The sequence below is a fragment of the Shewanella sp. SP2S2-4 genome (genome assembly GCF_031932025.1).
Lineage (GTDB): Bacteria > Pseudomonadota > Gammaproteobacteria > Enterobacterales > Shewanellaceae > Shewanella > Shewanella baltica.
Genome location: NZ_JAUOER010000001.1, coordinates 55,742 through 171,084, shown reverse-complemented (window position 1 = coordinate 171,084; position 115,343 = coordinate 55,742). Strand labels below are relative to the sequence as shown.

At 46.5% G+C, this 115,343-nt stretch carries 89 protein-coding genes, 1 pseudogene and 1 riboswitch (2 of these 91 running past the window's edge); of the genes and pseudogenes, 56 read left to right on the top strand and 34 right to left on the bottom strand.

Annotated elements, in window-relative coordinates; all coding sequences use genetic code 11:
• Together Q4Q54_RS00775 and Q4Q54_RS00770 are read left to right on the top strand one after the other, a co-directional pair.
• A protein-coding gene (locus tag Q4Q54_RS00775; protein WP_311987233.1) for a methyltransferase domain-containing protein crosses the window boundary here: on the top strand, window positions 1–377 show its 3' portion. Its footprint begins 169 nt before the window's first position; only the last 377 of its 546 coding nucleotides appear in the window; the start codon falls outside the window, past its left edge; its stop codon occupies window positions 375–377.
• 31 nt (window positions 378–408) lie between these two features.
• Window positions 409–699 (top strand): hypothetical protein, encoded by a 291-nt coding sequence (locus Q4Q54_RS00770; RefSeq protein WP_006083993.1) that lies wholly within the window; start codon window positions 409–411, stop codon window positions 697–699.
• Window positions 700–784: 85 nt separating this feature from the next.
• Here the strand turns inward: Q4Q54_RS00770 and Q4Q54_RS00765 are convergent, their stop codons facing one another.
• The 3 genes from Q4Q54_RS00765 to Q4Q54_RS00755 form a co-directional block, all read right to left on the bottom strand.
• The gene (locus Q4Q54_RS00765) at window positions 785–970 is read right to left on the bottom strand and encodes a cytoplasmic protein (protein WP_106651481.1); all 186 of its coding nucleotides are present in this window, start codon (window positions 968–970) and stop codon (window positions 785–787) included.
• A gap of 122 nt (window positions 971–1,092) precedes the next feature.
• Complete coding sequence (locus tag Q4Q54_RS00760; RefSeq protein ID WP_126492655.1) at window positions 1,093–2,538, bottom strand: cytochrome C biosynthesis protein; 1,446 nt, start codon at window positions 2,536–2,538, stop codon at window positions 1,093–1,095.
• Between the two features lie 273 nt (window positions 2,539–2,811).
• Entirely contained in the window at window positions 2,812–3,237 is a 426-nt protein-coding gene (locus tag Q4Q54_RS00755; protein WP_220591015.1) for an organic hydroperoxide resistance protein, read from the bottom strand.
• Window positions 3,238–3,375: 138 nt separating this feature from the next.
• Here Q4Q54_RS00755 and ohrR point away from each other — a divergent pair, with 138 nt between their 5' ends.
• The 5 genes from ohrR (at window position 3,376) to Q4Q54_RS00730 (ending at window position 9,603) form a co-directional block, all read left to right on the top strand.
• Window positions 3,376–3,873 carry a hydroperoxide resistance transcriptional regulator OhrR gene (gene ohrR, locus Q4Q54_RS00750; protein WP_261272200.1) on the top strand — a complete coding sequence of 166 codons (498 nt, stop codon included), beginning with the start codon at window positions 3,376–3,378 and terminating at the stop codon, window positions 3,871–3,873.
• Window positions 3,874–4,006: 133 nt separating this feature from the next.
• Window positions 4,007–5,182 carry an FAD-dependent oxidoreductase gene (locus Q4Q54_RS00745; RefSeq protein ID WP_311987230.1) on the top strand — a complete coding sequence of 392 codons (1,176 nt, stop codon included), beginning with the start codon at window positions 4,007–4,009 and terminating at the stop codon, window positions 5,180–5,182.
• A gap of 108 nt (window positions 5,183–5,290) precedes the next feature.
• On the top strand, window positions 5,291–6,463 hold the full coding sequence (gene rlmC / locus Q4Q54_RS00740) for a 23S rRNA (uracil(747)-C(5))-methyltransferase RlmC (protein WP_311987228.1): 1,173 nt from the start codon (window positions 5,291–5,293) through the stop codon (window positions 6,461–6,463).
• Window positions 6,464–6,663: 200 nt separating this feature from the next.
• On the top strand, window positions 6,664–7,812 hold the full coding sequence (gene chrA, locus Q4Q54_RS00735; protein WP_311987226.1) for a chromate efflux transporter: 1,149 nt from the start codon (window positions 6,664–6,666) through the stop codon (window positions 7,810–7,812).
• Between the two features lie 126 nt (window positions 7,813–7,938).
• The gene (locus tag Q4Q54_RS00730; protein WP_006083987.1) at window positions 7,939–9,603 is read left to right on the top strand and encodes a methyl-accepting chemotaxis protein; all 1,665 of its coding nucleotides are present in this window, start codon (window positions 7,939–7,941) and stop codon (window positions 9,601–9,603) included.
• A gap of 105 nt (window positions 9,604–9,708) precedes the next feature.
• Here Q4Q54_RS00730 and fdhF read toward each other — a convergent pair whose 3' ends face one another.
• The gene (gene fdhF, locus Q4Q54_RS00725; RefSeq protein WP_311987224.1) at window positions 9,709–13,974 is read right to left on the bottom strand and encodes a formate dehydrogenase subunit alpha; all 4,266 of its coding nucleotides are present in this window, start codon (window positions 13,972–13,974) and stop codon (window positions 9,709–9,711) included.
• Between the two features lie 537 nt (window positions 13,975–14,511).
• Here fdhF and prfB point away from each other — a divergent pair.
• The 6 genes and pseudogenes from prfB (at window position 14,512) to Q4Q54_RS00695 (ending at window position 24,377) form a co-directional block, all read left to right on the top strand.
• A protein-coding gene (prfB, locus tag Q4Q54_RS00720; protein WP_263185929.1) for a peptide chain release factor 2 occupies window positions 14,512–15,610 on the top strand; the annotation gives its coding sequence in 2 pieces (ribosomal slippage) (window positions 14,512–14,586 and window positions 14,588–15,610; 1,098 coding nt in all).
• Between the two features lie 28 nt (window positions 15,611–15,638).
• The gene (gene lysS / locus Q4Q54_RS00715; protein WP_006080389.1) at window positions 15,639–17,141 is read left to right on the top strand and encodes a lysine--tRNA ligase; all 1,503 of its coding nucleotides are present in this window, start codon (window positions 15,639–15,641) and stop codon (window positions 17,139–17,141) included.
• A 690-nt stretch (window positions 17,142–17,831) separates the two neighbouring features.
• Window positions 17,832–19,304 carry a carbon starvation CstA family protein gene (locus Q4Q54_RS00710; RefSeq protein ID WP_311987220.1) on the top strand — a complete coding sequence of 491 codons (1,473 nt, stop codon included), beginning with the start codon at window positions 17,832–17,834 and terminating at the stop codon, window positions 19,302–19,304.
• Between the two features lie 310 nt (window positions 19,305–19,614).
• A complete protein-coding gene (gene katG / locus Q4Q54_RS00705; protein WP_311987218.1) occupies window positions 19,615–21,780 on the top strand; it encodes a catalase/peroxidase HPI in 2,166 nt (721 codons plus the stop codon).
• 180 nt (window positions 21,781–21,960) lie between these two features.
• Window positions 21,961–22,381 (top strand): annotated as a pseudogene (locus Q4Q54_RS00700) (PaaI family thioesterase).
• A gap of 307 nt (window positions 22,382–22,688) precedes the next feature.
• A complete protein-coding gene (locus tag Q4Q54_RS00695; protein WP_259214992.1) occupies window positions 22,689–24,377 on the top strand; it encodes a glucan biosynthesis protein in 1,689 nt (562 codons plus the stop codon).
• Between the two features lie 97 nt (window positions 24,378–24,474).
• Here the strand turns inward: Q4Q54_RS00695 and Q4Q54_RS00690 are convergent, their stop codons facing one another.
• The gene (locus Q4Q54_RS00690) at window positions 24,475–25,191 is read right to left on the bottom strand and encodes a type 1 glutamine amidotransferase (RefSeq protein WP_311987216.1); all 717 of its coding nucleotides are present in this window, start codon (window positions 25,189–25,191) and stop codon (window positions 24,475–24,477) included.
• Between the two features lie 84 nt (window positions 25,192–25,275).
• Here Q4Q54_RS00690 and Q4Q54_RS00685 point away from each other — a divergent pair, with 84 nt between their 5' ends.
• Complete coding sequence (locus Q4Q54_RS00685) at window positions 25,276–26,091, top strand: helix-turn-helix transcriptional regulator (protein ID WP_311987215.1); 816 nt, start codon at window positions 25,276–25,278, stop codon at window positions 26,089–26,091.
• A 232-nt stretch (window positions 26,092–26,323) separates the two neighbouring features.
• Window positions 26,324–27,793, top strand: coding sequence for an inorganic phosphate transporter (locus Q4Q54_RS00680; protein ID WP_311987455.1), 1,470 nt, complete (start codon window positions 26,324–26,326; stop codon window positions 27,791–27,793).
• Between the two features lie 243 nt (window positions 27,794–28,036).
• On the opposite strand, the gene Q4Q54_RS00675 is transcribed toward Q4Q54_RS00680, so the two are convergent.
• Complete coding sequence (locus tag Q4Q54_RS00675) at window positions 28,037–28,990, bottom strand: DUF72 domain-containing protein (RefSeq protein ID WP_311987213.1); 954 nt, start codon at window positions 28,988–28,990, stop codon at window positions 28,037–28,039.
• 294 nt (window positions 28,991–29,284) lie between these two features.
• Here Q4Q54_RS00675 and Q4Q54_RS00670 point away from each other — a divergent pair, with 294 nt between their 5' ends.
• The gene (locus Q4Q54_RS00670) at window positions 29,285–30,751 is read left to right on the top strand and encodes a diguanylate cyclase domain-containing protein (RefSeq protein WP_311987211.1); all 1,467 of its coding nucleotides are present in this window, start codon (window positions 29,285–29,287) and stop codon (window positions 30,749–30,751) included.
• Between the two features lie 136 nt (window positions 30,752–30,887).
• Here the strand turns inward: Q4Q54_RS00670 and Q4Q54_RS00665 are convergent, their stop codons facing one another.
• From Q4Q54_RS00665 to Q4Q54_RS00635, 7 genes are all read right to left on the bottom strand, one after another.
• Entirely contained in the window at window positions 30,888–32,780 is a 1,893-nt protein-coding gene (locus Q4Q54_RS00665; protein ID WP_311987209.1) for a methyl-accepting chemotaxis protein, read from the bottom strand.
• A gap of 489 nt (window positions 32,781–33,269) precedes the next feature.
• A complete protein-coding gene (gene pepN, locus Q4Q54_RS00660) occupies window positions 33,270–35,903 on the bottom strand; it encodes an aminopeptidase N (protein WP_311987207.1) in 2,634 nt (877 codons plus the stop codon).
• A gap of 254 nt (window positions 35,904–36,157) precedes the next feature.
• Window positions 36,158–36,751: a penicillin-binding protein activator LpoB gene (gene lpoB / locus Q4Q54_RS00655; protein WP_006080406.1), complete on the bottom strand. Its 594-nt coding sequence runs from the start codon at window positions 36,749–36,751 to the stop codon at window positions 36,158–36,160.
• A gap of 69 nt (window positions 36,752–36,820) precedes the next feature.
• Window positions 36,821–38,224: a hypothetical protein gene (locus Q4Q54_RS00650; RefSeq protein ID WP_311987205.1), complete on the bottom strand. Its 1,404-nt coding sequence runs from the start codon at window positions 38,222–38,224 to the stop codon at window positions 36,821–36,823.
• A complete protein-coding gene (gene def / locus Q4Q54_RS00645; RefSeq protein ID WP_311987203.1) occupies window positions 38,224–38,781 on the bottom strand; it encodes a peptide deformylase in 558 nt (185 codons plus the stop codon). The genes Q4Q54_RS00650 and def overlap by 1 nt, the downstream gene beginning before the upstream one ends.
• A 64-nt stretch (window positions 38,782–38,845) precedes the next feature.
• Window positions 38,846–39,058: a SlyX family protein gene (locus Q4Q54_RS00640; protein WP_006080410.1), complete on the bottom strand. Its 213-nt coding sequence runs from the start codon at window positions 39,056–39,058 to the stop codon at window positions 38,846–38,848.
• A gap of 9 nt (window positions 39,059–39,067) precedes the next feature.
• A complete protein-coding gene (locus Q4Q54_RS00635; protein ID WP_311987202.1) occupies window positions 39,068–40,018 on the bottom strand; it encodes a hypothetical protein in 951 nt (316 codons plus the stop codon).
• Window positions 40,019–40,172: 154 nt separating this feature from the next.
• Between Q4Q54_RS00635 and fkpA the strand changes: the two genes are divergently transcribed.
• The 6 genes from fkpA to katB all read left to right on the top strand — a co-directional run bounded on the left by fkpA (window position 40,173) and on the right by katB (window position 47,434).
• A complete protein-coding gene (gene fkpA / locus Q4Q54_RS00630; RefSeq protein WP_006080412.1) occupies window positions 40,173–40,946 on the top strand; it encodes an FKBP-type peptidyl-prolyl cis-trans isomerase in 774 nt (257 codons plus the stop codon).
• Between the two features lie 619 nt (window positions 40,947–41,565).
• Window positions 41,566–44,178 (top strand): extracellular exonuclease ExeM, encoded by a 2,613-nt coding sequence (exeM, locus tag Q4Q54_RS00625; protein WP_311987200.1) that lies wholly within the window; start codon window positions 41,566–41,568, stop codon window positions 44,176–44,178.
• Between the two features lie 110 nt (window positions 44,179–44,288).
• Window positions 44,289–44,744 (top strand): hypothetical protein, encoded by a 456-nt coding sequence (locus Q4Q54_RS00620; RefSeq protein WP_012090062.1) that lies wholly within the window; start codon window positions 44,289–44,291, stop codon window positions 44,742–44,744.
• 105 nt (window positions 44,745–44,849) lie between these two features.
• Complete coding sequence (locus Q4Q54_RS00615) at window positions 44,850–45,287, top strand: PaaI family thioesterase (protein WP_259545089.1); 438 nt, start codon at window positions 44,850–44,852, stop codon at window positions 45,285–45,287.
• Between the two features lie 89 nt (window positions 45,288–45,376).
• On the top strand, window positions 45,377–45,619 hold the full coding sequence (locus tag Q4Q54_RS00610; RefSeq protein ID WP_006083966.1) for a YgjV family protein: 243 nt from the start codon (window positions 45,377–45,379) through the stop codon (window positions 45,617–45,619).
• A 339-nt stretch (window positions 45,620–45,958) separates the two neighbouring features.
• Window positions 45,959–47,434 (top strand): catalase KatB, encoded by a 1,476-nt coding sequence (gene katB, locus Q4Q54_RS00605; protein ID WP_311987195.1) that lies wholly within the window; start codon window positions 45,959–45,961, stop codon window positions 47,432–47,434.
• A 111-nt stretch (window positions 47,435–47,545) separates the two neighbouring features.
• On the opposite strand, the gene Q4Q54_RS00600 is transcribed toward katB, so the two are convergent.
• Window positions 47,546–48,100, bottom strand: coding sequence for a TMEM165/GDT1 family protein (locus Q4Q54_RS00600; protein WP_106651452.1), 555 nt, complete (start codon window positions 48,098–48,100; stop codon window positions 47,546–47,548).
• 411 nt (window positions 48,101–48,511) lie between these two features.
• Window positions 48,512–48,611: riboswitch (cyclic di-GMP riboswitch) on the top strand.
• 122 nt (window positions 48,612–48,733) lie between these two features.
• Here Q4Q54_RS00600 and gbpA point away from each other — a divergent pair.
• The 3 genes from gbpA to Q4Q54_RS00585 all read left to right on the top strand — a co-directional run bounded on the left by gbpA (window position 48,734) and on the right by Q4Q54_RS00585 (window position 54,359).
• Entirely contained in the window at window positions 48,734–50,179 is a 1,446-nt protein-coding gene (gene gbpA, locus Q4Q54_RS00595; protein ID WP_311987193.1) for an N-acetylglucosamine-binding protein GbpA, read from the top strand.
• 566 nt (window positions 50,180–50,745) lie between these two features.
• A complete protein-coding gene (locus Q4Q54_RS00590; protein WP_311987453.1) occupies window positions 50,746–51,921 on the top strand; it encodes an aromatic amino acid transport family protein in 1,176 nt (391 codons plus the stop codon).
• 281 nt (window positions 51,922–52,202) lie between these two features.
• Window positions 52,203–54,359 (top strand): S46 family peptidase, encoded by a 2,157-nt coding sequence (locus Q4Q54_RS00585; protein ID WP_311987191.1) that lies wholly within the window; start codon window positions 52,203–52,205, stop codon window positions 54,357–54,359.
• Between the two features lie 358 nt (window positions 54,360–54,717).
• On the opposite strand, the gene Q4Q54_RS00580 is transcribed toward Q4Q54_RS00585, so the two are convergent.
• Both Q4Q54_RS00580 and Q4Q54_RS00575 read right to left on the bottom strand, forming a co-directional pair.
• The gene (locus tag Q4Q54_RS00580) at window positions 54,718–55,284 is read right to left on the bottom strand and encodes a hypothetical protein (protein ID WP_311987189.1); all 567 of its coding nucleotides are present in this window, start codon (window positions 55,282–55,284) and stop codon (window positions 54,718–54,720) included.
• Between the two features lie 48 nt (window positions 55,285–55,332).
• Window positions 55,333–55,905, bottom strand: a complete 573-nt coding sequence (locus Q4Q54_RS00575) for a hypothetical protein (RefSeq protein ID WP_311987187.1) — start codon at window positions 55,903–55,905, stop codon at window positions 55,333–55,335.
• A 551-nt stretch (window positions 55,906–56,456) separates the two neighbouring features.
• On the opposite strand from Q4Q54_RS00575, the gene Q4Q54_RS00570 reads away from it, so the two are divergent.
• Window positions 56,457–57,917: a DUF4892 domain-containing protein gene (locus Q4Q54_RS00570; RefSeq protein ID WP_311987185.1), complete on the top strand. Its 1,461-nt coding sequence runs from the start codon at window positions 56,457–56,459 to the stop codon at window positions 57,915–57,917.
• Between the two features lie 163 nt (window positions 57,918–58,080).
• Here the strand turns inward: Q4Q54_RS00570 and Q4Q54_RS00565 are convergent, their stop codons facing one another.
• Together Q4Q54_RS00565 and Q4Q54_RS00560 are read right to left on the bottom strand one after the other, a co-directional pair.
• Window positions 58,081–58,791, bottom strand: a complete 711-nt coding sequence (locus Q4Q54_RS00565) for a 23S rRNA pseudouridine(2604) synthase RluF (protein ID WP_311987183.1) — start codon at window positions 58,789–58,791, stop codon at window positions 58,081–58,083.
• Window positions 58,792–58,921: 130 nt separating this feature from the next.
• Window positions 58,922–60,256: a Na+/H+ antiporter NhaC family protein gene (locus Q4Q54_RS00560; RefSeq protein ID WP_107403921.1), complete on the bottom strand. Its 1,335-nt coding sequence runs from the start codon at window positions 60,254–60,256 to the stop codon at window positions 58,922–58,924.
• Between the two features lie 680 nt (window positions 60,257–60,936).
• Between Q4Q54_RS00560 and Q4Q54_RS00555 the strand changes: the two genes are divergently transcribed.
• The 4 genes from Q4Q54_RS00555 (at window position 60,937) to Q4Q54_RS00540 (ending at window position 63,895) form a co-directional block, all read left to right on the top strand.
• Window positions 60,937–61,845 (top strand): DUF6662 family protein, encoded by a 909-nt coding sequence (locus Q4Q54_RS00555; protein WP_006080435.1) that lies wholly within the window; start codon window positions 60,937–60,939, stop codon window positions 61,843–61,845.
• A gap of 107 nt (window positions 61,846–61,952) precedes the next feature.
• Window positions 61,953–62,507 (top strand): FMN-binding protein, encoded by a 555-nt coding sequence (locus tag Q4Q54_RS00550; RefSeq protein ID WP_006083955.1) that lies wholly within the window; start codon window positions 61,953–61,955, stop codon window positions 62,505–62,507.
• Entirely contained in the window at window positions 62,504–63,349 is an 846-nt protein-coding gene (locus tag Q4Q54_RS00545) for an FAD:protein FMN transferase (protein WP_006083954.1), read from the top strand. Before Q4Q54_RS00550 ends, Q4Q54_RS00545 begins: the two co-directional genes overlap by 4 nt.
• 81 nt (window positions 63,350–63,430) lie before the next feature.
• A complete protein-coding gene (locus Q4Q54_RS00540) occupies window positions 63,431–63,895 on the top strand; it encodes a hypothetical protein (RefSeq protein WP_259215014.1) in 465 nt (154 codons plus the stop codon).
• A 194-nt stretch (window positions 63,896–64,089) separates the two neighbouring features.
• Here Q4Q54_RS00540 and Q4Q54_RS00535 read toward each other — a convergent pair whose 3' ends face one another.
• Both Q4Q54_RS00535 and Q4Q54_RS00530 read right to left on the bottom strand, forming a co-directional pair.
• Complete coding sequence (locus Q4Q54_RS00535; RefSeq protein WP_259215015.1) at window positions 64,090–65,721, bottom strand: methyl-accepting chemotaxis protein; 1,632 nt, start codon at window positions 65,719–65,721, stop codon at window positions 64,090–64,092.
• Window positions 65,722–65,885: 164 nt separating this feature from the next.
• Window positions 65,886–66,776 (bottom strand): DMT family transporter, encoded by an 891-nt coding sequence (locus Q4Q54_RS00530; protein ID WP_311987177.1) that lies wholly within the window; start codon window positions 66,774–66,776, stop codon window positions 65,886–65,888.
• Between the two features lie 339 nt (window positions 66,777–67,115).
• On the opposite strand from Q4Q54_RS00530, the gene Q4Q54_RS00525 reads away from it, so the two are divergent.
• Entirely contained in the window at window positions 67,116–67,892 is a 777-nt protein-coding gene (locus Q4Q54_RS00525; protein ID WP_006080441.1) for an AraC family transcriptional regulator, read from the top strand.
• Window positions 67,893–68,668: 776 nt separating this feature from the next.
• Here Q4Q54_RS00525 and Q4Q54_RS00520 read toward each other — a convergent pair.
• The 4 genes from Q4Q54_RS00520 to Q4Q54_RS00505 all read right to left on the bottom strand — a co-directional run bounded on the left by Q4Q54_RS00520 (window position 68,669) and on the right by Q4Q54_RS00505 (window position 72,490).
• Entirely contained in the window at window positions 68,669–69,070 is a 402-nt protein-coding gene (locus Q4Q54_RS00520; protein WP_006080443.1) for a GreA/GreB family elongation factor, read from the bottom strand.
• 735 nt (window positions 69,071–69,805) lie between these two features.
• The gene (locus Q4Q54_RS00515; RefSeq protein WP_006080444.1) at window positions 69,806–69,940 is read right to left on the bottom strand and encodes a DUF2474 domain-containing protein; all 135 of its coding nucleotides are present in this window, start codon (window positions 69,938–69,940) and stop codon (window positions 69,806–69,808) included.
• Window positions 69,941–70,087: 147 nt separating this feature from the next.
• Complete coding sequence (gene cydB, locus Q4Q54_RS00510; protein ID WP_107403925.1) at window positions 70,088–71,095, bottom strand: cytochrome d ubiquinol oxidase subunit II; 1,008 nt, start codon at window positions 71,093–71,095, stop codon at window positions 70,088–70,090.
• Between the two features lie 60 nt (window positions 71,096–71,155).
• A complete protein-coding gene (locus tag Q4Q54_RS00505; protein ID WP_311987173.1) occupies window positions 71,156–72,490 on the bottom strand; it encodes a cytochrome ubiquinol oxidase subunit I in 1,335 nt (444 codons plus the stop codon).
• Between the two features lie 158 nt (window positions 72,491–72,648).
• On the opposite strand from Q4Q54_RS00505, the gene Q4Q54_RS00500 reads away from it, so the two are divergent.
• On the top strand, window positions 72,649–74,088 hold the full coding sequence (locus tag Q4Q54_RS00500; protein WP_311987171.1) for a PLP-dependent aminotransferase family protein: 1,440 nt from the start codon (window positions 72,649–72,651) through the stop codon (window positions 74,086–74,088).
• Window positions 74,089–74,211: 123 nt separating this feature from the next.
• Window positions 74,212–75,510 carry an aminotransferase class I/II-fold pyridoxal phosphate-dependent enzyme gene (locus tag Q4Q54_RS00495; RefSeq protein WP_311987169.1) on the top strand — a complete coding sequence of 433 codons (1,299 nt, stop codon included), beginning with the start codon at window positions 74,212–74,214 and terminating at the stop codon, window positions 75,508–75,510.
• A gap of 120 nt (window positions 75,511–75,630) precedes the next feature.
• Here the strand turns inward: Q4Q54_RS00495 and Q4Q54_RS00490 are convergent, their stop codons facing one another.
• The 3 genes from Q4Q54_RS00490 to Q4Q54_RS00480 form a co-directional block, all read right to left on the bottom strand.
• Window positions 75,631–78,828: a DUF2339 domain-containing protein gene (locus Q4Q54_RS00490; protein WP_311987167.1), complete on the bottom strand. Its 3,198-nt coding sequence runs from the start codon at window positions 78,826–78,828 to the stop codon at window positions 75,631–75,633.
• A gap of 155 nt (window positions 78,829–78,983) precedes the next feature.
• On the bottom strand, window positions 78,984–79,265 hold the full coding sequence (locus Q4Q54_RS00485; protein WP_311987165.1) for a hypothetical protein: 282 nt from the start codon (window positions 79,263–79,265) through the stop codon (window positions 78,984–78,986).
• 85 nt (window positions 79,266–79,350) lie between these two features.
• Window positions 79,351–80,484 (bottom strand): methyltransferase, encoded by a 1,134-nt coding sequence (locus Q4Q54_RS00480; RefSeq protein WP_311987163.1) that lies wholly within the window; start codon window positions 80,482–80,484, stop codon window positions 79,351–79,353.
• Window positions 80,485–80,632: 148 nt separating this feature from the next.
• Here Q4Q54_RS00480 and Q4Q54_RS00475 point away from each other — a divergent pair, with 148 nt between their 5' ends.
• The 17 genes from Q4Q54_RS00475 to dinB all read left to right on the top strand — a co-directional run bounded on the left by Q4Q54_RS00475 (window position 80,633) and on the right by dinB (window position 98,529).
• Window positions 80,633–81,331: an alpha-ketoglutarate-dependent dioxygenase AlkB gene (locus tag Q4Q54_RS00475; protein WP_311987161.1), complete on the top strand. Its 699-nt coding sequence runs from the start codon at window positions 80,633–80,635 to the stop codon at window positions 81,329–81,331.
• Window positions 81,332–81,515: 184 nt separating this feature from the next.
• Window positions 81,516–81,836, top strand: a complete 321-nt coding sequence (locus tag Q4Q54_RS00470) for a BolA family protein (protein ID WP_006080458.1) — start codon at window positions 81,516–81,518, stop codon at window positions 81,834–81,836.
• A 252-nt stretch (window positions 81,837–82,088) separates the two neighbouring features.
• Window positions 82,089–83,207 carry a TRAP transporter substrate-binding protein gene (locus Q4Q54_RS00465; RefSeq protein ID WP_311987159.1) on the top strand — a complete coding sequence of 373 codons (1,119 nt, stop codon included), beginning with the start codon at window positions 82,089–82,091 and terminating at the stop codon, window positions 83,205–83,207.
• Between the two features lie 168 nt (window positions 83,208–83,375).
• Complete coding sequence (gene luxS / locus Q4Q54_RS00460) at window positions 83,376–83,885, top strand: S-ribosylhomocysteine lyase (protein ID WP_006083939.1); 510 nt, start codon at window positions 83,376–83,378, stop codon at window positions 83,883–83,885.
• A gap of 165 nt (window positions 83,886–84,050) precedes the next feature.
• Complete coding sequence (locus tag Q4Q54_RS00455) at window positions 84,051–86,105, top strand: TonB-dependent receptor domain-containing protein (protein WP_311987157.1); 2,055 nt, start codon at window positions 84,051–84,053, stop codon at window positions 86,103–86,105.
• A gap of 401 nt (window positions 86,106–86,506) precedes the next feature.
• Window positions 86,507–87,841 carry a Na(+)-translocating NADH-quinone reductase subunit A gene (locus tag Q4Q54_RS00450; protein ID WP_006080462.1) on the top strand — a complete coding sequence of 445 codons (1,335 nt, stop codon included), beginning with the start codon at window positions 86,507–86,509 and terminating at the stop codon, window positions 87,839–87,841.
• Window positions 87,841–89,040, top strand: coding sequence for an NADH:ubiquinone reductase (Na(+)-transporting) subunit B (locus Q4Q54_RS00445; RefSeq protein WP_006080463.1), 1,200 nt, complete (start codon window positions 87,841–87,843; stop codon window positions 89,038–89,040). The genes Q4Q54_RS00450 and Q4Q54_RS00445 overlap by 1 nt, the downstream gene beginning before the upstream one ends.
• Entirely contained in the window at window positions 89,033–89,821 is a 789-nt protein-coding gene (locus tag Q4Q54_RS00440) for a Na(+)-translocating NADH-quinone reductase subunit C (RefSeq protein WP_220590973.1), read from the top strand. The genes Q4Q54_RS00445 and Q4Q54_RS00440 overlap by 8 nt, the downstream gene beginning before the upstream one ends.
• On the top strand, window positions 89,821–90,453 hold the full coding sequence (locus tag Q4Q54_RS00435) for an NADH:ubiquinone reductase (Na(+)-transporting) subunit D (RefSeq protein ID WP_006080467.1): 633 nt from the start codon (window positions 89,821–89,823) through the stop codon (window positions 90,451–90,453). Before Q4Q54_RS00440 ends, Q4Q54_RS00435 begins: the two co-directional genes overlap by 1 nt.
• A gap of 5 nt (window positions 90,454–90,458) precedes the next feature.
• Entirely contained in the window at window positions 90,459–91,067 is a 609-nt protein-coding gene (gene nqrE, locus Q4Q54_RS00430; RefSeq protein WP_006080469.1) for an NADH:ubiquinone reductase (Na(+)-transporting) subunit E, read from the top strand.
• Window positions 91,068–91,113: 46 nt separating this feature from the next.
• A complete protein-coding gene (gene nqrF, locus Q4Q54_RS00425) occupies window positions 91,114–92,370 on the top strand; it encodes an NADH:ubiquinone reductase (Na(+)-transporting) subunit F (protein WP_006083934.1) in 1,257 nt (418 codons plus the stop codon).
• Window positions 92,371–92,468: 98 nt separating this feature from the next.
• On the top strand, window positions 92,469–93,515 hold the full coding sequence (locus Q4Q54_RS00420) for an FAD:protein FMN transferase (RefSeq protein WP_063884097.1): 1,047 nt from the start codon (window positions 92,469–92,471) through the stop codon (window positions 93,513–93,515).
• Window positions 93,516–93,526: 11 nt separating this feature from the next.
• On the top strand, window positions 93,527–93,751 hold the full coding sequence (gene nqrM / locus Q4Q54_RS00415) for a (Na+)-NQR maturation NqrM (RefSeq protein WP_063884096.1): 225 nt from the start codon (window positions 93,527–93,529) through the stop codon (window positions 93,749–93,751).
• 261 nt (window positions 93,752–94,012) lie between these two features.
• The gene (gene bfr, locus Q4Q54_RS00410; RefSeq protein ID WP_106651431.1) at window positions 94,013–94,486 is read left to right on the top strand and encodes a bacterioferritin; all 474 of its coding nucleotides are present in this window, start codon (window positions 94,013–94,015) and stop codon (window positions 94,484–94,486) included.
• A 9-nt stretch (window positions 94,487–94,495) separates the two neighbouring features.
• Window positions 94,496–94,963 carry a bacterioferritin gene (bfr, locus tag Q4Q54_RS00405; RefSeq protein ID WP_126492617.1) on the top strand — a complete coding sequence of 156 codons (468 nt, stop codon included), beginning with the start codon at window positions 94,496–94,498 and terminating at the stop codon, window positions 94,961–94,963.
• 296 nt (window positions 94,964–95,259) lie between these two features.
• Window positions 95,260–97,263 carry a methyl-accepting chemotaxis protein gene (locus Q4Q54_RS00400; protein ID WP_311987151.1) on the top strand — a complete coding sequence of 668 codons (2,004 nt, stop codon included), beginning with the start codon at window positions 95,260–95,262 and terminating at the stop codon, window positions 97,261–97,263.
• A gap of 189 nt (window positions 97,264–97,452) precedes the next feature.
• A complete protein-coding gene (gene dinB, locus Q4Q54_RS00395) occupies window positions 97,453–98,529 on the top strand; it encodes a DNA polymerase IV (RefSeq protein WP_311987149.1) in 1,077 nt (358 codons plus the stop codon).
• A 43-nt stretch (window positions 98,530–98,572) separates the two neighbouring features.
• Here dinB and Q4Q54_RS00390 read toward each other — a convergent pair whose 3' ends face one another.
• Window positions 98,573–99,472, bottom strand: coding sequence for a LysR family transcriptional regulator (locus tag Q4Q54_RS00390; protein ID WP_311987147.1), 900 nt, complete (start codon window positions 99,470–99,472; stop codon window positions 98,573–98,575).
• 92 nt (window positions 99,473–99,564) lie between these two features.
• Between Q4Q54_RS00390 and Q4Q54_RS00385 the strand changes: the two genes are divergently transcribed.
• A complete protein-coding gene (locus tag Q4Q54_RS00385; RefSeq protein ID WP_311987145.1) occupies window positions 99,565–100,497 on the top strand; it encodes a DMT family transporter in 933 nt (310 codons plus the stop codon).
• Between the two features lie 153 nt (window positions 100,498–100,650).
• Here the strand turns inward: Q4Q54_RS00385 and Q4Q54_RS00380 are convergent, their stop codons facing one another.
• The 3 genes from Q4Q54_RS00380 to Q4Q54_RS00370 form a co-directional block, all read right to left on the bottom strand.
• Complete coding sequence (locus Q4Q54_RS00380) at window positions 100,651–102,297, bottom strand: methyl-accepting chemotaxis protein (RefSeq protein WP_311987143.1); 1,647 nt, start codon at window positions 102,295–102,297, stop codon at window positions 100,651–100,653.
• Between the two features lie 228 nt (window positions 102,298–102,525).
• A complete protein-coding gene (locus Q4Q54_RS00375) occupies window positions 102,526–102,927 on the bottom strand; it encodes a hypothetical protein (protein ID WP_311987141.1) in 402 nt (133 codons plus the stop codon).
• A 262-nt stretch (window positions 102,928–103,189) separates the two neighbouring features.
• Window positions 103,190–104,650, bottom strand: a complete 1,461-nt coding sequence (locus tag Q4Q54_RS00370) for an aminoacyl-histidine dipeptidase (protein ID WP_311889863.1) — start codon at window positions 104,648–104,650, stop codon at window positions 103,190–103,192.
• Between the two features lie 219 nt (window positions 104,651–104,869).
• On the opposite strand from Q4Q54_RS00370, the gene Q4Q54_RS00365 reads away from it, so the two are divergent.
• The 4 genes from Q4Q54_RS00365 to Q4Q54_RS00350 all read left to right on the top strand — a co-directional run bounded on the left by Q4Q54_RS00365 (window position 104,870) and on the right by Q4Q54_RS00350 (window position 111,551).
• A complete protein-coding gene (locus Q4Q54_RS00365) occupies window positions 104,870–106,408 on the top strand; it encodes a leucyl aminopeptidase family protein (protein WP_311987139.1) in 1,539 nt (512 codons plus the stop codon).
• Between the two features lie 1,234 nt (window positions 106,409–107,642).
• Complete coding sequence (locus Q4Q54_RS00360; protein WP_311987138.1) at window positions 107,643–108,932, top strand: NCS2 family permease; 1,290 nt, start codon at window positions 107,643–107,645, stop codon at window positions 108,930–108,932.
• 210 nt (window positions 108,933–109,142) lie between these two features.
• Window positions 109,143–110,261, top strand: a complete 1,119-nt coding sequence (proB, locus tag Q4Q54_RS00355) for a glutamate 5-kinase (protein ID WP_071938450.1) — start codon at window positions 109,143–109,145, stop codon at window positions 110,259–110,261.
• A gap of 12 nt (window positions 110,262–110,273) precedes the next feature.
• Complete coding sequence (locus Q4Q54_RS00350; protein WP_259528655.1) at window positions 110,274–111,551, top strand: glutamate-5-semialdehyde dehydrogenase; 1,278 nt, start codon at window positions 110,274–110,276, stop codon at window positions 111,549–111,551.
• A 119-nt stretch (window positions 111,552–111,670) separates the two neighbouring features.
• Here Q4Q54_RS00350 and Q4Q54_RS00345 read toward each other — a convergent pair whose 3' ends face one another.
• The 3 genes from Q4Q54_RS00345 to Q4Q54_RS00335 form a co-directional block, all read right to left on the bottom strand.
• A complete protein-coding gene (locus Q4Q54_RS00345; RefSeq protein ID WP_006082798.1) occupies window positions 111,671–111,973 on the bottom strand; it encodes a hypothetical protein in 303 nt (100 codons plus the stop codon).
• A gap of 211 nt (window positions 111,974–112,184) precedes the next feature.
• A complete protein-coding gene (gene ybaK, locus Q4Q54_RS00340; RefSeq protein ID WP_259590251.1) occupies window positions 112,185–112,661 on the bottom strand; it encodes a Cys-tRNA(Pro) deacylase in 477 nt (158 codons plus the stop codon).
• Between the two features lie 191 nt (window positions 112,662–112,852).
• Window positions 112,853–113,779 carry a DMT family transporter gene (locus tag Q4Q54_RS00335; protein ID WP_311987132.1) on the bottom strand — a complete coding sequence of 309 codons (927 nt, stop codon included), beginning with the start codon at window positions 113,777–113,779 and terminating at the stop codon, window positions 112,853–112,855.
• A gap of 288 nt (window positions 113,780–114,067) precedes the next feature.
• Here Q4Q54_RS00335 and dnaK point away from each other — a divergent pair, with 288 nt between their 5' ends.
• Window positions 114,068–115,343, top strand: the 5' portion of a protein-coding gene (dnaK, locus tag Q4Q54_RS00330) for a molecular chaperone DnaK (RefSeq protein ID WP_311987130.1). Its footprint extends 644 nt past the window's final position; only the first 1,276 of its 1,920 coding nucleotides appear in the window; its start codon is at window positions 114,068–114,070; the stop codon falls past the right edge of the window.

Sequence of the window (115,343 nt, the reverse complement as noted above, 5' to 3'; positions counted from 1 at the left end):
ATTTGTCTGCCATGTCGCACATTGAGCATGTGAACGCCCGCAAATATCAATGGGATTTAGAAGCCGAGGCTGCGCCATCGCTACCGATTGAAGAGTACGACATAGTGTTAGTATTCAATTATCTGCATCGGCCATTATTACCGCAAATTGCCAAGGCGGTTAAGACTGAAGGCCTTATCGTCTATGAAACCTTTACCACACAACAAGCTGAGAGTGGGCGGCCACGTAACCCCGATTTCTTACTCACTGAAAATGAACTCAAATCAGTGTTTGCTAACTGGCAACCTTTACATTACTTTGAAGGTCGATTATGTGATCCGCAGTCCACTCATAGCAGTTATAAAGCACAGTTGATTGCGCGAAAACCTAAAACGTAAGTTTACCGATTGAGACTCAAGAGGTTGTAGGATGTTTCCCTATCCAGAGCAATATCGCATTGCAACACCACCGCTAACGACCGCTGTCATGGTGGCTTGGGCTTTATTCAGTCATAGCCTGTTTTCCGATGCCAGCCCTGTCGCTCTGTATCCGCTATTAGCCCTGTTCCCTTTGGTGATTGGATTGCACTTGTATTTGATTTGGTTAGCAAAAGGAATGGGGCGACTCGATCAGTTTTTCTATGCCTTAGTGCATATCCCGCTAGCGTTCGTGGTGTGGACATTTACGATTATGCATGTGAATGGCAACGCTTTTTCTTAAATTCGCCTGACGTTTTATAGAAAAATAACAAAAAAAAGCGCCCTGATAATCAGAGGCGCTTTTTTAAATGCTGTATTGCTAACAATTAGGCCGTAGTGTTGATGTTGTGGCCTGCATTACCTACTGGTTTTGGCGCCGCAGCTGCAATTAAATCTACCGCGATTTGACCTTCGGCTTTTTGCTGCTCTTTGGCTAACTGAGCAACCTTAACGCCAATTGCACCATTTTCTAGATTAGGTGCGATAGCTTGGGTATTCAGTGAAATTGACATAACTAACCTCGATTGTAAGCTGGATCCCTTTATCGGCAAACCCAAGGTTAACTTTAGTCGTTAGCCATAAATTTGCCAATCTTCCATTATTTTGCCAATTATTTCGCCGATTGTTTCGTCAATTACTTGGCCTTAGCCGAGAACAGTTTGCGGCCGATGACAATAATGGCTGTAATCCCCAATGAGCCTAAGATCAACCCCAGTGCCAGCGCCACATTTTGCAGTGCAGTAGGGTCGATAACCAGCGCGATACCCATACCCAACATCATCACACCTGACATGAGTTTTAGGGCTTGGCCTTCTTTTTCAGTCAGTTTACGTTTACCTAAGGTCGCGCTGAAGACGATAACGATAATCGCCAGCGGGATCACGTAAACAATGTTATATAAAACCAGGTACATATAGCGTTCAATGTCTGGCAGATTGTGCATAGAAAGCACGCTGGTGTAAATCATCGGGAAGCCCGCGGTGCAGAGTAGTTCATAGGCGTTGGCGAGGACTGCTAGTACGGTCGATCCAATAAGCAAGGCGCCTAAGCTACTCGAATTTGACAGTTTACCCATGCGCTTTATCAAGCTCGTCCGGTTTTCCGCCGACATAGATAGCGTCACTTCCCCCTTCGTAAAGAAGTAATCTTTGATGTTGATGACACCAGCGATTAAGGCTAAACAACCCGCCGCTAAGATGATCATGCCGCCATCACTGCCTGCGCCCAACAGCTGGAAGATGTTTAGCCATGCGGTCATAAATAGGAAATAGATAAAGCCAGAGAAGAACACGAAAATCCCGCCTACGAGCAACATGCGGCTGCGACTCTTGGCATTAACCATGATCGACAATAAAAACAGTAAAACGAAGAAGGCGCAGGGGTTAAAGGCATCAACCCCTGCAAGCACTAAGGTGAGCAGCGGCAAAGACATAGTCTCAGGAGTCACTACGCCCACTAAAGGTAACTCAACGGGCTGGACTTCAGATTGCACTGACGACGGTTCTGTAGCATCCCCCAAGCTGGTGGCATCGCAGGTGCCTTCGCCAGTATCTGTGCCGCAGGTGCCAAATAGCGGCGCATCGGTTTCTGTACTCGCGCTCGTACTGACAACGCCTTTGGTGGGCAAGTCCGCTTCGCTGAGTTGACCGCCAAGGGATAAATAGCAATTTTTCAGTCGATTGACGAGAAACTCGCCGGTGACTGCTTCGCTCGAATAGCCCACCACGGCTTTTTCGCAGCTGGCCATATAGGGTACAGAACGCGCCTCTGTCGTGGTTTTTGCGGCGATAGTTTGCCAAATATCCTGCACGCCTGGAGCGGACACCATATGGGATTCGAGTTCTATCCAAGGGTATTTTTGCGGTAATGAATCGATGAAAGGATGGGCCTCTGCACAATGTGGGCAGGTTTTGGACCAGAAGAAATACAGTTTAATTTTGAGCTCACCTTGAGCATTCACATAATGCCAAGTTTGATCCGCTGAGCTTGCTGGCGCTGTTTCGGCCCAGCTCGGGATGGAAAAGGCAAAAAGGAATAATAGGGAGCAAAACAGCGAGATTTTAGATAGATATTTTGTCATAGCGCCTCCCACTGAGAGTGGGTTTAAGTATCGTCAAACGGTTCGATTAACTCTTACTCTACTTACATCAATCATTTTGATTAAATTAGATATTAAGAAGTGTTAGTTAACTCGCGAATAATAATTTTTTGGGAACTGAAACCAGTTTATCTCCCTGTTAAATGGTGTGATGCACACCACTCTCAGCTTGAGTCGTTAATGGCTAATAAGAATAGAGCACCCGAGGGTGCTCTATTTCTGACGTTATCAACAAGTGTCTATGATGGATTATGGTTAGCCTAACGCTACGCCATTTACGCTCAGTTTCACGTCAATATTATTACGTGTAGCGTTTGAGTATGGACAAACTTGATGCGCGTGACGCACTAATGCTTCAGCGGCTTCTTGCGGTAAATCTAAGCTGACTTCTAAGGCAACCGCTAATGCAAAACCGCCGGTATCATTGGCACCTATGCCAACAACCGCACTGACTGGCGCTTGTGTAATATCCACTTTGCCGATTTTAGCGACATGCAGAACGGCGTTTGAGAAACAAGCGGCATAACCAGCGGCAAACAGTTGTTCTGGGTTAGTGGCAAGTCCGCTACCGCCCATGGCTTTTGGATAGGCTAACGCGACATCCAGTAAACCATCATCCGTGCTCACTTGACCCTGACGACCCGCTTTTGCTGTGGCACGTGTTTCATAAAGTGTTTTCATAATATTGACCTTCTAAGGTTAAGGATTAAGTAAGTTGATTTGAATTGTGTGCAATTCAATTGTAGCAAACTATAATTCGATCTTTGGTGTGAATGCAAGTATATTGTGCGCAATATATTTAATTTATTGGATCTTCCTATGGCAACAACTCAACCCAACACCCGTGTTAATCCTGTCGATATGGCCGAAAATACCAGCGTAGATAATGCTTTATGCCTTGAAAACCAAGTGTGCTTCTCACTTTATAGCGCCGCGAATGCTATGGTGCGAGCCTATCGCCCTTTGTTAGATAAATTGGATCTCACCTATCCGCAATACTTGGTCATGCTAGTGTTATGGGAAGAGCAGGGCATTAGTGTCAAAACCTTAGGGGATAAACTCTTCCTTGATTCAGGCACGTTAACGCCATTGCTAAAGCGGTTAGAATCTAAGGGATTAGTGACTCGCGGTCGCAGCGAACAGGATGAGCGCGTGAGAGTGCTCGCCTTAACGGCCGCAGGAATTGCCCTCAAAACGCAGGCAAGTGAAATCCCCCATTTAATGCGTTGCAAAGTCGGCGGCGAGGCGAGCGAGTTAAAAGCCTTAAAGGCCATGTGCGATCAAGCACTTAAACAATTACATGCCAGTATTGATTAAACTCTTATCGTCGAGATTTGATCTAAGACTAACTTATTGACATATTAACGCTTATTAGCTGTTCGACTGAGCTTGATTGAATGCATGAGGCTCAGTAGGTCGGTCGTCTATGGAACGTTAGCGAGAGTGAGTTATGGCCAGTTTCGATATAGCCATTATTGGCGGTGGGATCAGCGGTGTCGGCATTGCCCAATATGCGGTAGCGGCGGGCTATTCCACCTTGCTGATTGAAAAGGGCGAAATTGGCGGCCAAACCTCGGCTAATTCCAGCAAGCTTATCCATGGCGGCTTGCGCTATTTAGAAACGGGGCAAATCAATTTAGTCCGTAAGTCCTTGCTTGAACGGCGCCATTTACTCAATCTTGCGCCCACTCTGGTTAAAGCTGTGCCTTTTTATATTCCAGTGTATGACAACAGTCAGCGCAGTCCCTGGACTATTCGCGCGGGCTTAAGCATGTATGCGCTGCTGAGTGAGTTTGATCCCTTGGGCCAATTTGTGTCTGTGCCTGCCGTGCATTGGCATCGTTTTAAAGGATTGAAACTCAATGGATTAAAGGCGGTGTTTCAGTATTGGGATGCGCAGACCGACGATAAGTTGTTAACTCAAGCGGTGGCGCGCAGCGCGCAGGCACTGGGCGCTGAAGTCTATGCCGAGGCTGAATTTCTTGAGCTGGAACATAGGCGCGAAACTTGTGAGCTGAGTTTTAGCCACAGGGGCGAAATCCATAAAGCCGAAGCGAGTCTAGTGATCAATGCTGCCGGCCCATGGGTGAATGCGGTTTTAAGCAAAGTCTTGCCTCCACTTGCGTGTGTTGAACTCGATTGGGTGCAAGGCGCCCATGTGCTACTGGATATTCCTGCGCCCGATGGCATCTTGTATTTAGAGTCTTGCTTCGATAAGCGGGTCATATTTGTGATGCCTTGGTATGGGCAAACCTTGGTTGGCACCACAGAAACGGAACTGGCGTCTTTAGATAAACCACCCCAAGCGACCGAATCTGAAATTAATTATCTGCTTGGAATTTATAAGCATTACTTCCCGCTAACGCCGGAGATTGATGAGCTTAAGACAAAGATAACTCAAACCTTCTGCGGCATTCGGGTTTTACCGAAGCAAAATAGCCAAGCCTTTGAGCGGCCGCGGGATACCTTGATGAAAACATCGATTTCCCATCCGCGCATCCTCAGTTTATACGGCGGTAAGTTAACGACGTTTCGCAGCACCTCGGCAGAAGTACTTGAATGGATTGAAAAGGCCCTTGGTAAGCGCGAGGCGATTGCCGATGTTGATAAACTCAGCTTGTCTTGAATAAACCTAAAATTGCGCCCTTGATACTGGTTTGAGCGTGTTTCGAGATGATTTTTACCCGTAAAACCGCTACAGTGTGGCGTTTTTTTACTGAATCTAGGATCTGTCGTGAGTGCTGCTATTGTGAATGCCGTTAAGCAATGTGGTTATTTTAATCAAGGTCAGTGCCTTTCTTGCCGGCATATTCAGCAGCCTCTAGCGCAGCAAGTAGCGGTTAAAACCCAAACGTTACTGCAATTACTCGCGCCTTTTATTCCCGCAAATTCGGCAGAACTTTTTCTGCCTCCCATTACTGGCGATGACAGCGGCTTTCGTAATAAAGCCAAAATGGTGGTGCTCGGTGCCGCCCATGAACCCGTGTTGGGGATTGTAAGCCCAAGTGGTGAGGCGGTGGATCTTTGCGACTGCCTGTTATATCCCGCTGATATGCAAGCCTTGTTGCACCGTTTAACCCGCTTTGTGCAGCAGGCGGGGCTTCCTCCCTATCGGGTTGATAAAGCCAAGGGCGAGCTTAAGTTTATTCTGCTGACACGCAGCCAAGTGCGCGGCGAATATCTGCTGCGTTTTGTGCTGCGATCACACAATGGCATTGAACGTATCGAACGCGAATTACCAGCATTATTGGCGGAATATCCGCAGATAAAAGTCGTGTCAGTCAATATTCAACCGATTCATATGGCAATCCTTGAGGGTGATGAGGAGATTTTCTTAACAGAAAATACCCGTCTTGAAGAGCGTTTTAATCATGTGCCTTTATTCATTCGCCCCAAGAGCTTTTTCCAAACCAATCCGCAGGTGGCAGCAAAGCTGTATCAAACCGCCCGTGAGTGGGTTGCCGAGTTTTCTCCTCACTCGTTATGGGATCTGTTCTGTGGCGTTGGCGGTTTCGGACTGCACTGCGCATCCAAAGACATTACCCTCACAGGGATTGAAATTGAAGCCGAGGCAATTGCCTGCGCGCAAATGTCAGCGCAAATGATGGGGCTCGAAAACGTGCAATTTATGGCGCTCGATTCCACCGACTTTGCCAAGGGCAAAAGCGCTGCCGATAAGCCGGATTTGATCATTGTTAATCCACCAAGGCGTGGCATTGGCGAGGCTTTATGCCAGTCATTAAGCGAGTTTGCACCTAAGGCGATTTTTTATTCTAGCTGTAATCCCAAAACCTTAGCGAAAGATCTTGAGCATATTCAAGGTTATCACTTAACCAAGGTGCAGCTATTTGATTTATTCCCCCATACGGATCATTTTGAAGTCTTAGCTATGTTGGTGAAGGATTAATCTTTTAGCTCATCAATGTATCTCTAAGCATTTGTACTCACTCGCTTTACGGTTCTTGAAATCCGCTCAAACAATCTTAAGGGCTCTGCTGTGTGGGGCCCTTGTTATGCTTTTATCTGCGTTGCTCGCGTGAAACTTCATCAAAATGTCTTTTTAGTGGCATAATCTTCAGCACTTTATGCATTGATGGGCGGCGATTTATGCTACAGATTTTCCTACGCTTTCTTACCTTAGGCTTGATGAGTTTTGGCGGACCTGCGGCGCACATTGGTTATTTTCGCCAGACCTTTGTTAATGAACTCGGTTGGCTCGATGATAAGCGTTACGCCAGTCTCGTCGCCTTAAGCCAATTTATGCCGGGGCCAGGGTCGAGCCAAGTGGGCTTTGCTATTGGTTATCAAAGAGGTGGGCTGGTGGGGGCGCTTGCTGCCTTTGCCGGTTTTACGCTACCTTCCTTTATTTTTATGTACTTACTGGCGGTAACAACGTCGGCGTGGCTCGCTAATCATTATGTTCAAGGGATGATTGATGGGCTTAAATTGATGGCCGTCGTTGTGGTTGCCGATGCCGTTCTTGCCATGTTTAAACAATTCTGCCAACGCAAATCCGCCCGTTTGCTGATGCTAGTCAGTGCTGCGGCGATTTTGATTGCGCCATTTATGTGGACGCAAATCCTGCTGTTACTCGGCGCTGCGACTATCGGTGTTTATAAATTGAGTGCGACGCAAGATGACACTGCGCCGCTTGCACCGATTCACTTGAATTATCTCTATTTACTGCTCTTTTTTGTGTTACTCATCGGCAGTTTTTTTATGGTGGATTTCGGACCAGAGGCTTGGATCTTCAGCGAGTTTTACCGCGTAGGGAGTTTAGTGTTCGGTGGCGGTCATGTTGTGCTACCTCTGCTAGAAACGGCAGTGGGCGATACCATAGGCGGCGATCGTTTTCTGACGGGTTATGCCTTTGCCCAAGCTGTGCCTGGGCCTATGTTCACATTCGCGACCTTTTTAGGCGCCGAAGTTATGCTAGATAAACCTTTCATGGGGGCTTGCATCGCGACTGCTGCCATTTTTTTACCCGGATTTCTCCTTATGCTGGTGGGCCTGAAGGGTTGGCATGCGATTGCGGCAAGACCGAAAATTGCTGGTGCGATTGCTGGCGTCAATGCCTGCGTTGTTGGCTTACTCGCGGCCGCACTTTACCAACCGGTTTTTTCTCAGGCGGTATTCTCGGGCAAAGATATGGCCTTGGTATTGCTCGGTTTTGGTGCATTGAAGTTATTTAAACCACCCATGCTGGTGCTGGTTTTAGGCTTTAGCTTGTGTGGGATCTTGCTAAATCTGCTTTGAACTGAGGGCAATTAATTGCAGGTTTCTTGAGCAAGATTAAGATTTTGTTACTTTAAGCGCATAGAGAAATAACAATGTTAGCTATACTCCAAAGATACAAGTTGTATTCCTTTGGAGCATTCAAGCATGTCTAAGTTGAGTTTACGCAATAAATTACTATTGCTATCGCTGTTCCCTTTGATCCTCGCATTACTCATATTGATGTCGGTTTCCTATTATGTCGAACAAGATGCACTTGCCGCTGAAGTGGTCACTTTTAAAACTAAGCTCGTCGGTGAGCGTAAACAACAAATTAAAGAAGCCACCGAAATTGCCGCAGGCATAGTGAATTATCAATTATCGCTAAAAGAGCAAGGCAATGTGAATCAAGCACTCAGAGACATACGTTTTGGTAGCGCAGGTTACTTTTTCATGTATGACTCTCAAGGTAAAAATATCTTTCATGCCCTAATCCCAAGTTTAGAAGGGCAAAATAAGATTGATATGACAGATCCCCGCGGCACTAAAATTATCGTCGGCCTGCTCGACGCCGCTAAACGTGGCGATGGTAGTTTCTCCTACTACTACCAAAAACCCAATACTAATGAGCAGATTGAGAAGATCAGCTACGCCATGATGATCCCGGGCACTGACTGGATGTTAGGTACTGGGGCCTATATCGATGATATCGATGCCGTTGTTGAGGAATATCGCGCCACAGTGACAGAACAAATGGCAGATAAATCCTTCGCCATTTTACTGATAGCACTGTTCCTTACGGGTATTACTGGCTTTATCATCATGATCGCCGCCCACCGTATGGTCGTGCCAATCAAGAATATGGCCGATAACTTGAATGATATCGCTAAGGGCGAAGGGGATTTAACCAAACGACTCGCCGTAAAAGGGGAGGACGAAATCGCTCAACTTGGACGTTCCTTTAACCTCTTTGTCGATAAGCTGCAAAATATCATCGGCGATGTGGCGACGGCGACCGCTAAAGTGAAAACCGCGGCCAATGCGATTCATGCGCAAACTAAAGTTATGTCGAGTCAGTTAGTCAGTCATAACAATGAAACCGATCAGGTGGTGACGGCGATTACTGAGATGTCATCCACCGCCAGCGAAGTGGCTAAAAATACCACTCAAGTGGCAGAGGCGACCCACGCAGCAACGGGCGATGTGGCTAATGCCCAGCGCTGTGTTGATGCTTCGCTTGAAGAAATTGCCTCTTTAATGTCGCAAATCAACAATGCGGCGGGCAGTATCAAGTCACTCAGCGAGCAATCCCAGAAAATCAACAGCGTACTGTCAGTGATTGGTGGTATTGCCGAGCAGACCAACCTATTGGCATTAAACGCCGCTATCGAAGCGGCCCGTGCCGGTGAACAGGGCCGAGGTTTTGCTGTGGTCGCCGATGAGGTACGTAACTTAGCCAGCCGCACTCAAGCCAGTACGTTAGAAATCAATGAGATGTTATCGGCATTACATAAGCTAGTGACCCAAGCCGTGAAAGCGATGGAAGAGAGTCAACAAAGCTGCGTGCGTTCGGTGGATTCTTCTCGCACGATTTCCGACAGTCTGGGTTCAGTGACTTCGGCTGTGACTGCGATTAACGATATGAGTACCCAAATTGCGGCAGCGGCGACAGAGCAAAGCTCAGTAACCGAAGAAATTAACCGCAACGTGTATGCCATCCAAGAGATTGTGAATGAGCTACTGCACTCCAGCGAAGATGCGGCCAGAGTGAGTCTGACGGTATCAGAGGAAGGTATTAACTTAGGTAAATTAGTGGGACAGTTTAGGATTTAATTACATCAATCTAAATAAAAAAACGGGAGACTTAAGGTCTCCCGTTTTTATTTGGCTCGTTTATTTTTTAAGCGTCAACCGTTAATTCAGCTTAGCTTTTTCGCCTTAATCAATCTTCTCGGCAACCCGTTCTACCCTCACAGAACAGACCTTATATTCTGGGATAAAAGCCACAGGATCGAGCGCGTTGATGGTGAGTTTATTTGCCGCCGCTTCAACAAAATGGAAGGGTAGGAATAGCACGCCAGCTTGCGCTCTTTTCGTCACAAAGGCGTCGATTTCAATTTCGCCGCGACGGGTAGTGAGTTTGATTTTATCGCCATTGCCTATCCCGAGTTGCTCAGCGTCATAGACTGAAATCATTACTTTAGGCGAGCCGAGTAAGTCGAGCCCCGCTGTTTTACGGGTTAAGGTGCCTGTGTGGAACTGTTCTAGTAAACGTCCGGTCGAGAGGGTGAGCGGGTACTCACTGCAGGGCATTTCTGCGGGTAAGCGATAACTCACTGGCGTGAACTTGCCTAAGCCGCGGGTGAATTGATTTTGGTGCATGATGGGCGTTCCCGGATGGGTTGCATCTGGGCAAGGCCATTGAATGCCTTGGGGAATTTTACCGTCAACTCCAGTGCTTAATCGTTGCCAAGTAATGCCGCGATATTGTGGTGTCAGCTCATTGATTTCCTGCCAAATCGCTTCTTCATTGGGGTAATCCCAAGCGGCACCCATCGCATTGGCAATGGCTTGGACAATTTGCCAATCGGGCAGTGCTTCACCTGGCGGTAGCAGGGCTTGTTCGAGTCGCTGCACTCGTCGTTCAGTATTAGTGAAATGACCGCGTTTTTCGACAAAGGCTGCGGCGGGCAGAACCACATCGGCAAGCTCGGCGGTTTCGGTGAGGAAGATGTCCTGCACCACTAAAAAGTCGATTGCATTAAGCGCCCTAAGCACATGGGCTTGATCTGGGTCGCTTAATACGGGGTTTTCGCCCATCACATACAAAGCCTTGATTTTCCCTTTGGAAATATCATGCATCATATGGGTTGCGGTCACGCCAATCTCCCCCGATAACGGCGTTTGCCAATGTGCCTCGAAACGCATTCTGGCATGAATGTCGGTGACTTTTTGGTAACCACTGAAGAAGTTAGGCAGTGCGCCCATGTCACAGGCACCTTGCACATTACTTTGTCCCCGCAGTGGATTAATCCCCGCTCCTTCAACTCCAATATTGCCGCACAGAAGTTGTAGATTAGATATGGCGGTGACATTGTCGTGTCCCGTCGTGTGCTGGGTAATGCCCATGGCATAGTAGACTGCGGTTTTGTCGGCCGTTCCTATGGTTTGGGCGATGCGGGCGATATCTTCGGCTTTAACACCTGTTATCAAGGCTGCGTTTTCTAGGCTGTAATCTGTTTTTGCCAGTTCAGCATAGAGAGCATCCACGCCTTCGGTGCGTGCGGCAATGTAGCTTTTATCCTGCCAGTCATTACGGATGATTTCCGCCATAATCGCATTGAGTAACATGACGTCTGTGCCGAGTCTGTGGGCGACATAAAGCTGTGCACTGTCGGCAATGGCGACACGTTTAGGGTCGGCCACCATTAGTCTCGCGCCATGCAAAGCCACGGCTTGCTTAATTTTCGAGGCGATGATCGGGTGAGCACTGCTGGTGTCTGAGCCTATGATAAAAATCACATCCGATGCTTGAATGCTCGGAATGTCATTGGTCATGGCACCACTGCCGATACTTTGCTGCAGGCCTGTGACTGTGGATGAATGGCACAGACGGGCGCAATGGTCGATGTTATTGGTGCCGAGTATGCTTCTGACAAATTTTTGCAGGAGGAAGTTTTCTTCATTGGTGGCTTTTGCCGAGGCCAAGCTTGCCAGTGCATTGCTGCCATGTTGCTGTTTTATTCGCTGTAAATTTTCGGCCACATAGGCGATGGCTTCAGGCCAACTACTTGGCGTGAGCTGGCCATTTTTACGAATGAGTGGCGTGGTGAGGCGTTTTTCACTGTGAATAAAATCGAAACCAAACCGGCCTTTCACACACAACATGCCTTGGTTTACCACAGACTCTTTATTGCCTTCGATATGACGGATCTGATTCGTGCTGGTATCGATTTTAAGGTCAAGCCGACAGCCTACACCGCAATAGGTACAAATAGTTGAGGCGGTTTTGAGTGGCATTTCATCGCCTTGGCGTTTATCCCGCGCATCGACGAGTGCACCCGTTGGGCAAACCTGCACACAGTTGCCGCATTGCACACATTTGCTGTCGGCCATGCTAGCGCTAAAGCCGACTCTCGGTGCGCGGCGCGTGGCGATTTCACTTATGTCTTGCGGCAGCGCTTGATAGGAATCATGGGCAAATTGAATCGCACAATGGCCACTCTGCAACTGGCACACATCGACGCACTTACCGCAGCTAATACAACGATTTGCATCAAATTGAATGAACGGACTCGATTTATCGACCGAAAATTTACGCGCGCTTTGAGTGCTGAGTGACTTAGGTTCGACATGGTAGTCGGTCGCATAGTCCCTTAATTTACAATCCGTATTGGCTTGGCAGGCGCATTCGAGGCAGCGAGCAGCTTCTTGCATGGCGGCATCGGGAGTAAAGCCTAGCTCGACTTCGCCGTAATTGAGTAAACGTTGCACCGCGTTCAATTCGGGCATGGTTAAACGGGCTTTACGTGCGACAGAGGGGTAGAGCTCGGTAGTTGGCAAGCCTTGTTTTATTGTGTTAGCTACTGCTTTTGATGAATTAAATTCAGTGGCATGCAGCTCACAGCTTAGGCCTTGTTTGAGCAATTTATCTATGGCAATTGCGGCTTTATGGCCATCGCCTATCGCGGCGACTGCGGTAGCAGGGCCGCGGCGTGCATCCCCCACCACAAAGAGTTTTTCAACCCCGGACGACATAGTGTGCTCGCAGCCAATAAAGGTATTCCAGCGGCTGAGAGCGAGTTCACCATTGCTTAAGTGGCTCGCGGGATCTTGCATAAAACTCATATCGGGAGTTTGTGATACCGCGGCTATCACAGTGTCGAAATCCTGGGTAAAGGTTTCACCAGTATCAACGGGAGCGCGTCTGCCAGAGGCATCGGCTTCGCCGAGTGCCATCTTAGCGAAGGTGACTGAATGGACTCTACCTTGCGCATCGCTATGGTTTTCAAGCGGATTGGTTAAAAAATGAAACTTCACCCCTTCGACTTTGGCCTCATGTACCTCGTAAGCTTCGGCGGGCATTTCTGCGCGGGTGCGACGGTAAATTAAGGTGACATCGCAACCTTCACGCACTGCTGTGCGGGCGCAATCAATAGCGGTATTGCCACCACCAATGACGGCGACTTTCTTACCTAAAACAAGTGTCTTTTCGAGACAATGATCTTTTAAGTAATCGACACCTAAGTAGCAACCCGCGAGTGTGCTGCCGGGATAATCCATAGGCACAGCTTTTTGGGCGCCAATGGCGAGACAAACGGCATCGAAATCTTCAACTAATTGATTTAAATGTATCTCGTGACCGAGACGCGTTTCTGTGTGTATGGTTAAGCCATTGCGGCACAGGAGTGCGATCTCCTTGTCTAGTATCGCCTTAGGTAAGCGATACTCAGGAATGCCATAACGTAGCCAGCCACCCGCCTGTGGCATAGATTCGAATACTTCTACGCTATGGCCTTGGTTTGATAAGTAATATCCGGCACTTAGCCCTGCTGGACCCGCACCGATAATCGCGACTTTTTTGCCCGTGTCGGTTTGGCGTGGCGGCACATAACTCATGCCCCCATTTTCGCCATCAGCTAAATCGAGATCGGCGGCGTGGCGTTTTAATTGGCGTATGGCAATGGGCTCATCGACGAGTCCGCGGCGACATTGTGCTTCACAAAAAGCAGGGCAGACACGGCCAATGGAGAGTGGCAGTGGCAAAGTTTGTTTAATGACTTTAACGGCTTCAGTATGGTTGCCTTGGGCGATGTGATACAGGTAACTCTGCACATCGACGCCCGCAGGGCATGCTTGTTGGCAGGGGGCTTCGCAATCGGCAAAATGATCGCTCAAGATTTCAGTCAGCGCTTGTTTGCGTTTTTGACTTAAGAATTCAGACTGAGTTATGACTCGCATGCCGACGGTGGCGGACGTTTCACATGCGCGTACGCAGCGCAAACTGGCGTCGGAATTCTCAATCTGGACGACACACAAATTGCAGGCTTGCTTGTCTGCATGCTCGTGAACGCCTAATTGCTGCGAGGCTGCGCTGGGATCACATAAGCTGGGTATTGCTATGCCAGCAGCATGCGCCACTTGCAGTAGGTTATCGGTCGGATTAACCGACAACACTTGGTCATCAATTCGAAGTTCTATCATCCCATGGCCTTTTTATATGTAGGGTGCTTAGCTGCTATAGCGCGGGGCTGCAGGCTTAGGTTGTTTCGAGTATACCTAGACAGCTTTAGAAGACGCTTATGGGCGAGTGAAGTTTACTGCAAAATTGCAGCTTGAATCACAAACCCGCCCAGACTGTGCGCTGGTGAATGTTTGTTCTGATTTAGTCGTGATAGGGTTGGCGTTATCAGGCCTTTTTAGTTGTGTTTCCTTTGATATTATGTGGATTTTTTAGGCAGGAGAGCGCTTGTGTGTCAGTCATTGGCCTCGCGCATAGCACTATCTTGGCTAAATTTAAGTAAGATCACAGTCTTAACTCATTGCTTTTTGTTAGTCTCGGCTTTAGTGCTGTGGTCTTTTAGCTTGGAAAATAATCCTTGTTATCCCATTTAATGAACAGTGCACCCCTAGGTTTACCAGTCTGGTTAGGTTAAAATGCGCGGTTGCAAATACTGTTAATCACCGCCCCTTTTAGTGGAAGATCAATTAAAGCGGCCAAATAAAGAAAGTTGAAAACTCATGTTTGAAGTTAATCCAGTAAAATTCAAAATTAAGGAGCTTGCCGAGCGCACGGAGCTTCTTAGGGGGTATCTTTGACTACGATGCCAAAAATGAGCGTCTAGAAGAAGTTACCCGTGAGCTTGAAAGTTCAGAAGTGTGGAACGACCCAGAGCGCGCCCAAGCCTTAGGCAAAGAGCGCGCCAGCCTAGAAGCTGTGGTCAAAACCATAGACGATATGGACTCAGGTCTTGAAGATGTTGAAGGCTTACTCGAGCTGGCTATTGAAGAGGAAGACGAAGATACCTTCAATGAAACCAGTAAAGAGCTGGATTATCTCGAAAGCCGCCTTGCCGATCTTGAATTCCGTCGTATGTTCTCCGGCCCGCAAGATGCGTCAAACTGTTATTTAGACATTCAGTCTGGTAGTGGTGGTACCGAAGCCCAAGATTGGGCCAACATGGTGCTGCGTATGTACCTACGTTGGGGCGAAGCCCATGGCTTTAGCCCTGAGTTGATGGAAGTGACCGATGGTGACGTGGCCGGTATTAAAGGCGCGACCATTAAGTTTACTGGCGAATATGCGTTTGGTTGGTTACGCACTGAGACTGGCGTGCACCGTTTAGTGCGTAAGTCGCCATTCGATTCATCGGGTCGTCGTCATACGTCATTCTGCTCTGTGTTCGTTTATCCAGAAATCGATGACGATATCACGATTGATATCAACCCATCGGATCTGCGTATTGACACTTATCGTGCATCGGGCGCGGGTGGTCAGCACGTTAACAAAACGGAATCGGCGATTCGTATTACCCACTTACCGACTAACACAGTCGTGCAGTGTCAGAACGACCGTTCACAGCACAAGAACAAAGATGCTGCGATGAAGCAGCTGAAAGCAAAACTGTTTGAGTTAGAAATGCTCAAGCAAAATGCCGACAAACAGGCCGCTGAAGACGCTAAGTCTGATATCGGCTGGGGCAGTCAAATTCGCTCTTATGTATTAGACGATGCCCGCATTAAAGACTTACGCACAGGCGTTGAAAACCGTAGCACTCAAGCGGTACTCGATGGCGATCTGGATAAGTTTATCGAAGCCAGTTTGAAATCTGGGCTGTAATTAATTCAAGGTATAGACGAGAAATAAGATGACTGAACAAGTAATTGATGAGAACAAACTGATCGCCGAGCGCCGTGCCAAGCTAGAAAGCATCCGCCCAAACTGTAGTGCTAATGCGCATCCAAATACCTTCCGTCGCACCCATAAAGCGGCTGAACTGCAAGCACAGTATGGTCAAAACACTAAAGAAGAACTCGAAGCCTTAGGTTTTAAGACCAGCATTGCTGGCCGCATCATGGCAAAACGTGGTCCTTTCTTAGTGATCCAAGACGTGTCTGGCCGTATTCAAGCCTATGCTGAAAAAAGCGTACAAGCTGATTTGAAAGAGCGTTTTCAAGGTCTGGATATCGGTGACATTATCGGTGTAACCGGTCAGCTGCATTTGTCTGGTAAAGGCGACTTATATGTCAACATGGAACAGTACGAGCTACTGACCAAGGCGCTGCGTCCATTGCCTGCGGACTATTATGGTCTAGCCGATCAAGAAATGCGCTATCGTCAACGTTACGTGGATCTGATCGTTAACGAAGATTCGCGCAATGCCTTCATCATGCGTTCTAAAGTGGTTTCTGCAATCCGTAACTTTATGATCAAAAAAGAGTTTATGGAAGTTGAAACCCCTATGATGCACGTGATCCCAGGTGGTGCTTCGGCCCGTCCTTTCATCACCCATCACAACGCCTTAGACATGCCAATGTACCTGCGTATCGCGCCAGAATTATATCTGAAGCGTTTAGTGGTTGGTGGTTTTGAGCGTGTGTTCGAAATCAACCGTAACTTCCGTAACGAAGGTCTGTCGCCACGTCATAACCCAGAATTCACTATGATGGAATTCTATATGGCTTATGCAGACTACAAAGATCTGATGGACTTAACCGAAGAAATGCTTAGCTCGATTGCTATCGAACTGCTTGGCAGTGCGCAAATGCCATACGGTGAGCACACAGTCGATTTCGGCGGCCCATACGCACGTTTAAGCATGTTAGAAGCGATTCAGAAGTACAATCCTGATAACGCGACCATCCAAGCTATGACCTATGAGCAAGTGAAAGATGTTGAATTCATGCGCGATTTAGCGAAAAGCTTAGGCATGAAGATTGAGAAGTTCTGGACTTGTGGTCAGCTGCTTGAAGAAATCTTCGGTGAAACTGCTGAATGGCAATTGATGCAACCGACGTTCATCACTGGCTACCCAGCGGACATTTCACCTCTGGCACGTCGTAACGATGACAACCATTTCATCACTGACCGTTTCGAATTCTTCATCGGTGGCCGCGAAGTGGCTAACGGCTTTAGCGAGCTGAACGATGCTGAAGATCAAGACAACCGCTTTAAAGCACAGGTTGACGCGAAAGATGCCGGCGACGATGAAGCTATGTTCTACGATGCAGACTATATCACTGCACTAGAGCACGGTTTGCCACCCACGGCAGGTCAAGGTATTGGTATCGACCGTTTAGTGATGTTGTTCACTAACACTCATACTATCCGTGACGTGATCCTGTTCCCAGCGATGCGCCCACAGGCGTAATGCAGTCGAACAAGGCATTTCGTTGTAAATCTTGTTGTATTAGCTTAGCCACGCGACTGCTAGTGAGTCGCTTTTGGTTAAGTTTGCAGTGATTGATTTAGGTATAACCAAACCATCACAGTGATGAATGCCCCTAAAAGAACCAGCCATTTGGCTGGTTCTTTTGTTTTCTAAAATAGCTAAAAATGATGCGTACTAGAGTCGAGCGATTAGTGACCTAAAAATAGGTTAGATGAACATCATCAAGTGGCATGTGAGTTTCAGGTTGTGGCTATCGATTGTAGTGTAGATTGCGGGTTTAGTTTGTGAGTGTCGATTGTGGCTTTAACTTGGGGTTTCATATTGCGATGTTAGGAAACACTCGCCACGCTGCAGGCATCCAGTCACCAGTTACACACGATATTGGCTGTGTTCATTTCATTATTGGTAGAGAAGATTTACGGGAAGACCTAGGATGAAGGGGTTAAGACGCGGCAATCAGTGAATGCCAAAATAGCAGGCTGCATCACTGACGTTATAAACAGTACGATGAACTATTTTTAAACGCATTTATTCACCTATACCCACTCCTGTGGCTGTTTCAGATAATCAACCCGACATTAGTCTAATAGTGTGTTGCTTGACCTCAGTAGCTAACTCAATGAAACTCTCCATTAAATCACCTCCTACTAAAGTATGGATAATTAAATAATGTTAATTTTCTTTATTTGTATCGCACTCTTAGTGCTTGCATACAAGTTCTATAGCCCCTTTGTTGAACGTCAAGCGGGTATCGATCCTAAAGCTAAGACGCCACAGGCAAAATTCGAAGATGGTGTTGATTATGTGCCTGTTCATCCAGCTAAAGCGTTTCTGATCCAATTCCTCAATGTTGCGGGTGTGGGGCCTATTTTTGGTCCGATCCTCGGTGCCTTGTACGGTCCCATTGCCTTAGTGTGGATTGTGTTGGGGAACATTATTGGCGGCGCGGTGCACGATTATTTTTCTGGCGTGCTCAGCATTAAAGAAGACGGTAAGAGTTTGCCTGAGATCGCTGGCCACTACTTTAATATCTACTTTAAAGGCGTGATGTTGCTGTTTACCGCCATGCTACTGTTTTTTGTGGGCGTGGTCTTTATCATGAGCCCAGCAGGTTTGCTGAGTAATCTCGATTATTTCAAAGACACCATCTTTGGCAATAACACCTTCTGGGTGTTAGTGATTTTAGCCTATTACTTTTTGGCGACTATGCTGCCGATCGATAAAATCATCACTAAACTGTATCCCGCATTTGGTTTGTTGATGATAGTGATGACGGTTTCTATCGCAGTTGCCCTGATGCTCAATGCGCCGCAGTTACCTGAAATGGGTGATGTGTTTGCTTATTTTGATCACAGCCACTACAACAACGAGTTACTTGAGCCAAATCCAGACGGATTACCTGTATGGCCACTGTTGTTTGTGACTATTACCTGTGGTGCGATCAGTGGTTTCCATTCGACCCAAGCGCCTATCATGGCCCGTTGTTTGACCAACGAGAAGTATGTGCGTCCCGTGTACTATGGCGCTATGGTTGCTGAAGGTATTGTTGCTTGTGTATGGGCAACGGCCGGTATTGCGGCTTTCCCTGGTGGTTATGTTGAGCTTAAGAGTCTGCTCGACCAAGGTGGCCCAGGTTTAGTGGTTAACCAAGTGGCGACGACTTATCTCGGTGTGGTGGGCGGCATTATGGCGATTGTGGCCGTGGCTATCTTCCCGATCACCTCTGGTGATACCGCGTTCCGTTCGCTGCGACTGACGATTATCGACGCATTCCATATTCCGCAAAGCATGCGTAATCGTTTACTTGTCGCGGTACCTATTCTCACGATTGCGTACTTTATGACGAAGATCGATTTCTCCTTGATTTGGCGCTACTTTGCCTTCTCAAATATGCTGCTATCAACCAGTGTATTGTGGTTAGCGACTAAGTATTTGTTCGATCGCGGGACCTTCCATTGGATTGTGAGCTTGCCAGCGATTGGTGGTACTAGCGTCACAGTTTCTTACATTATGACAGCGGGTATTGGTTTGGGTTTACCCCAACCTTTGAGCCAGCCTGTGGGTATCGCAGTTGGGGTTATCTGTTTAGTCGCGCTGATTATTGCGCACAACCGACGCAAACCTGTGGCAGACGTCAACTAGTCCGTTACACCAAGTTTGACCATTTAGACACAAGGGCTGCATTTTGCAGCCCTTGTTTTTTATGATTAGCAGTAACTTAGCTATCCTTTAATATCTTAATTTAAAAAGGGCAATGTTTGCTGAACATTATTTAATGGGATGATTTATCGCGTTTCATCTAGAGGTAAGGTAAGGTCGTTAGACTGTTTTTTGTTTCTCTATAGAAACGATTAGTCGGTGAGTTAGAACGTTACGCAGTACAAACATGCAGCAAAAGTCATTTAGTTTTTACTTACTTGAATATTTTTTGCGAACAGAAGGAGAGCACGTTATGTCTGAGAACAAATGTCCTATGCATCATTCTGCTGGTGGCACCACGAATCGAGATTGGTGGCCTAAACAGCTCCGGCTCGATATTCTGCATCAGCACTCTTCCTTGTCGAATCCTATGGGCGAAGACTTCAATTATGCTGAAGCCTTTAAATCCCTCGATTTAGCCGCGGTAAAGCAAGATCTCCTCGCATTAATGACTGATTCACAGGACTGGTGGCCTGCGGATTTTGGTCACTATGGACCACTATTTATTCGTATGGCGTGGCACAGTGCCGGCACCTACCGTACCGGTGATGGACGCGGCGGTGCGGGCAGCGGTAATCAACGTTTTGCGCCGTTAAATAGTTGGCCAGATAACGTCAACCTCGATAAAGCTCGCAGGCTCCTTTGGCCGATCAAACAGAAATATGGCAATAAAATCTCCTGGGCCGATTTGATGATCCTCACGGGTAATGTCGCGCTGGAATCTATGGGATTCAAAACCTTAGGCTTCGCCGGTGGGCGAGTCGATATATGGGAGCCAGAAGTCGATGTCTACTGGGGTACCGAAGATAAGTGGTTAGACGATAAGCGTTATTCTGGTGAGCGGGATCTTGAAGACCCCCTCGCCGCAGTCCAAATGGGGCTGATTTATGTTAATCCTGAAGGACCGAATGGCGACCCCGATCCTTTCGCTGCCGCTGTCGATATCCGCGAAACCTTTGCTCGCATGGCAATGAATGATGAAGAAACTGTGGCCCTAATTGCCGGTGGCCATACTTTTGGTAAAACCCATGGTGCAGGTGATGCTGCATTAGTCGGGCCTGAGCCTGAAGCCGCCAGTATTGAGCAGCAAGGGCTAGGTTGGCTGAGTCGCTATAAAAGCGGTAAAGGTGGCGATACTATTTCCAGTGGCCTTGAAGTGACTTGGACCTCAACGCCAACCCAATGGAGTAACAATTTTTTTGAAAATCTATTCGGTTATGAATGGGAACTGACTAAGAGCCCAGCGGGCGCCCACCAGTGGAAACCTAAAAATGGCGCGGGTAAAGGGGTGATCCCCGATGCGCATGATGCTTCAAAACGTCATGTGCCAACCATGTTGACCACCGACCTTGCACTGATCTTCGATCCTGATTACGAGAAAATTTCCCGTCGATTCTTTGAGCATCCCGATGAGTTTGCCGATGTATTTGCAAAGGCTTGGTACAAGCTGACACACAGAGACATGGGGCCATGCACACGCTATTTGGGTCCTGAAGTGCCAGCCGAAGCGTTTCTTTGGCAAGATCCCATCCCTGCGGTTGACCATCCCTTGGTTGATGAGCAGGATGTCATGGATCTTAAAAGTAAGATTATTGGTTCAGGATTAACGATTTCAGAAGTGGTAGCAACCGCTTGGGCCTCTGCATCGACCTATCGCGGTTCTGATATGCGCGGTGGTGCGAACGGGGCGCGAATTCGCCTCGCGCCGCAAAAAGATTGGCCAGTGAACCAGCCTGAGCAACTCGCTAAGGTGCTGAAAGTAATTGAGAGTATTCAGTCTGAATTCAACAAAAGCGGTAAAAAAATCTCCCTTGCTGATTTGATTGTGCTGGCAGGTTGTGTCGGTATTGACCAAGCGGCCAGAAATGCGGGAGTTGAAGTGACTATTCCATTTACGCCGGGTCGTATGGATGCCACGCAAGCGCAAACGGATGTGGAATCTTTTGCGGTACTGGAACCGGTCGCCGATGGCTTTAGAAATTATCATCCCCCCCAGTTTTCGCTATCGGCGGAGGAGTTATTGGTCGATAGGGCACAGTTACTGACATTAACCGCGCCGGAAATGACAGTGCTCATCGGTGGGTTGCGAGTGTTAGATACGAACGCCGACCAATCTAAAACGGGTGTATTGACCACGCGCCCAGAGTTTTTAACCAACGACTTTTTCGTTAACTTGCTGGATATGGGGACGACATGGAAACCCACTTCCAAAGCGGAGGATAGGTTTGAGGGTGTTGATCGCGTTAGCGGCCAGCAAAAATGGACGGCGTCGCGGGTTGATTTGATTTTTGGCTCTAACTCGCAGCTGCGTGCACTTGCAGAAGTATACGCGAGCAGCGATGCGCAGCTGCGATTTATCGATGACTTTATCGCGGCTTGGACTAAGGTAATGAACTTAGACAGGTTTGATCTGCGCTGAGTTTAGCTTTAGTTTGTAAGTCTTATCTAAGCGGCAAATGGGCCCGATTTAAGCCTTGTCGTCTTGAAGGTTAGTCTAGTGCTTAAGTGGATTTTTCAGTCAAATGATCGCCTAACTCTCACTGGTTACGCGATCATTTTTATTAATCTGTAACGGCGTTTATCAATTTAGGGTAGGGATATGAACATTCAGCAAATGTCGGGTTTAGCTATTTTACAGGCAATGGCAAAGGGTGAACTGCCTGCTCCTTCTATCACCCAGACTATGCCCATGTCATTGATTCGAGTCGAAGAAGGCTCTGTGCTGTTTAATGCGACAGCCGATGATAAGCATCTGAATCCGCTAGGCGGCGTTCATGGTGGTTTCGCTGCCACTGTACTGGATTCTGTTACTGGCTGTGCTGTGCACACTTTGCTTGAAGCGGGTGTGGGTTACGGTACTATCGATTTGAATATTAAAATCTAAGCATCAAGAGTTAGTGGCTGAGGGCAGAGTGATTAATCTGTCTAAGTCCTTAGGAATTTCGGAAGGCACGCTAAAAACGCAGGATGGAAAATTACTGGCCACCGCTACGGCGACTTGCATGATTTTAAGACCATAGGCTGATGCTATGCGGTACCCAATGTTATTAGAACAGTACTTTACCCTGTTAGCTGTAAGGATTTTATGAGCATTAATTCAGTAAATAACGGAATTTTTTAATCATATTTTCATAAATAGGCTTCAAGATTGAAAATAGCTAGCATGCGATATTCCATTCGACAGAAAGTATGTTAGATTCTGGCGAATTGTTGCTGATCGCTGTATTGTTACCTCTGTCATCAACAGTTCTCCACAGGGCCATCGCTGCAAATTTAGTTAGATTTGCAGGGAAGTGTCAGGAAGTTACACCAATTCAGAGTCTGCTTATGCAACCCAATTTATTTCCCGAACAAAGAAACGTTTACCAACAATCGATGGTGACATTACCTTCGATTGAAGCCCAATCTTCCTCTCGTCGCGGCCGTTTGCAGCGCATGGTTGGCAGCGTATTGTTAACCTGTAGCGTATTGCTGAGTCTTTCGGCGTGTGCGGCGGGTAAGCAGGCGTCACCACAAGAAGGTGAAGAGTTCAGTTACGCTTGGCTTAAGGGCTATGCCCGAACTATGGCTGCACAACCCTATGAAAGCCATAAAGGCGAATTGCCTAAAAGCCTTCAAGGCATGAGCTGGGATGATTACCAACAATTCCACTTTAAGAAAAAAGCCGCACTGTGGCGCGATCAGGACTCTGAGTTTCGTGCCGAGCTGTTCCACCTAGGGCTGTATTTCGACACGCCAATTCACATTTATGAATTGAATGAAGGCAAGGCTAAGTTAATTGACTATTCGCCTTCTATGTTCGATTACGGTAAGTCAAAGGTGAAAGGCAGTCAGTTGCCTAAGGATCTTGGCTTTGCGGGTTTCCGTATGCAGTTCAATACCGATTGGGAACGTGACGTTGTCGCTTTCCTTGGCGCCAGCTATTTCCGCGCTGTGGGTCATGAGATGCAATACGGCTTGTCGGCTCGTGGTTTAGCGGTGGATACTGCGCTGCCAAAACCTGAAGAGTTTCCAATGTTCACCGACTTCTGGTTAGAAAAACCTAAACCAGGATCGAACATCACGACTGTGTATGCCTTGTTAGACTCTCCGAGTGTCACGGGGGCTTACCGTTTCGATATCGAGCCGGGTGAGCGTTTAAAAATGAAAGTGGATGTGGCTGTTTATCCACGTAAAGCGATTGAACGTTTAGGTGTAGCGCCACTGACCAGTATGTTTATGGTGGGTGAGAACGATCGCCGTACCGGTTACGACTGGCGTCCAGAAATCCATGATACCGATGGCTTAGCCATGCACACGGGGAATGGTGAATGGATTTGGCGTCCACTAGGTAATCCAGAAAACCTACGATTCAACGCCTATAGCGATGAGAATCCAAAGGGTTTTGGTTTACTGCAACGTGACCGCAACTTCGATCACTATCAGGATGACGGCGTGTTTTACGATAAACGCCCAAGCCTGTGGATTGAACCAACAAGCAGTTGGGGTAAAGGTTCAGTGCAGTTAGTTGAAATCCCAACACTGGATGAAACCTTCGATAACATAGTGGCTTTCTGGAATCCTGCTGAGCCGATTGTGCCGGGTCAAGAGCTGCTGTATAGCTACAACATGTATTGGGGCGGCATTCCACCGGTTCAATCACCCCGTGCTCGTGTTGTCGATACTTTCACTGGGATTGGCGGCGTAGTTGGCCAGAAACGCAAATACTACAGTAAGCGTTTTGTGGTGGATTTCGCGGGCGGCACTTTGCCTATGATAGGCAAAGATACCCAAGTTAAAGCTGTGATCACTGCATCTGAAGGTAAAGTCGAAATTGAATCTGCCCGTCCGTTAGCTTCGATTAATGGTTACCGCGCTATGTTTGACGTAGTGCCACCCGGAGACGGCACTGAGCCGATTAACCTGAGAGTCTATTTAGAAGTCGATGGCCAGCCATTGTCTGAAACTTGGATGTATCAGTGGAATCCGCCTGCTAAGGATGATCGTGAATTGCACAATGCGGGTCATCTGCAATAAGCGATTTGTGAGTTATTAATCTAAAACGCCAGCTAACTTAGCTGGCGTTTTTGTTTTGGCTTAGCTCACTGAATCCTGCCTCTGCAGGTTTTTGGGTTTATACGGCTTGATAGGTTAAGACTAGATTATCTAAAAAATGCCCTAGCAACTGATTCATTCGAGTCGTTGATTGTCCCAAGATGAACTCAGGGCTTTGAATATAGGGTATTTTCTGTGTGCTAGAAAAAGCACTTTCTTGGGCAATTAATGGTCTTAATTGGCTACTGATAAATTCAAGATGGCATTGAAATCCAAAAACTAAATGTGTGTAACGTATAATTTGCCGTGGGCAAGCTTCACTTGTGGCGAGCACTTCGCAATCGGGAGTGAGGCCTGGCATGTCGTTATGCCAGTGGCCGACCACTTCAGTGGTCGAAAATGTCTTAAGGTTAACATCACTTCTTCCTGCCGCAGTTAGTTCAATGGGGAAGTAACCAATCTCGGTATGCGGGCTCTTTTGATAACGGGCACCTAATGCCTCGCCGATTAACTGTGCCCCAAGACAAACCCCCACAATGGCTTTATTTTTTTGGATAGCTTGTCTGATAAACCTTTGTTCTGCTTGGCTATCAAAATATGGACAATCGCTTTGGCATGTCGCGGGAGACTGGGGGCCACCGAGGATAATTAATAGATCAAAACCATCACTATTGTCGGGTAAAGCTTCATTTAGATAGATTCTGCTAAAGCTCATACTGTAGTTTTTGCTTGCGGCCCAATCACTAAAATAGCCTGGACCTTCATAGCTTTCATGGATAATGCAATGAATGCGCATCGAGTTTTCCTGTGTCTTTTATGGGATAACGCTATGCTACAATCCTTTTTATTTGGCTGAATAACGTTATATGGACAAGTAATAATGCTAAGTCGCCAACTCGATTCGATTAATACCATTATTGAGCAAGCGCCTAATATGCCTTCTTTTATAAAAACGATTGAGATGCAGAAGGGGTATGTGGATGCTTTACACCAGCACTGTTGGCATCAGCTTATTTTTCCGCTTCAAGGCCTGTTACAGACAGAGGCAAATGGGGCACTGTTTTTGGTCCCCCATACCACAGCGCTTTTTGTGCCTGCAGGTGTCATGCATGAGTCTGTTGCGATTACAGATACCTGCTTTATTGGTGTCTATTTGAATCCTATGTATGGTCGAGATTATGGCGCCATGATAAAGCCCGTCGCTATGAGTGCTTTTCTAAGGGAGTTGGTACTAACGCTCAGAAAACAATGTGTTTTTAATCCCCCAACGAATGTTGAGCCAATGGCTCTGGCGGCAATACAGCGTTTGCTTGAGGTGTTATACGATCAAATTAATAGTGCGGAAGGACAGACTTTTAAGTTACTGATACCGCAAGATAGGCGCCTAAAATTGATCTTTGAGCATTTAACCCAAACACCAGCTTTAGATTTATCTTTAGCGAAATGGGGTGAGATGGTTGGGGCATCGGAACGAACATTGTCGAGGTTATTTGTGAGGGAGTTTGGTTCCTCATTCGTATTATGGCGTCAACATTTACGGTTGATCTATTCGCTATCACTATTGGCCACTGACCTATCAATACAGAATGTGGCCCACCAAATTGGTTATCAAAATGATTCATCCTATATCAAAGCTTTCAAGGAGCGTTTTGGAATGACGCCACAGCGATTTCGGTTAGGCGATCATGGGATATAACGCAGTTACGACTCATGATAACGAGCATTTCATCTGACTTTTTAATTTGAATCAATGCTTTATGGATTTTATTCGCGGTTATTCATATCGTTGAATATAATCATCAATTGCAAGCATACGACTGAGTTATTGAGGACTAATTCACTTTTTGACAATCTAAATAATTTTTCACTGTAAAAGAGGCCAAATATAGGCGTAATCTGTGGGCGTTCTCGCCATGGGTCAGTATTTTATGTTTGAAATGTTCACAACGTTAGGCTTTGCTTGGTCTGTGGGTTTAGTGCTTGCGATACTGTTTGTATTGGCATACGAATTCATTAATGGCTTCCACGACACGGCCAATGCGGTGGCTACGGTTATTTATACCAAGGCTATGCCAGCCAATCTTGCGGTCGTTACTTCTGCGCTCTTTAACTTTGCAGGTGTGCTATTAGGTGGCTTAGGTGTGGCCTATGCAATAGTGCATTTGTTGCCCGTAGATTCCTTGCTCGGCATGGATTCGACCCAAGGTTTGTTGATGGTCTTTTCCCTGCTGTTTTCGGCAATTATCTGGAACTTAGGCACTTGGTATTTTGGTATACCGGCATCGAGTTCCCATACCTTGATAGGTTCGATAATGGGCGTGGGCGGCGCGTTCGCTTGGATGAATCATCAGCCTGTCTTGCAGGGCATTAATGTCTCTAAGGCCTCGCAGATCATGTTGTCCTTAATTATTTCGCCGACTTTAGGTTTTGTGATGGCGGGGATTTTTCTACTCATCATGAAATACGTCTGGCAGAAACATAAAATTCACCGCACTCCCGATGAGCAGATGCAGATTAATGGCAAAAAACACCCGCCATTTTGGGCAAGGGCGAGTTTAATTGTCTCTGCTATGGGGGTGAGTTTTGCCCATGGTTCGAACGATGGCCAGAAGGGTATAGGCCTAGTGATGCTAGTGCTGATTTGTATGGCTCCGGCGTATTTTGCCTTGGACATGGGCAGTCAACCCTATGATTTGGAACGAACTCAAGATGCCAATCGGCGCATTATGGCGATTTACGATCGTAACCAAGCCGTGATCGCGGATGTGATCGATTTTAGCGCTTCAGCAAACGTCCCCGAATATATGCTGGCCCATTGCTCGCCTGCGAATGTATTGCCCGCGATGTCGCTGCTCGACCGTCGCTTGGCAAAAGTCTCGACTTACCAAGAGATGAATGTCGCTGAGCGACGCGAGGTGCGTCGATTACTCCTGTGTATCGATGATACCGCTCGCCAAGTCGCTAAGTTAGATCTGCCCGTGAAAGATCTGACTTCATTGGCGAAATGGCGCAAGGATCTCACCCACACCACTGAATATGCGCCACTTTGGGTGATTATTGCCATTGCGACTGCACTGGGCTGCGGCACGTTAGTGGGTTGGCGAAGGATTGTGTATACCGTGGGTGAGAAAATTGGCTCATCGAGTATGACTTACAGCCAAGGTATTGCTGCACAGGTCACCGCTGCCGTATCAATTGGGATTGCCAGTATGACGGGCATGCCGGTATCGACGACTCATATTCTATCTTCCGCTGTTGCTGGCACTATGGTGGCGAATCGCTCAGGGCTTCAGATCCAGACAATCAAGCAAATCATGCTCGCTTGGTTATTGACGCTTCCTATCACTATGTTGCTCTCTGCGTGCGTATTTATCCTTGCCAATGCACTTTGGGGTTAGCCAGAAATATAAGCTGAATGCTCACATAGCCAAGCCTTAAGCGCTTGGTGTTTAAATTCAGCGCCGTTTCCCGCGATAATGAGCTATGCCATCTTGTTAGTGTTGAGCCTTCAACACCCACAAGGATAAAATGGCTGAGCAATCTCGAATACGTTTTAAAGCACGACACCAATAATAAGAGCAGCGATACCCACGGCGAGCTTGCCGTGGGTTTTATTAGGCCCGTTTTACCTTGATAGCGTTCTACCAAGAAAGTCCCATCTGGGGGCTTGTCTCTTCGGGTTTCTTTTCAAGCAGGCTTATCTCGGCGAGTTGAATGTGCGCTGCAATTTGGCTGCGCAATTTTTGATAGAGACGTATGGCGAGTTCTGGTGCGGTTTCATTATCGGGAGTATGGATAAATAGATAGGGCTCTCGGCCTTCAGTAAGCCACTGCGGGAGTTGGGCGAGCCAATTATCAAAAAAGGCATCGTTATCCTTAGGTAAAGCGCTCGCGCCTTGCTGCGCGAGTCGTGCTACGGCATCGTCTGCTTGGCCGATAAAGCGCACCACAGGATGATTTGCGGTGGCAATCGCATGCACTGGCACTCGAGGTTTTTTCTTATGGGCGTCGATAATGGCGGCGTCGCTGGGTGGTAGGGCAAACAAGGGCCTGCTATCCATGATGATGCGATTCACTTTTTTATCGATAAGCAATCGATTCAGTGCACGCTCAGCTTCTCCCTTCGCAAAAAATGCAGCATGCCTGACTTCAACGCCATAGGTTAATCCTTGGGGGACTTGATTGAGAAATTGCGCTAACACAGGTAAGTTTTCTGGGCCGAAATGGGCGGGTAGTTGGATTTTCCAGATCCCCGTTTTATCAATTAATGGCGCCATCACTTGGAAGAAATCTTTCAACTCTTGGCCACAGTATTGCAATAGTTTTTGGTGGGTAATGGTTTGCGGCAGCTTGAAGGTAAAGCGAAAATCATCGGGTGTGGCACTATGCCAGTTCATTACGGTTTGCTGTGCTGGTGTTGCGTAGAAACTGGTGTTGCCTTCGACCGTATTGAATATTGTGGCGTAACGGGCGAGTCGCTCCGCTTGTTTAATCCCATGGCCATAGACACTCTCTTGCCAATTTGAGTGTGACCACATGGCTAGCCCAAGGCGAAAATGACTCGGTTTATTTAACCCAGAACGCAACTCATCCAAAAAGACCTTCCTTAAATTTTATTCACATTTGCCAATGCAATCCTAGCCTGATGTAGGCTAGGGTTTGGGGCATTGTGCCGATACCCTTAGTCTAGAGTCAAATCTCGCCGCTGATGGCTTAGGGTATTGTATTTGATTTTGTTTGCATTTAATCCTATAAAAAGCCGAGCCCAACTTGGGCAACTCTGGAATGACATTGAAAATTAACCTACTCTAATAGTGCGTTATTATTATTTTTATGCTTATGATCAGACTTATTACTTAGCCAAATACAGACGTTGATTGGAGAACGGTGTGAATAATGATGGCTACACTTCCCTAAGCAATTTTATTGACCTTCTTTTGGATGCTATTTGCGTCGTTGATAAAACTGGGCGGTTTGAATTTGTCAGTGCGGGGGCTGAACGTATTTTTGGCTATACGCCTGCGGAAATGATGGGTATGCAGATGCTCGATCTTGTGCTGCCTGAAGATAGAGAACGCACACTCGCAACCGCCAATGAGATTATGACTGGCCGCTATAAGGTCGATTTCGAAAACCGTTATGTGCGTAAAGACGGCACAGTTGTCGATATTTTATGGTCTGCCCGCTGGTCTGAGGTTCATCAGCAACGTGTGGCTGTGGCGAGGGATATTTCTAAAAGTAAAAACGCCGAACGCCGACAAGCAGCCCTGTATGAGATTTCTGAAGCTGTGCATGTTGCTGAGGACTTGCTAGCTCTATATCGCCGTATCCATGAAATCATTGCAAAATTGCTGCCTGCGGCAAACTTTGCCATTGCATTGTACGATCAAGATTTAAATGAACTCAGCTTCCCTTACAAAGCCGCCGCGGGTGATAATTCACTGGTCGATATCGCAAGTTTCAGCTTGTTTACCGAACAAGTGATCCACAGTGCAGAATCTTTACTCCTGTGTCCTGTGACCTTATCTGAGTATCCCCAAGCCATTCGCGAAGAGCTGGGTAATGGCAATTTAAGTTGGCTGGGTGTGCCGCTAAAGCTGCAAAAAGGTGTTATCGGTGCCTTGATGATGCATAGCTTGCCCACTTCGGCTTCTTATACGCACCAAGACCGTGAGCTATTGGAGTTTGTTTCTACGCAAATTGCCTTTGCGATTGAACGCCGACAAATGCTTGCGCGATTAGAACATATTGCGCTGTATGATCAGTTAACCCTGTTACCCAATCGTGAGCTTTTTTACGATAGGTTTCAAAAGGCACTATCCCGTGCCCATAGGGAATCAAGTTATTTCTCTTTACTTTATTTAGACTTAGATAAGTTTAAATGGGTTAACGATACCTTTGGTCATAGCGTTGGCGATTTGCTGCTGCAAGTAACGGCGCAGCGTATTCTCAGCTGTGTTAGGGGTTCAGATACCGTAGCGCGTTTCGGCGGTGATGAGTTTGTGATCTTACTAGAACGTGTTGATTCTGCTCAAAATACCCTATTGGCAGCGCATAAAATATTACAAGTCCTTAATCAACCCTTCGAACTTGCCGACCAGCAAATCCATATTTTACCGAGTATTGGTATTGCCTTGTATCCAGAGCACGGCATGGACGAAAAACAGTTACTCTCCTGTGCAGATGCTGCTATGTATAAGGCTAAGAAAAATGGGGGCAATCGTATTGAAATGGGCTATCAAGGGCTAAGAAACCTAAATGCGGATCCGCTACCTGCAGCTTCTGAGTCAGAAGAAAGTGAGTTAGAAGACGCTGAGTTAAATAACCTTGAAAACAAGGTGACTAAGATAGTGTGAGTCCGATTGAGGTGTTCAGGCGCAAGAGTTGGGGCGGCTGGAAGGTATAAAGAAATGCCCGTCAATGTCAGTGACATTGGCGGGCATTATTGTCAGGAACGATTTTACGGCATCAGAGTATAGAATCGTGATGACTCTACAGTTTGAAGCGATTTACTTCCTGCTGTAATGACGCCGCTAAGTGGGCGAGTTCCTGCGCTTGCACCATAGAGGTTTGCGCTTCAATCGAGAGATTCTCCGACACTTCACGAATCGACTCAGTATTGCGGTTGATTTCGCTGGTGACTGAAGTTTGCTCTTCAGCTGCCGTGGCAATTTGGCTCGCCATATCCGAAATATCATTAATGGCTTTACTGATCAGCAACAGACTTTCGCTGGCGGAATTAGCGTCGGCCACACTGGTTTCTGCCATTTCATGACTCTGAGTCATAGATTTAACAGCTTTGCCGGCGGTTTGTTGGAGGGTTTCGATCATCGCTTGAATTTCTTGGGTCGATGAATGAGTTCGTTGTGACAGTACACGCACTTCGTCGGCAACCACAGCAAAACCGCGGCCTTGTTCACCCGCTCGTGCGGCTTCAATGGCCGCGTTAAGTGCGAGTAAGTTGGTTTGTTCGGCGATGCCACTGATTGTTAACAGAATACTGTTGATCTTCTGTGAGTGCTCATTCAGCTCACCGATAATTCGGCCGGCAGTTTCAACTTCACTAGCTAAATTACGGATAGATTGCTGACTCTGGGCGACTTGTTTGTGGCCATGATTCGAAAGCCCGACAGCATTTTGCGCAGTTTGTGCTGTGTGCTCGGCATTGCTGGCAATCTCTTCGGTGGCACTGGCCATTTCGGTGACAGCCGTGGCGACCATAGTCACTTCATCTTGTTGGACTTCAATGCGTTGGCTGTTGTCTGTGGCCGAAGCACTGCTGCCTTGGGCTTGATGCTCCAATTGACCTGCAATCTTGTGCATACGGGAAATCATGCCATGGAGACGTTCCACAAAGCGGTTAAAGCCCGAAGCCAACATACCAATTTCATCGTGACTGTTGGCAGTATGAATGCGCACAGTTAGATCGCCATCACCTTCGGCGATATCATTAAGTGCTTGGGCAACGCGTTCGAGATCTTTGAATTGGATTTTGAAAATCGCGATTAAAATCAAGCCAAATAGCACTAATAGGGCGACACCTACGGCCGACATCCACCAGGCAAGATCGGTTGCCTGTGACATGATTTCCTTTTTATCCATCACGAAAATCAGCGCCCAGTCTGTCGAGGGAATTGCCGCGACATAGACTAATTTAGTGGCGCCATCTAGGGTACGTTCTTCCATGGTATTGGCATTGGTGCGCTGTGATAACCAGCTATTGCTAAAATTACTATCAATTTTTGTGAGTTGCTGGGTATTGAACTGGCTATTGGGATGACTGATGATGAGTCCCGCAGTATCGACCATCAAGGTATAACCTTCGCCCGGCACTTCGAGGCGCTGCACCGCATCGGTTAATTGATCTATGGTTAAGTTCGCTGCGGCCACGCCTATCAGCTGTCCTGATCCCATCACAGGCTCGGCAATGGTCACGACTTGTTTTTTCAGTGTGGCGCTGACGTAGGGTGCCGTCATGATCATTTTACCGGCAGCTTTAGCGTCCATATACCAAGGGCGGACGCGGGGATCATAATTCGCAGTATTTAGAGACGGATCTTGGCGATACATGTTGCCTTGCTCGTCGCCATAATAGGTGAGGGCAAAGTCCACCGCAGTATGCGCTTGCAGTAAATGAGGGGTAACGTTTGTACTTGGATCGGCTTCAATGGCTTGTTTTAGGCTGGTAATGGCCATTTTTCTGTCTTGCATCCACTGACCAATACCGGATGAAAAGGTATTCGCCAGTTGGTCAATTTCATGTTGAGTGTTTTCTAACGCATTATTTCTAATGAAATAACTAGAGATACTTACGAGTACAGCAATAGTGATCAGTACCGCGGAAAGACTGCTGAACAGCAGCCGTGTTTTGAGTGTCGATCGCATAATCTATTCCTTTATATTTCGTTAGCTCTCTAACGTTGTTTTAGTATAGCGGCAGCAAGGGGAAAAACATTAAACCATTAGTGAATTATAGTAATAAATTTAGACGTGACGCCCATAATTTAGAATTTTTATAATCGCATGATTTTTATGTTAATAACGATTGAGTGAGCCATTATTTATTAATGGTTACTCGATAAAACTGAGAAGATTGAATTGAGGTGGATGAATAATATTCTACAAATGATAAATATCATTCTTTATCGTCAGTAGACCGTTAAAATATACTCGTTCTCGCTAACGATATAATTAAATATGTTACCGTTTTACGAGTTCTATTAATTGATTATTCAGAATGCTAACCTGTTTATTTGAAGGCTAAGTTTCTGTGGGGAGTCTTGTTGTTCTGCTTCGTGCTTAGGCTTCATTTATTACGGCACATAAAAAAGGAGCTCCTAGAAGCTCCTTGTTAATTCTAAAATGGCCTTAATCTCATTGGGTCATTTTATTTTTGATCAGTACACAGCGCTGTTCCATTTGACGGGTTTCTAATAGATTGCGGCGGGTGAGATTCGATAATCCAGTTTGGCTATCAAGCACTTTATCCAATGCCGCTATGCTAGTGTAGTTACAATCAGTAGGAATCAAGTTGTGAGCGTAGTTACGCATAAACACAGGGCCTTTTTTATCCATATCCCTCAAGCTCGCCAGACGTTCCTCCGCCGTAGCCGCGCTCAATAGTTTCTGCTCCGCAGGATAAAGATTTTCCATAATGATCCGTTGCTTGGAGAAAGGCAGGCTGTCTTGATGAACCTTGCTTAACCAGCGACGTTTGGCCGCCGCTTCTGGGCGGATCACTTGCGCGGCAAGCGCAGCTTTTTCGCCTGAGTCCGAATTATCCTTGGCCGCTTCTTTGGTTAAACGTTGCTGCGCGTTAGGGAAATCATAGCGATTGAGCTGGGTGATGATCGCCCAGCGTAAATCTTGATCTAAGGTTAACCCCTTAATTTTTGTTTCGCCGTCAACGAGTTGCGCTAAATGGCGTAATGAATCCCTGTCGCTGGCTAAATTGACATACGCATCGAACCAAATACGTTGGAAGTCATTATCGCCTTTGCTTTCCATCGCTTTTCTAAGGCTCATCTGGCTTAAGCCTTTGATTGCATTCTCAGCGTAGTTTTGCTGAATAGGTGCGATTTGTGCGAGATACTGCTTCGAGCGCAACATGCTATCGATGATCTGACCAACAATCGTGTAGTCCGTCTCAGCAGGCGCGTTAACAAATACTGTGCTTAGGTATTGATCTAAGCTCAATTTACCTTCACGAACGCTGTCCCACAGACTTTGCCACAGCATAGAGCGCAGCAGTGGATCTGACACATTACTCAACTGCTGTTTTGCGGTGTTAAAGGATTTGTCATCGAGCTCGACTTTCACAAAACCCCAATCATCAAAGTTTGGATAGACTAAGTCTGGGCAGCGCTCACCAATCAGTTGTTTGACTTCGGTACGCTCACCCTTGTAAGTCACTGGCACTGTGACGTCATGACGCAAATCGAAGCGGCCTTGGGTAAAGAGCGCTACTTGGACTTTTTGTTCGCGTAATGCTGGCAGTTCAGCGCTTGCTGGAAGTTGAAGCAGGCTAAAGTCGCTGATACGGTTACCTTCACAGCGATATTCCGCCTTGATGGTGTTAACGCCAGCGCTGTAGAGCCATTCTTGAGTCCATGCGCTTAAATCACGACCAGCGGCTTTGCCTAGGCTATTGATAAAATCATCTAACTCGGCATTTTGATAACTATATTGTTTTAAATAATTGCTGACTCCACGGCGAAACACCATGTCGCCCAGCAAGTGGCGCAGTTGTTTCAGTGTCGATGCGCCTTTTTGATAAGTGATCGCATCGATATTGTCGAAGGCGTTTTGGGTTGTTGCCACAGGCACTTCAATTGGATGCGTAGTGACTAAGCTGTCCTGCTCATAAGCTCTTTGTTTGCCTTTAGCGTAAAAAGTGCGCCAAGCATTGGTGAATTCGGTCGCCTCCTGAGTCGCAAGCGTGCCCATAAAGGAGGCAAAGCTTTCATTGAGCCACAGGCCATTCCACCATTTCATGGTCACGAGATCGCCAAACCATTGATGCGCCATTTCATGCATGATAACGCCGGCTAGGCTTTGTTTTTGATCTGCCGTCATGGCTGCTTTATAGAGGAAATGATCTTCGGCAAAGGTCACAGCCCCCGCGTTTTCCATCGCGCCATAGAGGAAATCAGGCACTAGAATTTGATCGTATTTCTTAAAGGGATATGGAATACCGAAGTAGTTATCGAAGAAGGTTAATCCTTGTTTGGTATAGTTAAACCAATCCTGCGGTGTGACTCGGCTAGCCACAGATTCACGGGCGAACAGGCGCATTGGATAGCGGCCAGAGTTGTCTTGCCACATGTGGTAGGGACCCGCATGCATAGAAAAGTTATACGGACTGAGTTTTGGCGTATCAGGGAAGGTCCAACGGTTGTATGCGCCTGCTGGAGTGATTTGGCTTTCACGCATAGTGCTAATCACTTGCCAATCTTTAGGTGCTGTGACCGTAATCTGATAGTTGGCTTTGATATCCGGTTGGTCGAATACGGCAAACATTTGCTGCGCGGCGGCGGGTTCAAAATGCGAATAGAGGTAGACCTTGCCATCGACAGGATCTTTAAAACGGTGCAGGCCTTCGCCATTAGTGCTGTGAGGGCGAGTAAACTGCACTTCAACCGTGTTTTCACCCGAGGTGAGTAAACGCGTATTTAAGCTGATGTAAGCGCCATTATAGTTTGGATATACGGCGGTACCGTTGATGATAAAGCGTTTTATCTGTGCCTTGTTTAAATCTAAGCTCAGTTGTTTTGGTATTTCACTTAATTGAAAGGTCACTTTAGAGGTGGCGGAAAACTCGGCTTCCCCTGTGAGCTGAAAATCCAGTTCATAGCGAACATCAGAAATGATCTGCGAGCGCAGCGCGGCCTGATACTGGCTAATGTAAGCACTGGCGTCACGTGGGCCCGTATTAAGAGTGCTTTGGGTGGCACACGACATCAATGCGCCGCAGGCAAGGGCAACAAAACTGGCTTTAAACAAGTTCACAACTAAATCCTTCAACAATTTGTTTTGTTTTCTGCTTGGATATTTACTTTCAATATCGGGAGTTTGGGGTTGCCTGAGTGGCAAATGATCCCTCGCGCCAACGCCGATTTGAAGCAGCATCATTGCAGTGTATTTTGGCCGAGTACACTACCTTATTTACCTTGGATAACCAATGTTAAAAATGTAAAAAAAAGCCAGCGTTTAAGCTGGCTTCTTGGAAACTCTGTTTGGCGACAGTAAGCGCCAAGAGACAATTACATGCCTAAGAAAGACTTAGACTTCATCTTACGGATTTCTTTTTCATCAGACCATTCGATCAGGCCTGTTTCTAAATCCATTAAACGCATTGTCATCTTGTAGTACACATCTTTAGTGCTACCGTCTTGCTTAACTATGCTAGATAAATTGCCGTATAACATGTATTGCGCGCCGATTTGACGACCAAACTTGATGGCGGTTGATGGATCAACCATGCCAGTGTTGTTTTGGTAATCCAATTGTTTACGGACTGAATCTACTTTAGTCATGTCGATAAAACGGAACTTGCCTGAGCGCAATAGTTTGTTGCTGATAGAGTCAGTAACAGACTCAGTATCAATGTGCTCTGAGGTTTTGTTCTTGATGCTGTCGACAAATAAAATCGGACGGCTATTGGCTGTCATGGCCACGATAGGAGGGAAAGTCATCATGCTATCCACCATCTTGGCTGCAATAGCTTGTAGATCCGTTGAGCCAAAATTCTCATTGACGGTTTCAACTTCGGTGGCATCGCCATATTCGACTTTAGATTGACATGCAGCCAGACCCATAACGGCAGCCAGCACAAAAATCAGTTTAAATTGTTTCATAGTCAGTTCCATTTTGTGATTGTATAAACTTAATGACACACGTCTTATTCAAATACCACAACCGCTAAGCTAAATGATTATTGAATAAATTCGGGTGTAATTACCAGTATCAATTGCCCAGACTAAGGTGGTTTTGCCTGCTGCAACGTCAATTTTTGCCGGTGGCGCTTTATCTAACTGCAAAGTGTATTCACCTGCACTCAAATAACGCCGCCCGATCTGTGCTTGTTTAGGCAGCGTCAGCCAACTACGGCGATCCGCTTGCTCTGTTACTACGTTAAAAATCTGCATCGCTATGCTGCCAATATCGGCGGCATTGTTTCCGGGGCTGCCACTCTTTCCAACCTGATAGGCCATCTCGGATTTGGCATAGACCCTTGCGACTTGGCGAACCAAGGTTGCGGGCAGATCTTCCTTGAGTGCTGTGATGGCTAAGGCATCGATATTGGCAATAGGTTCAGTTTTCAGCACTGTACCTAAACCTTGCACTTGCGTCTCTGGCACAAAAGTATTGTTTGGCATGTAAGTGGCTAGGGACACGGTTTGCCAATTGCCATGGATGGTAAAAGGCACTGTAAGTGCCTGTTTGGCCGGAACAAAACCGCGTTCAACCATCAAAATCACTTGGCCATCTTTGGGGTTAGGCAGTTTTGCATCGCCCCAACGGCGTTTAAATTCGTCATATTGTGGCATGCCAAGTTGCTTGGCGAGGCGCACCAGATCTTGCTGTAAATAGGTGTTGTTTGGGGTGATTTGTGCCGCTTTACGATAATCGATATAGGCGTCGTTCGGCTCACCCAGTACTTCATGTAATACGCCAGTGGTGTAATAGCTGTAAGCGTTTAAGAAAGAACTCGTCACAGTGCCTGCGGCTTGGCCTAGCTTGTTGACCTCGGCATCGATAGTCCCGTTCGCCATGGCTTGTACTGATTTTTGTGATTTTTGATAGCGCTCTTGCTCGCTGCTTTGTAACTCGTTACTGCGACGAACTTCGACTAAAGCGCCTTGGTAATCGCCACTAAACAAATAGTTAAGGGCTTGGTATTGGTGCAGCATGATGCGTTCATACCCAGGACCACGGTACGGAATCGCATTGTCGTTTAACACTAAGCTGCTGGCTGTGGCACTAATGTCGCTGACGCTGACTTTGGCCTTATCATCAAAGGCGGTGTAAGCATCGACCGCTTGTTGATAGTACTTTTTACTAGCCGCAAAATCGCCGGCGACTTGAGCAATACGGCCCGCTTCTTGAGCATAGAGTAGGCCATCGTTGCCATTGATATTACTGGCAAGTTTGTCGATATCGGCCAAGGGCGTTGCACTATTCAACTCTTGTTTGAGCGGTTCAATCTGTGAAGGGTAATTAATAAAAATACTGTTGTAGGCGCAGCCCGATAAACTTAGCACCAACCCCATTGCCAAAGTGGGTGCGATAAAAACGCGAGATAAAGGTGTAACCAAAGACAGTTTCATTATTGCGCTTCACCTTGTTCTATGGACTGGGCTGAAATCGACTGAGCCTGTTCTGGCATACTTGAACGCTCGAGTAAGGTGATCCCTTGCAGGTGATCAAATTCGTGTTGAAAAATTCGCGCAATAAAGCCTGTTAATTCGGCCTGTTGCCACTCGCCTTGTAAATTCTGGTAGCGCACTTCAATGGCTTGATGTCTTAGTATGTTAAATCTTTGGCCGGGAACGGAAAGGCAACCTTCTTCGCCGCCGACTAAGTCACTCGATGCATGAATGATTTGCGGATTAACCACGACCACAGGCGCCATATTGGGTGCGTCGGGATAACGTTCATTAGGGCGAGAAGCCATAATAAATAAAGCTAAGGGACTGTGAACCTGTGGTGCCGCGATGCCAACGCCTTTGGCGGCTTCCATGCTGGCAGACATTTGCTCTGCAAGGTGCGCGAGCTCGGCATCGAAATGATGCACTGCAATTGCAGTCTGCCCTAGGATAGCTTCACCCACTAACGCTATGGGTAATAAAGGCGGGGTTTGTTTTGGCATCAAATGTTTAAACATCGCATTCCCTGGATATTTTGCGGTAACCGTCTTTGAATCAAAGTCTTATTTTAAAGCGTCAGTATTAGTAATGTGGCGGCGGCGTTTCTTCAGCCTGAGTCGCCATATTACTCGGTTCCATGTCTTGTAACTTACCAATTAACATGTGAATTTGGTGCTGCTGGTGAGCCACAAGTCGATTTAATTTGATCACTTCTTGGTTTAACTCTTCGACTGTGAGCTCTTGAAAAGCCAATTTGGTTTCTAGATCTTCAATCTGTGCTTGTACGCCTTGCATGACTAACCTCTATTGCTGCCAAGTCTCAACTAAGCCTTGGCTACTGATACTAACGACTTTATTGGTATCTCGAATTGCCACAGAGTATACAACGGCTCCTCGATTTTGGCTGTTTTTAGTGAGTGTAACCTGCCATTTTTCGATTTCTTTACCCGAGTCGCGTTGCCACAGTATGACTTCCCGCGCCGGCGTTCCCGTTAATATCTGGCTGTCTTGTTTGATAAACCGCACCGCGGAAAAGTTCATCTGCCGACGTGTAATATCTAACTGATTTAACAGCTTACCGCTAGTGTTATCCCAGATTTTGGCTTCATTTGTGCTGCCATTGGTAAAACTTAGTGTGCCACTGTCGTTAAGCGCCACTTTAGTGATACGGCTGCCTAAGGTCCAAGTATGAAGCGGCTGACCCGTTTGCGCCTGCCAAAGAATCGCCTGCATATCATTCGAACCCGTTAATGCTAATCGACCATCCGCGGAGAGGGCCACGCTATTGACGCGATCTTTATGTCCCAGAAATTTGATTAAGGCACTTTGGGCAGCATTGAGCGACATAACTGAACCATCATTTAAACCAATGAGTAGTGCGCCATTATCGGCTACCGCCACGCTTTCACCGGATGAAGGCAAAGACCACCATCCTAGGGATTTTCCGTCGGCTATTCTCCACATGGCAACTGAATCTCGGCTTAACGACGCAGCAAATAGTCCGTTGGGCGAAATCGCCGTACCTGTGACGCCAGTATTGATATCGCCATGTATCCATTGGTATTTAAGGGTATGAGTGCTGAGATCCCAGCATTGAACTCCACTGCTTTGGGTGGCGACTAAGGCGAATTGTCCATTGCTTGATAGGCTCGCGCTATAGCTAGGTTCAGTGGTGAGAACGCTAATGTCTTCCGCTTTAGGATGGCAAGCTGTCAGAAAAATTGTGCAAATTACCAGCAGTAGATTTTTCTTCATGAACTTGCTCCCTAAGTTGCTGTCTTTAGACTTGATCAAGTGACATTAATCACTGTTAACCCATAAAGAATCTAGTTGGTATAACCGAGATAACTAGTATAAAGTTGTCTCGCTTAGGTTATTGTAACCGCTTGAGGATGCTGAGGAAGCTTTAATGAAATCGATTTATAAATTATCGTTAGTTGCATTGGCTGTTATTGGCCTATCTGCTTGTAATCAAGAAGAAAAAGCAGCTGCTGCGAGTACAAGTGTTGAATTAACGACAGAAGCTCAAAAAGAAGCTTATAGTGTAGGCGCTTCAATCGGTCGTTACATGTCTGGCCATATCAAAGAGCAAGAAGAATTAGGCCTACCAGTTGATCGCACTCTGATCGTCACTGGTTTCACTAATGGTCTGAATGACCAATTAAAATTAACCGAAGAAGAAATGCAAACCATTCTTCAAGGTCTAGATAAAAAGTTAAACGATAAACGTCAGGAACAAGCGACTGCGATTTCTGCTAAGAACATCGAAGACGGTAAAAAATTCCTTGAAGAAAATAAGGCTAAGTCTGGCGTAGTGACAACTGAGTCTGGCTTACAATATGAAGTATTAACACCAGGTACTGGCGAAAAACCTGCCGCAGAAGACACTGTAGAAGTGGATTATGTGGGTACGTTAATCGACGGTACTGAGTTCGACAGTTCATACAAACGTGGTCAAACGGCTAAGTTCCCACTGAACCGCGTGATCCCAGGTTGGACCGAAGGCGTTCAATTAATGCCTGTTGGCGCTAAGTACAAGTTTGTTATTCCTGCAAACTTAGCCTACGGCGAGCGTGACACTGGTACTATTCCACCAAATTCCACACTGGTTTTTGAAGTTGAATTGAAATCAGTTGAGAAAGCGTCTGCAACGCCAGCCGCTGAACCAGCAGCTAAAAAGTAATGAATTAACTGCCGCGTTTAATACGCAGTAAGTGAAATACCGCTCCTAAATGGGCGGTATTTTTTTGTCTGTAAAAATCACATTATTGTTTTAATGCTTAATTTATTGTCATGCTATACAAGGTTTGCAGTCTTTAGTCATGTTTAGTTTTGTATAGCAACCATCAATATCTATCGGATATGCCAATGGATGAGATTAATCATTAAATCCAGTCCGTTTTAGCGTTGGATTTATTTCAAAATGATGAAGACTAAATTACGTTTTAATGATATCTACTATCTTTTAAAGCGCCGAATTCTTTACATTTTATTGGGTATTGCATACCGATAAAAATCATTAAAATATCACATTAAAATATTGGTTATTATTTGTTCGCGCCAGTGATTTGGCTGAGCATATGTGTATTACTCTTACTGTTTGTTTTTATTTGGCTAATACTTTCGAATTATCACCTTGTTCTGCTAGGTGAACAGTGTCATGTCCATAATCATTTACTCATCAATGTGTTACATTGGCAATGTGCGATCTTGCCCTCTTTTTTTAAGCATTCAACTCTGAAATAATCCGCCCGCACGTTAATAGAAGTTAGCGGCAATATTATAATAATGGGGTTGATGATATGGATAATGTTAATAAGTTAACGGCGATTTCTTTAGCTGTCGCAGCGGCTTTGCCTATGATGGCAAGCGCAGATGTGATGATTACCGAATATGTTGAAGGTAGCTCAAACAATAAAGCAATTGAACTGTATAACAGCGGCGATACGGCAATTGATCTCGCGGGTTATAAACTGGTTCGTTATAAAGATGGGGCAACTGTTGCATCAGATATGGTGGCATTAGATGGCCAATCCATTGCGCCTAAAACGACTAAAGTCATTTTAAATTCTAGCGCTGTGATCACGCTTGACCAAGGTGTTGACAGTTACTCTGGCAGTTTAAGTTTTAATGGTGGTGATGCGGTCGCACTCGTTAAAGATGATGCGGTTGTCGATATTATTGGCGATGTACCAACACCAACGGGTTGGGGATTCGACGTTACCTTAAAACGTAAATTAGATGCGTTAGTGGCGAATACGGTATTTAATGCCGCCCAGTGGGAACAATTACCTAAAGATACCTTCTCAGGATTAGGTTATCTAGAAGCCCCAGCAGAGCCAGAAGTGCCGCTCTTTAGCTGCAGCGGCGCTAAAATAGTGCCGATTTATCAAGTACAAGGTGCGGGTGAGTCTAGCCCTTACGTTCCAGAAGGTGCATTTGAATCTGAAGCTGAAGTCACAGTGCGCGGTGTCGTGACGGCCCGTGGCGAAAGCTTGTTTAAAGGTTTTTATCTACAAGAAGTGAAAGGTGATAACTCACCGTATACCTCTGATGGTGTGTTTGTATTCTTAGGTGAATCGGTACCTGAAGCAATTCAACCTGGGGTTGAAGTTTGTGTACAAGGTAAAGTGAAAGAATACTTTGGCTTAACTCAAATCGATATTAAAGCCGATAAGAAATTTGAAGTCGGCGCTAAGGGTGAAGTTCCAGTTGCCGCGCCTTTCTATGTCGCCGATGGCGAAACCTTAGCGCAAGCATTAGAGCGTTATGAAGGCATGAATGTGGCTTTAGATGCGGGCAGCGATCTTAAGATCAGCCGTACCTTCAGCTATGATTACGCTGGCCGTCGCAACAACATGTTAGTGTCTTATCAAGCGCCTTTGATGAAGTCGACACAGCTTTATCCCGCGCTTTCTGCTGAAGCGACTGCGTTAGTTAAATCTAACCTCGAAAACCAACTCTTTATCGAATCTGATTACAAACCTGCCGACGGTGTTATTCCATACTTCCCTGATTTCAATGTGGAAACGGGCTATATCCGTGTGGGCGACCAACTGACTAATCTGCAAGGCGTGATTGGTTACAGCTACGGTGCTTATCGTTTAGTGGCAACTAACACTATTACTGCGGGTGATTTTATCCGTGGTGATGACAGAACTGATGCCCCAAGCGTCGCCACTAAGGGCGATCTGCGCGTGGCTAGCTTTAACGTGCTTAACTTCTTTAACGATGTTGATGGTGGTGATACCAATCCATCAGGTAGTAACCGTGGCGCCCTAACGCTTGAAGAAATGGTGCTACAACGTACTAAAATCGTTAGCGCTATTACTGCCATGAACGCCGATATCGTCGGTCTGATGGAAATTGCCAACAACGGTTTTGGTGAGAAGAGTGCGATTAAAAACTTAGTCGATGCACTGAACGAGAAGCAAACGCCTGAAAACGCGTATAGCTTTGTTGAAATCACCGACGCTGACAAGTATGACGGCAAGTACTTTGGCACTGATGCTATCACTGTGGGCATGTTATACCGCGGCGGCAAAGTGACCTTAGCAGGTGCTGCTCAAGCTATCGATACTCCTGAGCAACATGCCAGTGCTGGCAGCGTGACTCGTACTAAAGATGGCAAAACTGAGACAAATCCAGGTAACGATGCTTACCAACGTCACAGCTTAGCGCAAACCTTTAAAATCCATGATGAGTCGCTGACCGTAGTCGTTAACCATTTGAAATCTAAAGGCTCAGGCTGTTTAGAAGATTGGGCTAACTTTGAAGAGTCAGTCGATCCTGCTGATCAACAGGGCAAGTGTAATGCTTTCCGCGTATCTGCGGCCAAAGTCTTGGGTGAAACGCTAAAAGACGTGAAGGGCGACTTACTGATCATCGGTGATATGAATGCCTACGGTATGGAAGATCCTATCCGTGTGCTGACTGACTTTGATGCGAGCAAGTCAGATCGTGACATCATGACCGCTTCGTGGACGACGCTCGATGGCAAAGTATTTGAACGCCAAGGCAGCAAGATTGAAAAAGGTTATGGCCTGATCAACTTGAACACGAAAGCCCACGGTGCAGGCACTTACTCTTACAGCTATAACGGCGAGCTAGGCAACTTAGACCACGCTTTAGCCAATGCTAGCTTAGCCAAACGTTTAGTGGATATTGAAGATTGGCACATCAACTCAGTGGAATCTAACCTGTTTGAATACGGTAAGAAGTTCTCTGGTGATCTAGCTAAATCTGAAAATGCATTCTCTGCATCGGACCACGATCCTGTGATCGTTGCCTTAAGCTACCCAGCGCCAGTAGTGCCACCAAAACCTGAGCCAACGCCTAAAGATGATGGCGGTGCTTTGGGTTATTTAGGTTTAGCACTGATGTCCTTGTTTGGTTTACAACGTCGTCGCCGTTAACCTGAGTAACGGGTGAACTCACAAGTGTTATTTGTGAGCTAGACTGAAACGAAGGGATGGTTCGCCATCCCTTTTTTAGTTGTTTTTTTCAGTTTTTATTAGGAGTGAGTATGGATACAGTCTCAAATCCGCTGAAAACCATTAAAGCGAAAGCGCCACTGTGGTTTTACTTTGTCGCAACGCTCAGTTTATTGTGGAATATCATGGGGCTGATGGCCTTTGTGATCCAAATGACCATGACGCCGGATGCCTTGGCGCAAATGAGCCCAGATCAAATCAAACTCTATGAAACCACGCCGGCTTTCGTTGATGCGATATTTGGCTTTGCTGTAGTGTCGGGTGTTCTAGGATGTCTATTGTTGTTTTTACGAAAATCCCTTGCCTATAAAGTGCTAGTTGCCTCGCTTATCGCGGTTTTGTTGCAAATGAGCTATGTGTTTTGCATTCAACAAGCGGCTGTGGTGCTGGGGGCTGACGCGTTAATCATGCCGAGTGTGGTGGTGATTTGGGGATTGTTTCTCGTCTGGTTTAGCCAGTTGAGTATCACTAAACAATGGTTAGCTTGAGTCTAATTTTTACCGAGATTGACGGGACTGGCTTAGCGCAAACTAGTTGAACTTCATCCACTTCGCAGTAAACTGCTGATTGGTTTTATTGACTAGGAAGTTGCAATGAGTATTTGGTTTAGAGCTGTCACGTTAGAGGATTGCGCGCGTTTAGATGCCGGTATGGGCGGCAAAGGCACCTTGATGCAGACCTTAGGGATTGAGATCAGTGAGATTGGCGACGATTATATGAAGGCAACTATGCCTGCCAGTCCTGCAGTGCATAACCCTTTGGGGATAGTCCATGGCGGCGCGAATGTTGCGCTTGCTGAAACCGTTGCCAGCTATGCAGCAAACTTTGCGGTGGATTTTGAGCAGTACTATTGTGTCGGCCAAGAAATTAACGCTAACCACTTACGGGCTTCCCGTAATGGGCTATTAACCGCCACGGCTAAGCCTATTCATTTAGGAAAACGCAGCTCTGTATGGGAAGTGTTAATCCATAACGGCGCCGGTGAACTGACCTGTATTTCACGGATGACGGCGGCTGTCGTTAAACGCTAAATGCTAAATGCAATAGCCCAGCCTATTTCCTGTGGTGTGAATGGCGTATCAATCGTTTGATTTAAATAATATATAAATAAGGATTGGATATGGATAACGCGACAATTTGGGAATGGGTTGGTTATTTAGCGTCTGTGGTTGTCGCAATATCACTGATGATGTCGAACATCAAAAAACTGCGCTGGTGGAATCTTATCGGTGCGGCTTTATTTGTGGCCTACGGCGTGGCAATTGGGGCTTATCCTGTTGCCTTAGTGAACTTTTTTATCGTACTGATAGACACTTATTATCTGGTTAAGCTTTACCGCGAAGCCGACTTACCCGCCAGTTAATGGCAACGCATCATCTTTCTCCGCTTTTTTGTACCGCACTCTGCTTTACAGCACTCAGCTTCATCGCAGCAAGCAGCCATGTTGGTTTTCAACCGCATCTTAAATGATGTGAGCGGACCATTGGCTGTGAGTCCGCGCAATCGTTTATCGACTTTGATATTTTTCTTTTAATCTTTTTTATAGATTACTTGAATCTAGTTTAATCGTTTTATTCTTTGGTGGTAATTATCTATTCTTGCTCCATCGACAACACGTCGCAGCCAAGGAGATAAACCATGGCCACCATTTACGATTTAATTGAAACCTGGTTAACCAGCAATCAAGACTAAGGAGCAGGGCATGAGTCAACAACATCAAACAAGTCAGTACTTAACGAGCCAAAACGGCGCCCCAGTGGCCGACGATCAAAACTCTCTGTCGGCGGGTGAACGTGGTCCTTTGCTATTACAGGATTGGCATTTAATTGAAAAGTTAGCCCATTTCAACCGTGAGCGCATTCCTGAGCGTATCGTGCATGCCAAAGGTACTGGCGTTTACGGCACATTTACCCTGACCAAAGATTTAAGCGATTACACCATTGCCGACCATTTCAATGGCGTTGGTAAGCAAACTGAAACCTTCATTCGTTTCTCGACCGTCGGTGGTGAAATGGGTTCAGCCGATGCTGAGCGCGATCCACGCGGTTTTGGTTTGCGTTTCTACACGGCTCGCGGTAATCACGATATTGTGGGTAATAATACGCCGACTTTCTTCTTGCGTGACGGGATTAAGTTCCCAGACTTTATCCATACGCAAAAGCGTAATCCCCAGACAAACTTAAAAGACCCACAGGCCATGTGGGACTTTTGGTCATTGAATCCTGAAGCCATGCATCAAGTGACCATTTTGATGTCGGATCGCGGTATTCCAGCCAACTACCGCCAAATGCACGGTTATAGTTCACACACTTTCTCGCTGTGGAATGCCAAGGGCGAGCGTTTCTGGGTGAAGTTCCACTTTAAATCCCAGCAAGGCGTGGTCAACTTAACCAATGAACAAGCCGATAAATTAAAAGGGATAGATCCCGATTCATCACAGCGCGATATGGTGGTTGCTATTACTGATGGTAACTTCCCGCGTTGGACGGTTAATGTGCAAATTATGCCTGAGGCAGATGCCAATACTTACCATATCAATCCATTTGATTTAACTAAGGTTTGGCCGCATAGCGACTATCCATTACTTGAGATTGGTGTATTAGAACTGAATCGTCTGCCACAAAACTATTTTGCCGAAGTTGAGCAAGTGGCATTGGCACCGAGCAATTTGGTCCCAGGCGTCGGGGCTTCACCCGACAAGATGTTACAAGCGCGTTTATTTGCCTATGCCGATGCCCAGCGTTACCGCATTGGTGCTAACTACAACCAGTTACCGGTGAACTGCCCACATGCGGCTAAGGCAAATCACCATCAACGTGCGGGCGCTATGGCGGGCACACAATGCCCTTACCATGGTAGCCAAACGGGTGGCGACGCTTCGGCAAACTATGGCCCGAACAGCACTGCTGATGCCTTGGTTGAGCCAGTAAACTTTAGCGAACCACCACTGCGTTTAGAAGGTGAAGCGGCGCGTTACAGTCGTTATAACCAAGACGATTATACCCAAGCGGGTAATCTGTATCGCATCTTCTCTGAAGCGGAGAAAGCGCGCTTAGTGGCAACGATTTCAGGTTCATTAAGTCAAGCGAGTGTAGATGTGCAGCAACGTATGGTGGCGCATTTCGAACAAGCCGATGCGGATTACGGTCAACGGATTAAAACGGCATTAGGCCTATAAACTGCGTTTCTAAGTCGACACTGTTTATCTCAATACAACCGCTGTAAGTAGAAAGGCCAGTGATGTTTATCACTGGCCTTTGTGTTGCCTTAATTTAATATGATCAATGATCTAGAACAGTAGTGTTGCTACGCCTAACAGTGCGAACAATACGGCGCAGCCGCGGTGTATCCACAACATAGGCAATTTTTCGGCGCTGAAATGGCCTGCGATCACCACTGGTACGTTGGCAAGCAGCATGCCTAAGGTTGTGCCTGCAACCACCATAGTTAATGAATCGTATTTTGCGGCTAACACTACCGTTGCGATTTGCGTTTTATCCCCCATCTCGGCGATGAAAAACAGGATAAAGGTGGCGAGGAAGGGGCCCATTTTATAGAAACGGCTCTCTTCAGCATCGACTTTATCTGGGATTAACACCCAAAGGGCTATCGCGAAGAAGGACGCAGCCACTAAATAGCGGGCAAGATCTGGGCTGACCCAGTTAATCGCCCATTGGCCAATCCAAGCGGCGGCAAAATGGTTGAATAAGGTCGACAACAAAATGCCTAAAATAATGGCGGTTTTATTTTTAAATCTTGCGGCAAGAATTAGTGCAAGTAATTGAGTTTTATCACCAATTTCGGCAATAGCAACCGTAAAGGTTGAGGCAAGTAGGGCTTCCAAGTGTGATCCTTTAGGGGTGGTTAAGACATAAGCACAATAAACCGTCCACCCCTAGGTGCAGTCATTGTGCTCAGGTCTTGCTGGGCAAATCGATGATTTGCTGTGAACACCATGGCGTGTGGCCAAGTATGTTGATGTTCACCCTAGATGACGATGGTTCGACATCCAGTTAGCTACTCCCCCGAAGCGAGGTGGGCATTATACCTAAGTGAATTTCGGTTTCAAGCACGAGTTTATTACAGTAGGCATGAATGAATGTTTGACGGGTGTCAGAATAATACCGCGCGACATTCTGTAATTATATGAATATAAATGGGTTAATTTTTTGACAGCGTTGTCTTTTGTTGCTAATTTAGCCAAGTCATTTCTACTTGATTACATACTATTAACTCGTAGTGATTCGATGACACCTACCGTATTTGGCAAACTAATTGAAAAGTTAGGACGCAAAGCTTCCGGTCTAAGGTTGTAAATGGATTTTTTAGTGAACTAAGATAGCGGAGTTGCCGCAGAATTCGATTTCTGTGAAAGATAAACGACTGCTGTTTAATGCTGTTGTTTGCCCAAATACCACTTTTATACCTAAGCCCAAGCCAATACTGGCGAAGATGGGTGCAAATGGAGTGCATTAAAGTGGCAAATCCTACTGTTTTTTCCCCTGTTTCTAAATTGAGTTTATTGGCCGCCGCAGTGATGGCGGCAAATACATTTGTGAGTATTTCTGCACAGGCACATGGTTATGTTGTGGCGCCAGAGTCACGTTCCTATGCCTGTAAAACCGGCAACAATGCCAACTGTGGTGCGGTGCAATGGGAACCGCAAAGCGTTGAAGGACCATCAGGTTTTCCTGAGTCAGGTCCTGCGGATGGCAAACTGGCGAGTGCGGGTAATGGTGCTTTCTCGCCTTTAGATGAACAGAGTTCCAGCCGTTGGTCAAAGACAGATATTAAAGCGGGCTGGAATAAGTTCAGCTGGCAGTTCACTGCCAATCATGTCACCCGCAATTGGCGTTATTATTTAACTCGCCAAGATTGGAATCAAAACCAAGCTTTAAGCCGTGCGAGCTTTGACTTAGCGCCATTCTGCGTGGTCGATGGTGGCATGGTGCAGCCGCCTAAGTTAGTGACCCATGACTGCTATGTGCCAGAAGGTCGCAGCGGTTATCAAGTGATTCTAGCCGTGTGGGAAGTGGGCGATACCACCAACAGTTTCTACAATGCTATCGATGTGAACTTAGATTCGGGTCCCGTCGTACCGGGTGAATGGCTCGATGTGGGCGACATCAATCCGTCACTCGATCTCAAGGCGGGCGATAAAGTGATGACCCGAGTGTTCGATGCCAATGGTGAGCAACCGGCTAAGCAAACAGTCATTACCATTAGCGATGCGACTCAAGGTGATAAACAAAATTGGCCTTTCCTATTAGCGAGCGCGATTAATGCCCAGCAGTCTCAGTTAAAAGCGGGACAAAAAAATGCATCAGGTGTGATTGAGCCTGTGTATGGCAAAAACGACATTTTTACTGCGACGACTTCAGGTATTGAGCGTGTCGAAGTGGGATTTGATCTGGCGCCCGCACCGGGCAACAGCTTAGAAGTCACTTCACTTGCCGACGATTATCAAATTATCGACGGCGCGGCGCAGGTTCGTTTTGACGTCACTAGCAATGCTGAAATGTTAGTGTCTGCGTATTTGTTTAGTCACGATGGCACGGCAGCCGGTTTTGTCAGTCAAACCGTTAACAATACCAGCGCGAGCTTAGTGTTAGACGTGGTTGCGCCTAAAGCTGGGCATTATCACTTGCAGGTTAAAGCTGAGCCTAAACAAGGTGATGTTATTCAGCAGAACTTTGATCTCTTCTTAAAGGATCAAGCACCAACGCCGGAAGCGGATTTTGTCTTCCCTGAAGGGGTGAAAGGTTACGTTGCAGGCACTACAGTGTTACAGCCTAAAAATGGCAAAGTGTATCAATGTAAGCCATTCCCCTATAGCGGCTATTGCATGCAGTGGTCGGTTTCTGCCACAGGATTTGAGCCAGGTGTTGGCGCTTCTTGGACTATGGCGTGGACTGAACTGTAAATTAACATCTTGAGTTAATTGATTCTCAACATGAGGTGATTGGGCTTAAACACAGCGAATATGTTTAAGCCCATATTCAGCGCGCTTGCGACTGTCAAAATATACGTTTTACCTCGATTCCCCCACAATGCTGAACCCCACGTATTTCCAACAAAGGTAGCGATTTTGTTAGCTTGTATGTTTTCGTTTATCACAGCGCTATTAAGTTGTTACCGTACAGTGCGCGACTTATCTTTGTTCACAACTGGCTTGCCCACTGGGTTTGGCTCTGTTAATGTCCCAAACTATCTATTTTACCTATGTTGTTATTAGGATTATCACAATTGAAAGTCATGCCACTTTTATGCAACCGATTTAGTTAGCCTCAATGGCTACTGGGTTGAAATATTCAAAAGCTATTGGGGCCAATTGATCTGCAGGAATGAGATCCGATTGGATGCTTTTTGAAGCTGCTTTAAGTGATGTGTTGCTTATTTCGATTTAAGACGCAAGGCTTTATCGGTTCAAATCTTACTCAAATAAAATAATAATTAATCATTGAACAGGACTATTGTGTGAATTCAAAAATGTTAGGCTCGATCGCCATCGTTGCCGGGACGGCCATTGGCGCAGGTATGTTAGCCTTACCTTTAGCTACCGCGGCTTTAGGTATTATTCCGGCGTTAGTGTTACTCGTCGTTATTTGGGGCGTATCTGCCTATACCTCATTACTGATGCTCGAAATTAACTTACGCACTGGCGTAGGTGATAACGTGCATGCCATTACGGGTAAATTACTGGGTAAAAAAGGTCAAATAATTCAAGGCGCTTCTTTCTTAAGTTTATTATTTGCTTTGACTGCGGCTTATCTCACCGGTGGGTCATCGCTATTAGTGCTTAAAGCGAAGAACATGTTCGATATCGTGCTCGATAATCAAGTCGCCGTATTGTTGTTTACCTTAGTGCTCGGCGGATTTGCGGCGCTAGGAGTGGCTTGGGTCGATAAAGTGTCCCGCTTCCTGTTTTCGTTAATGATTTTACTGCTGGTGGTTGTGGTGTTATTTCTCCTGCCTGAAGTCAGTATTGCCAGCATGGCAACGGGCGCGATTGCCGAGTCGATGACCAGCAGTTGGATGGCGGCGATTCCCGTAGTGTTTACATCTTTTGGTTTCCACGTTTGTATTGCCACTTTAGTGCGTTATCTGGATGGCGATGCAGTTTCACTGCGCAAGGTATTGTTAATCGGTTCGACGATTCCACTGGCTTGTTATGTGCTTTGGCTATTGGTGACCTTAGGCACAGTAGGCGGCTATGAAGTCAGTGGTTTTGAAGGTTCATTACCGTCACTGGTGACGGCATTACAGGATATTGCCCATACGCCTTGGATCAGCAAATGTATTTCGTTATTCGCCGATTTAGCCCTAGTGACCTCATTCCTAGGGGTGACCTTAAGCCTGTATGACTTTGTCGCCGAATTAACCCGCGCTAAAGAGACGTTTGCCGGCCGTATGCAGACCTGGTTGTTAACCTTTATGCCGCCAGTATTATGTGCTCTGTATCTGCCAGAAGGCTTTGTGGCGGTACTGGGATTCGCGGCCGTGCCATTGGTGGTGATGATCATCTTCTTGCCAATCGTGATGGCATTGCGTCAACGCCAAACACAACCAGGCGGTTATCAAGTGTCGGGTGGTTCTATAGGCTTAGTGATGGCAGGTTTGTTAGGCGCTGTGATTGTGGGCGCGCAGCTATTTGTTGCAATCTAACGGCTTGGTATTTAGCTCGCAGCTAACGTCAGTATTGTAGCGAACGCCGCGGGGTAGCGCTGATGAAATGTATTTGCTTTGTAAGCGAATTTTTCTGAGTCTGTTATAAAGTGTATCCCATGTGATAAAGTCAGGCCCCGGCCTGACTTTTTGCTTTTTAGGTTTTAAAGCGAGTGATGCTGGGTTTTAATACAGTGACTTAAGATAAAAACAACACGATTAAAACGAGAACATGGCCCAGCTTGCGCGTGGCTTCATTCACATAAAACGGACTTAACACAATGAAAAAATGGTTACTCACAGTTGCCGTGGCCGCCAGTTTTGGCGCTCAGGCTGACGAAGGTATGTGGCAGCCCCATCAGCTGCCCGCTATGGCCGATGAGCTTAAAGCAAAAGGGCTAGAAATTGATGCCAAATCGATTTCAAAACTCACTGAATTCCCAATGAACGCAGTGATCAGCCTTGGTGGCTGTACCGCGTCATTCGTATCGCCAAAAGGCTTGGTGGTCACTAACCATCACTGTGCCTATGGTGCGATTCAATACAACTCCACCCCAGAAAAAAACCTGCTGCAAGATGGTTTTTTAGCTAAGACCTTCGCCGATGAATTACCTGCCACACCGGGTTCACGTGTGTACGTGACCGAAGATGTGACCAATGTGACTGAGCGCGTTAAAGGCGGGCTTGAAGGCAAAATGGGCAGTGACTTCTATCAAGGCGTTGAAAGCCAAGAAAAAGCCTTAGTAGCTGAATGCGAAAAAGAAGACGGCTACCGTTGCCAAGTTTATAGCTTCCACGGCGGTCTTGAATATTATCTGGTTAAACAACTGGAAATCCGCGACGTACGCTTAGTCTATAACCCAGCCGCGAGCGTGGGTAAATACGGTGGCGACGTCGATAACTGGATGTGGCCACGTCACACAGGGGATTTTTCTTTCTATCGCGCCTATGTGTCTAAAGCGGGCAAACCTGCCGATTTCAGTAGCGATAACGTGCCATACGAGCCAAAAAGCTTCTTAAAAGTATCGGCTAAAGGCGTGAGCGATGGCGATTTTGTCATGGTCGCTGGCTACCCAGGTCGCACCAACCGATATCGCACCGCCAATGAAGTACAAAATCAGTTCGAGTGGGCTTATCCAGAAGGTAAGTTATTGCGCGAGCGCTTTATTGAGATCATTAAAGATACCGCGCCAGAGGGCAGTGACGAACGTATTAAGTACGAGAGTCAAATTGCTGGCCTTGCAAACTACGCGAAAAACTTCACCTCAATGATCGAGTTTTATGGCAAATCCACCATGCTGGCGGACCGTAAAGCCCGCGAAGCTGAGCTTGCAGCGTGGATCGCTAAAGACAGCAGCCGTGAAGCGAAATACGGCAAAACCTTAGCAAAATTAGACGCGTTAATTGCCAAGAGTAAAGCGCATCAAGAGCGTGACATGATCTTAAGCTACATTGGTAGCACGACTATGTTGCCAACGGCGCGCAGCTTGTATCGCTTAGCGAACGAGAAACAACTGCCGGATATGCAGCGTGAACCTGGCTTCCAAGAGCGTGATATGACTCGCCTCAAAGCGAGCATGGAGCGTATCGACCGTCGTTATGCGCCAAGCGTCGATAAAGCCGTGTTATTCGATATGCTGAAACGCTACGCCGCACTGCCAGAAGACAAACGTCTACCCGCATTGGATAAAGCCTTTGGTATCGATAAAAAGTTCAACGAAGCTAAGCTTTCGAAAACCTTAGACAAAATGTACGCCAAAACTGAGTTAGGCAAAAAAGACGTGCGTCTGGCATGGATGGATAAATCCGTTGCCGATTTTAAAGCCTCTAAAGATCCTTTCATTCAATTCGCCGTGGCTATGTATGACACAGATATGGCTGAAGAAAAGAAAGAAAAAGAACTGGATGGCGAGCTGATGAAAGTGCGTCCTCAGTATATGGATGCCATCATTGCCTACAATCTTGAGCAAGGTAAGCCAGTGTATGCCGATGCGAACTCAAGCCTGCGTGTCACGGTTGGTCATGTGAAAGGCTACTCGCCAAAAGACGGTTTAGTGGCTGTGCCATTCACTCGCCTTGAAGGCATAGTGCAAAAGGACACAGGTGTTGATCCTTTCGATGCGCCGAAGAAAGAGTTAGAGCTGATTAAGCAGAAGCAATACGGTGATTTCTATGTGAAAGCCATTGATTCTGTACCGGTTAACTTCTTGTCGACGTTAGACACCACCGGCGGCAACTCAGGTTCACCCACCCTAAACGGCCGCGCTGAATTAGTCGGTCTACTGTTCGATGGTGTGTATGAAAGCATTATCGGTGACTGGGCATATGACGATAACATCAACCGTTCAATCCAAGTAGATAGCCGCTATATGTTGTGGGTCATGAAATATTTAGACCATGCCGACAATCTATTAGCTGAGATGGAAATCGTTAAGTAATCTATTGCCGCACCAGCGATGGTGCGGCCTATAATGGCATAGTGAATTTGGATTATCAGCATTCAAGTGCGACTTAGTGCTTTAAGAATACTGAAATAACAAGATAATAAAATAGCGATAAACTCACTGGATTTATCGCTATTTTTTGTGCAATGACTGCTGATAGCTGTTGAGATAGAGTATTGATAGGTGCGCCATGGTATTAGCTCACCTTTTTAGCATTATCGGCACCTGTGGACTGAAAAGATTACGCAATTTGCTTTCTCGGTTGCTTGGCTATTGCGATCATTTTCATATCTGCGGCGTAATATCACTGTAGGTACAAGGTTTAAATACAAATTAATCTTTATCCGAGCAGTTACTCATTTTCCCAAAGTGATAAAGGTTGAATAGAGCACCATTGCCAGAATTTCGTTTCCACCATGTCACTTGCCGCGGCAGCATCGCGCCCCTCAAACAAGCGCCAATTTTCCTCTGCAGATTTCAGGGCATACTGTCTCAAGTGACCGGAGACAGTCTCGAAATCGGATGGCTCAAGAAGAAACATGCTGCCATCCCTGAAATACTCCCAAGGCATCTGATCTTTAGGTTGTCGTTGATGATTCTGGAAGAACGCCTCGCTGTAGATACTGGCCGAAGCGCCTGCCGACACACAGTCGTTCCAACGTTGGCAGCGAAAGAAATACTCGTCCTCAGCCTCAGCTGTGCCACTTAATTCACTGTAGGGGCAAGCTCGTTCCCAAGGTTTATCGATATTGGTTTCGGCTATACCTTTGCGCGCCAGTTCAATCTCATGGGGCTTAGGAAGCATCTCCAATAACAAGTCATAGCCAGTTTTTTCCTCAGCAATGGAAATAGAGGCTGCGCTGAGCAGCGAGACACAAAGTAAAAAATTTGCTTGAAATAACCTTGTTCTGAATCGCATTTTTGCACCTAAGTCACTGTTGATAAGAAGTTGAAATACATATCAATCCTAATCATCGAGTTTACTTTTCCAAATAGACAAAGGTTCGACCGCGCACCATTGCCAGAATTGCTTTTTAACGAGTTTGTCAGCTTCGCCAGTACTGCGCCCTTCAAACAAGCGCCAGTTTTTTTCAGCAAATTTCAAGGCATGGTTATACGAATGTCCCGAACCGCCACCAAATTCTGCATCATTCTTGGCCAAGTCTTCGCCATCTTGTTTCCACTGCTGAGGGATTTTCTCCCCCGTTTTATGGTGCTTGAAAAAACCTTCAGTAAACTGACTCGCTGAAGCTCCCATCGTCTTACAGTCTTGCCAGCGGCGACAACGGAGATGAATTTCGTCTAAGTCAATATCGCCCGAATCGTCAAAGAGCAAGCGAGAACTGTTATATGGGCATGGCCGCTCCCAAGCATTCTCTATGCTTGTTTCTGCTACGCCTTTACGAGCAAATTCAACCTCATGCGGTTTTGGTGCATTCGCAAGGATGCTTTGCACTGTTAGTACTTTTTCTTCCGCTATAGAAGTAGGTGTAGCGCTGAGCAGTGATATACAAAGTAAAAGTTTTACGTGAGATAACATTATTCTGAATCGCATTTTTGCAAAGTCCTTTGAGCATGAGTTTAGCTAGCTAAAAATGGGAAAAACCAACTGAAGTTATAGCCTTAGTTCCATTATGTCTTCGTTATTGACGATTCGTTTTCGGCGTCGTCTTTGTATCCGTTAATGTCTTGGTGTTTACTGAATGAGTAAACATTTTCTATTTATAATTTCATCAGCATATAAAAATATGGCTTTCGGAAAAAATTAATTGCCCTTTTATAAGGAGATGTATTGCTGATGGCTATAACACTAAAGAAGGATTTCTGACTAATTAGCTGTATAACTCAGCGCATCTTAATATAATTTTGATTTGGTTATTAAGCTGCTTATATGTCATAGATGGTTTTTATTGTGATACTGCTATTAATTGTGATGTAACTAAGGCGATGGTTTCTGCAGTGTAAAAATATGTCTCAAGCTTTGCAGTAATATCGAGGCTGAATTATTTTGCATTTTATCGTAATATCGTTCGCGCTTATGTTTTTAAGCTATGAGCTAAATTTCTATTTACCCACAGAAAAGGATTTTTTATGGGACATAATACTTTTTTAATTACTGCAGTCTTGGCCACTACTATTTTTGGGGCCACTGCTTTTGTGGCTAATGCTGAACCGCTTTTCAGCCCCTTTCCGGATGCTAAATCGCCTAAAGAAAAGCGCATCCACTTTACGCCCTTTGAACTTATCACCGCAGTGAATGGTGACAAGTTCACTCTGTTGCCTGTATCAGGAAAATTGACTCGACAAAGCGTTGAGTTACCCGAGGGGTATAGTCCTGAACATGTGATCAATAACTATTTGGCACAGCTAAAAAAGCTGAATGCTGAAGTGTTATTTAGTTGTCAGGCCGTCACCTGCGGTGATGGTCAAGCCATGCAAACACAGCTAAAGCCGCTCAAAAGCGTGAATGCCGACTTTCACAGTGCTTACGTGGCGGCAAAACTGAAAGGTTCTCGCGGTGAGGTTTACGCCAGTATCTATGTCGTCAATCGCGAGGATAGATATACCTATCTGCAAGTCGATATCCTTGATTCTATTCCTGAGCCGCTAGACTTGATCCAAGCCAATAGTGACTTTTTACAGCGGGCACCGAAAGAGGTTGAGATTAAAGATAGGCGTAGTGACGATGCTCAAGGAGCGACAGACCATCCTTTATTGGGGCGCATGCCCGGCAGTTATATTTCAAGTTACAAACAAACTAACTTTACCCAAGTGCCTGTATTGGTAGGGATGTCGGGCGCAGATTATCAAACCAAATCGCTGGATGCCAAGCTTACCCAAATAACTTATCAGATGCCTGAAAGCTATTCGTTGTTTGAAATCAACAGCAATTATGCCGCAGCAGCACAAAAGCTGGCAGCAGAGCGGGTATTCCATTGCAAAGGCACGGCTTGCGGCGACGATGATAGCCTGATTAATGCCATCAAATTAATCAAGGACGATAAAGAGGACGAATGGCAGGAGTATCAGCTGTTTAAGCTTAGTCACGCAAAGGGCGATGTTTACTTCGATATCTATTCCCAAGGATATTTCGATGGCACACCTGCCGATACTACCCTCAGGGTAATGGAACTCTCTACTCTGAAGGATGATCGAGTGGCGATTGACCTCAATGCTTTGACCGATGCGATTAGTCAAACTGGTAAGGCGACGTTGGAGGGATTGCTGTTTGATTATGACAGTGAGCGCATGTTGCCTGAGTCTAAACCTGTACTCGACGTACTCGCAAGCTATCTTAAGCAGAATCCGGCACTGAGTTTCTATGTGGTCGGACATACAGATGACAAGGGCGAGCGGAGTTACAATCAAAGCCTGTCGGAGCGGCGCGCTGCGGCTGTGATTAAGCAGTTGAGTGACGGGTTTCAAATTCCGTCGGCCCAATTAACCGCCCACGGTAACGGGGAATACAGCCCAATTGCCAGCAACACGAATGACGCCGGACAAAAACTGAATCGCAGAGTGGAATTAGTGCTTCGTTCGGATAAAAAGTAGCTCATATTAATAAGCTTGAAAGGGGAGCTTCGTTTTATAGAAACGCCTGAGCCATCTCAGACGTTTCTATCTTCATTGGAGCTCATTGGCAGATATTGTTCTGCGCGGGCATTTGTCTCAAATTGAGGCTAGCTGCTTGAGGGCATTCGCGATTTGTCTTCCACTAAATCGTTACTGCGGCTTTAAGCACTGCAACTTCCTGTGGGGTGAGTGGCCGCATCGCTCCTTCGGCTAAGGATTCTAGCGTTAATGTCATTAATGCGACGCGCTGTAAGTCAATTACCTTATAGCCTAAGGCGCTGGACATACGCCGAATTTGGCGATTTAGTCCCTGAGTCAGCACGATTTCAAAGCTGTCCGAACTGAGGTGGCGGACTTGGCAGGGCAAGGTTTGCACATCTTTATAACGCACTCCACTGGCCATTTGTTCAACAAAATCATCAGTGAATGGCCTATCGAGGCGCACATGGTAGGTTTTACTGTGGGCAAAACTGGGGTGCATGAGTTTATGGGTCAGCTCGCCATCATTAGTTAATAGCAGTAGGCCGCGGGAATCTTTATCGAGCCTGCCGACGGGATAGAGTCTTGGCGCTTTGGGAAGCAGGTGTATAAGGCTCGTTTCATCCTGCTCCAGCAGGCGGCAATCTGTGCCCACGGCTTTGTTCAATATCCAATAGGCGAGGGGTTCGGTTTTAGTGATGGGCGCGCCATCAAGTTCAATACTGTCGAGGCAGTTTAATGATTCGTCCAAACGGATAGGATCTGTGTGGCGGGCGATATGGCCATTGAGTGTGATGCGCCCGGCCTCAATTAAACGGCAGGCTTCACGGCGTGAGCCTATGCCACACTGGGCGAGGTATTTTGCAAGGCGCATATCAATCCAAGGTTGATGAATTTAAACATAAAAAAAGGAGCCGAATTCGGCTCCTTCAATTGTACTTATCAGCATCTTAATTAGCTATTTCAACCTGCTGTTTAACAGGCTATAAGTACAGTGCTACCTATCAATGACGTTTGCGGAAAATCACAATCGCAACGGCCACTACGGCTAAAATCATACAGTACCAAGCGTGTGATACCGCAGCCAATGGGGTGATGCTAAAGGTCGAGGCGATCAGCAAGGCTTGTGCGCCATACGGGATCAAACCTTGGATAATACAGGCGAAAATATCGAGGACGCTGGCGGCACGTTTGGGGCTCACGCCATGTTTCTCGGCTAAGTCTTTAGCAATATCACCGGTCACCACGATAGAAACCGTATTGTTGGCCACACAAGTGTTAGTCACTGCGACTATGCCAGCCATACCCAGTTCTGCGGCGCGGCATGATGCTTCACCTTGTGCCTTTGAAAAACGCGTGATCAGCTTTTCAATCTGTTTGCTCACAAAGGCAAGACCACCTTGTTGCTGCATAAGTGCCGCTAAACCACCGACCAGCATAGACAAAATGAAAATCTCCTGCATATTGCTAAAGCCAGCATAAATATCTTTACCAAATTGGATCACGCCGTAATCCATGGTAAACAGACCCGTAGCGCCCGCTAATAAGATACCTAAGGTCAAGACCACAAATACGTTCAGACCCGCCACAGCTAAGATCAAAATGGTCAGATAAGGAATGACCTTAATGAGATCTATGTTCTGCGTCGCTAATTCCGCCTGGCCTTGGCCTGCAAATACAAAGGCAATCAAGGTTAGCAGTGATGCTGGGATAGCGAAAATCAGGTTTTCACGGAATTTATCTTTCATATCACAGCCTTGAGTACGGGTGGCTGCAATCGTGGTATCTGAAATAATCGATAAGTTGTCACCGAATAGGGCGCCAGACATGACCGCACCTGCCATCAGGGCGTAGTCGATTTGCGCTTGGTCGGCCACGCCGAGGGCGATGGGTGCGACAGCAGCTATTGTGCCCATTGATGTCCCCATGGCTGTTGCGATAAAGGCCGCAATCACGAAGAAACCGGGTAACAACAAGTTTGATGGGATCAGTGATAAACCCAGAGCAACGGTGGCATCGACGCCGCCTGTGGCTTTAGCGACCGCCGCGAAGGCGCCTGCTAATAGATAAATCAAACACATCGCAATAATGTTGCTGTGACCAATACCGCCAATAAAGGTATCAATCGATTGATTCAATTTCTGCTTTGATAAAATCAACGCCAGAATAATCGCAGGTAAAATGGCGATAACACTCGGTAATTGATAGAAGGCGAAGTCGACACCTTGGCTTTGGAAATACACACCCGCGCCAATGAAAAGACCAAGGAAAACAAATAATGGCAACAGGGCAATGAAAGATGCCGGGCTGTGCTGTGTTGCTGGTGTTGGATTGCTCAAATGTTATCTCTCTTTCGCTTAGAGTTCTTTCCGCTGGATCCTTAGCAGTCAAACTCGCTTAAATTTAGTGTCGCTTCGGCATCGTATCTTAGCAACTTGAGGCAAAGCATATTTGATCCCCGCTAACCTGTCAATTTAGACGTCTAGATGTTTTTACTTCCGTTGTGATCGCTAGGTTATTAATAGGTTGTATAAGATGAGGCTCAGTCTATATTTTAATTTATAATCAATGTGTTATCAGTTTGTATTCAGGTTAAGTTAGCGGGTTTTTATCTGATTTAGAGTGTATTGCAACAGAATGGAATAGCGTGAAATTTAAGCTGTGGCCCGGGGTGATGAGATAAGTTGGCTATTTATCGCCCTCATTTCCCTTGAAACTTTGATGCACTGAGTCAGTGTTGATATGAGTTTTGATGGCGAAGAAGATGAACTGGATCCATCGAGTTAAGTTCATTTTTATTGCTTATTAGCTTGCAGCGCTCGTTTAGCGGCTTAATCACGTTCACATAACAAAATAATATTAATTAAACCTTAACAATCAATTCATTGTTTTCAAATGTAAAAAAGTGTTAACCGCATAAAAAACCTATAAAACACTAATGATAACGATTTGCGTTGTACTAGAGAGTTTAATAGAATCCGCACAAATTATGTTAATAACTCTTTGGGGCTTTGTTTAAATGCATACATCTTCTCGCCATGGCTTGAGTCTCGTAGCCGTCTCTTTACTGACTTTAGGGTTGAACCATACTGCGATCGCCGGTGAAGATTTATTCGGTTATGTCAAAGGCGCTGAAGCTATGCCTAAAGACGCTATCGAACTGTACCAAAAGATCACCCTGCGTAATGATAAGGGTCAAGGCACCTACAGAGGTATTAACTACGAAACTGAATTCGAGTATGGCCTAACGAATAAACTGGCGGTGTCAGCTTCTGCTAAGTTTATGTCCTTAGACACCAGTGGGCTTATCATCGATGGTTATTTGCCGGCAGAGAAAAAAATTGGTTTTCAATCCTCTGGCGCCGAAGTTGGCCTAAGCTATATGTTTTTAAGCCCAGCCAAGGATGACATAGGTTTGTCGATGACAGCCTCCCTCGACTACGACTGGATTGATGTGCATTCTGGCCAAGACAAAGACACCTTGTCGTTAGATCTTGGTCTGCAAACCCAAAAATACATGCTCGAAGGTGAGTTAATTTGGGTGGGGAACTTAGGCATGGAATCAACCTATGCCGACCGCGCCCCTATCGCTAATCTACCAGAAGATTTCGAATGGTCGACGGATCCAGAGATGGAACTGGAATTGAAAATGGGCACAGGCTTAAGCTATCGTTTCGCCCCTAATTGGTTCGTTAGCGCCGAAGTGCTTTTTGAAACTGAATTTGAAACTGAAATTGGTCAAGAACGATGGTCCTTCTTTGCTGGCCCTTCATTGCATTATGGCAGTGCCGATTGGTGGGCGACGCTGACTTGGTTACCACAGTTAAGTGGCGGTGGTGAGCAGTACCAAGGTCAGCGCGATACTAGTTTGCATCTGATTGAAAAAACAGAACAAGAAATCAGATTGAAGGTCGCATTTAACTTTTAATCTAGGTTCAATCAGGCTGTTGCAGCGAATGTAATAGGCTGCACCGCCAGAGTGAGTGCCAAGGATGGCTCGTTTTTATTCCATATTCACTAACATTAGGTATTGAAATGGCGCAGACATATTGGAATAGCTTGTGGTTTATGCCCATGGTCGTGGTGACCGCGCCTGCTTTTGCTGCTGACTATTTAACGGTTGCACAGGCGCAGGCATTGATTTTTGATCAAGCGGCCGTATTTAGCGAGCGGCCAACTTTATTGAGCTCAGATGCGAAAGATCAGATCAAAGATTTGTCTGGCGTGCGTCAGCGTCAAGATCAACAGCCGATTTGGAAAGTGGAGAAAGACGGGCAATTTCTCGGTTGGTTTATGGTTGATGATGTGGTCGGTAAACATGAATACATTACTTATGCCGTGGGGATTAGCCCGCAAGGTGAAGTGTTAGGTTTAGAAGTGTTGAGTTACCGCGAGACCCATGGCGGTCAAGTGCGCGAGGCCAGTTGGCGCCAACAGTTCCACGGTAAAACACTGAACGATCCCTTTAAACTGGATGAGGATGTCACCAATATCAGCGGCGCGACCTTGAGTTGTCGTAATTTACTCGATGGTGTGAAGCGTCTGTTGGTTATTCATCAACTCTTCCTGTCACAGACGGCATTATCGTGATACGTCGCGCTAAACCCTTACTCGGGACTTTGGTGGAAATTGCCGCCGAGTCACTGCCACATTCTGGCAGTGAGATCCCACTTGAGGATAAAGCCTTAGAAGCCGCGATGACAGCGGCTTTTTCGCGTGTGACGCATATTGGTCGGTTACTGAGTTTTCATCAGCAAGACAGTGAGTTAAATCAGCTAAATCGCCAGCCAGGGACATGGATTCGTGTAAGCCAAGACAGTTTACGAGTGCTCAAGTTAGCTAAGTGGCTAGGCAAGGCGAGCAACAACTTGTTCAATTGTACTGTCGGCGGGGAAATGATGTCCCGCGGTGCTTTGCCTGCCTATCTTGGTATGCCTTTGTTATTGCAAGGTGAGTGGCAAGATATTGAAATAAAAGATAATCAAGTACGATTAGCTAGGCCACTCATTTTAACCTTAGATGGCATAGCCAAAGGTTATGCGGTTGATATGGCGGTTAGTGAGCTGCGCCGTGCGGGCGTTGGCGGTGGTTGGGTGAATGCCGGTGGCGATTTAAGAGTCTTTGGCAGTGCCTCTTTAAATGTACTCTGCCGCGGCCCAAAGGGATTGAGCCAAAAGATCTGCGTGAGCAATATGGCGCTGGCAAGTTCGCGGGTGTCACAAACCTTAAGCCATGATTATCCTGCGTTATTACTGCCCACGGGCAATGTTACTGATGTGAATATCGATCTTGAAAGTGAACGTATTGTCAGTGTGAGTGCGCCCTTTGCTTGGCGCGCCGATGCCTTGACTAAGGTTGCGGGTTACCTAAGCTCTGACTCCGCCGCTGACAAAATTGCTCACTTAGGTGGTCGATTAGTCAGTTTTGAATAATCATTCCTTTGGTACTATTTGCAGTTTTCCTTACTGAATTTACTAAGGAAAAGCTGCGTGCTGAGTGTATAACATTTTCCTATGAAGAAATTAACTGGCTATCCAAATTGGTTTTTTTGGCTAATCATTCTTACCATTAGCGTCACCACGCTCACAGGCTTGTTTATGCTGCCTTGGGTGATGGAGTTTAAGTTGCAGTGGGAAGTGGATTTTGGCCTCAGCGGTGAACTACGGTTACCCGCAGTGGTGATGCATGTGTTGTTAGGTTGGTTGCTGTTGATGCTACTTGGTGCACTTTGGCACAGTCATATTCGGGCAGGATGGCGTAAAAAATTGAACCATTGGAGTGGCTTAGTGATGTCACTCAGTCTTATCACCTTAGCGTTAACGGGTGTGGGACTGTATTACTTGAGCTCAGAATCAGCCCAACTGTTTGCCAGTTTATTGCATATGTTTTTGGGGATGTTATTGTTTTCAGGTTTTGTTTGGCATTATTACCATGGCCGTAAAATTCGCGTTCAATCCCTTAGGCGTCACCGTAGCTGATAAGTTTTGCATCAAAGCCCAATTTGAAACCCAATTCAAAAGCATTCGATTAAAAATCCCATGTTAAAACACATTAAAAAGAGTGCCTAATTGGCACTCTTTTCGTTTTAGCTGTTTGTCACGAGCGGTCTGGCTATTAACCGCTTGCCACTAACCGCTTGTTGCTAACTATGTGTCGTTAGCAATCTGTCAGCTTAGGCGACTTTAAATCGCGCCACTTCTTTTTGTAGGTTGCTGCAAATTGCCTTAGTGTTGACCACGATTTGTTGGGTCTCTTGAATGACTAAGTTGCAGTATCTTGTTTTATCGGATAATTCAGTCAAGTTACGGTTAATTTCTTCGGTTACATGGGTCTGTTCTTCGGTCGCCGTTGCCGTTTGAGTGGACATCTCGCTGACCTTAGAGGTGGAGTTTAGGATTTCATCCAATGCATCTTGGGTTTGGCTGGCGAGGGTGACAGTTGATGTGGTCAGGCTGGCGCCCGATTCAATGCTTTTAACCGCATCATTTACGCCGCGTTGTAACTCTTCAATCATGCGTTGAATATCTTGGGTCGAGGTTTCGGTGCGACTCGCCAGTGTACGCACTTCGTCGGCGACTACGGCAAAGCCGCGGCCCTGTTCGCCAGCGCGCGCCGCTTCAATGGCCGCGTTAAGGGCAAGGAGGTTAGTTTGCTCAGCAATAGAGCGGATCACATCGAGCACTGAGGCAATATTGGCTGAATTGACTGAGAGTTTTTCAATAACTGACACGGCATTCTTAACCGATTCAGATAGTTGCTGAATATGATTAACGGACTGGGCGAGGATATTTTTACCTTCCACCGTTTGGTCGTTCACCTTAGTGATTTCGGTCGCTGTGTGTAGGGCATTGCTGGCGACTTCTCTTACGGCCGCACTCATTTCATTGACGGCTGTGACTATGGTATCCACAAACTGCTCTTGTTCATGGCTGATGTTGATTGTGGTGGTGGACTTAGTCGCAAGGCTTTCAACGGTGTGGCTTACATCCTTGGTTTGACCAATAATCGAGATAACCATCTGCTGCAGTTGTTCTACAAACAAGTTAAAGGCATGGGCAAGCTCACCGATTTCATCCTGTCGTTTGATGGGGATCCGCTGAGTTAAGTTACCGTCACCATCAACAATGTCATTGATCCTGCTGGTGATATCTTTAATCGCGTTTACGATGATTTTAGGGCCAAAGTAGGCAATCAACAGGGCGACTATGGCCACTAAGCTGGCTATGGTGAGGGATATTTGGGTTTGGGTGGTTGCCTGTTCAGTTGCTTGTAAGTCTAGCTCTTTTACGCGGTTATCGGCCGCTTCCCCCGCCGCATTGTAGATGCTTCTTAAGGCTTTAAATTCTTGCTTAGACTTGGTCTCGTGGAGCTGTTTAGCTCGCGCAAAGTCGTTACTTTTGACTGCGTTAATGACCTCTGATGAGGCTTGATACCAAAGGGAAAATTGCGCTTCAAAGCCATTGGTGGATTGCAGTACGAGCAGGTGGTCTTTAAGGATTTTTTTAAACTCGCCCATTCGGTCACGGGCTTGGTCGACGTTTTCTTGCCAGTTATCAATTTCACTCTTGCGATTCTCGGCAGATAATTCTTCCCTGAGTAACACTTCTTCACTTAGCTGCGCTTGATAAAGGTCGCGATCTGCATTGAGAATTGCCGAAATCGCAGGATTAAATAACTGACTGAATTCTTGCATCTGCTTTACCGTCGCACGGCTTTGCATAGCATCGGTGACCGCCATAACAATGAGCGCTGTCGCCATAATGGCAAACATCAGCGAAAACTTAACGCGAATACTGTTAAACATAGGAACATCTCCATTAATAACTTAATAAATAGCTTAGCCGTTATTTATGAAATTGCTTTTACATGCAGTAAATTGCGATGGGATTCAGTGCGAAGTTTTGTGCCCATTGAAAGAAGATGAATCGCCCCGACTGTGCAGCCAGGGCTTTGATATTTTAGCTTATGTTATTCGGGGCAAGCTAAGGTGGGGATGGCTTTTGGCTTAGGTTTTATCTGCACTAGCATGACACCCATGATGACCATAGAGCCGCCAATATAATGATAAATGGCCAAGGTTTCATCTAGGATAATGGCCGCCAGTATCGCCGCAATAATCGGCATTAAATTAAAGAACACGCTGGTGCGATCGGCGCCGAGTTTGCTGATGCCATTGATCCAAGCCCAAGGCGCGAGCAGCGAGGCCGCAACTGCCGCATACAGGATCAGTGGTGCCGATTGCGTGCTGATCACCATGCTTGGGCTGCTAAACAGCAGCGGTGTCAGCATAAATACGGCTATGAGTCCTTGAATATAAACCGATTCCCAAGTGGGCAGTGGTAATTGCCAGCGTTTTAGTAATACACCATAGAGTGCATACACAAAGGCGCTGAACAGCAATAACAAGTCACCTTGGGTGACGCCGATGGCAAGATTCATCATATCGCCGTGGCTTAACATAAAAATTAAGCCAACGAGCGAGAACAGTGTGCCACCAAAGGCTAACGGCGACAGCTTCTGTTTGAGTAAGGGAACGGCTAAAAATAGGCTGATCATAGGCACGAGTGAGGTGATCAATGCCATATTCGTCGCCGTGGTGGTGGCCGCGGCAAAATAGGCCAGACTCTGGTTGAGCACCATACCTAGCATGGCCAAAGTCGCGAACTTAGGTAACAGCGGCAAGATCACTCGGCGCTTTTGCCACACGCGACCCGCGACAAAGGGCGTTAATAGCAACATTGCAAAAAACCAACGGTAAAACGCTATGGCTTCAGGATCGATAATCCCAAATGAGAGTTTATTAACTATCGAGTTACCCGCCCAAATGAAAACGGCTAATAGGGGAAACAAATACAACATGATTTTGCCTTTCGATAATGGTTTACGTGGCTGGACATGAGTGAATAGGCATAAGCGACTGAGTCTACATGGCTAAAACTGAGTAACTCAGAACGAGAGACTCTGCTTACTACGTATTACTTATACATCCAGATAATCATTGCAGGCAATTATCCATGGTCGGTTATGATATAGATATCGCTTATCAGACAAGGTCAGTTCCTCGGCGGACAGAGTGCTATGGGATGGAGAAATCAATTGAGCGCGATTAAACCATGCGATTAAATCTGGATTGCTTGAGTACTATTAACCAGTTGAGTGCTATTAAATCATGAGCTAGAAGGCTTTAAGGACAGACAAATGCGTACGGTTTATCATCCCCTTACGGCAGAGCAAGAGCCAGTTGCGGATATTTTCTTCAACTATGAAGCCTTCTTGCCAAATACGGTGACGCCTAAGCATCAACATGTTTGGGGACAACTGCAGTTAATCAGCGGTGGCATCATGGAGTTACATGCCGCAGGGCAACGGTTTTTATCTCCGTCGCAATATGCGATTTGGGTTCCTGCGGGGATAGAGCATGAAAGTTTCACTCGGCGTAGTATCCATTATTGTTCGATGAATATCGTTGCCGAGCGGGCTGCGGCGTTTCCCCTAGAGACCTGTTTATTAGCTGTGACTCCTATTGCCCAATCGATCGTTAACGACCTACGGGAGCGGCAAGTTAGAGTGGCAAACTCGGCAGCGGATAAACGGCTTGTTGAGGTTTTGCTCGATCAGCTCACTATCGGCCAAGCTCTGCCGCAATTTTTGCCCACAGTCTCAGATAAACTGTTACAGCCGTTGTTGCTGGCACTCGAAGCCGACCCTGCGAGTCCTAAGACCTTTAAATCTTGGGCCAATGAATTACATACCACAGAGCGTACCTTAGCCCGTCGTTGCCAAGAGGCGCTGGGGATGAGTTTTACCGAGTTAAGGCAAAGGCATAAGTTTATCTATTCATTACAATTGCTGCGTCAGGGGCTAGCTATTAAAGAGGTGGCATTAACGCTCGGCTATAACCAAACCTCACCTTATATTGTGATGTTTAAAAAGTATGCCCAGTGCTCGCCGGAGCAGTATCGCCGTCGATTGTGATGGTGCATAAGTTTAGTGTGATGGCATATAAGCTTAGTGTGTTGAAAAATGATCTGTTGTTAATTCGAACGCTAGCGGATGTTGTGTGGCGATAAGCGGATAAAACCGAGAAATAAAATAGGGTGCCAAAGCATTTAGCACCCTATTTTCGGCCTATTTAAAGAGAGGATTTAAGGGATTTTTACATTGTTGGATAAATTAGTCGGATGCTTTTTGGCGGTTCCGTTTATCCTGACGCTTCTCTTTTAAGGTTTTCATTGGCGGTTTTTTGTTTTTTTCTTTACTCATAGATATAGACTCCAAAGTGAAGGTCACTATCCGGTTCCGCGCCGCAATTCGGTTCCGATAGTTGGGCTCAATTTTTATTTCAGGCTTAAATTGAGTCGGTTTATTTATAAAGGACACATAAAACGTAATTTAACGATGAGGTGCCGAACCTAAACCTCTTAACCCCTTTGCTGTTTTACCTTAAAGCGCTGCCATGACTTAGTGTAAATAGTGGCAAAAGGCGTTAATTTCAGTGTTAAATTAATTTAATGCCTGTCTTTAATAAATAACGCGGCCAGTTAATGACTTCAAAATAACATTCCTTCTTATCCTATTATGTTGAAAGTACCGCTAGAAGCCGCCGCTAATAGCGAGTTGAAGTATGTTGTCACGGAGTAGAACACACTATATCTTTAATTACGTCATCTAAAATGGCTTAACACTTGAGTAGATTCAGTCAACATAAATCACTAAAAGCCATTAGAAATAACGCTGCTTAAATCAGCTGGCTACTTAGCTTTTTTAGGTTTTTTCGCTAGACTGACACCTTTAATCATAAACAGCACTGGCTTGCCTAAAATACTCACTTCAGCCAACTCGCCCTTTGACCGCCCAAGTAGGCTAACGCCTAAATCGGATATAACAGAGAAGCGTCCTGCACTGGGTTTATGCTTTGGTGGATACACGAGCTCAATTTGATACTCCTGTTGATCCTGCAGATTAACTAAGCGGATCTCCCGCCCCACAGTCACTTTATCACTCGCCACATCATGCTTGAGCTGCTCAAGTTTGCTAATCACGCCTGCCAAAGCAGTTGGGCGCAGGGAGGCATTAAAACTGTTCTGTAAATAATAGGTTTCGGTTTTTAGTATAAAATTCTGAAATAAACCGCTAAAAAAGGAATATGCCATTTCCGCCTCTGAAATAACCAAGTAAAAGTGCAAGCAAAGAATTTAAAAAAGAGGAATAACTGGATTCAGTGCTTATTTAACAAGAGTATTAAAGTTCTGCCGAGCGCGAGTGACGCTCGGCTTAGACTGGGAATTTGAGTGAGAAGCGGAATGATTTAGCCAAGCAGCACGTTGAGCTAAGAGTGCTAGCTAATACATGAGAAGATAGTGATGAAAATGCAGTGATAAACATAGTTTTACATCTCCAGTCAAAAATTGTGTGCGATGAATTGCTTTTTTAATCGTTCAATATGGCTAATAACTTAAACTTAAAGTGTTAACTAAATAAGCCATGTTTACTTGCTTGATACCATAGGCCAAGTGAGAAAATAATGCAAGCCTAACCAAGTTTATATTGCTGAGTATACTTATCTACAGTAAATATTTTACTTAACACTAAATTAACTATTTTGATGTTAACGCTAACCTTAGTCAATTTAATCCTAGCACGCGTAAAATAAATCGAGCACTGTGAGCTTAGCGATAAAATACGCATTAAGTAAATAGCACACTAATTAACTCAAATAGCTCACTAAAATAGCTGGCTCAAATAATGCACTCACTCAAATGTACGCTCGAATAATACCTTCGCACGGTGATTGTGATGCTTCAGCATATTTTAACGCTATGCTATGCAAGCTAACTGAATTAAGCCTTAATATGCGCGTTTAAAGTTGTAAAGTACTGAGTATCCACTTAGGTGGTTAATCCCGCGCCTTTCAACAGTATTTTAATGCACATGGAGACGAGGAACAGGCAACTGACGCTCGTACACCAAATGAGCACTAACCAGCCGAGTCGATAGCTGAGGGATTTAGTTGGGGTCGTCATGTTTATCTCCTAGGTGTTAGCCAGTGTCTCAATTGAAGCCTTAATTGAATTCGTTGCTTAAAGTGAGCTCGCCGTTTGAATAGAGTCCGCTGCCGAGGCTGAGTCGCTTCGGCAGCATTTTGAGGTCATGTCTTACCAGAACAATCGTTAGTGATAGCCTGCATCTTTAGTGACTTTGCCGCGGAATACGTAGTAGCTCCAAAAGGTGTAAACCAAAATCAGTGGGATGATCATCAGCGCGCCGACGAGCATAAAGCTTAAGCTGCTATCGGGTGCTGCCGCCTGCCAAAGGCTGATGTTGGGGGGAATAATGTGCGGCCAGATACTGATCCCTAGTCCACTAAAACCTAAAAAAACTAGGCATAAGGTGAGTAGAAATGGCTGATAGTTATCATCGCGGCGCAAGGATTTCATCAAGGCCCAGCCACAGGCTAATACCAGTATTGGCACTGGGGCGAAGTAGAATAAATTCGGCAAACTAAACCAGCGCAGGGCAATATTGGGCTGCACAAAAGGCGTCCATAAACTGACTAAACCTATGGTCATAAGTAAGCATAAGGTCAGTGCTCTGCCGAGTTGTTGCATGGTCGTTTTAAGCTCGCCTTGGCATTTTTTCACCAGCCAAGTCGCGCCGAGCAAAGCATAGGCCAGCATAAGACCAAATCCACAGAAGAGTGAGAAGGGCGTTAACCAATCGAAACTACCTCCGCTAAATTGCTGCTCGCTGACCGAAATGCCAGAGATAAACGCCCCCAGCACGACGCCCTGTGAAAACGTGGCTGTGATAGAACCGAACATAAAAGCTTTATCCCAAAATGGCTTAGCTTCAGCACCCGACTTAAATCTAAACTCAAATGCCACGCCGCGAAAAATCAGTGCCAGTAGCATGATGAGCAGCGGTATGGTCAGCGCTTCGAGCACTATGGCATAGGCGAGGGGAAAGGCACCTAGCAGACTAGCGCCGCCGAGCACTAACCAAGTTTCGTTTCCATCCCAAACGGGGGCGACTGTATTGACCATAATATCCCTGTCGTCCTCGTCGTGAATGAATGGAAACAGTATGCCGATGCCGAGATCAAAGCCATCCATCACGATATACATTAAGGTGGCAAAAATGATGATCCCGAACCAAATCAAGGGTAGATCGAATTCCATGGTGAGCCCTTAAATATGTTTAAGATTGAATAAGTAAAATTAGATTCATTTACTTTAAAATTAATGGCTTGTTGCCGCGATATCTGGCCCTTTGCGGATGAGTCGCATCATATAGCGATAACCCACGCCGAAGATGCCGCAGTAACTGACGATGAAAATCCCTAGGCTGATACTCAGGTGGGTAACGCTGTGGGAAGACACGGCATCCTGAGTACGCATCAACCCTTGGATCACCCAAGGTTGACGGCCAAGTTCGGTAGTGAACCAGCCTGCCAGTGTGGCGAGCAATCCGGCGGGGCCGAGCACCAATACAAATCGCAGAAAGTGTTTGTTGCTGTAGAGGCTGCCTTTGCGCCTGAGATAAGCACTCCACAGTCCAGCAAAAATCATCAATAAGCCTAAGCCGACCATGAGCCTAAAACTCCAGAACACTAACAACACATTGGGTCTGTCCTCGGCGGGATACTCAGTCAAGGCTGGCACTTGTTTGCTTAAATCATGTTTTAAGATCAGGCTCGCCAGCCCTGGGATTTCGAGACTGAAGTGGTTTTTCTCTGCGTCCATATCGGGAATGGCAAACAAGATAAGCGGTGTGGGTTTGTCACCCTCATTACGCCAATGGCCTTCCATTGCCGCGACTTTTACAGGTTGATATTCAAGGGTATTTAAGCCGTGAAAATCGCCAATCACAGCTTGCAGCGGCGCGACAATTAACGCCATCCACATCGCCATAGACAACATCTTGCGGATCGCGGGCGTGTCGTTACCTTTGAGTAAATGCCAAGCCGCCGATGCGCCCACAAAGAAAGCCGATGAAATAAAGGCCGCCACTGTCATATGGGCTAAACGATAGAGGAATGAAGGGTTAAACACTATCTGAAACCAATCCACTGGAATAACGCGATTGTTCACGATTTCAAAACCTTGGGGCGTCTGCATCCAGCTGTTTGAAGCTAAGATCCAGAAGGTCGAGATAATAGTGCCCGTGGCGACCATACAAGTGGCGAAGAAATGCAGGTTTTTGCCTACCTTCTGCTGACCAAATAGCATGACCCCCAGAAAACCCGCTTCGAGGAAGAAGGCGGTGAGGACTTCATAGGTGAGTAGCGGCCCAGTTACGCTGCCCGCGAAGGCGGAAAAAGCACTCCAATGGGTACCAAATTGATAGGCCATCACTATGCCTGAGACCACGCCCATGCCAAAGTTTATGGCAAAAATCTTCGACCAAAATAGATAGAGTTGTTGGTAAACCTCATTCGCCGTTTTCAGCCATAAACCTTCTAATACTGCTAGATAGGTGGCGAGGCCGATAGTGATGGCAGGGAAAATAATGTGAAAAGAGATGGTAAAAGCAAATTGGATCCTAGCGAGTACTGTGGCATCAAAATCAAACATAATTTCCTCGAGCGATAGGCATTTCTCGTTACAAAGGCATTGTTCTAGTCGCGTTCACTGAACCCTAAATTGGCTTGACGGTGAAAGCTTGTGTGCTATTAGACCATGGGATATGCTGGCTATAACAGACACAGAATATCTTGGCTTGGCTATAACAGATGACGAAGTATGAGCAGTTAGCGCAGGAATTAAAGACACGAATAGCCCAAGGTGTTTGGCAGGCGGGGGACAAGTTGCCGTCGCTGCGCCAAACTGTGGCCGATTCGGGCTTGAGTCTGATGACAGTGCTCAATGCCTATCAGTTATTGGAAAGCCAAGGCGTGATCTCGGCGCAGGCTAAGTCTGGCTATTTAGTGGCGCCAAAGCCGGAATTAATCGCGCGCCAGGGAGAAGCCTTTCGTTATCCCGAGCGACAAAAGCCGATTTATCTTTCCGATAGCGTGGATATTAATGAGTTTGTATTCAATGTGCTGCAGGCTTCAAAGCAGGCGGACATAGTGCCCTTTGGCTCAGGATTTCCCGATCCTAGTTTATTCCCACAACAAGCACTGGCGCGATCTTTGGTTAAGGTGACTCGGCACATGTCACCTTCTTTTGCCGCCGATAATTTACCGCCAGGAAATGCGGGATTGCGTAAGGCTATTTCCCAACGTTATGCCAAATTGGGCATGAGTATTTCGCCCGACGAAATCATCATTACCTCGGGTGCCATGGAGGCGCTCAACTTGAGCTTAGCGACCCTGACTCAAGCGGGTGATTGGGTTGTCATTGAATCACCGACCTTTTATGGCGCGATGCAAGCCATTGAACGGCTTAAACTCAGGGCGATTGCGGTTGCTACCGATCCACAACAGGGGATTGATCTCGAGGCGTTGGCAGAAGTGTTAAATACTTATCCAGTGAAAGCCTGCTGGTTGATGAGCCAACATCAAAATCCCTTAGGTTGCAGCTTATCGGATGCAAAAAAACAGGCGCTTTATCAGTTACTAAATAAGCATAAGGTCAGTCTGATTGAGGATGATGTTTATCAAGAACTCTATGTCGACTCGAGCGCGCCAAGGCCAGTAAAAGCCTTCGATACCGAAGGACGGGTGTTGCACTGCGGCTCATTTTCTAAGTCTTTGATTGCTGGTTATCGTGTCGGCTGGGTGGCGGCGGGATGCCATGCACCGCAGTTACAACGCTTACAAGTCATGTCGACGTTATCGACCAGTGCGCCCATGCAGCTCGCCATCGCCGATTTTATTCAGTCGGCGCAATATGAACGGCATTTAAAACAGTTACGTAAAAAGTTAGCCAGCCGTAAATTGGCCATGTATCAATTATTGTGCGCGCATCTGCCCGAATCTGTGGGGGTCAACTTCGCGCAGGGCGGCTATTTTCTCTGGTTAGCGCTGCCATCACACATGGACGCTACACAAATTTATTATCAGGCGATTGAGCGTGGGATCAGTATTGCACCCGGAAATCTCTTTAGTAATCAGGTCGAATTCCGCCATTTTATGCGTTTGAATGCCTCATACGAGTGCTCGCCAGAGATAGTCTCTGCGGTCGTGGTGCTGGCCGAACTTATCCGCAACAATTTGCGCCGAAGTTAAAGGCTGTGGCTAAAAAATTTTAGACTTCTAGATGTCTATCTGTTAGCTTGTTGAACATGCACAAATCTTGTGCAATTCTCAATGTCGATTGAATACTGGGCTGCTACGGATAAGGAAGGGAAAATGAAATTAGAGTCACTGGCATTACACCATGGTTATGAGTCAGAAGCGACCACGAAGGCGGCCGCAGTACCTATCTATCAAACGACCTCTTATACCTTCGATGATACCCAGCATGGTGCTGATTTATTTGACTTAAAAGTCGCTGGCAATATTTATACTCGGATAATGAATCCTACTACTAGCGTGCTAGAGCAACGTCTGGCGGCCATTGAAGGTGGCATAGGTGCGCTGGCCGTAGCATCGGGTATGGCGGCGATTACCTATGCGATTCAAGCCTTGACTCAAGTTGGCGATAACATCGTCAGCACCAGTCAGCTCTATGGTGGCACTTATAATCTGTTTGCCCATACATTGCCGCGCCAAGGCGTTGAAGTGCGCATGGCGGCCTTCGATGATTTTGAAGGCCTCGATGAGCTGATCGATGACAAAACTAAGGCCTTGTTCTGCGAATCAATTGGTAATCCCGCGGGGAATATTGTTGATTTACAACGTTTAGCCGAGATTGCCCATAAGCATGGCGTACCTTTAATTGTCGATAATACGGTCGCAACCCCAGTGTTATGTCGCCCGTTTGAGCATGGCGCCGATATCGTTATTCATTCTTTAACCAAATATATTGGTGGCCATGGCACGACCATTGGCGGGGTGATTATCGATTCTGGCAAGTTTGATTGGGTAGCCAATAAGGAAAGATTTGCCTTACTCAACCAAGCCGATCCTTCTTATCATGGCGTGGTTTATACAGAAGCCTTTGGCCCCGCAGCATTTATTGGTCGCTGCCGTGTGGTACCGCTGCGTAATACCGGCGCCGCACTGTCACCGCACAGCGCATTCTTACTGTTGCAAGGCCTTGAAACCTTAAGCCTTAGAATGGAGCGCCATTGCTCGAACGCGCTAGCATTAGCCGAATATTTGGTGTTGCATCCGGCGGTGAGTTGGGTGAATTACGGCGCCTTGCCGAGCAGCCCTTATCAGGATAATTGCCACAAGATCACTGGCGGAAAAGCTTCTGGGATCATCAGCTTTGGGATTAAAGCGGCCACGCCTGAAGAGGGTAAAATTGCCGGCGGACGTTTTATCGATGCGCTGCAGATGATCCTGCGTTTAGTGAACATCGGCGATGCGAAATCTTTGGCCTGTCACCCTGCGAGTACCACGCACAGACAGCTCGATGCCGATGAACTGGCACGGGCGGGCGTGTCAGAAGATCTTATCCGTATCTCGGTTGGGATTGAGCATATTGACGACATCATTAACGATGTGGCGCAGGCGCTAGATAAGGCACTGGTGAGCAAGTAGTTCTTATCGAATAGCCCATGTCGAATAGCTGATACCCCATCGATTTATTAAATCGTTAACAGTAAAAAGCCGCCATCGATTCAATTCGATGGCGGCTTTTTTAGTGCTTTTAAAACGATGTTAATCTTGCTGCAATCGATTTCTCGCCTTCTGGTAGAAGTAAGAAACGGTAAGTAAAATAACCCCGATCAGCATAAAGGCAATGACCTTTTGCACTAGCTCGAAGGACGCCATATCCAGTAATAGCACCTTGAGCGTCGATAGGATAAATAGCCCTGCGGCGAGGCGGATCATATCGGCATTTTGTGGTTTTAAGCTGATAAACATCAACACACTGCCATGGATAACCAATAAAATCGCGCTGAGTGGGGCGGCAATCATGTTATCGAAACTATAACTCCACATGAAGTAACTCAAGGCGAGCAGTAGATGCCAGCCCCACTTAAGTCCTTGTAACGGTAAGATACGTCTATGCAAGCGTATTGCTACGCCGTGCTGCAAGATAAGCCTTGCTAGGAGTGCCAGTGATAAAAACTCGATTAACACAAACGAGGCATTATCACGATTGAGCCCGAGTGTGATTTCAAAATGCAGCATGATGGGCAACAGGGCTAAGCCTAACGTTAGGCCGTAGGCGAGATGATAGCTTTCCTTTATTGCGGCTTGAATTTCGGTTACTAGGTTTAATTTCATGCTACGCGAGTCTTGGCCTTCAGCACTTTTGCTTAAACCTTTTTGGATAAGCAAGGCAAAATAACCACTTAAGGCCAATGCTGTCATGGCTATTCCGACGAGCTCTGAATGATTAAAGCCATAAACGATCACGGCTAATACCAGTGCAAAGTAATAAGGGCTTAGTTGCCATTGAAGTTGCAGCAAGGGGCGCCATGTCTCGGGTAATTGGCGATAACTAAGCAGGGTGAAGCCCATAAAGAGGGCACCAATAACCAGCGCCGCGAGTCCTTGCCAAACGTGAATAAGACATAGCGAGGCTGTCATCAGAACCGCTAGCCAAGTGAGGATTTTGGCTTCTATGTTCAAACTCTTATGTTTAACAAAGTAGGCTAAACCTAGGCTCATAAAGGTGCTCAGCCAGAGGGCAATAGCGGTATATTCCCAATAGTTGCGGATAACTTTAGGCAGCAGAATAAGCGGCAGCAGCAAATAGCAGAAGATTTGCATGCTATAAGCGGCTTTGGCAAATAGGGCATCTTTATAGTGGCGGCGATACCAATAATGGGCCAAGAGTAAGGCGGTAAATAACTCAATTCGTGCCAGTTTGGCCATGAGCGGCTGGGCGCTAAAGCTAAAACTGTCCGCGAGCGTTATGCCTTCAACAACCTTAAAGAGCAGCGGTAATAGCAAGAGCCAAGCGGCAAATTCGCTGACAACGAGTTTGTCCTTTGCGCTTAAGTACAGTAGTAATAGGCTGACTAGCGGCAAGATAGCGAGATAGTAATCGCTGCTCAAAAGGTAAGCCGCGAGGATAATTGTCGCCACATAAAAACCGCTTAATAGTTCTTTTAATATTCTGCAAAGCTGATGTTCTAACGCAGAAAGCGGCGCATGGGTGAATGTTAATAGGCGAATGGCAAAGACTAAGGCGGCGCAACTTAAGGCCAGTGCGATCAGCGAAACGCCAAAGGCCGACAAAGCTGAAATTGCCAAGGCATCTAATATGCTGGATTCTAACAGTGCCATGCTATCAAGCACACTAAACGCATTTAACCCTAATCCCATTAGCAGTAATACATAGGCTTCGGCGCGCACTGAAATCAGTTCTTCTTTGGTGCCAATCCATAACAGTAATAAGGCTTCGAGCAGTAAGACTAAGCCGAGGAAATCATGGCTGAGTAAATACAGCGCTGCAAATCCGGCAAAACTTCCTGCAAAGACTAACAATAAGCCGCTGCGGGCTTTTTCTAAGCGGCTTTTTAGCTGCCAATAGAGGGCAGCACAAATCAGCGCGTTGACCGCAAAGATTTCCCCTGCAAACTCAGTAAATTGCGTTAATTCGAATAGCACAAAGGCGAGCAATGCTATTGGCAAAGCGAGCATGCGATGGCTTAGGGTGTTGCTTGGTTGTTTATCTTGATGGGCAAACTGCTGGGTAAATAGTAAGCCGGTGATGCCGTAGAGATAAAAGGTCGCATTAATACTGAAAAGCGCCAGCAGACTGCCACCGCCAAAGTCGGTGAGTGGCAGTGGCACAAAATAGCTAAAGGCTTCGATGCAGCCAATGTGCAGCAGCGCGGTGATTTCCAGTAATAACGGCCACTTAAGCTTATAACTTTGGGCAAGGGCGCCAATTCCAATAAGCAGTAAATAAGGCAGATACAGCAACGGCGCATAGCTTTGGGATAACAGCATCATAGGCGCGGTCGAGCCGCCGACTAAGGCGATGACGGCAATGACTTTGGCATCTAAGCGCATCGACAGACCATAACCTGCCAGAGTGATCAATAACAGTAAGATAAAACTCGCGCTATTGGGGATGATTTCAAAATACGGCCCAATAAAGTAAGCGCAGAGAAAGTTTAGGATAAGGCCTAATCCGACTATCCCAGAACCAAAGTCCGCCATGCCCGTGCGTTTTTGGCGAATAAAAATCCCGCCGGCTATGATAGCGTTCGCGCTGGCAAACCCGAGCAGGGCTTTGCCCAGTTCTGAAAACCAATGGTTGATGGAATATTGCAGTAAGTAACCAAAGCCTAAGGTCAGGGTGATGATCCCTGCGACTGTCATCAAAAAGACCGGGCCTAATCCCTTGGCTTGATAATGATGGTAGAAGGATTTGATTTGTTCGGTAATTGCACCAAAGGGCGCCATGATGGCCGCTAATCCTTGGGATAACAGATCATCAAATTGACTCGCCACTTGCACGCTTGCCTGTAATTTGACTTCATCACTCAGTTGTTGGCCCTGCGTCTGGTATTCGGTTTTAGCGACTTGTTCTGCTGAGGTATTTTTTGTGTTTCTTTGCCAAGGGTCTCCTTGCACAGCGTTTTGCTGCCATGGGTTGGGGTCTGCTTGAGCAGGCGCTACGGGAGTAGACTCAAGGATTGGTGTGTGTGCCGCATAGGTTAATTTGGGCGCGTTATCGGCGGCGGGGATCACAGTCGCAATCGATGCAGCACCCGCTGCCATACTGACAGTGGTATCAGATGCGTCTTCAGTCGTAATTTGCTGACTTAAGGTATCGAGCTTAGTTGAAAATTCTGCCAACTGGCGACTGAGTGAAGATTGCTGCGATAAATGCAGCGACTGTAATTGTGCCAGCTCAGCTTTTAGTTGGGCGACGTCATCCTTTAACGGCATATCTCAATCCTAAGTATTTAATACTAGTAATATACTAAACTTTTACTGGGTTGAAGTGTACTGACATAAAAGCGACATAGAAAACAAGTTTTAACGCAACTTGGGCTGCGTTAAATTCAAGGTGGTTAGCCGAATTTTCGCTTATTCAAGGCAAATTATTTATTTAATTCTTCCGCTAAGGCACTTTGGTTGTTGGCTACGATTCTCGAAATCTCGGGATCGCCTTGGTGCAACTGCTCGAAGCAGTGCTGATGAAGCACTGCATATAAATAAGATAAGCTGACGACAGTATCTTGAGCATTATGTAAGTGTGTATCGCGTGCGGTTCTATCGAGCAGATCGCAGCAGGCGCTAAGTTGCTTATCAATCGCTGTCAGTAGCTCTTTTTGCTTATTGTCGAGTAATTCGCATAATTGCTCTTCTTGGTGATGAGTCATGCAAGTTTTCCTTGTTTTGGGGATTGATTAAATCCTCAGACCGCCATTAGGCTGTGATGATTTCAGGCTGTTTTTTGACCTGACATTACTTCTTAGCCTGCAGGATCACAAATTTACCGTTGGAGGCGACTGTGGTGCAGTTTTTAAATAAGCGCTGTAATTTCACATGGTAAGCCAGATGGCGGTTGCCGACGATATGTAAAATCCCCCCGTCTTTTAAGCGGCGGCGAGCGTCTAAAAACATCTGCCACGCGATATGATCGGTAATGGCTTCACCTTGATGGAAGGGCGGATTACACAGCACCAGATCCGGTTGCACTTCTTCTGGCAGATGCGTCATGCAGTCGTCCCAATAGAAGTGGCCTTTGTCTGCAGGTAATTGATTACGAGCCCAGTTTGCCTTGGCTGATGCGACCGCCATTTCGGAATCGTCGATAAAGTGGATATCAGCTTCAGGGAATAACTGGGCGGTTCGCAGTCCCAGCACGCCATTGCCACAGCCGAGATCGACAATCGACTTAAAATCTCCTTTCGGCAAATTTTCGAGCATGATGCGTGCGCCAATATCGAGTTTGTTGGCGGCAAACACATTACTTAAGTTGCTGATCTCAAGTTGATATTCAGGTACGGCCCAAGTCACTTCTTTGGCTAATGGTCTGGGTTTACCATCACTGACACAGGTAATTACTCGGGTGTTTTTCCACGCTAAACTAGCGCTTGCTGGGCCTAAATGCTTAGCAAAGACATCGAGCAAGGCGCCATTAATCGATTTGGCTTTGGCTGCCACTAATATGCGAGTGCCAGTGGGTAACACTTGCGATAAGCGTGTTAGCTGGTGGGCAAAGTAGCTTAAGTTCTTAGGCAACTTCATCAATACTAAGGCTAAGTTTTCTGGCAAGGTATCGCGGCTGGTAAACCATTGCAGATTATCCATCGGAAACTGATTGCGGCCATGGTTTTGTTCTGTGCCTAAAAAGCTGGTTCTGGCATCGGTTTCAACACACAGTGGCCAACTTGGATTCAGTTTCGATACACCACAGCTTAAGGCGCCGAAACTGTCGTTGATAATGGCGGTTGGCACGGCGGCTTGCTCTGACTCAATAAGGCTTTTGAGTAAGTGTTCATCGGCGGCATCCCAAGCTTGAAGATTAGATTCCTGCTGAGCTGGATACCGTAAAAGTTCGAGTTCAACACCCGCTACTGAAAATTGTGTTGTCATGTGCCACACTGCGCCAATAAATTAAGGCGCAGATTATCGCAGATTTCATGGCGCAGTGCGACGGCTCTGCATCAAGAGCTAATGTTAGCCCTACCATGGACGAAGCGGCAAGCAAACGGATCGATAGTTGCGGGGGACAAGTAGGTTGATGGCTAAAGATAATGAGCGGCGTGACAACCAAGGTTACGATTTGTTTTCTGAGCTTGATGATGAAGCGGGTCTTGATTTACAGCTAAGTTTGAACCTTACCGATCACGGTTTGAACAAGACTGGGCAACCCATACCGCCCATCACCTTAGTGCGGGGTTATCTTAATGCTGAGCAGCAACTTGCGTTGATGAAAGAAGCGCAGACTTATCCCTTAAGTCGCCCCGAAATCCAAGTATTTGGTCAGTTTCACGCAATTCCTCGCCAGCAAGTGTGGTTTGGCGATTTGGGCTGTGACTATTTATATTCAGGACTGTTTATCCGCGCCTTACCTTGGCCTAAATATGCCCAGAAGTTGAGGGATAAGTTAACGCGGGATTATGGTTTGGCGAGTAATGGAGTATTAGTCAATCGTTACGCCGATGGAAAAGATTGTATGGGCGCCCATAGCGATGATGAACCAGAAATTGCCCATGGTAGCCATATTGCGTCTATTAGCTTAGGCGCCACGCGGGATTTTGTGCTTAAGCATAAACACAGCCAAACCAAGCACTGCATCAGTTTGCACAGCGGTGATTTGCTGATCATGCACTGGCCTATGCAAAACGATTGGCTGCACAGCTTACCTAAACGTTTGAAAGTAAAAGAGCCCCGCTGGAATTACACCTTTAGGCAACTCATCGTTAATTTCCATGGCTAAATGCCCGTTGTTAAATGACAGCTATTCATTGCCTCCTGTTTATTACTGGTGGCGGTGAACGGCCTGCTAAATAAGATGACTTATAAAGTGGTTATTGAGCAGCAAACAGACTAAGTGAATTTGATCTTTTCTGTCTGAAGCAGTACTCTGCGGCCACTGGATTTCCCCATTCTGAGACTCGAATATGTCCAATACTCATGCGCAGGGCACAGTGGCTAACACTATCACGCAGAAGTTAACTGAAGGCTTCTCGCCGACTCATTTAGAAGTGATCAACGAAAGTAATCGTCACCATGTGCCACCGAATTCGGAAACCCATTTCAAAGTTGTGCTCGTGAGTGAACAGTTTGATGGTTTACGTCTCTTGGCACGGCATCGATTGGTTAATACTCACTTAGCCCATGAGCTAGCGAATGGCGTGCATGCCTTGTCGATCCACACATTCACTCAAAGTGAATGGGATGCGAATGCACAAGTGCCTAATACGCCAAATTGTCGCGGTTAATTCATCGCTTTCCAATACTTTTAGCTTAGATTTCAAAGCCACTCTCCATAGAGTGGTTTTTTGTTTTAGGTCAAACTAAGGCCATTTTCTGGTTTTACCCCTCGAGTTTCTGGTTTCCCTATAGGCGTTTCTGTGTTAACAATATGTTCTATTTTAAGGGTTTGGGTGATGCGATTGCGGAGCTCTGTCCTGAGAACATGTTCACGTCTGTTAGAACCATGGGCTCGTTTGATGTCAGGGAGAGTATTAAAAATGCGTAAGTTTGGGAGTGTGCTCGTCTTAATGCTGCTGGTGGGGCTGAGCGGTTGTAACCCCGCAGCCAGTGATGCGCAAAACGTAGCCGTTTCCCATGCCGCAACGGATGACCCCCAAGCTATTCCCGCTATTGAATGGCGCCTTGCAACCTCTTGGCCGAAAAACTTCCCCGGTTTAGGCATGGCTCCTGAGCGTTTTGCCCATTTAGTCAATGAAATGTCTAACGGTCGGTTAAAGATCCAGGTTTATGGCGCGGGTGAGTTAATGCCAGCGTTTGCCGTATTTGATGGTGTGAGTCAGGGCAAAATTCAAATGGCCCATGCCGCCTCTTATTATTGGAAAGGCAAGGCACCCGCGGCGCAGTTTTTTTCATCGATTCCCTTTGGTATGACGGCGCAGGAAATGAACGGCTGGCTGCACTACGGCGGTGGCATGGCGTTGTGGGATGAAGTGTATCGCCCCTTTGGCATCATTCCCCTCGCGGGTGGCAATACTGGGATGCAAATGGGCGGCTGGTTCAATAAACGGATTAATACGATTGCTGATTTTAAGGGATTGAAGATCCGCATGCCGGGCTTGGGCGGCGAAGTATTAAAGCGTGTCGGTGCTATTCCTGTGAATATGGCGGGGCGTGAACTCTATGGTGCGCTACAAACTGGCTCGATTGATGCGGCTGAGTGGGTGGGGCCATTGAACGACCTTGCCTTCGGTCTACATAAAGTGGCGAAGTACTACTATTATCCTGGTTGGCATGAGCCGGGTTCCAATATGGAATTCTTGATTAATAAAGCCGCCTTCGAGAGTTTACCTCAAGATTTACAAGCCATAGTTAAAGTCGCGGCGAGAGCCATTAATCAAGATATGCTCGACGAATACACGACCCGTAATGTAGCCGCCCTTGAAGCCTTAGTGAATGATGAAGGGGTGGTGCTTAAAGCGTTCCCACCTAAAGTGTTGTTGGAACTTGAGAAAATCTCTAAACAAGTGATTGAAGAACAAGCCAATCAAGATCCCTTAATGCGTAAAGTGTACGCCGCCTATCACGCCTACGAGCAAGGTGTGCGCCAGTATCATAAAATATCTGAGGATGCTTACAGCCAACAGCGCCAACATTAAATGCGTGCTGTTTTTAGCACTCACTGTCACATTAACAGCTGATTTATATGAGATGATTTCATCTTAAATTATCTTGTTATCGGCGTAATTCATTTGGTGTTATGCTTGCAAGCCATAAATAGACAGTTACAGTGGCGTTGATGTCGCCCTGAGAATTTGGAGATCCCTATGCCATTACTTGATAGCTTTACCGTCGATCATACTCGAATGAATGCCCCAGCAGTTCGTGTTGCTAAGCACATGAGCACGCCAAAGGGCGATGCGATTACGGTATTTGATCTACGTTTTTGCGCACCGAATAAAGATATTCTCAGTGAGCGTGGTATTCACACTCTGGAGCATTTATTCGCTGGCTTTATGCGTGACCATTTAAATGGTAGCAATGTTGAGATCATCGATATTTCGCCAATGGGATGCCGTACCGGCTTTTATATGAGTTTGATTGGTGAGCCGACTGAGCGCCAAGTGGCCGATGCGTGGTTAGCTGCGATGGAAGATGTGCTTAAAGTGGTTGAGCAGTCAGAAATCCCTGAGCTGAACGAATACCAATGTGGTACGTATGAGATGCATTCATTAGAGCAGGCACAAGAGATCGCCCGTAATATTATTGCGGCTGGCGTAAGTGTGAATCGCAATGATGATTTGAAATTAAGCGACGAAATTCTAGGTAATCTGTAACGGTTTGCACTCTTACTTGTATAAGAGTGCCTAGCCAGTAAATTCAGTTTCCTGAAGTTAATGAGAGAAAGCGACGAGAGTCGCTTTTTTTTTCAAACAAATTCAGCTATTTTACAAGTTAATAACAAAAACACCGTACGCTAACAAAATTTTTGGGAGCTTGGTATGCCTAGTCGTTACTTCACAGTATCACTCTGTGCAATTTCTGTATCTCTTGCCTGTTCTAACACAACGTTCGCCGATGATTTCCACAGTCAAATGCTTGAACTGAACCAGGTCAATGACACATTCCACTCCACTGCTGACAGTTTAGCGTTAGGCCAGTTAACGGCTTTGACGGTTTTACCTGCAGATCTTAACGGAAATCCAGCAAGCATTAATATGCGCAGCGCGAGTCAAGGCGTGGCCGTATTGCAAGATAGAGTGTATTTCTCACCTGCGCCTTATTCTGCACCGCAATTACAACTATTACCCAATCTGCTGCAACAACAGAGTGTCACTGTCACGCCAATGGCGAATATGGCGGTTGGTGGGCAAGGGGCGTTTGGGGTGGTGAGTTATCAAACCTTACCTGTAGCCGAGCAAGCGGAAAACAGTAAGGTAACGCTCGAAGGCAATACGGATGCTGACTACAGTGTCGATGTGAATTGGGGCGTGAAGCAAAAAGAATACGGCATGATACTCGCGGTTAACTACAGTGATGGTAGCGGCGCCGATCACTTACTCAATGGTCAAGATACTGACCGCCAAACCACTGATATCTTATTTAAAATTAATGCTGCGAGTTTATTAGGTGCCCGAAGTCCGCAGGTGACTGAGTTTACCTACCAGTTCCTCGATGATGATAGCTATCGCTCCCAACTCGGCTTAACGCAGGCCGATTGGCAACAAGACCCGATGAGTTTGTATTCGGCTACGGCTGGAGATAAGCATCAAGGGCGTCACCATAAGTATCAACTGTCGCACCAAGTTGCGCTTAGTGGTGGGCATAAGGTCATCACGGACTTTTACTATCAATCCTATTCGCAGCAATTAAATCAACTCAATCAATTTGATGGGCAAGTGCTTGATACCCAGAGTTTAGCTGCGCTGGCTGCATTTGAACGGCAGCCGACAGTCGATGGCGTCGCGGTCGCCTCATTACAACAAGACAATGATTTCAGCTCCTTTGGGGTACAAACTGAATCGGTGAATCAGTATGGCGCCCATCAAATTAGCTATAGCGCTCGTTATCATACGGATAAAGCCGAGATGCACCTTGGCGATCAGCAGAGTCTATGGCAGCAGGACTTGAGTGTAGTGAGTGATGCACCCAATGCGCTGTTGGCTTATACCGATGATGCGACGGCATTCACTTCGGCCATCGACTCCTTGTTTAATTGGGACGGATTGCAGCTCAAACTCGCGCTCGCCTATGAAAAAGTGGACGTTAATCGCAAGGTCAATTTAGCTTACGCCGGACTCGAAACGGCAGATTTTTCCGACAGCGATTGGATGCCACAACTTGGCGTTTTATATCATGCTGGAGATTGGCGCTTTAGTACGGATATTCGACGCTCATGGACCGCCGCGAGTGCGGGGAATCTTGAGCAAGAGGCACAAGTGTCGCTGCAATATCAAGTCAGCGCCCAATATGCCAGCGAGCATTTTAGTGCTGACATCAAAACCTACGTCCAAGATTTTGATAATCTGCATGTCAATTGTGATGCGTATACCCAATGTGCCGACAGCCGTTTGTGGGTACAAGGCAATGTCGTGGATGTGCTGACCAAAGGGGTTGAGCTGAATCTTGGCTATCAGTGGGAACTGGGCAGTGTGCAGTTACCTTTAGCGTTAAATTATCAGTATTCGAATGCCGAGTATCAAACCAATAGCTGCAATGAAATCCAAGGCTGCGTCGTGGCTGGCGATAGAGTGGCTTGGTTACCCGAGCAGCAACTGCAGTTGAGTGCTGGGATGAAATATGCCGAATATGAACTGCATGCGAATGTCTTTTATCAATCGGAGCGCGAAATGGGCCAATTCGGCGCCGAATTACAGCCTGTCGCCGCACAATGGCGGGTAGATTTAGCGGCGAATTATCATTTTAACCGTCACCATGAGATTTATTTTCGGATAGAAAACCTCTTAGATGAGACATTAGTCACAACAGCATCAAATAGCGGAATTCGATCGGAAAATGGACGTATTAGCTATTTAGGTTATCAATGGCGCTTTTAAGTTGAATTTTATTTCGTTTGAATTTAAATCAATTGAAACAAATAAGATCGATTTAAGCCGTGTTTAGTGGATGTTTCGACTTTTTGCTAAATTAAATCTTTAATTATTAATGCTATAGTACCCAGTGGCCGTAATATTCTCTCTTTCTGATCAGTCACTAGGTCGGAAGGTGAACGCCGTAGCGCATGATTCTTTTCAATCCGTATTTTAGGTTTGAAATCACCTATAATTTTCGTGGCGATGCCAAGTCAATTGGGGTAAAATGCGCGCGACCAGCGTGATTGCGATCGCATTTCTGTGATAAATCTGCGCTAGCTCAATGCAGTAGGTTTTGTTTAAAACCTAAGTATTTAGCAGGAACGCGGCGCATTGTCTTTCCTTCAAACGTAGTGCTTGTGGATATGATTACAATTAAGAAAGGATTGGAACTGCCTATAGCAGGCGGACCAGAGCAAGTTATCCATAATGGCCCAGCCATTAAACATGTAGCTACTTTGGGTGAAGAGTATATTGGCTTACGTCCAACGATGAAAATCAAAGTGGGCGATAAAGTACAAAAAGGCCAGGTTCTTTTTGAAGATAAGAAGAATTTAGGCGTTAAATATACGGCTTTAGCCAGTGGTACTATATTAGACATTAACCGGGGCGCCCAGCGTGTTCTGCAGTCTGTTGTCATTGAAGTGGAAGGAAACGAAAGCGTTGCCTTTGCTAAATATGATGCCACTGCACTCGATACGCTCGACTCGCAGTTAGTCCGTGACAATCTGATCGAATCAGGTTTATGGACTGCTTTGCGTACTCGTCCTTTTAGCAAAGTTCCTGCTGTAGACTCTTCTGCTGCTGGTATTTTTGTAACCGCAATAGATACTCAACCTCTTGCCGCTGATCCCGTTGTGGTGATCCGTGAGCATAAAGAAGATTTTGCTAATGGTCTTAAGGTCTTAGCAAGACTTACTGACGGTAAAGTTTACCTTTGTAAAGCGCCTGGCGCTGATATTCCTGCCGCAAACGCCCAAGTTGAAGAATTTGCCGGTGTGCACCCTGCAGGATTAGTCGGTACTCATATTCACTTCTTATTGTCTGCCTCTGCAAAACGTACCGTTTGGCATATTGGTTACCAAGATGTAATAGCAATTGGTCAGCTATTTACGACGGGTGAACTCAATACCGAACGTGTTATTGCGATCGCAGGCCCTAAAGCGGCTAAGCCAAGACTCGTACGCACTGTTGTGGGCGCGAGCATGACTGAATTAACCGCAGGTGAAGCCTTAGATGGCAATGTTCGTCTAATTTCAGGCTCTGTTCTGAATGGTCGTACAGCCGTTGGCCCACAAGGGTATTTAGGTCGTTACCATGTTCAAGTAAGTCTGTTAGAAGAAGGTACAGAGAAAGAATTTTTAGGCTGGGTATTACCAGGCTCAGACAAATATTCTATCACTCGTGCATTCTTAGGACATCTTGCTCCTTCTCGTCTGTTCAGTATGACGACCAGTACAGGTGGTTCAGACCGCGCTATGGTGCCAATTGGTAACTATGAGCGTGTAATGCCATTGGACATTCTTCCTACTATGTTGTTGCGTGACTTGATTTCAGGTGACTTTGACGGTGCTGCTACGTTAGGCGCGTTAGAGTTAGATGAAGAAGATCTCGCACTGTGTACGTTCGTATGTCCAGGCAAGTATGACTACGGTTCATATCTGCGTGACTGTTTAGATACGATCGAGAGGGAAGGCTAATGAGCTTGAAAGATTTTTTCGAACGTATTGAACCCGACTTTGAAAAAGGCGGTAAATACGAAAAGTTTTATGCCCTATTCGAAGCGGCATACACGATTTTTTATACCCCAGGTAAAGTGAACAAGGGCAAAACCCACGTTCGCGATAACCTCGACCTAAAACGTATGATGATTACGGTTTGGGCTTGTGCTTTCCCAGCGATGTTCGTGGGTATGTACAACGTAGGTTTACAAGCTCAATTAGCTTTAGTGGCTGGTTTTGCTACCCCTGACGTATGGCAAGTGAGCTTGTTCAGCATGTTCGGTACCGAACTGACGGCAAACTCTGGCTGGCCTGCGCTAATGTGGTATGGCGCCTGTTTCTTCCTACCTATCTACGCGGTGACTTTCGCCGTCGGTGGTATCTGGGAAGTGCTGTTTGCCTCTATTCGTGGCCATGAAGTCAACGAAGGTTTCTTCGTTACCTCTATCCTGTTCGCTTTAACGCTGCCAGCAACTATCCCATTATGGATGGTGGCGCTGGGTATCACCTTCGGTGTGGTCGTGGCGAAAGAAGTATTCGGTGGTACAGGGCGTAACTTCTTAAACCCAGCACTAGCGGGTCGTGCCTTCCTGTTCTTCGCTTATCCGTTGAACATGTCGGGTGATACCTCATGGGTTGTGGCTGACGGCTACTCAGGTGCGACTGCACTGAGCCAAGCAGCAGCGGGCACATTAGATTATGCAATCAACCAAAACTGGTGGGATTCGTTCTTCGGTTTCATTCCAGGTTCTGTTGGTGAAGTGTCTACGTTAGCGATTCTGTTAGGTGGTTTGGTCATCATCTACACCCGTATCGCTTCATGGCGCATTGTTGGCGGTGTAATGGTCGGTATGATTGCCATTTCTACTCTGCTGAACGTTGTCGGTAGCGACACTAACCCAATGTTTGCAATGCCTTGGTACTGGCACTTAGTGTTAGGTGGTTTTGCGTTTGGCATGATGTTTATGGCGACAGACCCAGTGTCAGCGTCATTCACTAACCAAGCTAAATGGGCATACGGTATCTTGATCGGTGCAATGGCTGTGTTTATCCGCGTGATTAACCCTGCATTCCCTGAAGGCATGATGTTGGCAATTCTGTTTGCTAACTTGTTCGCGCCATTGTTCGACCACTTCGTGGTTCAGGCAAATATCAAGCGGAGGATTGCCCGTGGCTAGTAATAAAGATTCGTTCGGCAGAACCTTATTTATCGTCGTTGGCCTATGTCTGATTTGTGCGATATTTGTGTCTACTGCAGCAGTGTTACTGAGACCGACTCAAGCAGAAAATAAACTGCTCGATAAGCAAAAGTACATTCTGGAAGCCGCTGGTCTTATCGATACTAAAGCTGGCAAGGTCACCAAAGCGCAAATTCTGGATACTTACGGCAAACACATCGAAGCTAAATTGGTCGATTTAAAAACGGGTGCTTGGGTTGATGGTGTTAATGCTGACACTTTTGATCAACGTAAAGCGTCTCGTGATGTGAAAACCTCATTTGTACCTGAGAACGACATTGCTTCAGTGAAACGTGTAGCGGATAACGCTGTGGTTTATCTTGTTCGTGATGAACAAGGCAAATTAACGAGTGTGATCCTGCCAATCCATGGTTATGGCCTTTGGTCTACTATGTATGCCTTCCTTGCTATGGATGCTGATCTAAACACAGTGCAAAGCTTAGTCTACTATGAGCAAGGCGAAACGCCGGGCTTAGGTGGCGAAGTGCAAAATGCTCAGTGGAAAGCGAAATGGCATGGCAAAAAGTTATTTGATGAGCAAGGTAACATTGCTATCAGCGTAACGAAAAACCCAGCTGTTGCTAGCACTGAATACGGTGTAGACGCATTATCTGGCGCAACCTTAACGAGTAACGGTGTGCAACATTCACTGACATTCTGGTTAGGGAAAGAAGGTTTTGCGAGTTTCATTGAAAAAGCACGCAATGGAGGTCTCAACTAATGTCTGACGCTAAAGAACTGAAACAGGTTCTGACCGGACCTATAGTCAACAACAACCCGATTGCTTTACAAGTACTTGGTGTATGTAGTGCATTAGCGGTAACGAGCAAGCTCGAAACTGCACTGGTAATGGCGTTGGCGTTAACTGCGGTAACTGCGTTTTCGAACCTGTTTATCTCAATGATCCGTAATCATATTCCAAGCAGTGTGCGTATTATCGTACAGATGACCATTATTGCCTCTTTGGTAATCGTGGTTGACCAATTGCTGCAGGCTTATGCTTATCAGATCTCTAAGCAGCTGTCGGTATTCGTCGGCCTTATCATTACGAACTGTATCGTAATGGGGCGCGCTGAAGCCTACGCGATGAAAACACCGCCAATGATGAGCTTTATGGATGGTATCGGTAACGGTTTAGGTTACGGTGCAATTCTGTTAGCTGTTGGCTTCGTACGTGAACTGTTTGGTAACGGTTCTCTGTTCGGTGTTGAAATCCTGCACAAGATCTCTGATGGTGGCTGGTACCAACCAAACGGTCTGCTACTACTGCCTCCGAGTGCGTTCTTCCTGATCGGTGTTTTGATTTGGATTATTCGTACCTATAAGCCAGAGCAAGTTGAAGCAAAAGGGTAAGTGCGATGGAACATTATATTAGCCTGTTAATTCGCTCTGTTTTCATTGAAAACATGGCACTGGCCTTCTTCCTAGGTATGTGTACTTTCTTGGCTGTGTCTAAGAAAGTCACCACAGCCATGGGCCTAGGGATTGCGGTAGTTGTAGTGTTAACTATCTCTGTCCCAGCAAACCAAGTTATCTATCAAGGGCTGCTTGCTCCTGGTGCACTTGCTTGGGCTGGCGCACCTGAAGCTGACTTAAGCTTCTTGAAATTCATTACCTTTATCGGTGTGATTGCGGCTTTGGTTCAAATTCTGGAAATGGCACTGGACAAGTACTTTCCACCTTTGTACAACGCATTAGGTATTTTCTTACCTTTGATCACAGTGAACTGCGCGATTTTCGGTGCGGTATCATTCATGGTTGAGCGTGACTACAAGTTAGGCGAGAGTGTGGTGTTTGGTTTCGGCTCAGGAGTGGGTTGGGCATTAGCTATCGTATTGATGGCCGGTATCCGTGAGAAGCTGAAGTATGCCGACGTGCCTAACGGCCTACGTGGTTTAGGGATTACCTTTATCACCGCTGGTTTGATGGCCTTAGGTTTCATGTCGTTTTCTGGTGTGTCTCTGTAAGAGACACATAACGGCTTCTTGAATTGGACCTTCTAAGGATAAGTTAATGGATATTCTTGGTATTTTTAAATCTACTCCGCTCGAGGTTTACCTCGGTGTGAGTATGTTTACTGCTATCGTCCTCATCTTGGTATTAGTGATTTTATTCGCTAAGTCTAAGTTAGTGGCTAGCGGTGACATCACGATCGGCATTAATGACGATCCTGAAAAAGCAATTACAACCGGTGCTGGCGGTAAGTTGTTAGGCGTTTTGGCTAACAGCGGTATCTTCGTATCGAGTGCGTGTGGTGGCGGTGGCTCATGTGGCCAATGTCGCGTGGTGATTAAGTCTGGCGGCGGTGATATTCTGCCTACAGAACTTGACCACATTAGCAAAGGTGATGCCCGTAAAGGCTGTCGTCTTTCTTGTCAGGTTAACGTTAAGAACGATATGGAAATCGAGCTTGACGAAGAAATCTTCGGTATCAAAAAATGGGAATGTGAAGTTATCTCTAACGATAACAAAGCCACTTTCATTAAAGAACTGAAGCTGCAAATTCCTGATGGCGAATCTGTACCCTTCCGTGCTGGCGGTTATATTCAAATCGAAGCACCTGCTCACCATGTTAAATATGCAGATTTCGACGTACCTGCACAATACCGTGGCGACTGGGAACACTTCGGTTTCTTCAATCTTGAATCTAAGGTTGATGAAGAAACGATTCGTGCATACTCAATGGCTAACTACCCAGAAGAGTTCGGTATTATTATGCTGAACGTGCGTATTGCTACGCCTCCACCACGTAACCTGACTCTGCCTTGCGGTAAGATGTCATCTTACATTTGGAGCTTAAAAGCTGGCGATAAAGTGACAATTTCTGGCCCATTCGGTGAATTCTTCGCGAAAGATACCGATGCAGAAATGGTGTTTATCGGCGGTGGTGCGGGTATGGCGCCAATGCGTTCGCACATCTTCGACCAACTGAAGCGTCTTCACTCTAAACGTAAGATGAGCTTCTGGTACGGTGCACGTTCTAAACGTGAAATGTTCTACGTAGAAGATTTCGACGGCCTTGCGGCTGAGAATGACAACTTCGTATGGCATGTGGCCCTTTCAGATCCTCAACCAGAGGATAACTGGGATGGTTACACAGGTTTTATTCATAACGTATTGTATGAAAACTATCTGAAAAACCATGATGCACCAGAAGATTGTGAGTTCTACATGTGTGGACCTCCAATGATGAACGCTGCCGTAATTGGTATGTTGAAAAATCTTGGTGTCGAAGACGAAAACATCTTGTTGGATGACTTCGGCGGCTAATGTTCATTAGTCCTAGATAGAAAAGTTGCAGATGTTGAGGATAATCTCTCATCTGCAACTTTTGCATTTAAGGGCCCAAATAAGAGTAGTAGGTCACTATGTTTCAGACCTTAAAGAGCAATACCTCAGTTTTAAAGCATTCATTTAACTGGCTAGTCCTCGTAGGGCTGGCCTTTTTTGTTTCAGCCTGCTCGAAGCAGAACGAGGTCATTTCATTAGCGGGCAGCACTATGGGGACGACTTATCACATTAAAGTCGTGCCGAATGAGCAGATGCCGACGGCGCAATTACTTCAAGCGGAAATTGATTTAGCCCTTGAGCTAGTCAATGACCAGATGTCGACGTATCGCCCAAATTCAGAATTATCCCGTTTCAACCAATTGCCATTGGAGCAAAGCGTTGAAGTTTCAGCGGATACCATCAAAGTGGTGCAAGAGGGAATACGCTTATATCAAGTGACGGATAAGGCACTTGATATTACCTTAGGTCCTTTAGTTAACCTGTGGGGATTTGGTCCTGATAAGCGCCCAACTAAGGTTCCGACTCAGGCCGATATCGATGCGGCGAAAGCCAAAACCGGTATTAGTGAGCTTTCGATAGAAGGTCATCGTTTAAGTAAGCATAACGCGCATTTGTACGTAGACCTGTCATCAATCGCCAAAGGGTTTGGGGTTGATAAAGTGGCTTCCATTCTCGATAAATACCACGCGACTGGGTATTTAGTTGAAATTGGCGGTGAGCTGAGCATTAAAGGTGCTAAAGGCGATGGTAGCTCTTGGCGCGTTGCCATAGAGCAACCGACCGATGATGGCTCAGAAGCCGTACAGCAGGTTATATCACCAGGGACTATGGCGATGGCGACCTCGGGCGATTATCGTAATTATTATGAGGAAGACGGCCAACGTTTTACCCATATAATTGATCCACGTACCGGTTTGCCAATCAATCATAAGCTAGCATCTGTGACCGTATTGCATCAGAATTGCATGACTGCCGATGGTTTTGCGACGGCTATGATGGTTTTAGGTACAGAAGCATCATTGGAGCTTGCCAAGAAGGAACACTTGGCGATAATGCTAATTGAAAAGCAAGGCGAAGGATTTAAAGTCTATTACAGTGACGCCTTCAAGCCTTTCCTTAAGTAGTTGGAGTTAACATGAGCACTTTTATCGCGGCATTTGTAGTTTTATTACTGTTCTTTTTGCTGATGTCGATAGGTTATCTCATCAAGCGCAAAGCCGTCGAGGGAAGCTGTGGCGGTTTAGGTGTTCTAGGGATTGAAAAAGCGTGTGATTGTGATGACCCTTGTGACAAACGTAAACGTCGTATGGCCGCTGAAGAAGCGCGCCGTGAGAAGTTAACCAAAGACCGTATTATTTAATATTCTCTCAATCGCCAGTTTCGACAATAGCCTCCTATCTGGAGGCTATTTTTTTGCATGAAACTTATCAAGCTATACCATCCAATTAAATTTATCCTTGGGTTATGAGGGAGATAGCGCGTTAATCTAAGCAGGAATGAGAATGCTTTTCATCATTAAGTTTGTGAAATATAAAGATAATTTGAGTTGATGGGTAAATTGTACTAGGCTAGAAGCTTGATTTAGATCAATCTTTTTCACGCTTACCAAGGATAGTAACTTATGAAAGGTCATCCTAAAGTGGTTGGGCAACTGAATCGGGTGCTTACCTGTGAGTTGACCGCCATCAATCAATATTTCCTCCATGCCCGCATGTTTAAACATTGGGGCTTAGAGAAACTCAATCACGTCGAATATAAAAAATCTATCCAAGATATGAAGCACGCCGATAAGCTCATCGAGCGCGTGCTGTTTTTGGAAGGTCTGCCAAATTTGCAGCAACTCGAGAAACTTCGCATTGGTGAACATAGCCAAGAAATGCTCGACTGCGATCTGGCCATGGTGCAAGAGCAACTGACATTGCTGCGTGATGCCATTAACCTGTGTGAAGCCGAGCAAGACTATGTGAGCCGCGATCTGCTGGAAGACATCCTTGAAGACGAGGAAGAACACTTAGATTGGCTTGAGTCGCAGCAAGAGCTCATTACGCTAACCGGGATTCAAAATTATCTACAATCGCAAATTAGCGACCAATAGGAGCGGGATATGAAAGGCGATAAAGACGTCATCGATGCGTTAAATCGACTCCTAACGGGAGAACTCTCGGCAATGGATCAATATTTTGTCCATGCCCATATGTACGAAGATTGGGGCTTGAATGAACTCTATGAGCGCATCGCCCATGAGTCCGATGATGAAAAAGCCCATGCGGCCAAATTAGTACAGCGTATTTTATTCCTCGAAGGAACGCCTAATGTTGCCGCCCGTGAGGCGTTGAACATAGGTAAAGATGTGGAAGAGATGCTGCGTAATGATCTCGCCTACGAGTACAAGGTAGCGGACGATTTGCGTCAAGTGATTGCCCTGTGTGAGCAGAAGCAAGATTACCAGACCCGCGAAATCCTCGAAGTGTTACTCGACGATACTGAGTCGGACCACATGTATTGGCTCGAAAAACAACTCGGACTTATCGGCCGTGTCGGGCTGCAAAACTACCTGCAAACTAAGATGTAATCGCTAAATCAAGATCAGCGAGGCTAACTCGCTGATCTTATTTCTACCGCTTCCTATTTTTTGAATCCCTATATAGTCTATCTGACTGTAAAACTTTGCCTCTACAAACTCATCCTCTGCAATCCGCCTTAAATTTAGCGAATCCTGTTATACGTTCAATATCCTTTCTTTACAAATACTTATTTACGTTTTTTATGGCGATTTCATCTGTTGTTAACAGGTAAAAATTGTTACCGTGTAAAACTATTTTTGCGAGCCATATTGTTAAGTTGTTGGTCAGCCAGACGGGAAGATTGATGGGATATATGAAACGTTCTCTAAGTTTGCAGTTAGTGGTGACTATCGTTGGTGCGCTTGCTGTACTGCTTACCTTAGTCGCCGCTTTGTTGGTGACGAAAGAAAGTGATAACACGCGAAAGCAAGTCGATGCGGATATTTCGGCGTTAGTTGCCTTAAAAGCCAATGAGATTAGCGGTTACTTTATTGCTAAGGGCCAAGTGATCCATTCAGTGTTTGCCGAGCCGGGTTTAGTGAAGTGGTTTACTCAGTATCACGCCCGTGGCAGTCACCTCGCGGCTGATCGCCAGTACCAAGACATTATTGGTTACTTTAAGTCTTTCTCTGATCGCGATAGTGATGTTAAATCGGTGTTTTTTGGCTCGGCCAATACCTTCGAGTACTTTGACCTTAATGGCCGTTTTGATGGCGATCCAGATTACTACACCAACAAACGACCTTGGTGGCAGGAAGCGATCGATCAAGCCGGGCTCTTTGTTGGCGATCCAGCGGTCGATGCGAACGATGGTTCAATTTCTGCTACGGTTAAAACCCCCGTTTATGCGGCTAATGGTGAGCTGATTGGCATTGGCGGCATGGATATCTTGATTGATACCATTGGTAAATCCCTGCTGGCACCGATTAAATACCGTGATTTTGGCCAAGCTTTCTTAATGACAGACGAAGGCAAGCTAGTGTATTTCCCTGGTTTTTCCGAGCGTTTCCCGCCGGGCTCCTTGGCGAATCAAGTGGATACTCAGTTTAAGGACACATCAGGATTTTCTGCATTACGACAACAGATGCAAAGGGAAGCGCAAGGGTTTGCTAATGTTACATTTAATGGCGTTCCCCAGCGGGTGAGCTTTGTGACTGTGGGCGGCGATTATCCCAAACAAAAGTGGCACTTAGCCTTTATGTTGCCTCACGAAGTGATTGAAGCGCCAGTAACCGCCGCGTTCTGGAATGCCAGTATGGTCGCCATAGGTATCATGCTGCTAATGGGCGTGACAGTATGGTTGATGTTGCTGCCCTTTAGACGCCAATTAGCTAAGTTATTGGATGCGATGGAAGATATCGCCGAAGGTGACAGTGATTTATCAAAACGTATTCTAATGGATCGAGAAGACGAGTTAGGCAAACTTGGCGATGCCTTTAACCGCTTTGCCGAGAAAGTGCAGCACATGTTGTTGGATACGCGCAGCTTAACCCAAGAGGTGGGCACGGGCGTTGTTGATGCGCGGCAAATCTGTGATTTAGCCGTGTCGTCGGTCTCATCGCAAAAGCAGCAGATAGATTCGGTTGCCACCGCCGCGACGCAAATGGCGCAAACGAGTCAAGAAATGGCTGTCAGTGCCCAGCGTGCCAATGATTTTGCCCAGAAGGCGCAAACTCAAGCCCACGACGGTACACAGATTGTTTCCCGTGCGACCGAAGGGATGAAGGCGCTGTCAGAGCAAGTGATTGCCGCGGCGAAAGTGATTAAACACTTACGCAATAGTTCAGAGCAAATCGGTGAAGTCTTGAGTGTGATCCGTAATATTGCCGAGCAAACCAATCTATTGGCATTGAATGCGGCGATTGAAGCGGCGCGTGCGGGTGAGCAAGGCCGCGGTTTTGCTGTCGTGGCTGACGAAGTGCGCACGTTGGCATCCCGTACCCAAGATTCTACCGCCAACATTCAAGGTATTATTCAAACCTTGCAACAGAGTGCATTGCAGGCTGAGCAAGTGATGGAATCGGGCGTTGAGCAAGCGAAAGCGGGGCAAGAGCTAACGACTCAGGTCGAAGCGGCACTGAATGATATTGCGACGGCGATTATGTCAATCCAACAGCAAACGGTTGAAATAACCGTAGCAATCGATCAGCAAGCCGTGGCGGCCGAGGAAGTGGCGCTCAATGTCGATAATGTGCGGGGGTTGTCGGATCAGTCTTTGCTTTCGAGTCAGGACTTGTCGCAAAGCTTGCAAGGGTTTGAGGATATGACCCGCGCGCTCACACGCAATATCGGCCAATTTAAGATTTAAGCCTAAGTTGGTCAGTGAACTATTTGCTCACTGACCATCAGCTCAATCACGGCATCACTCATAGTGCACTCACAAAAGGAGCTTAGGCTCCTTTTAATTTTAGGTTTCCCGCCCGATCCCCGCTAAATTGATGATGAACACTTGATTACTGTTTTTATATACAGTATTTTGGCGTTGGAGGAATTCAACGTGCGAAAAATTATTCACATCGATATGGACTGCTATTTTGCGGCAGTGGAAATGCGCGACTTTCCCGAATACCGTGGCAAGCCTTTAGCTGTGGGCGGCAGCAGCGATCGTCGAGGTGTTATTAGCACTTGCAGCTACGAGGCACGTAAATTCGGTGTACGTTCAGCAATGGCGACCGCCTATGCCTTTAAGTTATGTCCCAATCTCATTTTGGTTCCTGGGCGGATGCAGGTTTATAAAGATGTGTCGCTGCAAATTCGTGAAATTTTCTCCCGCTATACCCAATTGATTGAGCCGCTTTCTTTAGATGAAGCCTATTTAGACGTGAGTGAGTGCCAACAATATAAGGGCTCGGCGACCTTGATTGCGCAGGCCATTCGCAGCGATATCTTAGCCGAAACTGGGTTAACCGCTTCGGCAGGCATAGCACCGGTGAAGTTTTTGGCTAAGGTTGCCTCGGATTTGAATAAGCCAAACGGCCAATATGTGATTACTCCAGAGACACTTCCTGATTTTGTTAAAACCTTATCGCTGCGTAAAATTCCCGGTGTCGGCAAAGTCACCGCCGAAAAGCTCTCCTCGCTCGGGCTCAATACCTGTGGTGATGTGCAAGCCTATTCTAAACCTGAGTTATTGGCGCGATTCGGCAAGTTTGGTGGCGTCTTGATTGAGCGTTCCCAAGGCATCGATGAGCGGGGCATTTCCGCCGATAGGGAGCGTAAATCAGTGGGTGTTGAAACCACGCTGGCGAAGGATATTTATAGTCTAGAGCAGTGCCAACAAGTGATGCCGGGATTGATCCAAGAATTAGCCCTACGTTTGAGCCGCAGCGCTAAAGAGCGCAAAATTCACAAGCAAGTGGTCAAGCTCAAGTTTAATGATTTCAAGCAAACCACTATCGAGCATCGTAGCGATGAAGTCTCGATTGTGATGTTTTATGATCTACTCGCACAGGCGATGGCAAGGCAAGAGGGCCGCGGCATTCGCCTATTAGGTATTTCGGTAGGACTCGCCGATTCTATCCTCGCAGTGCCCGAAATCCCAAATGCCCAGACTCAGCTTGATTTAGCGCTCTAGGCGTTTACTGAGTCGATACGCCGCAGACTCATCCCTGAATGGCTCAATAAGCCTCGGGTGGATTTGCCAACATAAAATCAATTAACAGTCTGACCCGAAAGGGTAAGTTGTCCCGATCGCGATACATCAAGTAGGCGGTGCGCGGAATACCTTGCCATTCTGGCAGTATTTGAACGAGCTTGCCGCTTTGTATCTGTTCACTCGCCATGCTGATGGGCAATAGTCCAATACCGAGTCCCGCCACTACAGCCTGACTGGCGATCGCCATATCATCGACGGCTAGTTTGATGTTTCCCCTCGGCTCAAACTCGAAATCTTGCCCAGTGCTTTTGTGCTGTAAACGCCACGTTTTTGTGGGCTTTGCGATGATAACCGGATGTTGTTCGAGTGCTTCTATGGATTGCAGTGTATGCCACTGGGTTGCCGATGTGCTGGCGCAAAGCACAAAGCTAATCGTGGTGAGCGGCCTTGCAATCCAATCGGGATCTTTAGGTTCACCCACTCGAAAGGCGATATCGATGGCGTTTTCACTGACATCGATATTCATGTTCGACAGGCTTAAATCGATGTCGATATTGGGATAATGCTTTTGAAAGGCGTTGAGTGATTCACCTAGCCAGCGATAGGTTGTATTGATGGGCGCCGAGATCCGCAGTTTGCCAACCGCTTGATGCTTATCCGCATGCAACTCACCAGATACCTGGTTTAACTCGATAAACAGCGGACCGCAGCGTTCGAGATAACGCTGACCTGTGGCGGTAAGGTTGACTCTATGGGCGTCTCTGTGCAGTAAACGCAGGCCTAATGATTGTTCTAACAGATTGATTCGACGACTTAAGGTTGAAGGTGGAATGCCTAAGTGTTGCGCCGCGAGCTTAAAACTCCCTTGCTGTGCCACCACCCAAAATAAGCGCATATCGTCTAAGGAATAATTAAGTTTCATATTTGGAATTTAAGCTCTCAATCTTGTAGGTTTTAATAATATATGAAACTTATAAACTAAGCTCAATCCCAATTACCTCCCTAGAGTCCGAGATGAAATCCCATACACCTTACATGACATTCGTTTGTCTACTGATTTGCGTTTTTAGCTGGGGCAGCGTGTTTCCCATTGCTAAGCGAGTGCTGGAGGAGATGTCAGGGGAATCCCTCGTATTCTGGCGTTTTACCATTGCGGCTGTGACTCTAGCGTTATATATCGCTTTTACTCGTCAGGCTTGGCCCAAATTGAGTTTGGCGCAATATATTGTCATAGCGCTAGTAGGCGTGATTGGTGTGGGCGGCTTAAATCTGGCGTTATTTAATGGCCTGCAGCATACCTCTGCCGCCAATGGTGCCTTGATTATGGCGCTTAGCCCGCTGGTGACTTCAATTGTCAATGCGCTATTACAGCGTGAATGGCTCAGCAGACAACAAGTGTTCAGCTTAGTGGGCGGTTTGGCGGGCGTATTGCTAGTGATCACTAACGGCAGTGTGCAGCAATTACTCAACTTTAGTTTTAACCAAGGTGATGTGATGATTGCCGCCGGCATGTTGGCGTGGAGTGGTTATACCATTTGTTCGCAATGGGTCGGCCATTGGTTGCCTGTGTTGCCCTTTACCTTGCTGAGTATGATAGCTGCCAGTGTGTCTATGTCCGTGGTTGGGCTTGGCCGAGGTGAGTTTCATCCTTGGCAGGAGTTGATTGGACTGTCGACGACGGCTTTGTCTAGCGTGCTCTACATAGGTTTGTTCGCCACTGTGCTCGGTTATCTGTTTTGGATTAACGGCGTTAAGGCGCTTGGTCCCGCTAAGGCATCGGTCTTTTTTAATCTCGTGCCCGTTTTTGCGGCATTAACGGCGTTAGCCATGGGGCAGGCGGTAACGGAAATTCAATTGGTGGGTATGCTGATAGTAATCCTTGCGTTGATGTTACCTATGTTAGTCAACCTACGCGCGGCAAGAGGCTTAGTGGTTAAGCGCTGCTAATCTATGCTAGCTTTGCTGTTTAAATATAAGGGAGCACCTGAATTCAGATCATCACTGCGACAGGTTTATGCTCCCTTATTCGGTAGAGGGGACTTTTCAAACATCACTGATTTACAAAAGGTAACTTATATAAAAACTTTCACTCTCGACAAATTACAGTTTAAAACGACTGACCAGCGCCGTGAGGTTACCCGCCATTGACGAGAGTTGTACGCTTGCGGCGTAGATTTCATCAGTGTTGCGTAAACTGTCCTCCGACTGTTCGGCAATGTGTTGAATATTTTGATGACTCTCATTGGCCATAGTGGTTTGCGCTTTGGCAGCGAGGGCGATTTGATTATTCATTTCGCTGATCTGGCTCACCATTTCTGCAATATGCGCTAGGGCTTCACCGGCATTACTGGCGGCTTCGACGCTTGAAATCGCCTTTTCATTACCGATATTAATTGCCGCCACAGCGCTTTGGGTGCCATTTTGCACATTGGCGATCATCAATTTAATTTCTTCGGTGGATTGGTGGGTCTTAGAGGCGAGGGAGCGCACTTCATCGGCAACCACAGCAAAGCCGCGTCCTTGTTCGCCCGCTCGCGCCGCTTCAATCGCTGCGTTAAGGGCTAATAGATTCGTCTGCTCGGCAATAGATTGGATCACCTCAAGCACGCGGCCGATATGTTGGCCTTCTTGTTCGAGTTTGTTGATCTGCATTTCGGCTGAGCCTACATCTCCTGCGAGTTCACGAATTACATTGATGGTTTTTTTCACTCTCTCTTGGCCATCGGCGGTAAAGACATCGGCTTGTTTCGCGGCATCGGCGGCATGACTGGCACTGACAGACACTTCTTGCACTGAGGCAGCAATGTGATCACTGGCATCGGCGATTCTATGGGTGGCCGCCTGTTGATCCATCAAGGTATGTTTTGCCGTGGCACTGGTTTTGGCTAGCCCTTCGGCGGCGACATTCAGCTCCGAAGTAGATTGTTTAAACTGCGAGATAATGCCGTGTAAATTATCGAGGAAGTGATTGAAGGCATTGGCAAGATCACCCAGTTCGTCCTTAGAGGTTAGCTGGATTCGCTCGGTCAAATCGCCATCACCATCGGTAATGTCGTGGATTTTCGCGAGCAAAACTGCGAGTGGCTTACTGATGAGTTTAGGCAGCGCAACGATGAACAGAATGCAGATCAGGATACTAATCGTTAAAGCAATTAACTGCATCTGCTGTCCACGATAGGCGTCATCATCCACTTGGGTGACGGCTGCTGCCGTGTTGCTGTTTAAGTCATCGATCAACTGATTAATATTTTGATGCAACTGCTCGAATTGCGTCGCTGCTTGGCCAAAACTCAGATCAATGGCGGTCGTGCGACCGTTACGGCCATTTTGGGTGCGCTGATTGCTGATTTCAGAAGTGGTGGTACTCCACGCCTCGAAACTGCGATTTAATTCATTGAGTTTTTCTTTTGCGAGGGGACTAGTGGTCACCTCGGAAAACTGATTAAGGTGTTCTTTGACCAAAGATATACTATTAGTGTGCTGTTTTAGAAGGCTATTATAGGAGTCAGTGCCCACGTTAACGAACATCAAGCTACGTTCGGCAACTTGCGCTTGGTAAAGCTCTTTATCAGCTTGCAGCAGTTCAGATTGGCTCGGTAAGTATTCGAGTGCGAGCGTATTTGCGCTGTTATTTAATGCTTTAAGCCCTAAGATGCCAGTTGAAGAGGCGAAGATGACTACGCCAGCGAGTAGCAGACTCGGGTAAGTCAGTTTCTGGTTAACGGAAAGATCTTTATACCATTCCATAGCCACGCCCTCCTTGATTGATACACTGAAAGGTGAGGGCCGCGATAACCACGAAATAAAAGCGGATGCGGCCCATCACTGGCGTTTTCTGGCTATTAGAGTCCGAATTGATCTAGGTTGATCCCTATGGTGATAGCACCAATTGCGGCATCGCCATCCATGACGGGTATCGATATTTGTACCAGATAAGCTTGGGAGCTAGTGTCAAATTTGACCGGACCTATGTGCTTATCGCCTTTGCCATTTATCCTCATCACCCTGCCAGTAGTCCGAGGTTTTACTGGTCATGGCGACGTTAGCACCTTGATTATCCATGAGGAAAATTTCTTGGTAGTAAGGTTGGCTGGCTTCGAAGGTGGTGAGAAACTTGGCCGCTTCGTTGTTCATCAAGGACGACATAAAATCATCAATCCCAGCGGTGGCGATCCATTTTTCATCTAATGTTTTGATCGAATCTAAACTTTTGCCTTGAGCATTTTGCGCTTTAACGGCATTCACCAGCACCACTTCTTTACCTAATGGCATCAGTGAATCGGCTAGATCGATAACGGCTTGGGGGACTTCTTCGGCGAAACTGAGGTTACTGCTGAGCAGTAGTGCGGCGGCTGACAAGATTTTACCAAATTTCATGATCTCTATTCCTTAAGGTCACTGTATTGAAGGGGAAAGCGGCTATCTCTAAAAGCGCGACAAGCAAAAATACGTTCGGGTTAGACAAAACAACTATAGTAGAAAATTCAAGTTATTCAGTTCTTTCATAAAAATTTTATCAATGGCATTTCTACACACAAATAGAAGGCGCGATAAAAAATAAGGCCACATCTGACTTGAGCAGATGTGGCCTTGAATTAAGTGCCAATTGAGTGAGCTAGGCTAACTTTAGACTAGGGCGTTACGCCTTAACTGGAATACGCTCGAGTACGGCTAATAATAAGGTCCAGTATTGGCCGACTGTGGTGATGTTCACCATCTCATCTGGTCCGTGTGGATACCGAATCGTGGGACCAATCGAGACCATATCCATATCTGGATAAGGCTTTTTGAATAAACCACACTCAAGACCCGCATGGATCACCATGATCACTGGCTCTTTGTGGTAAATGTCCTGATAGGTTTCGCGTACTATCGCCATAACAGGTGAGCTGTTATCTGGCTTCCAACCTGGGTAAGCGCCGCTTAAATCGATATCGGCTCCGGCTAAGTTAGTTAACGCAGTTAACATGCCTTCGACTTGAGTTCTACCAGAATCAATCAGTGAGCGAATAAGGCACAGGATAGTGACTTGTTCATCGTCAGTGCTGATAACGCCTACGTTGAGTGAGGTTTCAGTCACACCTTCGACTTCATCGCTCATGCGGATCACGCCGTTCGGGCACACATGCAGCAAATCGATCAGGGTATTTTGGCTGTTTTCGCTCATCACACGTTTCGGCGTTGGGATAGTGTTTAACACTAAACGCATATCAGGATCGGCAATGGCGAGTTCAGTGCGGATAAGCGCTTCAAACTCAGCGACTTTTTCGTTTAAGGCACTGACGTTTTCTTCTGGCAACATAAAGCTGATGTTGGCTTCACGTGGGATCGCATTACGCAATGAACCGCCGCTAAATTGGGTCAGCTCTAACGCTAAATCATCGGCATTTTCAAATAGGAAACGCGCCAGTAACTTGTTGGCGTTGCCGCGACCTAAGTGAATGTTCACCCCAGAGTGGCCGCCTTTTAAGCCAGATAAATGCAGGCTAAAGGCCGAGTAACTTTGCTCAGACGCTTGCCACACCATAGGCAGGGTGATTTGAGCATCGACGCCACCGGCGCAGCCCATGTAAATTTCACCCTCTTGCTCAGAATCTGTGTTGATCAGGATCTCTGCATCTAACATGCCCGCTTGTAAACCAAAAGCACCCGTCATGCCGGCTTCTTCATCGATCGTCAGTAGCACTTCTAATGGACCGTGCTTGATATCATCTGAGCCCAAAATGGCCAGCGCCGATGCCATGCCGATACCGTTATCTGAACCTAAGGTCGTGCCTTTGGCTTTAACCCAATCGCCATCAACATAGGCTTCGATAGGATCTTTAGTAAAATCATGCACTTTGTCGGCATTCTTCTGCGGCACCATATCGATATGGGCTTGAATGACCACGATTTTACGATCTTCCATTCCGGGCGTTGCTGGTTTACGGATGATCAAGTTGCCAACGGCATCCTCAACGACGGCAAGTTGTTTGCTTTTAGCCCATGCTTGAATGTGCTGGCTTAAGGCTTGCTCATGTTTAGATGGGTGGGGAATCGCGCAGATTTGTTCAAACCATTGCCATAATGGCTGCGGGTATAACTGACTTAACGCTGTCACTAGAGTGTCCCTCATAAGGTCTTGTGGGTATAGGGCAAATTTGCGGCCATTCTAGCACATTCTGTGCAACCAATTAATCTCAGGATCTCAGGCTTTTGTTACGCTGGCAGCCAAAGTTTCCAGTTCGGACTTTTCAGGGGGGCTCAATACCACTTTTAGATTGGTAATTAGGCGATAGAGCGGGAATAATGCAGGCACAATAATGAAAAAGGATGGGTCATGTTTCAAGTTAACTTCGTTGATGTAAAAGCAGAAAATGCCATTTTTGATGGCGAAGGCTGGGATGCGGTTGTGGTGGTAACGCCCGATCTGGATGCTATCGGTTTTGATGAGATAGGTTTATTGGCTCAGCACGGTGCCCACGTGGATAAGCGCGTAGGTAAGAGCCCGACATTACTGTTCGCCCCAGGGCTCGCGGGAGGGCGTTTGATCATTGCGCCTGTCACCCAAGTGAACGATGAGTATGTGGACGTGCGAGTCTATGCCGATGCTGCAAGGGCGGCGATTGCTATCGCAAAAGAGGCGGGCGCCAAACGTCCGTTGTTATATGTGGTGCCATCGAAGGATCTGCGTTTTGGTTTTGCCTCTGAAGTCGCGGCGTTAGCCTGCGGTCAAGAACTGTGGCAAACCTTAGAGCTGCGTGAAGCGACGGGCTTAACGCCTGCATTTGAGGCCATAGGCTTACTATCTTCATCAACCCATAACAGCAATTTACTCAATGCGTTAGAAGCGGGCCGCGTATTAGCGCGGGATTTATGTGGCACAGAACCTGAGCGCATGTCGGCTAAAGCCTTTGCTGACTATTGTCTGCAATCCTTAGCGGGCAGCGTGATCAAAACCGCAGTGGTAGAAGACAGAGATATTTTAGAGCGTGACTATCCGCTGCTCAGTGCAGTGGCGCGTTCCTCTTTTGCCGTCGGTCGTCATCAACCTCGGGTGGTGAAATTAGAATATCTGCCAGAGGGTGAAGTGACTCGTACTTTCCTGTTCGCGGGTAAGGGCGTGATTTACGATACCGGCGGCGCCGATCTGAAAGTCGGCGGCTCTATGGCGGGCATGAGCCGTGATAAAGGCGGCGCTTCTGCCGTGGCGGGGCTATTCAAAACCTTGTCAATGCTCAAGCCTAAGGGCATTCGCGTGATTGCCGAGTTAGGTTTAGTGCGTAATAGCATAGGCAGCGAAGCCTTCGTGACCGATGAAATCATCACTAGCCACGCGGGTGTACGAGTGCGGATTGGTAATACGGACGCCGAAGGGCGCTTAGTGCTGGCGGATTTATTGAGCCATTTACGCATCAAAGCCGTGTCGGCGGTGAAGCCTGAGATGTTTTCGGTAGCAACACTCACGGGTCACGTGGTGCGTTGTTATGGCAGTTATCCTGCGGCGGTGGAAAACTCAGTGGCGAGTTCGCAGCAATGCGCTGTCACTTTACAACAGCAGGCGACTCAATGGGGCGAACCCTTTGAAGTGTCTACATTGCGCCCAGAGGACTTCGCTAAGATCCGAGATGTGTCAGGCGCTGCTGAAATGTTATCTTCAAATAATGCCCCATCATCGATTACCGCGCGCGGGCATCAATATCCTGCGGCATTTTTACTGAAAGCGTCGGGGCTATTTGACCATGGTGTAACAGCCCAAATTCCCTTAGCTTATATGCACTTAGATATCGCAGGCAGTGCGACAGAAGGCGATCCGCTCTACGGCAAACCTACGGCCTGTCCGCTGGTGGGCTTGTATCAATATCTGATCAATCGTTAGTAACAAAAAGAAATAATTCTGTAATATCTTACTTATTAGATGCTTACAGGATTATTTCTGTTTTTCTGTGAAACAGATCGCCATTAACCCTACTATAATTGTGTAATTTAATTACATTAAAAAGCCTTAATTAAAAAAAATACAAATAAAGGTTGTAATAAAACTACAAAACCATATAATTGCTTTCGTGGATTAGGCGCTATGCCTTTCCTCTCTAGTCTATCCAGGATGGATATTTTTCTCCAAGGACCTGAGTGACAAGTCGTCTCAACGGATATGAGAATCTCTAGTTCCAGGGAACCGAGCCAAGCTTCACTAGAGTACTTAATCACAACTAATTTAGGAGTATTGACTATGTCTTATACAGGCAACAACCATTTTTATTGGCAGAACACTTGGTTTAACACTGATGTTTTGCGTGGCGGTTTATTCGCCATGAGCTTTAAGGCTTAACCCTCCTTAAAGTTTAGTTTCCATCATCCATCAACCTTTGTATCGCCTTTTTTGGCGTGTTTAGACTCAAGTAGTATATCGATGTTTTTGCATGGATATGCCAGGTTTTTCCCGCTAGCGCGGTAATGTACTTCCCCGAAAGGGACGCTTGAAATATGTCTTTGCCTGCTCATTGAGCAGGCTTTTTTTTGCCTTTTTTTCGCTTAAGCCTGTAACTGTTTTACCAAATGGTAATGAGCATAAACGGTTAGTGTCAGAAGTGATAAAGCGCCTATTGTCAGCCCTCGCGCTTAATCGCCTCCTCAGAGGTGAGGGATTGCTTCTTTGATAAATGTGGCGTTGAGATTACTGGAGAAGAGGTTGAAGTGTATGTTGAGCCTGCGCCACTCTGGGATTATTGGTATGCACTGGGTGATCCTAAAAAATTCCAAGCGCTCCTTTCATGCGCTATGTAAACACTATCCGATGAAGTAGTTTGCTCAGGTGATAGCATTACCAATGCTAATAAATACAAGCTTAACCAAGTTGCTAAGCGCTAACTGACTCCGCATATTTATCATTTTATTGAACCGTACAGTCATGGCGAGGTTTCCATCATTTGCGTTCAGAATAAATCACTCGGCCGTTTACTGAATGATTTATGGTTACTTGTGTTTATCCCTTGCCAATTTTCTGGCCTGACCAGCCTAAACTCCCTATAATCGGCTGCAAATGTCATCACGTTACATAGTGTTTACATCTACCTACCCTACATACTTAAAATAAAAAGGAACCTTGTTCCATGTTAGAAAAACTGTTCAAACTGAAACAAAATCAAACGAGCCTCAAGCAGGAAGCGGTCGCAGGTTTGACAACATTTATGACGATGGCCTACATCATTTTTGTGAATCCAATGATGTTAGCTGATGCGGGCATGGATCATGGGGCTGTATTCGTGGCGACCTGTTTGGCTGCGGCTGTCGGCTGTATAGTCATGGGCTTGATGGCGAATTATCCTATCGCACTTGCACCCGGTATGGGACTGAACGCCTTCTTTACTTATACCGTTGTGGGCGAAATGGGTTACAGCTGGGAGACTGCACTTGGCGCAGTATTCTTGTCGGGTATTTGCTTTTTAATCTTATCTTTAGTGCGCATTCGAGAGTGGATTGTAAATAGCATTCCCATGTCGCTGCGTATTGGTATTGCCGCTGGTATTGGTCTGTTTCTTGCGCTGATCGGCCTTAAGAGCGCCGGTATTGTGGTGGCAAGCTCTGCAACCTTAGTGACCTTGGGCGATATCACTGCATTTCCGGCGGTGATGGCTGTGCTAGGTTTTTTCCTGATCATTGCTATGGTGCAACGTGGAATGAAGTCGGCGGTCATCCTAAGTATCTTGATTATCACAGGGCTGGGATTAATGTTTGGCGATGTGCAGTATCAGGGTATTGTGTCTATGCCGCCGTCGATTATGCCGACATTTTTGAAGATGGATTTATCCCAAGTCTTTGAAGTGACGATGTTATCTGTGGTGTTTGCCTTCTTATTTGTCGATCTTTTTGATACATCAGGCACCTTAGTTGCGGTTGCACAGCGCGGTGGTTTCCTCGATGAGAAGGGCCGTTTACCGCGCTTGAATCGTGCCTTGACTGCCGACAGTTTAGCGACCATTGCGGGCGCGGCTTTTGGTACGTCGACGACCACAAGTTATATCGAAAGTACGGCGGGTGTGAGCGCGGGTGGTCGTACTGGTTTGACGGCAGTTGTCGTGGGATTACTCTTTATTGCTGCCTTATTCCTGTCGCCATTGGCGGGCATGATCCCAGCGTATGCGACGGCGGGTACACTGTTTTATGTGGCGATTCTGATGATGTCAGGACTCGTGCATGTCGAATGGGAAGATTTGACTGAAGCCGCACCGGTAGTCGTTGTGTGTATTTTAATGCCGCTGACGTTTTCCATCGCGACAGGCATCGCCTTTGGGATGATCTCTTACGCCGCAATCAAATTACTCACAGGTCGTTTTAGCGATCTCAATGTGGGCATTGTCGTCTTAGCCGCATTGTTTGTAGCTAAGTTTATCTATGGCTAAGGCTGTCGATTAGTGACTCGTGCAGTGCGAGCTCGCAACCTAGATTGTCTACAATAGACAATATTTTTTGAGGGTCATCTCATCGATGGCCCTTTTTCATGCGTGATTCCAAGCAAAATCGAAAATTTATCTCGAGTTAATAACTCCTTGCTACCAATTACCCAGCGGATTAGGTATAAGGATTGTTCGGTTATTTTTTACAAATGAATAATGAACTTAAGTGAGATTGCGTATCGCCGCGTAGTAGTGAAATTGGGGACGAGTGTGCTGACTTCTGGCAGTAAACAGCTAGATAAGGCCCACATGGTTGAGCTTGCTCGTCAAATGGCCGCACTGATGAAGTCAGGGGTCGAAGTCGTATTATGCACCTCAGGGGCCATTGCCGCTGGGCGTGAACATCTCCAATACCCGACACTGCCCGACACTATGGCCAATAAGCAATTGTTAGCCGCTGTCGGGCAAAGTCAGTTGATCCTCGCTTGGTCACAACTCTTTAGTATTTATGGGCTGCATGTCGGCCAATTGCTGCTGACCCGTGCCGATTTGCAGGATAGGGAGCGTTACCTCAACGCCCGCGACACGCTCAATGCCTTGCTGGCGAATAATATTGTGCCGATCATCAATGAAAACGATGCCGTTGCCACTAATGAAATCAAAGTCGGTGATAACGACAATCTATCGGCCCGTGCCGCACTGCTGTGTGATGCTGATTTATTGATTTTATTGACGGATCAAAAGGGCTTATTTGATGCCGATCCGCGCACGAACCCGAATGCTAAGTTGATCTCCCAAGTCGTCAAGATTGACGATAGTCTGCGTATGTTGGCGGGCGGGTCTGTTTCTGGTTTAGGTACGGGCGGAATGTCGACTAAATTGGAAGCGGCGGATATTGCTCGCCGTGCGGGCATCGAAGTGGTTATCGCCTCTGGCCATCACCCCGATGTGATTAAAAAAGTGGTGAGCAAGGAATCCGTTGGCACGCATTTTAGTGCCATCGAAAACCCGCTCGAAAGCCGTAAACAGTGGATTTTAGCCGGCCCTGCGACTCAAGGTTCTTTAGTGCTCGATGCGGGCGCGGTCAAAGCCGTGACAGACAAGGGCCGCAGCCTATTGTCTAAAGGTATCATCGGCGTTAAAGGCCAGTTTGAGCGTGGCGCAACGCTGCAATTAGTTGACCAACAGGGTAAAGTGATTGCTAAAGGGATGACACGATACTGCGGCCAAGCCCTCAGTTTGATCGCGGGCAAGCATTCCGACGAGATCGAGTCTTTACTCGGTTACGATTATGGTGACGCAATCGTGCACCGCAACGACATGGTTGTCTTATAAGCGAGGTCTGTTTTGAGTCAAATTAATCAAGATCAGTATTTACAGCAACTTGGTAATAATGCCAAACAGGCAAGTTATGCCTTAGCCAACTTAACGGCGAGCCAAAAGGCTGGTTTGCTTGAAGCTATCGCCGATGCGCTGACAGAAAACGCCGCCGCCATTTTAGCCGCGAATGCTAAAGATGTTGCCGCCGCTAAAGCCGATGGATTAACGGATGCGATGATCGACAGATTGTTGCTCGATGATGCGCGTCTGGCGGGCATTATTGGCGATATTAGCGATGTGATCCGCCTTGCTGACCCGGTAGGCGAAGAATTTGGCAGTAAATTATTAGATAACGGTTTAAGGCTGACTCGCCGCCGAGTACCACTTGGGGTTATCGGGGTGATTTACGAAGCTCGGCCCAATGTGACTGTTGATATCGCGGTACTTGCCCTTAAAACCGGTAATGCGGTGATCCTCCGTGGCGGTAAAGAAACCCTTGAATCGAATAAGCTTATTAGTGACGTGATCCGCGGCGCGATTGTCGCTCAAGGTTTACCGATAGATGCGGTGCAATTTATTGATTCTTCAGACAGAGCTTTAGTGACAGGTTTACTTAAGCTCGATCAATATGTCGACATGATAGTGCCCCGCGGCGGTCAAGCACTGCAGCGCTTATGTGCTGAGCAGGCGACCATTCCGGTGATTTTAGGCGGCATAGGTATTTGTCATTTATATGTCGATAAAAATGCCAATCTTGAGCGCGCTTTAGCCGTGATCGCTAACGCCAAAGTGCAGCGTCCAACTGTGTGTAATGCGCTTGATACCTTGCTGGTGGATGAGCGCGTGGCGAGCACATTTGTGCCGCAAATTGCCGAGTATCTGCATCGTTTAGGCGTGCGTTTTTCAGTTTGTGACACAAGCTTTAGTCTGCTTGATGGTTTAGGGTTTGATGTGACGCTCGCCAAGGCTGAGGATTTTGGCATCGAATGGTTGTCGTTAACCTTAGGCATTAAAGTGGTGAGCGATATCGATGCCGCCGTTAGTCATATTCGCCAATATTCTAGCGGCCATTCGGAAGCGATTTTGACCGATGACATTCACGCTGCAGCGCACTTTATGAACGAAGTGAACTCAGCGGCTGTGTATGTCAATGCCAGTACGCGTTTTACCGATGGCGGTCAGTTTGGCCTTGGCGCCGAAGTCGCGGTGAGCACACAAAAACTCCACGCCCGCGGCCCAATGGGGCTTGAGGCATTAACCACTTACAAGTGGTTAGCATGGGGTGATTACACTAGCCGTGTTTAGCGGTTAAAAACCATAAACTTAAAGCCGTTAACACTCTGTGTTGACGGCTTTTTTGTTTGCAGTGTTTGATTGTAAGTACCAATTTGCAGAGTCTATTTATGGTAGTGTCTGTTTGCGCATTAATGGAGAAACGGCGTATAGGTGGCAAGTAACCAAATACAGAAGAATAGCGTTGACATGACGGTAGTGAACTTACGAAAGGCTTTGATGTATTCCAAGGTATAAATAAAGTACTTTTCCTGCACTCTGCGGGTGAGTAATACCGAGGGCAGCATAAAACTGCAATAGAGCATGACCACCATAGTGGTAAAACTGTTTCCCCAGAAATGCTCATAAATAAATAAGGCGATGCAGAGTAGCATAGCGCACCAGCTTAGTGGGCTGATGCTATTTTCTGGGGCCCATTGGGTTGATTTTTCCATCTGACTATCCTTAGTCGATTTGTACCTCAGTACAATTTATAGACGCAAGTCTAGGCATTATCAAACGCTTTCTAATGTAGACTCAGTTCGCTGAAGCCAATTTTGTTGTTGCTAGGGTCTTGTTTGCGAGTTATCCAACATGAGCGCGTGCTATTTAATGGAGTGGATTACTTAACGTCGAATGACTTGTGCTTAATGTGGTCGATGTGGCTTAAAGCGTCTTGATATCGGCAAATTCGCCTTTGCAAAGCTGGGCTAAGTCAGTGGCCGCTAAGCTTATCTCCAAACCGCGTCTGCCCGCGCTGACATAAATCCTCTCGAAGCCTTGAGCGCTGTCATCAATTAAGGTCGGTAACTGTTTTTTCTGCGCTAGCGGGCTAATGCCGCCAACCAGATAGCCCGAGGATTTTTGCGCGAGTTCGGCATCGGCCATTTGCAGTTTCTTTTGTCCTAGACATTTTGCCACGGCTTTTAGATTAAGCTGATGATCGACGGGTACGAGGGCGACGGCAATTGGCGCATGGGCTTTGTCGATGGCGACTAAAAGGGTTTTAAACACTTGTGCGGGTTCGAGTCCTAAGGTGTTAGCGGCTTCTTCGCCGTAGGCGGCGCAGTGTGGATCATGACTGTACTCTAGGATATCAAACGCAATTTTGGCTTTTTTCGCCAATCGAACGGCCGGGGTCATTCTATACTCCTTCACAAAATGGGTGATATTAGCGCTTAATTTTGATGTAAAACGTTAGCCACTTCGGTTTTTACGTTCTTTAATTGGCTCATTACAGTGAGCCAAGCTTGTTTAAGGCGGCGACTCAGTGATGACTCAGCCATCATTCAACTCAACTATTTTCAATTATCACTCAGCTATCCTCTCAACCATCATTCAGCTAGCTTTGGCTTTGGGCTTATTTTGCTTTTACGCTCGGTATAACGGGGCCAAAGTTGTTGCAACATCATCCCTGACAGAATAAACGCCAGGCCGAGATAGGTGGCCATCGCGATCGTTTCTTGCAAAATCCACGCGATAAAACCAATCGACATCACAGGGGATAAAAACACCATAGTGCTGATGTTCGCGGTGCGAGTGGCAGTTTTCAGCGCCATTAACCAGAGCACGAAGGTAATGCCCATCTCAAACAAGCCCACATACATACCTGCAAATATTGCCTTAAGGCTAAAAATGGGCAGGGTATCTGTCAGTACTAAAGTGACGGCAATAAAAGGTAAGCCGATAAGAAAACTCAATAATAAACTCACCACGGGATCGCCTTGATCTTTGGTGTTGACGATCCAATATAGGCACCAGAGTAAGGTGCTGGTCAGCGCCAGTCCGATACCGAGCGGGCTATCAAAACTAAAGCCGCTGATATCGCCGCCGGTGGCAATAATAAACACCCCAGTGTAGGCAATCAGCGCCGCAGCAATGTCGCTCTTACGTAAATGTTGCTTTAACAAAGGCGCAGCCAGTAACGGCAGTAATACCGCCCAAGTGTAATTGAGTGACAAAGCTTGCTGCGCTGGTAATAAGGAATACGCCTTAAACAGCACCACATAGTAGAGGAAGGGATTGATGAGCCCTGTAACTAAATAAAATGCAGGGCGGCGTAAAAACTGTTGCTTGAGTAAGGAAAGCTTTTTTTGCCAAGCGAGAATACCACCAAGGGCGACAATCGACGTGAGCACAGCAACAAACACCAGTTGCAGTGGCGTGTAGTAACTCAAGGCAATCTTAAAGGCCGTGGCTACTGTAGACCAGAGGAAGACCGCCGCCATGCCATACACGTACGCTAAATTCGAAGACTTCACTCTGCTACCTTACATGGATAAACATCCGCCAAATGTGGGCAGATTGAATAACAGCTTGGGTTGATAAGCAAGACTATTTTATGTGCTTGGATATTTTATCCCGCGGCAGATGTGAGAAAGATAAATCAGAAAATTTTTTTGTTCGCCCTTGTAATTAAATTCCCTGTCCCAATATAGGTATCAAGGCAGAGAAGGTGGCCAACGATGGACTTGATATTTCAACCGTCTAGCCCCATATCAAAACCAACTAAACAAATTTAGATTGAATGAAATTTTTCGGAGGACCTCATGGGTAAAATTATTGGTATCGACTTAGGCACAACAAACTCTTGTGTAGCTGTCCTCGATGGTGGCAAAGCACGTGTGTTAGAAAACGCTGAAGGCGATCGCACAACCCCGTCAATCATCGCTTATACAGATGATGAAACCATTGTCGGTTCGCCAGCAAAACGTCAAGCTGTGACTAACCCAACTAACACATTCTTCGCGATTAAGCGTTTGATCGGTCGTCGCTTTAAAGATGACGAAGTCCAACGTGACGTGAATATCATGCCATTCAAAATCATTGCAGCCGACAACGGTGACGCATGGGTTGAATCGCGTGGCAACAAGATGGCTCCACCACAAGTTTCTGCAGAAATCTTGAAAAAGATGAAGAAAACCGCAGAAGACTTTTTAGGTGAAGAAGTAACAGAAGCGGTTATTACTGTTCCTGCTTACTTTAACGATTCACAACGTCAAGCGACTAAAGATGCGGGTCGTATCGCAGGTCTTGATGTTAAACGTATTATCAACGAACCAACGGCTGCAGCATTAGCCTATGGTATCGATAAGAAACAAGGCGACAACATTGTTGCGGTATACGATTTAGGTGGTGGTACATTCGATATCTCTATCATCGAAATCGACAGCAACGATGGCGACCAAACATTTGAAGTGTTGGCAACCAACGGTGACACCCACTTAGGTGGTGAAGACTTTGACAACCGTTTGATCAACTACTTAGCTGACGAATTCAAGAAAGAGCAAGGCTTAGATCTGCGTAAAGATCCATTAGCAATGCAACGTCTGAAAGAAGCAGCAGAAAAAGCGAAAATTGAACTTTCAAGCACCAACCACACTGAAGTGAACCTGCCATACATCACGGCAGACGCAACAGGTCCTAAGCATTTAGTGATTAAAATCACTCGTGCTAAATTGGAATCACTGGTTGAAGACTTGATTATCCGTACATTAGAGCCACTAAAAGTTGCCCTGGCTGATGCAGATTTATCTGTAACAGACATCAACGAAGTGATTCTAGTGGGTGGTCAAACACGTATGCCTAAGGTTCAAGAAGCAGTGACAAACTTCTTCGGCAAAGAACCTCGTAAAGACGTGAACCCAGACGAAGCGGTAGCCGTAGGTGCTGCAATTCAAGCGGGCGTACTGTCAGGCGACGTGAAAGACGTATTACTGTTAGACGTAACACCACTGTCTCTGGGTATCGAAACCATGGGCAGCGTGATGACTAAGTTGATTGAGAAGAACACCACTATTCCTACTAAGGCGCAGCAAGTGTTCT

Bases quoted from the DNA above. Each gene is read 5' to 3' on its own strand.
- Q4Q54_RS00690 (WP_311987216.1), bottom strand. From the start codon at position 25,191: ATGCGCATTCATTGCATTATCCATGAAAGCTATGAAGGTCCAGGCTAT.
- Q4Q54_RS00480 (WP_311987163.1), bottom strand. From the start codon at position 80,484: ATGACAACACAATTTTCAGTAGCGGGTGTTGAACTCGAACTTTTACGG.
- ohrR (WP_261272200.1), top strand. From the start codon at position 3,376: ATGGCAACAACTCAACCCAACACCCGTGTTAATCCTGTCGATATGGCC.
- Q4Q54_RS00680 (WP_311987455.1), top strand. From the start codon at position 26,324: ATGTTTGAAATGTTCACAACGTTAGGCTTTGCTTGGTCTGTGGGTTTA.
- Q4Q54_RS00515 (WP_006080444.1), bottom strand. From the start codon at position 69,940: ATGACGACCCCAACTAAATCCCTCAGCTATCGACTCGGCTGGTTAGTG.
- Q4Q54_RS00420 (WP_063884097.1), top strand. From the start codon at position 92,469: ATGTTTCAGACCTTAAAGAGCAATACCTCAGTTTTAAAGCATTCATTT.
- Q4Q54_RS00435 (WP_006080467.1), top strand. From the start codon at position 89,821: ATGTCTGACGCTAAAGAACTGAAACAGGTTCTGACCGGACCTATAGTC.
- Q4Q54_RS00365 (WP_311987139.1), top strand. From the start codon at position 104,870: ATGTTTCAAGTTAACTTCGTTGATGTAAAAGCAGAAAATGCCATTTTT.
- Q4Q54_RS00575 (WP_311987187.1), bottom strand. From the start codon at position 55,905: ATGTTATCTCACGTAAAACTTTTACTTTGTATATCACTGCTCAGCGCT.
- Q4Q54_RS00550 (WP_006083955.1), top strand. From the start codon at position 61,953: ATGGCGCAGACATATTGGAATAGCTTGTGGTTTATGCCCATGGTCGTG.
- katB (WP_311987195.1), top strand. From the start codon at position 45,959: ATGAGTCAACAACATCAAACAAGTCAGTACTTAACGAGCCAAAACGGC.
- Q4Q54_RS00360 (WP_311987138.1), top strand. From the start codon at position 107,643: ATGTTAGAAAAACTGTTCAAACTGAAACAAAATCAAACGAGCCTCAAG.
- nqrE (WP_006080469.1), top strand. From the start codon at position 90,459: ATGGAACATTATATTAGCCTGTTAATTCGCTCTGTTTTCATTGAAAAC.
- Q4Q54_RS00520 (WP_006080443.1), bottom strand. From the start codon at position 69,070: ATGGCATATTCCTTTTTTAGCGGTTTATTTCAGAATTTTATACTAAAA.
- Q4Q54_RS00540 (WP_259215014.1), top strand. From the start codon at position 63,431: ATGAAGAAATTAACTGGCTATCCAAATTGGTTTTTTTGGCTAATCATT.
- Q4Q54_RS00695 (WP_259214992.1), top strand. From the start codon at position 22,689: ATGCAACCCAATTTATTTCCCGAACAAAGAAACGTTTACCAACAATCG.
- bfr (WP_106651431.1), top strand. From the start codon at position 94,013: ATGAAAGGTCATCCTAAAGTGGTTGGGCAACTGAATCGGGTGCTTACC.
- exeM (WP_311987200.1), top strand. From the start codon at position 41,566: ATGGATAATGTTAATAAGTTAACGGCGATTTCTTTAGCTGTCGCAGCG.
- Q4Q54_RS00385 (WP_311987145.1), top strand. From the start codon at position 99,565: ATGAAATCCCATACACCTTACATGACATTCGTTTGTCTACTGATTTGC.
- Q4Q54_RS00580 (WP_311987189.1), bottom strand. From the start codon at position 55,284: ATGCGATTCAGAACAAGGTTATTTCAAGCAAATTTTTTACTTTGTGTC.
- Q4Q54_RS00650 (WP_311987205.1), bottom strand. From the start codon at position 38,224: ATGAAACTGTCTTTGGTTACACCTTTATCTCGCGTTTTTATCGCACCC.
- nqrM (WP_063884096.1), top strand. From the start codon at position 93,527: ATGAGCACTTTTATCGCGGCATTTGTAGTTTTATTACTGTTCTTTTTG.
- cydB (WP_107403925.1), bottom strand. From the start codon at position 71,095: ATGGAATTCGATCTACCCTTGATTTGGTTCGGGATCATCATTTTTGCC.
- Q4Q54_RS00535 (WP_259215015.1), bottom strand. From the start codon at position 65,721: ATGTTTAACAGTATTCGCGTTAAGTTTTCGCTGATGTTTGCCATTATG.
- Q4Q54_RS00640 (WP_006080410.1), bottom strand. From the start codon at position 39,058: ATGCAAGGCGTACAAGCACAGATTGAAGATCTAGAAACCAAATTGGCT.
- Q4Q54_RS00565 (WP_311987183.1), bottom strand. From the start codon at position 58,791: ATGCGCCTTGCAAAATACCTCGCCCAGTGTGGCATAGGCTCACGCCGT.
- Q4Q54_RS00450 (WP_006080462.1), top strand. From the start codon at position 86,507: ATGATTACAATTAAGAAAGGATTGGAACTGCCTATAGCAGGCGGACCA.
- Q4Q54_RS00505 (WP_311987173.1), bottom strand. From the start codon at position 72,490: ATGTTTGATTTTGATGCCACAGTACTCGCTAGGATCCAATTTGCTTTT.
- Q4Q54_RS00585 (WP_311987191.1), top strand. From the start codon at position 52,203: ATGAAAAAATGGTTACTCACAGTTGCCGTGGCCGCCAGTTTTGGCGCT.
- Q4Q54_RS00590 (WP_311987453.1), top strand. From the start codon at position 50,746: ATGTTAGGCTCGATCGCCATCGTTGCCGGGACGGCCATTGGCGCAGGT.
- fdhF (WP_311987224.1), bottom strand. From the start codon at position 13,974: ATGATAGAACTTCGAATTGATGACCAAGTGTTGTCGGTTAATCCGACC.
- Q4Q54_RS00555 (WP_006080435.1), top strand. From the start codon at position 60,937: ATGCATACATCTTCTCGCCATGGCTTGAGTCTCGTAGCCGTCTCTTTA.
- Q4Q54_RS00745 (WP_311987230.1), top strand. From the start codon at position 4,007: ATGGCCAGTTTCGATATAGCCATTATTGGCGGTGGGATCAGCGGTGTC.
- Q4Q54_RS00375 (WP_311987141.1), bottom strand. From the start codon at position 102,927: ATGAAATTTGGTAAAATCTTGTCAGCCGCCGCACTACTGCTCAGCAGT.
- Q4Q54_RS00610 (WP_006083966.1), top strand. From the start codon at position 45,377: ATGGATAACGCGACAATTTGGGAATGGGTTGGTTATTTAGCGTCTGTG.
- chrA (WP_311987226.1), top strand. From the start codon at position 6,664: ATGCTACAGATTTTCCTACGCTTTCTTACCTTAGGCTTGATGAGTTTT.
- lysS (WP_006080389.1), top strand. From the start codon at position 15,639: ATGACTGAACAAGTAATTGATGAGAACAAACTGATCGCCGAGCGCCGT.
- Q4Q54_RS00400 (WP_311987151.1), top strand. From the start codon at position 95,260: ATGGGATATATGAAACGTTCTCTAAGTTTGCAGTTAGTGGTGACTATC.
- Q4Q54_RS00710 (WP_311987220.1), top strand. From the start codon at position 17,832: ATGTTAATTTTCTTTATTTGTATCGCACTCTTAGTGCTTGCATACAAG.
- proB (WP_071938450.1), top strand. From the start codon at position 109,143: ATGAACTTAAGTGAGATTGCGTATCGCCGCGTAGTAGTGAAATTGGGG.
- Q4Q54_RS00380 (WP_311987143.1), bottom strand. From the start codon at position 102,297: ATGGAATGGTATAAAGATCTTTCCGTTAACCAGAAACTGACTTACCCG.
- ybaK (WP_259590251.1), bottom strand. From the start codon at position 112,661: ATGACCCCGGCCGTTCGATTGGCGAAAAAAGCCAAAATTGCGTTTGAT.
- Q4Q54_RS00455 (WP_311987157.1), top strand. From the start codon at position 84,051: ATGCCTAGTCGTTACTTCACAGTATCACTCTGTGCAATTTCTGTATCT.
- Q4Q54_RS00445 (WP_006080463.1), top strand. From the start codon at position 87,841: ATGAGCTTGAAAGATTTTTTCGAACGTATTGAACCCGACTTTGAAAAA.
- Q4Q54_RS00490 (WP_311987167.1), bottom strand. From the start codon at position 78,828: ATGCCGTTAAAGGATGACGTCGCCCAACTAAAAGCTGAGCTGGCACAA.
- Q4Q54_RS00465 (WP_311987159.1), top strand. From the start codon at position 82,089: ATGCGTAAGTTTGGGAGTGTGCTCGTCTTAATGCTGCTGGTGGGGCTG.
- Q4Q54_RS00390 (WP_311987147.1), bottom strand. From the start codon at position 99,472: ATGAAACTTAATTATTCCTTAGACGATATGCGCTTATTTTGGGTGGTG.
- fkpA (WP_006080412.1), top strand. From the start codon at position 40,173: ATGAAATCGATTTATAAATTATCGTTAGTTGCATTGGCTGTTATTGGC.
- Q4Q54_RS00485 (WP_311987165.1), bottom strand. From the start codon at position 79,265: ATGACTCATCACCAAGAAGAGCAATTATGCGAATTACTCGACAATAAG.
- Q4Q54_RS00345 (WP_006082798.1), bottom strand. From the start codon at position 111,973: ATGGAAAAATCAACCCAATGGGCCCCAGAAAATAGCATCAGCCCACTA.
- Q4Q54_RS00765 (WP_106651481.1), bottom strand. From the start codon at position 970: ATGTCAATTTCACTGAATACCCAAGCTATCGCACCTAATCTAGAAAAT.
- Q4Q54_RS00495 (WP_311987169.1), top strand. From the start codon at position 74,212: ATGAAATTAGAGTCACTGGCATTACACCATGGTTATGAGTCAGAAGCG.
- Q4Q54_RS00615 (WP_259545089.1), top strand. From the start codon at position 44,850: ATGAGTATTTGGTTTAGAGCTGTCACGTTAGAGGATTGCGCGCGTTTA.
- bfr (WP_126492617.1), top strand. From the start codon at position 94,496: ATGAAAGGCGATAAAGACGTCATCGATGCGTTAAATCGACTCCTAACG.
- Q4Q54_RS00570 (WP_311987185.1), top strand. From the start codon at position 56,457: ATGGGACATAATACTTTTTTAATTACTGCAGTCTTGGCCACTACTATT.
- Q4Q54_RS00525 (WP_006080441.1), top strand. From the start codon at position 67,116: ATGCGTACGGTTTATCATCCCCTTACGGCAGAGCAAGAGCCAGTTGCG.
- Q4Q54_RS00755 (WP_220591015.1), bottom strand. From the start codon at position 3,237: ATGAAAACACTTTATGAAACACGTGCCACAGCAAAAGCGGGTCGTCAG.
- Q4Q54_RS00620 (WP_012090062.1), top strand. From the start codon at position 44,289: ATGGATACAGTCTCAAATCCGCTGAAAACCATTAAAGCGAAAGCGCCA.
- Q4Q54_RS00760 (WP_126492655.1), bottom strand. From the start codon at position 2,538: ATGACAAAATATCTATCTAAAATCTCGCTGTTTTGCTCCCTATTATTC.
- luxS (WP_006083939.1), top strand. From the start codon at position 83,376: ATGCCATTACTTGATAGCTTTACCGTCGATCATACTCGAATGAATGCC.
- Q4Q54_RS00470 (WP_006080458.1), top strand. From the start codon at position 81,516: ATGTCCAATACTCATGCGCAGGGCACAGTGGCTAACACTATCACGCAG.
- Q4Q54_RS00475 (WP_311987161.1), top strand. From the start codon at position 80,633: ATGGCTAAAGATAATGAGCGGCGTGACAACCAAGGTTACGATTTGTTT.
- def (WP_311987203.1), bottom strand. From the start codon at position 38,781: ATGTTTAAACATTTGATGCCAAAACAAACCCCGCCTTTATTACCCATA.
- Q4Q54_RS00530 (WP_311987177.1), bottom strand. From the start codon at position 66,776: ATGTTGTATTTGTTTCCCCTATTAGCCGTTTTCATTTGGGCGGGTAAC.
- Q4Q54_RS00665 (WP_311987209.1), bottom strand. From the start codon at position 32,780: ATGCGATCGACACTCAAAACACGGCTGCTGTTCAGCAGTCTTTCCGCG.
- Q4Q54_RS00730 (WP_006083987.1), top strand. From the start codon at position 7,939: ATGTCTAAGTTGAGTTTACGCAATAAATTACTATTGCTATCGCTGTTC.
- lpoB (WP_006080406.1), bottom strand. From the start codon at position 36,751: ATGAAACAATTTAAACTGATTTTTGTGCTGGCTGCCGTTATGGGTCTG.
- Q4Q54_RS00500 (WP_311987171.1), top strand. From the start codon at position 72,649: ATGACGAAGTATGAGCAGTTAGCGCAGGAATTAAAGACACGAATAGCC.
- katG (WP_311987218.1), top strand. From the start codon at position 19,615: ATGTCTGAGAACAAATGTCCTATGCATCATTCTGCTGGTGGCACCACG.
- Q4Q54_RS00685 (WP_311987215.1), top strand. From the start codon at position 25,276: ATGCTAAGTCGCCAACTCGATTCGATTAATACCATTATTGAGCAAGCG.
- Q4Q54_RS00770 (WP_006083993.1), top strand. From the start codon at position 409: ATGTTTCCCTATCCAGAGCAATATCGCATTGCAACACCACCGCTAACG.
- nqrF (WP_006083934.1), top strand. From the start codon at position 91,114: ATGGATATTCTTGGTATTTTTAAATCTACTCCGCTCGAGGTTTACCTC.
- Q4Q54_RS00635 (WP_311987202.1), bottom strand. From the start codon at position 40,018: ATGAAGAAAAATCTACTGCTGGTAATTTGCACAATTTTTCTGACAGCT.